102 protein-coding genes, 1 tRNA gene and 2 pseudogenes (1 of these 105 running past the window's edge) are annotated in these 115,343 nt (G+C 38.5%); 58 read left to right on the forward strand and 47 right to left on the reverse strand.

The window, feature by feature from the left end; translation table 11 throughout:
* The 3 genes and pseudogenes from ACXM0J_RS03645 to ACXM0J_RS03655 all read right to left on the reverse strand — a co-directional run.
* Window positions 1–497 (reverse strand): annotated as a pseudogene (locus tag ACXM0J_RS03645) (hypothetical protein); the annotation flags it as partial.
* Between the two features lie 84 nt (window positions 498–581).
* Window positions 582–1,793: a tyrosine-type recombinase/integrase gene (locus tag ACXM0J_RS03650; protein ID WP_086264487.1), complete on the reverse strand. Its 1,212-nt coding sequence runs from the start codon at window positions 1,791–1,793 to the stop codon at window positions 582–584.
* 351 nt (window positions 1,794–2,144) lie between these two features.
* Window positions 2,145–2,519 carry a diacylglycerol kinase gene (locus tag ACXM0J_RS03655; RefSeq protein WP_139841460.1) on the reverse strand — a complete coding sequence of 125 codons (375 nt, stop codon included), beginning with the start codon at window positions 2,517–2,519 and terminating at the stop codon, window positions 2,145–2,147.
* A 106-nt stretch (window positions 2,520–2,625) separates the two neighbouring features.
* Here ACXM0J_RS03655 and ACXM0J_RS03660 point away from each other — a divergent pair, with 106 nt between their 5' ends.
* Window positions 2,626–3,588: an MBL fold metallo-hydrolase gene (locus tag ACXM0J_RS03660; RefSeq protein ID WP_086264488.1), complete on the forward strand. Its 963-nt coding sequence runs from the start codon at window positions 2,626–2,628 to the stop codon at window positions 3,586–3,588.
* Window positions 3,589–3,632: 44 nt separating this feature from the next.
* Here ACXM0J_RS03660 and ACXM0J_RS03665 read toward each other — a convergent pair whose 3' ends face one another.
* Window positions 3,633–4,775 (reverse strand): glycerophosphodiester phosphodiesterase, encoded by a 1,143-nt coding sequence (locus ACXM0J_RS03665; protein WP_086264489.1) that lies wholly within the window; start codon window positions 4,773–4,775, stop codon window positions 3,633–3,635.
* Window positions 4,776–5,038: 263 nt separating this feature from the next.
* On the opposite strand from ACXM0J_RS03665, the gene ACXM0J_RS03670 reads away from it, so the two are divergent.
* The gene (locus tag ACXM0J_RS03670; protein WP_086264490.1) at window positions 5,039–8,134 is read left to right on the forward strand and encodes a multidrug efflux RND transporter permease subunit; all 3,096 of its coding nucleotides are present in this window, start codon (window positions 5,039–5,041) and stop codon (window positions 8,132–8,134) included.
* A gap of 73 nt (window positions 8,135–8,207) precedes the next feature.
* A complete protein-coding gene (locus ACXM0J_RS03675; protein WP_032064015.1) occupies window positions 8,208–8,783 on the forward strand; it encodes a DUF4112 domain-containing protein in 576 nt (191 codons plus the stop codon).
* Between the two features lie 48 nt (window positions 8,784–8,831).
* Here the strand turns inward: ACXM0J_RS03675 and htpX are convergent, their stop codons facing one another.
* Window positions 8,832–9,737: a protease HtpX gene (gene htpX / locus ACXM0J_RS03680; protein ID WP_017399628.1), complete on the reverse strand. Its 906-nt coding sequence runs from the start codon at window positions 9,735–9,737 to the stop codon at window positions 8,832–8,834.
* 258 nt (window positions 9,738–9,995) lie between these two features.
* Window positions 9,996–10,856 (reverse strand): lytic transglycosylase domain-containing protein, encoded by an 861-nt coding sequence (locus ACXM0J_RS03685; protein ID WP_199975726.1) that lies wholly within the window; start codon window positions 10,854–10,856, stop codon window positions 9,996–9,998.
* A 505-nt stretch (window positions 10,857–11,361) separates the two neighbouring features.
* Between ACXM0J_RS03685 and ttcA the strand changes: the two genes are divergently transcribed.
* Both ttcA and ACXM0J_RS03695 read left to right on the forward strand, forming a co-directional pair.
* Window positions 11,362–12,267, forward strand: a complete 906-nt coding sequence (gene ttcA, locus ACXM0J_RS03690; protein WP_086264491.1) for a tRNA 2-thiocytidine(32) synthetase TtcA — start codon at window positions 11,362–11,364, stop codon at window positions 12,265–12,267.
* A 204-nt stretch (window positions 12,268–12,471) separates the two neighbouring features.
* A complete protein-coding gene (locus ACXM0J_RS03695) occupies window positions 12,472–12,855 on the forward strand; it encodes an SCP2 sterol-binding domain-containing protein (RefSeq protein WP_002118641.1) in 384 nt (127 codons plus the stop codon).
* A gap of 90 nt (window positions 12,856–12,945) precedes the next feature.
* Here the strand turns inward: ACXM0J_RS03695 and ACXM0J_RS03700 are convergent, their stop codons facing one another.
* Window positions 12,946–14,058 (reverse strand): MltF family protein, encoded by a 1,113-nt coding sequence (locus ACXM0J_RS03700; protein WP_086264492.1) that lies wholly within the window; start codon window positions 14,056–14,058, stop codon window positions 12,946–12,948.
* 372 nt (window positions 14,059–14,430) lie between these two features.
* On the opposite strand from ACXM0J_RS03700, the gene greB reads away from it, so the two are divergent.
* The 7 genes from greB to ACXM0J_RS03735 all read left to right on the forward strand — a co-directional run bounded on the left by greB (window position 14,431) and on the right by ACXM0J_RS03735 (window position 22,598).
* The gene (gene greB, locus ACXM0J_RS03705; protein WP_002118865.1) at window positions 14,431–14,925 is read left to right on the forward strand and encodes a transcription elongation factor GreB; all 495 of its coding nucleotides are present in this window, start codon (window positions 14,431–14,433) and stop codon (window positions 14,923–14,925) included.
* Window positions 14,926–15,014: 89 nt separating this feature from the next.
* Window positions 15,015–15,104 (forward strand) — tRNA-Ser (locus tag ACXM0J_RS03710).
* Between the two features lie 640 nt (window positions 15,105–15,744).
* The gene (locus tag ACXM0J_RS03715; RefSeq protein WP_086264494.1) at window positions 15,745–18,597 is read left to right on the forward strand and encodes a hypothetical protein; all 2,853 of its coding nucleotides are present in this window, start codon (window positions 15,745–15,747) and stop codon (window positions 18,595–18,597) included.
* A gap of 77 nt (window positions 18,598–18,674) precedes the next feature.
* Window positions 18,675–18,902: a helix-turn-helix transcriptional regulator gene (locus ACXM0J_RS03720; protein ID WP_086264495.1), complete on the forward strand. Its 228-nt coding sequence runs from the start codon at window positions 18,675–18,677 to the stop codon at window positions 18,900–18,902.
* Window positions 18,903–19,367: 465 nt separating this feature from the next.
* Window positions 19,368–20,246 carry a YagK/YfjJ domain-containing protein gene (locus tag ACXM0J_RS03725; protein WP_479750263.1) on the forward strand — a complete coding sequence of 293 codons (879 nt, stop codon included), beginning with the start codon at window positions 19,368–19,370 and terminating at the stop codon, window positions 20,244–20,246.
* A gap of 100 nt (window positions 20,247–20,346) precedes the next feature.
* On the forward strand, window positions 20,347–20,619 hold the full coding sequence (locus ACXM0J_RS03730) for a hypothetical protein (RefSeq protein WP_086265524.1): 273 nt from the start codon (window positions 20,347–20,349) through the stop codon (window positions 20,617–20,619).
* Window positions 20,620–20,783: 164 nt separating this feature from the next.
* A complete protein-coding gene (locus tag ACXM0J_RS03735; RefSeq protein WP_086265523.1) occupies window positions 20,784–22,598 on the forward strand; it encodes a DUF4365 domain-containing protein in 1,815 nt (604 codons plus the stop codon).
* Between the two features lie 109 nt (window positions 22,599–22,707).
* On the opposite strand, the gene ACXM0J_RS03740 is transcribed toward ACXM0J_RS03735, so the two are convergent.
* Window positions 22,708–23,442, reverse strand: a complete 735-nt coding sequence (locus ACXM0J_RS03740) for a hypothetical protein (RefSeq protein ID WP_086265522.1) — start codon at window positions 23,440–23,442, stop codon at window positions 22,708–22,710.
* Window positions 23,443–23,521: 79 nt separating this feature from the next.
* Window positions 23,522–24,166, reverse strand: coding sequence for a DUF805 domain-containing protein (locus ACXM0J_RS03745; RefSeq protein WP_086265521.1), 645 nt, complete (start codon window positions 24,164–24,166; stop codon window positions 23,522–23,524).
* Window positions 24,167–25,016: 850 nt separating this feature from the next.
* Between ACXM0J_RS03745 and ACXM0J_RS03750 the strand changes: the two genes are divergently transcribed.
* The 6 genes from ACXM0J_RS03750 (at window position 25,017) to ACXM0J_RS03775 (ending at window position 34,036) form a co-directional block, all read left to right on the forward strand.
* Window positions 25,017–26,057, forward strand: a complete 1,041-nt coding sequence (locus ACXM0J_RS03750) for a DUF932 domain-containing protein (protein ID WP_479750265.1) — start codon at window positions 25,017–25,019, stop codon at window positions 26,055–26,057.
* Between the two features lie 155 nt (window positions 26,058–26,212).
* Window positions 26,213–26,452 (forward strand): HTH-like domain-containing protein, encoded by a 240-nt coding sequence (locus ACXM0J_RS03755; RefSeq protein ID WP_086265519.1) that lies wholly within the window; start codon window positions 26,213–26,215, stop codon window positions 26,450–26,452.
* Window positions 26,453–26,492: 40 nt separating this feature from the next.
* Window positions 26,493–28,901 (forward strand): EcoAI/FtnUII family type I restriction enzme subunit R, encoded by a 2,409-nt coding sequence (gene hsdR / locus ACXM0J_RS03760; protein ID WP_086265518.1) that lies wholly within the window; start codon window positions 26,493–26,495, stop codon window positions 28,899–28,901.
* 27 nt (window positions 28,902–28,928) lie between these two features.
* Window positions 28,929–30,395: a type I restriction-modification system subunit M gene (locus ACXM0J_RS03765; protein WP_086265517.1), complete on the forward strand. Its 1,467-nt coding sequence runs from the start codon at window positions 28,929–28,931 to the stop codon at window positions 30,393–30,395.
* Window positions 30,392–32,089 carry a restriction endonuclease subunit S gene (locus tag ACXM0J_RS03770; protein ID WP_086265516.1) on the forward strand — a complete coding sequence of 566 codons (1,698 nt, stop codon included), beginning with the start codon at window positions 30,392–30,394 and terminating at the stop codon, window positions 32,087–32,089. Before ACXM0J_RS03765 ends, ACXM0J_RS03770 begins: the two co-directional genes overlap by 4 nt.
* Window positions 32,090–32,098: 9 nt before the next feature.
* Window positions 32,099–34,036, forward strand: coding sequence for an AAA family ATPase (locus tag ACXM0J_RS03775; RefSeq protein WP_086265515.1), 1,938 nt, complete (start codon window positions 32,099–32,101; stop codon window positions 34,034–34,036).
* Between the two features lie 89 nt (window positions 34,037–34,125).
* On the opposite strand, the gene ACXM0J_RS03780 is transcribed toward ACXM0J_RS03775, so the two are convergent.
* Window positions 34,126–34,458: a hypothetical protein gene (locus tag ACXM0J_RS03780; protein WP_171265341.1), complete on the reverse strand. Its 333-nt coding sequence runs from the start codon at window positions 34,456–34,458 to the stop codon at window positions 34,126–34,128.
* A 16-nt stretch (window positions 34,459–34,474) separates the two neighbouring features.
* Here ACXM0J_RS03780 and ACXM0J_RS03785 point away from each other — a divergent pair, with 16 nt between their 5' ends.
* Entirely contained in the window at window positions 34,475–35,599 is a 1,125-nt protein-coding gene (locus ACXM0J_RS03785; RefSeq protein ID WP_235823125.1) for a hypothetical protein, read from the forward strand.
* A 142-nt stretch (window positions 35,600–35,741) separates the two neighbouring features.
* Here ACXM0J_RS03785 and ACXM0J_RS03790 read toward each other — a convergent pair whose 3' ends face one another.
* The 3 genes from ACXM0J_RS03790 to ACXM0J_RS03800 all read right to left on the reverse strand — a co-directional run bounded on the left by ACXM0J_RS03790 (window position 35,742) and on the right by ACXM0J_RS03800 (window position 38,394).
* A complete protein-coding gene (locus ACXM0J_RS03790) occupies window positions 35,742–37,019 on the reverse strand; it encodes a tyrosine-type recombinase/integrase (protein ID WP_086265513.1) in 1,278 nt (425 codons plus the stop codon).
* Between the two features lie 269 nt (window positions 37,020–37,288).
* A complete protein-coding gene (locus ACXM0J_RS03795; RefSeq protein ID WP_479750269.1) occupies window positions 37,289–38,071 on the reverse strand; it encodes an SDR family oxidoreductase in 783 nt (260 codons plus the stop codon).
* On the reverse strand, window positions 38,071–38,394 hold the full coding sequence (locus tag ACXM0J_RS03800; RefSeq protein ID WP_086265511.1) for a nuclear transport factor 2 family protein: 324 nt from the start codon (window positions 38,392–38,394) through the stop codon (window positions 38,071–38,073). The genes ACXM0J_RS03795 and ACXM0J_RS03800 overlap by 1 nt, the downstream gene beginning before the upstream one ends.
* 107 nt (window positions 38,395–38,501) lie before the next feature.
* Here ACXM0J_RS03800 and ACXM0J_RS03805 point away from each other — a divergent pair, with 107 nt between their 5' ends.
* From ACXM0J_RS03805 to ACXM0J_RS03835, 7 genes are all read left to right on the forward strand, one after another.
* A complete protein-coding gene (locus tag ACXM0J_RS03805; RefSeq protein ID WP_086265510.1) occupies window positions 38,502–39,404 on the forward strand; it encodes a LysR family transcriptional regulator in 903 nt (300 codons plus the stop codon).
* Between the two features lie 598 nt (window positions 39,405–40,002).
* Entirely contained in the window at window positions 40,003–40,881 is an 879-nt protein-coding gene (locus ACXM0J_RS03810; RefSeq protein WP_086265509.1) for a MetQ/NlpA family ABC transporter substrate-binding protein, read from the forward strand.
* A gap of 242 nt (window positions 40,882–41,123) precedes the next feature.
* Complete coding sequence (locus ACXM0J_RS03815; protein WP_086265508.1) at window positions 41,124–41,570, forward strand: DUF6334 family protein; 447 nt, start codon at window positions 41,124–41,126, stop codon at window positions 41,568–41,570.
* A 65-nt stretch (window positions 41,571–41,635) separates the two neighbouring features.
* Complete coding sequence (locus tag ACXM0J_RS03820) at window positions 41,636–42,406, forward strand: barstar family protein (protein WP_086265507.1); 771 nt, start codon at window positions 41,636–41,638, stop codon at window positions 42,404–42,406.
* A gap of 48 nt (window positions 42,407–42,454) precedes the next feature.
* Window positions 42,455–43,192 carry a barstar family protein gene (locus tag ACXM0J_RS03825; protein WP_086265506.1) on the forward strand — a complete coding sequence of 246 codons (738 nt, stop codon included), beginning with the start codon at window positions 42,455–42,457 and terminating at the stop codon, window positions 43,190–43,192.
* Between the two features lie 49 nt (window positions 43,193–43,241).
* Window positions 43,242–43,589 carry a hypothetical protein gene (locus ACXM0J_RS03830; protein ID WP_086265505.1) on the forward strand — a complete coding sequence of 116 codons (348 nt, stop codon included), beginning with the start codon at window positions 43,242–43,244 and terminating at the stop codon, window positions 43,587–43,589.
* Window positions 43,590–43,854: 265 nt separating this feature from the next.
* On the forward strand, window positions 43,855–44,052 hold the full coding sequence (locus ACXM0J_RS03835; RefSeq protein ID WP_086265504.1) for a hypothetical protein: 198 nt from the start codon (window positions 43,855–43,857) through the stop codon (window positions 44,050–44,052).
* 102 nt (window positions 44,053–44,154) lie between these two features.
* On the opposite strand, the gene ACXM0J_RS03840 is transcribed toward ACXM0J_RS03835, so the two are convergent.
* On the reverse strand, window positions 44,155–44,736 hold the full coding sequence (locus ACXM0J_RS03840; RefSeq protein WP_086265503.1) for a histidine phosphatase family protein: 582 nt from the start codon (window positions 44,734–44,736) through the stop codon (window positions 44,155–44,157).
* 6 nt (window positions 44,737–44,742) lie between these two features.
* The gene (locus ACXM0J_RS03845) at window positions 44,743–45,564 is read right to left on the reverse strand and encodes an ROK family protein (RefSeq protein ID WP_086265502.1); all 822 of its coding nucleotides are present in this window, start codon (window positions 45,562–45,564) and stop codon (window positions 44,743–44,745) included.
* A gap of 785 nt (window positions 45,565–46,349) precedes the next feature.
* Between ACXM0J_RS03845 and ACXM0J_RS03850 the strand changes: the two genes are divergently transcribed.
* Entirely contained in the window at window positions 46,350–46,904 is a 555-nt protein-coding gene (locus ACXM0J_RS03850; protein ID WP_086265500.1) for a TetR/AcrR family transcriptional regulator, read from the forward strand.
* A 128-nt stretch (window positions 46,905–47,032) separates the two neighbouring features.
* Here the strand turns inward: ACXM0J_RS03850 and ACXM0J_RS03855 are convergent, their stop codons facing one another.
* The gene (locus tag ACXM0J_RS03855; protein ID WP_086265499.1) at window positions 47,033–47,650 is read right to left on the reverse strand and encodes a TetR/AcrR family transcriptional regulator; all 618 of its coding nucleotides are present in this window, start codon (window positions 47,648–47,650) and stop codon (window positions 47,033–47,035) included.
* Window positions 47,651–47,727: 77 nt separating this feature from the next.
* On the opposite strand from ACXM0J_RS03855, the gene adeD reads away from it, so the two are divergent.
* Complete coding sequence (adeD, locus tag ACXM0J_RS03860; protein WP_086265498.1) at window positions 47,728–48,852, forward strand: multidrug efflux RND transporter periplasmic adaptor subunit AdeD; 1,125 nt, start codon at window positions 47,728–47,730, stop codon at window positions 48,850–48,852.
* A 9-nt stretch (window positions 48,853–48,861) separates the two neighbouring features.
* The gene (gene adeE / locus ACXM0J_RS03865; RefSeq protein ID WP_086265497.1) at window positions 48,862–51,975 is read left to right on the forward strand and encodes a multidrug efflux RND transporter permease subunit AdeE; all 3,114 of its coding nucleotides are present in this window, start codon (window positions 48,862–48,864) and stop codon (window positions 51,973–51,975) included.
* Window positions 51,976–52,053: 78 nt separating this feature from the next.
* Here adeE and ACXM0J_RS03870 read toward each other — a convergent pair whose 3' ends face one another.
* Window positions 52,054–52,659 carry a nitroreductase family protein gene (locus ACXM0J_RS03870; protein WP_032057642.1) on the reverse strand — a complete coding sequence of 202 codons (606 nt, stop codon included), beginning with the start codon at window positions 52,657–52,659 and terminating at the stop codon, window positions 52,054–52,056.
* A gap of 37 nt (window positions 52,660–52,696) precedes the next feature.
* Window positions 52,697–53,479: an SDR family NAD(P)-dependent oxidoreductase gene (locus ACXM0J_RS03875; RefSeq protein ID WP_086265496.1), complete on the reverse strand. Its 783-nt coding sequence runs from the start codon at window positions 53,477–53,479 to the stop codon at window positions 52,697–52,699.
* A gap of 121 nt (window positions 53,480–53,600) precedes the next feature.
* On the opposite strand from ACXM0J_RS03875, the gene ACXM0J_RS03880 reads away from it, so the two are divergent.
* A complete protein-coding gene (locus tag ACXM0J_RS03880) occupies window positions 53,601–54,167 on the forward strand; it encodes a TetR/AcrR family transcriptional regulator (protein WP_086265495.1) in 567 nt (188 codons plus the stop codon).
* Here the strand turns inward: ACXM0J_RS03880 and ACXM0J_RS03885 are convergent.
* On the reverse strand, window positions 54,164–55,321 hold the full coding sequence (locus tag ACXM0J_RS03885) for a glycerate kinase (protein ID WP_086265494.1): 1,158 nt from the start codon (window positions 55,319–55,321) through the stop codon (window positions 54,164–54,166). The two genes, ACXM0J_RS03880 and ACXM0J_RS03885, sit on opposite strands and share 4 nt — an antisense overlap.
* A gap of 399 nt (window positions 55,322–55,720) precedes the next feature.
* Here ACXM0J_RS03885 and ACXM0J_RS03890 point away from each other — a divergent pair, with 399 nt between their 5' ends.
* The 5 genes from ACXM0J_RS03890 to epmA all read left to right on the forward strand — a co-directional run bounded on the left by ACXM0J_RS03890 (window position 55,721) and on the right by epmA (window position 61,656).
* Entirely contained in the window at window positions 55,721–58,129 is a 2,409-nt protein-coding gene (locus ACXM0J_RS03890) for an FdhF/YdeP family oxidoreductase (protein ID WP_086265493.1), read from the forward strand.
* A gap of 78 nt (window positions 58,130–58,207) precedes the next feature.
* Window positions 58,208–58,999: a formate dehydrogenase accessory sulfurtransferase FdhD gene (gene fdhD, locus ACXM0J_RS03895; protein WP_069140876.1), complete on the forward strand. Its 792-nt coding sequence runs from the start codon at window positions 58,208–58,210 to the stop codon at window positions 58,997–58,999.
* 119 nt (window positions 59,000–59,118) lie between these two features.
* The gene (locus ACXM0J_RS03900) at window positions 59,119–59,511 is read left to right on the forward strand and encodes a YkvA family protein (protein ID WP_086265492.1); all 393 of its coding nucleotides are present in this window, start codon (window positions 59,119–59,121) and stop codon (window positions 59,509–59,511) included.
* A gap of 106 nt (window positions 59,512–59,617) precedes the next feature.
* A complete protein-coding gene (locus tag ACXM0J_RS03905) occupies window positions 59,618–60,685 on the forward strand; it encodes a 4-phosphoerythronate dehydrogenase (RefSeq protein ID WP_086265491.1) in 1,068 nt (355 codons plus the stop codon).
* Entirely contained in the window at window positions 60,682–61,656 is a 975-nt protein-coding gene (gene epmA, locus ACXM0J_RS03910; protein WP_086265490.1) for an EF-P lysine aminoacylase EpmA, read from the forward strand. Before ACXM0J_RS03905 ends, epmA begins: the two co-directional genes overlap by 4 nt.
* Window positions 61,657–61,714: 58 nt before the next feature.
* On the opposite strand, the gene ACXM0J_RS03915 is transcribed toward epmA, so the two are convergent.
* Together ACXM0J_RS03915 and radA are read right to left on the reverse strand one after the other, a co-directional pair.
* A complete protein-coding gene (locus ACXM0J_RS03915; protein ID WP_086265489.1) occupies window positions 61,715–62,686 on the reverse strand; it encodes a Tim44 domain-containing protein in 972 nt (323 codons plus the stop codon).
* A gap of 82 nt (window positions 62,687–62,768) precedes the next feature.
* A complete protein-coding gene (gene radA / locus ACXM0J_RS03920) occupies window positions 62,769–64,157 on the reverse strand; it encodes a DNA repair protein RadA (protein ID WP_086265488.1) in 1,389 nt (462 codons plus the stop codon).
* A 342-nt stretch (window positions 64,158–64,499) separates the two neighbouring features.
* Here radA and ACXM0J_RS03925 point away from each other — a divergent pair, with 342 nt between their 5' ends.
* From ACXM0J_RS03925 to ACXM0J_RS03950, 6 genes are all read left to right on the forward strand, one after another.
* Window positions 64,500–65,993: an alanine/glycine:cation symporter family protein gene (locus ACXM0J_RS03925; protein WP_086265487.1), complete on the forward strand. Its 1,494-nt coding sequence runs from the start codon at window positions 64,500–64,502 to the stop codon at window positions 65,991–65,993.
* Window positions 65,994–66,304: 311 nt separating this feature from the next.
* Window positions 66,305–67,711, forward strand: coding sequence for an amino acid permease (locus ACXM0J_RS03930; RefSeq protein WP_086265486.1), 1,407 nt, complete (start codon window positions 66,305–66,307; stop codon window positions 67,709–67,711).
* Window positions 67,712–67,851: 140 nt separating this feature from the next.
* Window positions 67,852–68,073: an LPS translocon maturation chaperone LptM gene (gene lptM / locus ACXM0J_RS03935; protein ID WP_002118887.1), complete on the forward strand. Its 222-nt coding sequence runs from the start codon at window positions 67,852–67,854 to the stop codon at window positions 68,071–68,073.
* 22 nt (window positions 68,074–68,095) lie between these two features.
* Entirely contained in the window at window positions 68,096–69,346 is a 1,251-nt protein-coding gene (gene lysA, locus ACXM0J_RS03940; protein WP_086265485.1) for a diaminopimelate decarboxylase, read from the forward strand.
* A 5-nt stretch (window positions 69,347–69,351) separates the two neighbouring features.
* Complete coding sequence (gene dapF, locus ACXM0J_RS03945; protein ID WP_002118553.1) at window positions 69,352–70,197, forward strand: diaminopimelate epimerase; 846 nt, start codon at window positions 69,352–69,354, stop codon at window positions 70,195–70,197.
* Between the two features lie 101 nt (window positions 70,198–70,298).
* Window positions 70,299–70,904, forward strand: coding sequence for an alpha/beta fold hydrolase (locus ACXM0J_RS03950; RefSeq protein WP_086265532.1), 606 nt, complete (start codon window positions 70,299–70,301; stop codon window positions 70,902–70,904).
* A gap of 45 nt (window positions 70,905–70,949) precedes the next feature.
* On the opposite strand, the gene ACXM0J_RS03955 is transcribed toward ACXM0J_RS03950, so the two are convergent.
* Complete coding sequence (locus ACXM0J_RS03955) at window positions 70,950–71,573, reverse strand: LysE family translocator (protein WP_213034436.1); 624 nt, start codon at window positions 71,571–71,573, stop codon at window positions 70,950–70,952.
* Between the two features lie 165 nt (window positions 71,574–71,738).
* Between ACXM0J_RS03955 and xerA the strand changes: the two genes are divergently transcribed.
* The 4 genes from xerA (at window position 71,739) to gyrA (ending at window position 77,867) form a co-directional block, all read left to right on the forward strand.
* Window positions 71,739–72,626 (forward strand): site-specific tyrosine recombinase/integron integrase, encoded by an 888-nt coding sequence (xerA, locus tag ACXM0J_RS03960; RefSeq protein WP_081310813.1) that lies wholly within the window; start codon window positions 71,739–71,741, stop codon window positions 72,624–72,626.
* Window positions 72,627–73,087: 461 nt separating this feature from the next.
* Window positions 73,088–73,837 carry an electron transfer flavoprotein subunit beta/FixA family protein gene (locus ACXM0J_RS03965; protein ID WP_086265483.1) on the forward strand — a complete coding sequence of 250 codons (750 nt, stop codon included), beginning with the start codon at window positions 73,088–73,090 and terminating at the stop codon, window positions 73,835–73,837.
* A gap of 17 nt (window positions 73,838–73,854) precedes the next feature.
* The gene (locus ACXM0J_RS03970; protein WP_002118921.1) at window positions 73,855–74,787 is read left to right on the forward strand and encodes an electron transfer flavoprotein subunit alpha/FixB family protein; all 933 of its coding nucleotides are present in this window, start codon (window positions 73,855–73,857) and stop codon (window positions 74,785–74,787) included.
* Window positions 74,788–75,152: 365 nt separating this feature from the next.
* The gene (gyrA, locus tag ACXM0J_RS03975) at window positions 75,153–77,867 is read left to right on the forward strand and encodes a DNA gyrase subunit A (RefSeq protein ID WP_032012328.1); all 2,715 of its coding nucleotides are present in this window, start codon (window positions 75,153–75,155) and stop codon (window positions 77,865–77,867) included.
* 45 nt (window positions 77,868–77,912) lie between these two features.
* On the opposite strand, the gene ACXM0J_RS03980 is transcribed toward gyrA, so the two are convergent.
* From ACXM0J_RS03980 to ACXM0J_RS03995, 4 genes are read right to left on the reverse strand one after another with little or no spacing between them, the layout of a single operon-like run.
* Window positions 77,913–79,010, reverse strand: coding sequence for an A1S_2622 family ABC transporter permease subunit (locus ACXM0J_RS03980; RefSeq protein WP_086265482.1), 1,098 nt, complete (start codon window positions 79,008–79,010; stop codon window positions 77,913–77,915).
* Entirely contained in the window at window positions 79,007–80,137 is a 1,131-nt protein-coding gene (locus tag ACXM0J_RS03985; RefSeq protein WP_180752373.1) for an ABC transporter permease, read from the reverse strand. Before ACXM0J_RS03985 ends, ACXM0J_RS03980 begins: the two co-directional genes overlap by 4 nt.
* A 3-nt stretch (window positions 80,138–80,140) precedes the next feature.
* Complete coding sequence (locus ACXM0J_RS03990) at window positions 80,141–81,262, reverse strand: HlyD family secretion protein (protein WP_032007062.1); 1,122 nt, start codon at window positions 81,260–81,262, stop codon at window positions 80,141–80,143.
* A gap of 12 nt (window positions 81,263–81,274) precedes the next feature.
* Complete coding sequence (locus ACXM0J_RS03995) at window positions 81,275–82,762, reverse strand: TolC family protein (RefSeq protein ID WP_086265481.1); 1,488 nt, start codon at window positions 82,760–82,762, stop codon at window positions 81,275–81,277.
* A gap of 385 nt (window positions 82,763–83,147) precedes the next feature.
* On the opposite strand from ACXM0J_RS03995, the gene serC reads away from it, so the two are divergent.
* Window positions 83,148–84,227, forward strand: a complete 1,080-nt coding sequence (serC, locus tag ACXM0J_RS04000) for a 3-phosphoserine/phosphohydroxythreonine transaminase (protein ID WP_086265480.1) — start codon at window positions 83,148–83,150, stop codon at window positions 84,225–84,227.
* Between the two features lie 58 nt (window positions 84,228–84,285).
* Here the strand turns inward: serC and ACXM0J_RS04005 are convergent, their stop codons facing one another.
* Window positions 84,286–84,432, reverse strand: a complete 147-nt coding sequence (locus ACXM0J_RS04005; RefSeq protein WP_005038822.1) for a hypothetical protein — start codon at window positions 84,430–84,432, stop codon at window positions 84,286–84,288.
* A 33-nt stretch (window positions 84,433–84,465) separates the two neighbouring features.
* Complete coding sequence (locus tag ACXM0J_RS04010; RefSeq protein ID WP_002118998.1) at window positions 84,466–85,407, reverse strand: hypothetical protein; 942 nt, start codon at window positions 85,405–85,407, stop codon at window positions 84,466–84,468.
* Between the two features lie 246 nt (window positions 85,408–85,653).
* On the opposite strand from ACXM0J_RS04010, the gene ACXM0J_RS04015 reads away from it, so the two are divergent.
* Both ACXM0J_RS04015 and ACXM0J_RS04020 read left to right on the forward strand, forming a co-directional pair.
* The gene (locus ACXM0J_RS04015) at window positions 85,654–86,142 is read left to right on the forward strand and encodes a YaiI/YqxD family protein (RefSeq protein ID WP_078210287.1); all 489 of its coding nucleotides are present in this window, start codon (window positions 85,654–85,656) and stop codon (window positions 86,140–86,142) included.
* Window positions 86,143–86,149: 7 nt separating this feature from the next.
* Window positions 86,150–87,058 (forward strand): DMT family transporter, encoded by a 909-nt coding sequence (locus ACXM0J_RS04020; RefSeq protein ID WP_005067734.1) that lies wholly within the window; start codon window positions 86,150–86,152, stop codon window positions 87,056–87,058.
* Between the two features lie 29 nt (window positions 87,059–87,087).
* Here ACXM0J_RS04020 and ACXM0J_RS04025 read toward each other — a convergent pair.
* Window positions 87,088–87,168: pseudogene (locus ACXM0J_RS04025) on the reverse strand (PilZ domain-containing protein); the annotation flags it as partial.
* Between the two features lie 149 nt (window positions 87,169–87,317).
* On the opposite strand from ACXM0J_RS04025, the gene ACXM0J_RS04030 reads away from it, so the two are divergent.
* From ACXM0J_RS04030 to ACXM0J_RS04040, 3 genes are all read left to right on the forward strand, one after another.
* Window positions 87,318–88,553, forward strand: a complete 1,236-nt coding sequence (locus ACXM0J_RS04030) for a lipoprotein-releasing ABC transporter permease subunit (protein WP_004790618.1) — start codon at window positions 87,318–87,320, stop codon at window positions 88,551–88,553.
* Window positions 88,546–89,232: a lipoprotein-releasing ABC transporter ATP-binding protein LolD gene (gene lolD / locus ACXM0J_RS04035; protein WP_086265479.1), complete on the forward strand. Its 687-nt coding sequence runs from the start codon at window positions 88,546–88,548 to the stop codon at window positions 89,230–89,232. Before ACXM0J_RS04030 ends, lolD begins: the two co-directional genes overlap by 8 nt.
* 83 nt (window positions 89,233–89,315) lie before the next feature.
* Window positions 89,316–91,748 (forward strand): DNA internalization-related competence protein ComEC/Rec2, encoded by a 2,433-nt coding sequence (locus tag ACXM0J_RS04040; protein WP_086265478.1) that lies wholly within the window; start codon window positions 89,316–89,318, stop codon window positions 91,746–91,748.
* Here ACXM0J_RS04040 and ACXM0J_RS04045 read toward each other — a convergent pair.
* Window positions 91,701–92,684: a lysophospholipid acyltransferase family protein gene (locus ACXM0J_RS04045; RefSeq protein WP_086265477.1), complete on the reverse strand. Its 984-nt coding sequence runs from the start codon at window positions 92,682–92,684 to the stop codon at window positions 91,701–91,703. The two genes, ACXM0J_RS04040 and ACXM0J_RS04045, sit on opposite strands and share 48 nt — an antisense overlap.
* A gap of 133 nt (window positions 92,685–92,817) precedes the next feature.
* Between ACXM0J_RS04045 and sppA the strand changes: the two genes are divergently transcribed.
* Both sppA and ACXM0J_RS04055 read left to right on the forward strand, forming a co-directional pair.
* Window positions 92,818–93,834: a signal peptide peptidase SppA gene (gene sppA, locus ACXM0J_RS04050; RefSeq protein WP_086265476.1), complete on the forward strand. Its 1,017-nt coding sequence runs from the start codon at window positions 92,818–92,820 to the stop codon at window positions 93,832–93,834.
* A 19-nt stretch (window positions 93,835–93,853) separates the two neighbouring features.
* The gene (locus tag ACXM0J_RS04055) at window positions 93,854–94,654 is read left to right on the forward strand and encodes an alpha/beta fold hydrolase (RefSeq protein WP_086265475.1); all 801 of its coding nucleotides are present in this window, start codon (window positions 93,854–93,856) and stop codon (window positions 94,652–94,654) included.
* Window positions 94,655–94,731: 77 nt separating this feature from the next.
* Here ACXM0J_RS04055 and purN read toward each other — a convergent pair whose 3' ends face one another.
* Window positions 94,732–95,361, reverse strand: coding sequence for a phosphoribosylglycinamide formyltransferase (gene purN, locus ACXM0J_RS04060; RefSeq protein ID WP_086265474.1), 630 nt, complete (start codon window positions 95,359–95,361; stop codon window positions 94,732–94,734).
* Window positions 95,358–96,428: a phosphoribosylformylglycinamidine cyclo-ligase gene (gene purM, locus ACXM0J_RS04065; RefSeq protein WP_086265473.1), complete on the reverse strand. Its 1,071-nt coding sequence runs from the start codon at window positions 96,426–96,428 to the stop codon at window positions 95,358–95,360. Before purM ends, purN begins: the two co-directional genes overlap by 4 nt.
* 135 nt (window positions 96,429–96,563) lie before the next feature.
* On the opposite strand from purM, the gene cxpE reads away from it, so the two are divergent.
* From cxpE to ACXM0J_RS04085, 4 genes are all read left to right on the forward strand, one after another.
* Window positions 96,564–97,757: a chloramphenicol efflux transporter CxpE gene (gene cxpE / locus ACXM0J_RS04070; RefSeq protein ID WP_086265472.1), complete on the forward strand. Its 1,194-nt coding sequence runs from the start codon at window positions 96,564–96,566 to the stop codon at window positions 97,755–97,757.
* 20 nt (window positions 97,758–97,777) lie between these two features.
* Window positions 97,778–98,476, forward strand: coding sequence for a DnaA regulatory inactivator Hda (hda, locus tag ACXM0J_RS04075; RefSeq protein ID WP_086265471.1), 699 nt, complete (start codon window positions 97,778–97,780; stop codon window positions 98,474–98,476).
* 331 nt (window positions 98,477–98,807) lie between these two features.
* Window positions 98,808–100,667 (forward strand): rhombotarget A, encoded by a 1,860-nt coding sequence (gene rbtA, locus ACXM0J_RS04080; RefSeq protein WP_086265470.1) that lies wholly within the window; start codon window positions 98,808–98,810, stop codon window positions 100,665–100,667.
* Window positions 100,668–100,685: 18 nt separating this feature from the next.
* Window positions 100,686–103,118 (forward strand): CSLREA domain-containing protein, encoded by a 2,433-nt coding sequence (locus tag ACXM0J_RS04085; RefSeq protein ID WP_086265469.1) that lies wholly within the window; start codon window positions 100,686–100,688, stop codon window positions 103,116–103,118.
* A 105-nt stretch (window positions 103,119–103,223) separates the two neighbouring features.
* On the opposite strand, the gene ACXM0J_RS04090 is transcribed toward ACXM0J_RS04085, so the two are convergent.
* From ACXM0J_RS04090 to ACXM0J_RS04110, 5 genes are all read right to left on the reverse strand, one after another.
* Window positions 103,224–103,613 carry a DUF3106 domain-containing protein gene (locus ACXM0J_RS04090; protein WP_086265468.1) on the reverse strand — a complete coding sequence of 130 codons (390 nt, stop codon included), beginning with the start codon at window positions 103,611–103,613 and terminating at the stop codon, window positions 103,224–103,226.
* Window positions 103,603–103,923, reverse strand: a complete 321-nt coding sequence (locus ACXM0J_RS04095; protein ID WP_002118556.1) for a hypothetical protein — start codon at window positions 103,921–103,923, stop codon at window positions 103,603–103,605. Before ACXM0J_RS04095 ends, ACXM0J_RS04090 begins: the two co-directional genes overlap by 11 nt.
* On the reverse strand, window positions 103,913–104,527 hold the full coding sequence (locus ACXM0J_RS04100; RefSeq protein WP_086265467.1) for an RNA polymerase sigma factor: 615 nt from the start codon (window positions 104,525–104,527) through the stop codon (window positions 103,913–103,915). The genes ACXM0J_RS04095 and ACXM0J_RS04100 overlap by 11 nt, the downstream gene beginning before the upstream one ends.
* A 159-nt stretch (window positions 104,528–104,686) precedes the next feature.
* Complete coding sequence (locus ACXM0J_RS04105; RefSeq protein ID WP_086265466.1) at window positions 104,687–105,463, reverse strand: TrmH family RNA methyltransferase; 777 nt, start codon at window positions 105,461–105,463, stop codon at window positions 104,687–104,689.
* Window positions 105,464–105,522: 59 nt separating this feature from the next.
* The gene (locus ACXM0J_RS04110) at window positions 105,523–106,494 is read right to left on the reverse strand and encodes a class 1 fructose-bisphosphatase (RefSeq protein ID WP_086265465.1); all 972 of its coding nucleotides are present in this window, start codon (window positions 106,492–106,494) and stop codon (window positions 105,523–105,525) included.
* Between the two features lie 184 nt (window positions 106,495–106,678).
* On the opposite strand from ACXM0J_RS04110, the gene ACXM0J_RS04115 reads away from it, so the two are divergent.
* Window positions 106,679–106,864: an NF038105 family protein gene (locus ACXM0J_RS04115; protein ID WP_002118730.1), complete on the forward strand. Its 186-nt coding sequence runs from the start codon at window positions 106,679–106,681 to the stop codon at window positions 106,862–106,864.
* A gap of 50 nt (window positions 106,865–106,914) precedes the next feature.
* Here ACXM0J_RS04115 and pal read toward each other — a convergent pair whose 3' ends face one another.
* The 10 genes from pal to ACXM0J_RS04165 form a co-directional block, all read right to left on the reverse strand.
* Complete coding sequence (gene pal / locus ACXM0J_RS04120) at window positions 106,915–107,475, reverse strand: peptidoglycan-associated lipoprotein Pal (protein WP_002118513.1); 561 nt, start codon at window positions 107,473–107,475, stop codon at window positions 106,915–106,917.
* Between the two features lie 27 nt (window positions 107,476–107,502).
* On the reverse strand, window positions 107,503–108,783 hold the full coding sequence (tolB, locus tag ACXM0J_RS04125) for a Tol-Pal system beta propeller repeat protein TolB (RefSeq protein ID WP_086265464.1): 1,281 nt from the start codon (window positions 108,781–108,783) through the stop codon (window positions 107,503–107,505).
* Between the two features lie 93 nt (window positions 108,784–108,876).
* Window positions 108,877–110,247, reverse strand: a complete 1,371-nt coding sequence (tolA, locus tag ACXM0J_RS04130; RefSeq protein ID WP_262470144.1) for a cell envelope integrity protein TolA — start codon at window positions 110,245–110,247, stop codon at window positions 108,877–108,879.
* A 3-nt stretch (window positions 110,248–110,250) separates the two neighbouring features.
* Window positions 110,251–110,703, reverse strand: coding sequence for a protein TolR (tolR, locus tag ACXM0J_RS04135; RefSeq protein ID WP_086265462.1), 453 nt, complete (start codon window positions 110,701–110,703; stop codon window positions 110,251–110,253).
* Complete coding sequence (tolQ, locus tag ACXM0J_RS04140) at window positions 110,703–111,401, reverse strand: protein TolQ (protein WP_016140259.1); 699 nt, start codon at window positions 111,399–111,401, stop codon at window positions 110,703–110,705. Before tolQ ends, tolR begins: the two co-directional genes overlap by 1 nt.
* A gap of 24 nt (window positions 111,402–111,425) precedes the next feature.
* Complete coding sequence (ybgC, locus tag ACXM0J_RS04145; RefSeq protein WP_001273591.1) at window positions 111,426–111,833, reverse strand: tol-pal system-associated acyl-CoA thioesterase; 408 nt, start codon at window positions 111,831–111,833, stop codon at window positions 111,426–111,428.
* Between the two features lie 212 nt (window positions 111,834–112,045).
* Entirely contained in the window at window positions 112,046–113,380 is a 1,335-nt protein-coding gene (locus ACXM0J_RS04150; RefSeq protein WP_086265461.1) for a M20 family metallopeptidase, read from the reverse strand.
* A gap of 203 nt (window positions 113,381–113,583) precedes the next feature.
* The gene (gene ruvB / locus ACXM0J_RS04155) at window positions 113,584–114,588 is read right to left on the reverse strand and encodes a Holliday junction branch migration DNA helicase RuvB (RefSeq protein WP_002052424.1); all 1,005 of its coding nucleotides are present in this window, start codon (window positions 114,586–114,588) and stop codon (window positions 113,584–113,586) included.
* A 7-nt stretch (window positions 114,589–114,595) separates the two neighbouring features.
* Entirely contained in the window at window positions 114,596–115,195 is a 600-nt protein-coding gene (gene ruvA / locus ACXM0J_RS04160) for a Holliday junction branch migration protein RuvA (RefSeq protein WP_086265460.1), read from the reverse strand.
* Window positions 115,196–115,288: 93 nt separating this feature from the next.
* Window positions 115,289–115,343: the 3' portion of a deoxyguanosinetriphosphate triphosphohydrolase gene (locus tag ACXM0J_RS04165; RefSeq protein ID WP_060464857.1), read on the reverse strand. The gene runs 1,286 nt beyond the window's last position; only the last 55 of its 1,341 coding nucleotides appear in the window; its start codon lies beyond the right edge, outside the window; it ends in the stop codon at window positions 115,289–115,291.

Genomic DNA, 115,343 nt, shown 5'->3' on the forward strand with positions numbered 1-115,343 from the left:
TGCTTATTATAATCAAGGTATCTTTGTAGATGAATAATAAAATCATCTAGATATTTGTTTTCAGTTTCTAAAGGTTCTCTATATAAAGAATGTGCAATGTAGAATTCCTTATTATTATCATAAACATCATGTATTGATATAATCTTCTTGCAAATTCTATCCATATCATTTTTAAAACGACAGAGATTTTCATCACATTGTTTCAACAGCTCTACATCGGTATCAAAGTTTTTTTGATCTTTCCAAGCATCATATGCATAAATCACAACAAAGCTAGCATACAAAGTTGCAACGACTCCTAACATTGAAAGGTAAACTGCCATATAGTCTTTAACTGTTGTGTTATCATCAGCTACTTGTAAAAAAACACCTCCTCCCCAGAATGCATTGATAATTACTGTACCTATTAATAGAAGTAAGCCTAGACATCCAAATGCAAATATTAAAAGATGATTCTTTGCAAAATCTTTGAATTTACTTTTAAATGAATCTTTCATAGACAAGACTTTTTTAAAGTAGGACCAATTTTTCATTTGTTAATTCTCAATTTTTTAGAAAGTGATTGAATATTTAAGGGCTTCTTAACTGGCCCAGCTATCTACATGATCTGCCCACCATTGCATCATGTTTCTACGATCGTTTAACCATTGGGCATGGTTATATGAAGCACGTGTTTTGTTATCTGACACGTGTGCAAGTTGCAACTCTACCCAATCTTGATTAAATCCATTTTCATTAGCAATGGTTGAGGCGGTAGCTCTTAAGCTATGCATAGTAAAATCAATATCCAGATTATCTAATGCTGTATTTAGAGTAGTTTTCCCAATCATCTCACCATCTTCACCCGGAAAGATATATTCACTATTTGGGTATAGCTCAAATTGTTCTTTTATTATTTCAATAAGCTGTTTTGATAAAGGAACAATATGCATCCTGTTCTTTTTCATATTACGTTTGCCAGCAAGAATTTCAGCTCTTGATACAGCAGGAATAGTCCATGTTTCATCATCAAAATTAATAAATTCTTTTCTTCCTCGTCTGATTTCAATAGATCTAAGCCAAGAATAAGTTGCCGCTTTAATAGCATTGCTAGTGCTTTTTGAGCCACCATATGCATTTAGCTTGGGGAATAATTCCTTTTTCTCAGTTTCAGTTAATGGCCTAGCATGGGTAACTTCTGGAAGCTTGATATATCCTCTTAAAGCATAAGTTGGATCAATAGATATTCGTTTGGTAATAATGGCATAAGTCATAACCTCACCAATAATTTGCCTTACGAAAATTCCCCGTGCCTCGCCAGTCCCTTTACCTGATTTCCTAATTCTGGCCATAGTGCTATCAAGCACGTTTTTAATATCGATCGAATCAACTTCATGAATTGGCTTATTGCCGAGAATAGGGAATATATCTTTTTTGTAATAGCTTTTGCGGCGTGTAAACCATTCTTCTGATTGCTGTCCAGTTTTAGTTTCAAGAAACTCAGCTGCAACTAAACTAAATGTACCTGTGTTTGCTTGAATGGCTTTTAATAGTTCTTCTTGTTGGTAACTTGATGGATCTACACCATTCGCTAATTGTTTTCTAAATTCTAGAGTTTTTAAACGAGCTTCTGCTAAACTAACTTCTGGATATTGGCCGATTGTCAGCATGTTTGCTTTAGTTAGATAGCGATAACGGAAGCGCCAGAACTTACCACCAGATGGGCGGATTTCTAAACATAAACCTGAATGATCTGCAACTCGAAAGACTTTTTCAGTTGGTTTTAATCGTTTGATTTTTAGATCGTTTAACATGAAGTGTGAGTAACGCTATTTTTGAGTGACCTTACTCACAATCTTACTCACAAAATTCTGTAATGTCATGTAATGCTAGTTCATACTAGTTCAGTATAAAAAATACTGAGTGACCTTAACTCAAGTAGTTACTTCATAGTAGTTCATATAAGGTAATAATGATGTTAGGCATGATGTAATAACGCATCAACGCTTTAACCAAAAAAATCCCTGCTTATGCAGGGATTTTTTATTTTTCACGTAATTTTAAGAAATAATTAAGTTCCATTCTTTATATTAAAAACAGGAACAGCAGCTAGAAGTTCCTCTTTTGTTACAACCATGCTTATTTACTTGTAGGCATGGTTTTTTTTAGCCTAATAAAATAATTAACCAGGTAATAGCAATGATAGAGAGTGCAACAAACTGGGCGGCACTTCCCATATCTTTTGCATTTTTAGAAAGCTGATGTTTTTCAAGAGAGACTCGATCAACCACTGCCTCAATAGCCGAGTTGAATAGCTCAACGATCATTGCAAAAAGACATACAATAATCAGTAATACATGCTCGCTACGGCTCACATCAAGAAAAAAACTAACTGGAATCAAAATAATATTTATCAAAACAATTTGGCGAAAAGCTGCCTCATTTTTATAAGCTGCTTTAAATCCTGAAATAGAGTAGCACGTTGCATTTAATATGCGCTTAAGACCACTTTTACCCTTATAGGGAGAATAGCTATTCATATACTTATATTTCTGACACTTTTCATGCATTATATAATTTGGGTCTTAAAAAATTATTAAATCTTTTTTAAAGATTTCGACTTTATAACTCAATAGAGAAGAAAAGATGAAAAAATTATGTGTAGCGTTGGGCCTTGCAATTGGAAGCATCCATGCAAGTTATGCTGAGCCAACAGCAACCTCGCAAGTACCAGGATATTATCACCATCAATTTGGAAACTACCGCGTAACTTCTTTGCTTGATGGTACGATTTATTTAAATCCTGATTTATTCAAAAACTTAAATCAGGCCCAGAAAACTAAAATCTTAACGAAATATGCTGCTGTTAATGAAAAAGGGATTCAAACCTCGGTAAATGCATTTTTAGTTGATGATGGAAAAAGCTTAACGCTTGTAGACAGTGGCGCAGCAAGTTGTTTTGGCCCGCAACTTGGTTCCATTGCAAAAAATATTGAATTGGCAGGTTATAAGCTTGCTGATGTAAAAACTGTCTTACTTACTCATCTACACCCAGACCATGTGTGTGGTATTGCTCAAAATGGAAAAGCCGTATTTCCAAATGCAACTGTATATGCACATGAGCGTGAAGCTAATTACTGGTTAAATCCAGCGTCTGAAAAAACAGTGCCAGCAGACAAAAAAGAAAGTTATTTGGGTACTGTTAAAAACGTAAAAACTGCTCTTGCTCCATATCAAGCGAAAAAAGCATTCAAGACATTTAAAGACGGCGATGTCATTCAAGGTTTTGAAGTGATCGATACGCGCGGTCATACACCAGGCCATCATAGCTTCCGCTTAAAAAGTAATGATCAGCAAATCATTTTTGTTGGAGACATTGTCCACTCACATTCATTGCAATTTGATGCTCCAAAAACTGGGGTAGATTTTGATGTGAATTCTGAGCAGGCAATTAATACTCGTCTAAAAATGTTTGCAGAAATTTCAAATAAGCAACAATGGGTTGCAGCACCACATTTACCATTCCCAGGCATTGGTCATGTTTATAAAGTAAATACTGAGCAATATCAGTGGATCCCGCTTTATTTTGATAATGTTGTAGAGAAATAAAAAAACAGGGCATTTATTGCCCTGTTTTTTATTAGTAAGCTTATTTATTTTGCAGCTTTTTCAAAATTGATGACCGCTTCACGGCCAAGTGCTGGGTCATCTGTAAAGACTCCATCAACACCCGCTTTGAAATAGGCTTCAAACTCTTTTAAAGCACCAGATGGACAGCGCTCCGCAGGTTTATCTTGACTACATTTTAAAGGCGTTGGTAAAAAGTTGTTTTCTGGACGGAAAGTATAAGGGTGTACTTTTAACCCAGCTGCATGAGCATCAGAAATAAACGAAGTCGTTTGGACTGAACCATTGTCATTAAAGTTTAGAATATAACCTTTACTTGGTCCTACACCATTTGCATATTTAGCGACATCTTTTAAGCCTTGTGCTGTGGCTAAATCAGCATAAGTTTTAGTTTCTCCCGATTCAACGAAGTCGGCTGGTTGAGAGATTTTAGCATCATATAATTGAATGATTTGCGCATGTTTAATCGTTTTATGAAGGTCGAGCTCCCTTTTTAAATCTTTTAAGTTTTGAACTTCAAACGACTGTAAATAGACAGGTGCAATATCACGTGTATATTCGTATTTGGCTAAGGTTTTAAGAAGAGTGTCTTCCATTGCAAGATTACGATTTTTAAAGTAAGTCGGATGTTTAGTCTCAATATATAAACCAATAATTTTTCCTGTTTTCTTATAATTTGCTTCAGCCAGCTCAATCACTTGTTCTAGCGTCGGAACAGGGTAAAGGTCATTATAGGTGGTGTTTGCTGGGCGGAACTCTGGAATACGTTCACGTGCTTTAAGCTGCTGTAATTCACTTAAAGTGAAGTCTTCTGTAAACCAGCCTGTTAAGTCTTTACCATCAATATTTTTTGTTGTTTTACGATCTGCAAACTGGCTTAAAGTGCTTACATTGGTTGTTCCACCAATCTCATTTTCATGGCGAGTAACCAATACGCCATCTTTTGTAGAAACTAGATCAGGTTCAATGAAATCTGCACCATCATCAATGGCTTTCTGGTATGAAGCTAACGTGTGTTCTGGACGTAAAGCGCTTGCGCCACGGTGTCCTACTACTAAAATTTTAGGAAGTTGATATTCTGGTGTGGTTGGTGAGTTTTCAGTTTTATCGTCATCATTACAACCCACCAAGCTAATTAAACTTAAGCATAAAAGTGCTCTTTTAAACATAATTCTACTCATATTGTTTTAGTCGAAACGTATTTAGTCTGATGCTTGAAATTGACGTGATCATGAAGAATTCATGAATTTTCAGTGACACTTGTTAAAACCTTGTTTATGGGTTTGTAGGAAATGCGAGTTCTTGCTTTGTTTTTGTTCTAATTGCATTTATTGTGTTAATTCTACTTGTCTTTTTTATATCACTCGTTGATGATCAAGAGGCCAAATTTGGTATTGCCACCTGTTAATTGACGACCTAATTCTGAGCAGCCATGCTATCTAAATTTTTTATTCAGCGTCCCATTTTTGCCAGTGTACTAGCAATTATTGTTATGGCATTTGGTATTTTCTCGGTGCTGAATTTACCCGTAGAGCGCTATCCTGATATTGCCCCTCCTAAAATTACAGTATCGGCAAGTTATAGTGGTGCAGATGCACAAACGGTTGAGCAAAGTGTTACTCAGATATTAGAACAGCAAATACAAGGTATTGATAATTTACTTTATTTCAGCTCTACCAGTGATTCATCAGGACGTAGCCGAATTACCATTAGTTTTGAGAATGGAACAAATCCAGATACAGCACAGGTCCAAGTACAAAATAGTATTAGTGGCGTCATAAGACGTTTACCCGATGAGGTACAACGCCAAGGGGTGACTGTGAGTAAGTCGCTCGGCGATACTTTTATGGTGGTAGGTTTATATGACTCAACTAGTAAATCGGGCAATATTGAGCTATCGGACTATTTGAGTACGCATGTGGTAGATGACCTGAACCGTATTGAAGGGGTGGGTGAGTCAGATGTTTTCGGTTCGCAATATGCAATGCGAATCTGGCTTAATCCAGAGAAATTAAAACAATATAATTTAATGCCAAGTGATGTAGCGAATGCAATCACTGCTCAAAATACACAAGTTGCTGCAGGTGCAATCGGTGATTTACCCGTCATTGATGGACAATATTTAAATACAAAGGTCACCGCAGGATCTCGACTAAAAACAGTCGAAGATTTTAAAAATATTGTACTGAAAGCAAATCAGACAGCGAGCTATGTCTACTTAAAAGATATTGCTAGAGTCGAGTTGGGGGCAGAAAATTATCAGTCTTTTAATACTATTAATGGTTATCCAGCCGCTGGTTTAGGTATTTCGTTATCTTCGGGGGCGAATGCGATTCAGACCTCGAAACTCATCCATCAAACTCTAGATCAGCTTACAACCAAGCTACCTGCTGGCTATAAAATTGTTTATCCACGAGATAATACGCCGTTTGTCCAAGAGTCTATTAAGGAAGTTGTAAAGACGCTTATTGAAGCCATTATTTTAGTTATTTTGGTGATGTTCCTGTTCTTGCAAAGCTGGCGAGCTACACTCATTCCAAGTATTACCGTTCCTGTGGTTATTTTGGGAACTTTTGCTGTTTTATATGTGCTCGGTTTTAGTATTAACACCTTGACGCTGTTTGCATTGGTGCTCGCCATTGGTTTGCTAGTAGATGATGCGATTGTGGTGGTTGAGAATGTTGAACGGCTCATGCATGAACAGCATTTAACACCAAAAGAAGCAGCCATTGAGTCAATGGGAGAAATTAGTAGTGCCTTAGTCGGAATTACATTGGTTTTAACTGCTGTTTTTATTCCAATGTCGTTTTTAGGTGGCTCAATTGGCGTGATTTACCGTCAGTTTTCTATTACTTTAGTTGCCGCTATGGCGTTATCACTCGTCGTGGCATTAGTGTTAACGCCTGCTTTATGTGCCTTAATTTTAAAGCCTAATCCAGAGTCTAAGCGTTGGGCGGTTTGGTTTAACAAAAAAATTGATCAACTTAAAAATCAATATATCAAGATCGTCCAGACAAGCATTCGTTACAGTAAATCGGTTATCGTGATTTTTGTGGCTTTGATTGCTGTTTTTGCACTGTTCTATAACGGCTTAAAAAGTGGATTTATTCCTAAAGAAGACCAAGGCATTTTAAGCGTTCAAATTAAGCTTGTTGATAGTGCGCCAATCTCGCAAAGTCAAAAAATTGGAGAACAAGTCCGCCAATATTTCTTAACTCAAGAAGATAAGAATGTGGATCTGGTTTTAATCCGCTATGGACGGAATTATTCTGGTACAGGCCAGAACTTGGCACAGGGATTTATTGCCTTAAAACCTTGGGATGTGCGTACTGGTAAGGAAAATTCAGCTGACGCTATTCAAAAGCGTGCGATGAAATATTTTAGTCAATTTAATAATGCACAAATTAATGTGACATTACCCGCTTCAGTCAATGGTTTGGGTCAAACCGATGGTCTGGATTTATGGATTCAGGATTTAAATGGTCAAGGACAAGATTTTCTAGATAACACCTTCCGTCAGTTGCAAACGCAGAGTAAAAGCTATTCAAGTTTTGAGAACTTTGATAAGCAATCTACTAACAGTAAAGCAAACCTCAATATCAAAATTGATCAGAAACAAGCATTAGCAAATGGATTAGAGCTCCCCGCGATTAACAACACTTTGTCGAGTGCATGGGGTGGAACGTATGTGAATGACTTTATTGATCGTGGTCGTATCAAACGCGTTATGATTCAAGGTGATGCCGAGTTCAGATCAAAACCGGAAGATTTATATAATTGGTCTGTACGTAATAATCAAAATGAGATGGTGCCTTTTAGCTCATTTGCTAACTTCAGTTGGGGCGGTGCTCCTGAAATTGTAAAACGCTATATGGGTTATAGTGCATTACAACTTCAAGCTGATGTTGCGAGTGGTAGTAGCTCTGGTCAGGCAATGCAAGATGTTGAACAACTTGTAAATCAGCAAAAGGATGTTGGCTTGGCGTGGACAGGTTTATCTTTTGAAGAACAGAAGTCGACAAATCAGGCCGTGTGGTTATATTTAATCTCGGCAGGCTTTATCTTCTTATGTTTAGCTGCACTCTATGAAAGTCTAAGCATTCCCGCTGCCGTGATGACCTCTATTCCGCTTGGTGTGGGAGGAAGTGTCATTTTCTCTTATATTTTTGGTCTACCAAATGATGTGTATTTCCAAATTGCGCTATTAACCACAATTGGATTGTCTTGTAAAAATGCAATTTTAATTGTTGAGTTTGCTGCCTTGGCGCAAGAAAAAGGTAAGAGTGCAATTGAAGCAGCTTTAGAAGGCGCGAGCTTACGTTTAAGACCGATTTTAATGACATCTTTGGCTTTTGGTGCAGGTGTGATTCCTCTTGTATTTGCGCAAGGTGCAGGAGCTGTAAGTCGTCAAGAAATCGGTATTAGTATTTTAGGTGGCGTTATGTTTGGTACAGTACTGGTTCTTTTCTTTATTCCAGTCATGTACGTGTTACTGCGGTCGCTGTTTAGATCGAAAGCTACTAGTTAAAAGTAAACAATTTAAAAAAAGGCATCAAATCAAGTATATTAAGATTAACTTTCTCTTTATATATTTGATTTAAATGCCCCAAGAAAAAAAATTAACAGAGCAACAGGTCATCGCACTAGAACGAGATCTGGCCAAGTTTGCCACCATGATGGATAGTGCGGTTCGCATTCCTTTTACAAAGCAAGGTATTGGTGCCGATGCTGCGCTGAGTACGATTCCGATTGCAGGTGATGTCGCTGGTTTCGCATTGACCTGTTATGCCATCTATAAAGCCAAACAAATTGGTGTGCCTCAGCATAAGTTGACTCCAGTCATCAAACTGGCCGTTGTAGATGCAGTAGTCGGATTTGTTCCTGTGGCTGGGACTATTTTTGATATTTTTATAAGACCAAGTCGAAAAGCATTAGATGTAGTTCACACGCATATACGCGAAGAATATGCGATTCAGAGCGATATCCATGTTGTTCATCCCTATTTGCATGAAAAGCTTGAAAAGAAGCAACAGCATTCAGCTTTTTGGCGCAATCCTGTTGTCAGTTGGTTATGGTTGCATATTCCTGATTTAGTAGGTGCACTTGTACTGCTTTTAATTGGCTTGGCTGTTTGGTGGGGCGCAAGTTATCTCTGGGGTCTCTATCAAACAATGTAATAAAAAATAAAGCCTCCATTTGGAGGCTTTATTTTTACATTAAACGTTTTATGGGCAATCTAATTGATGTAAAGCTGCCACACGTTGTTCAATTGTTGGGTGGGTTTGGAACAAAGCAGCTAAACTAAAGCCTTGTTCTTTACCTTCCGCAATTGCGAAGGCTTTCATTTCTTTTGGCATTTGATCTGGCATTTCAGTCTCAGCTTGTAGACGTAATAATGCAGAAATCATTGCTTGTTTACCTGCTAAACGTGCACCTGCTTCATCAGCACGGTATTCACGATAACGAGAGAACCACATCACAATGGCAGATGCGAGAATACCAAAGACGATATCCAATACCATGGTAATAATGAAGTAACCCATACCTGGGGCTTCATCGTCTTGACGACCAAAAACATTACGGTCAATAAAGTCACCAACGACACGAGCAAAGAACATAACAAAGGCGTTCACAACACCTTGGATGAGCGCTAGGGTGACCATGTCACCATTCGCAACGTGACCAATCTCGTGCGCAAGCACAGCACGTAGCTCATCTTTGTTCATACGCTCAAGTAAGCCGGTGGAAACGGCAACTAAGGCATCATTTTTGTTCCAGCCTGTTGCAAAGGCATTGGATTGATATGATGGAAAAATACCAACCTCTGGCATGTTGATACCAGCACGTTGAGAAAGTTCAGCGACTGTTTGCAATAACCAGCTTTCAGCTTGGTTACGAGGAGCATTCGGGTCGATCAGTTCTGTACCGGTCGTTTTCTTAGCCATCCATTTTGACATGAATAACGAGATTAAAGATCCCACCATACCAAACACAAAACAGATCACTAAAAGGTTGCCTAGATTCAAGCCACCCGCGCCATGGTAACTACCGACACCGAAGAGTGACAAAATAATGCCAGCTACAACCAGTACCGCGAGGTTGGTAAGCAAAAACAAACCAATCCGCATCATTGAGAAAATCCTCTTATAAATAAAATGTTATCTGATTTATAAACTCTAAATCATGCAGCTAATATGCGGGGCTTGGGCAAAAAATTCAAGAAAAAAATAAGGAATTGATACATTCTTTCACGTAGCAGAATGTGCCTAAAATTAAAGAATTAATGGCTAAAATCGTCAAAATGGTAAAGATCAGGTAATAGATCATTACAATTTAAAACATAGAGAATCGTTGGAATAGAACTGTGAGTAACAGTTCTTCTTCATTATTTATTCAATTCGTATATGGGCAATTGCAGTGGCATTGTTTGTAACATAAGTGCCTGTCGGTGCATCTGTATAGGTGCCGTCAGGTAAAGTCACAATTTGACGAGAAGATGAATATTTAGGTGCTGGTGCTGAGATTTGTGCTGTTGTATTTTCTGCAAAATTAGAAGAATGGGAAACAGTTTGTGCTGAAGCATTCGTAAAAGATGAAAAGCCTGTTCCAGATGCATATAAGTTTTGATATCGGCTTGTCACACGGCGTACATAATCTTGTGTTTCACGGAAAGGGGGAATACCACCATATTTATCAACGTTACCTTCACCTGCATTGTAAGCCGCAAGTGCCATTTGTGTGTTTCCATTAAAACGCTTGAGCAACCAGCTTAAATATTTAGCACCAGCAAAAATATTTTGTTGCGGGTCATACGCGTTAGAGACATTAAAACGACGGGCAGTCGCAGGCATTAGCTGCATTAAGCCTTGAGCACCTACTGGCGAACGAGCTCTTACGTTAAATCCTGACTCGGTGTGCATAACGGCTTTAATTAGACCTTCCGAAACACCATGTTGTTGTGCAGCTTGTTTAATGATGTGGTCAAAAGCATTTTTATTCTTATTATAGCTTGGCAGAACAGAAGCTTCTGATGCTCCCCAGTTTGTATAACTGTGAATATTGCTATCGGGATAATAGGTTACTTTTACTTTTTTTAGAGATTGGTCATAGCTTTTTCGGTTGGTGAGCAATGTACTACCGTTTTTATCTTGGTAAATATACATTTGACCTGCTGAACTCGAAGTTATGCCGACCGTAAAAGTGGTCATCCCCAGCAAACAAGAAATAAGAAATTGAACCGAATTTTTCATTTTATGTTATTCACAATTTTAAGGTATTTAAAACTTGCCAAAGAGTTTATCAAAAAATATTACTTAAAGAAGTTTTGTGTAATTTTTTTTATTTCGACTCTTTCAAAAAATCAAGCTGATTTGTTCGAATGCTCATCAAAAAAAATTAAAAAATTTTTTTAAAATGATTCTATTGACATGATTAACTTATTGATAATTAATAGTAAAAAACATTGGTTAAAAAATGATCAATTTAAATAGAACCCTTAACAGAAGGTCAAAACAGTTTGTCAAGTACGAAGAAATCCACAATTTTATCCACAGGTTTTGTGGAAAACTGTGGAAAAGTCCAAAAAGTAAGCATTTTGCACAAAATTTGAACGCTATAGTCAAAATTAGAGCGTGTCTGTTGCATCATGCACGAGCAATGTGACGACTTCAAGAATTGAAACTATTCTTTTAATGCGATTCTCTTCTGAATCATATAAAATTGCGCGGTATTTTTATTTATGGGTATATCTCGTCTATGTACGCGCCAGTTGAGTCCAATCAGGGATTTAATTTTAAGCCTGAACTTCCAACAAGCTCGGCCTATTACCGTTTGCTCAAGAAGCTTCGCCGTCAAGTTGGGCATGCTATTCGTGACTTCAATATGATTGAAGATGGCGATAAGGTCATGGTGTGTGTGTCTGGTGGTAAAGACAGTTATACCTTGCTTGATATCTTGTTGCAGTTTAAGCGTATTGCGCCGATCAATTTTGATGTGGTTGCGGTTAACCTTGACCAAAAACAACCTGGCTTCCCTGAAGATGTTTTGCCTCGTTATATGGAAGAGAACAACATTCCATATTACATTTTAGAAAAAGACACCTATACCATTACTAAACGTCTAACACCGGAAGGTAAAACTTACTGTGCAGTGTGTTCACGTTTACGCCGTGGTTCTTTATATGGCTTTGCACAAGAGATTGGTGCGACAAAAGTTGCTTTAGGTCACCACCGTGATGACATCATTGCAACATTCTTCTTGAATTTGTTCCATGGCGGTAGCTTAAAGGCGATGCCTCCAAAGCTTTTATCGTCAGATAAAAAGAACATTTTGATTCGTCCTTTGGCATATGTTGAAGAAAAAGACATTATCAAATATGCCGAGATACGTCAGTTCCCAATCATTCCATGTAACCTTTGTGGTTCGCAGGAAAACCTACAGCGTGCCATGCTTAACGAAATGCTACGTGAATGGGATAAACAATATCCAAAACGCTTACACAGCATTTTCGGGGCGTTACAAAACGTATCTCCGTCTCAGCTAGCGGACCGTGAATTGTTTGATTTCGAAGCTCTAGATTCTCAGCGTGAGCTAGATATTAAAGATCCGGAAGAGCTGAAGAACCGTTTAGATGTCGTGAACTTAAGCTTTGCTGCTGAATAAAAGCTAGTGTAGACAATGTTAAAGGCACTTTATAAACAAGTGCCTTTAATGTATCAAAATACTAAAAAATGAATGTTCCGTACAAAAAGTCATAGCCCAAAATTTAAATTACATGCTATAACAACGCACAAGCAGAATTGCTTCACATGATGTTGTCTGGATAGACAACCAGAGAAATTGAACAAATAAATTTGAGGAAGAATCATGCCTGCATTTTTAACTGAAGATTGGTTTGCGACTGTCGAAAAATTAACTGCTGAAGCAGGTGATCTTAATTTGCCACCCGCTCTTGCGAATTTGGCAATTAATTTAGTAGTTACAGATGCTTCTGGAAATACCGAATTAGCGTTAGATGGGGGTAAAATCCAAAAAGGTTTGTCTTCAAATGCCAAAACAACTTTAAATATGGATGCTGAAACTTTACGTAAAGTATTCTTAGAGTTTGATATGGCTGCTGCTATGCAGGCATTCATGACTGGTAAAATTAAAGTTCAGGGCGATATGTCTCAATTAATGGCTTTACAAACAGCTAAGCCAAGCCAAGAACAAAAAGATTTGTTTAAGAAAGTATTAGAGCATACTGCTTAATCCTAAAAGAATTCATATAAAAAGCTTACCCGAAGAGGTAAGCTTTTTATTGATACAAACCATGAATTTATCAACTTTTAAAAATAAAAATTAGATATTGATTCGTGTTTGTGCCGTTTTGATATGTTCAAGATAAGCACGGATACGAGTGACATATTGAACTGCTTGCTTATATCGACCATTTCGCGCTTTATTGCTTTGCAAATAGTCATAGAGATTAACCCATTTATTCGGATCTTTCCCTTGAGATTGCAAGCGCTTCTGAATCTGACTTACCGCACCCGGTCCCATGTTATAGGCCACAAGCGCATACCAGTTCCGATCAGGGAACGGAATATTATCAAATTCAGTTAGCATCAAATCGTAATACTTCGCGCCGCCCTGAATACTCTGAGCAGGATCGCTACGATTGCTTACACCCATTGCTCGAGCAGTGCTATTGGTTAACATCATTAAGCCGCGAACACCTGTGGGAGAAACAGATTCTGGCTTTAAATATGACTCTTGATAACCAATTGCGGCAAGTAAATGCCAATCTAGATCATACTTCGCGGCACTTTGCTTAAAGCTTGCTTTGTAGATCGGTAAACGTGTACTTAAGTCACGTTGAATGGTTGACCATGCTTCTGGTTTCACCACATTGCGGTTATAAAAAGAGGCAAGCTGTTGTGTCACACCATTTTGCTTACTTTGGCATACAAAGCCACTGGCGGTCTGAGTGAGTGGGTCATCAGCCTGTTTAAATACCCAACTTAACTCAGGATTTAAGCCATTTTTTTGCAAATTCGCTGTGTCACCACAAGTTGCAGAAAAAGACATCAAACCTTTGTTTTCGATTGTGCTTAAACCAGCTGTAGTCATCGCAAAGTTTGCTTTACCTTGCTGAACCCATCTAAGTGCAGTGGCATTGTCTGCCACGATTTTAAAGTCCAGCTTTACATTTAGATTTTGCGCATAATTACGTGCTAAGTCGTAACCAAAACCATGTAGAAACTGATCTTCTTTGAAAACGGTTGTCGGGCTTTCTACCGCAACAACAGTTAAAGTGTTTGTATTAACTACAGTATTGTACTGTAGGGTTTTCCCTGCATTAAGACTATGAAATGGAAAAAGCATAGTACTGAGTGCAAGTGCTTTTAACGGGAGAGAAGAAAATAAAGAGTTAAGGCAAAGCCTCGACCCAGAACTTGAATTACTGTGCATGTTGTCTCCGCTACAGATAATTTATGCCCTAAAAGTCAGACAAAAAGCTGCCATAACTTCTAAAAGTTGATAAATTCAATAAGGGGTGGGCAGTCATGACGTCATTCAAAATGACATGAAATGAAAAAAACAAACTGTGTAGAAAATCTACATAGTTTTCGAATGGGTTAAAAAATGCTCAACATTTAAACTGCGCGCATCATAATATTGAAAAAAAGTAATGTCAAATTTTGTACAATTAAAACTTCGATATATCATCATAACCACATGAATTTCTTAAGGAAGAAAATTTATACACTTCTGATGTGAGAAAATAGGGTATAAAATGCTACATCTTGTAAGCGATATGTTGTTGAACAGTGGTTTTTTATCATGAAATCTAACTTAATCACTCGGTCAGGGCATGACAAATTAGTTGCTGAATTAAAACAACTTTGGCATGAAGAACGACCGGAAATTACCAAAAAAGTAAACTGGGCTGCAAGCTTAGGGGACCGCAGTGAAAATGCGGATTATCAATACAACAAGCAGCTCCTCAGAAAAATTGATCGACGCGTACGCTATTTAGGAAAACGCTTAGAAGAATTAAAAATCGTTGATTATTCACCTGAGCAAGACGGCAAGGTTTACTTTGGCGCTTGGGTTGAGATTGAAAATGAAGAAGGGGAGCAAAAAACTTTACGTATTGTGGGAATCGATGAAATTTATGATCATCATCCTCAACATATCTCGATTGAGTCACCTATGGCTCGCGCATTGCTCGGCAAAGAAGTTGATGATGAGATTGAAGTACACACGCCATCGGGAAAAAAGCTGTGGTATATCAATACAATTCGCTATGAAAAGACGGAAAACTCAGAAATTTAAATGGATTTGTGTTTATTTTGAGCGGTTGAATTAAAAATTAAATAAAAGATTTGCCAACTTCAATTTTTATTTATATTATAGCGCTCGTTGGAAGCGTGGCAGAGCGGTTTAATGCACCGGTCTTGAAAACCGACGAGGGTGTGAGTCCTCCGTGAGTTCGAATCTCACCGCTTCCGCCAAAATTCTTAAAAAGCCCTTGTTTTTACAAGGGCTTATTTTTTATCTATGCTTTTACCCCTCAAAATACCCCACATCAAAATGTAGATGCATTAATCCTTGTTGATACGTTATTAGACTGATATAGAAATGAGTATGCTCTTCAGAGTGCGGTCTTAAACTCTTACCCCTACCTCAAGCTCTCTTCGTAATGCTTTTTTCTTAAGTAGGTTGGATAGTACCTTTAAATCCATATTTGGATAAAATTTATATCGCAGATCTAAATTCTTCTGGTGCTTAAGAGCTTTTAAGAAGTCACTTCATTGAGCCACACTTTCATTTTCTGTTTATCCTGAGCAATTCTTACACCATCTATAAAGGGCATTGTTGCATCTCATACTTGCTAGGAGCTGTGTTAGTGCAGCAGGCCTGTTATTAAAATTTATTTCCGTGAAACCACAATTCGATAATTGGAATAATAGCTTTCATATATTGGATTTGATTTGCAAATTTATTGGAATTTTAATCCTTATTTTGAATGAGTTTGGGGCTAATCGCGTTTAAATACATTGCTTTTACTATTATAGTAGGTGTTTATGCATGTACTTTTTAATGACTAGCATGTTTTATTTTACAGATGAGTTAGTTGTATTGAATGAATAGGTGGGTGATGTGCATACTGACAGGCCAAAACACGCTGATAATCAACCTGTGAGTTACGATTCAGGTGTGAATTTGATTAGCAACGAAGATATTTTCCGTCTCTTGAAAAAAAGACATGACCACAGATGGGCAAGCTATAAAGATTGTGGCAATGAGATTTATGAGGGCATCTTTTACGAAACAATATGTCTATTGGAAAATCTGGAACGTCAGCTTGGTTTGATTTACAACAGAGCCTATCCTACACGGGATGAATTTTTGATTGCGCTAGAACATGGTGATCAACAAAGATTAAATCAGATCATAAAGTTCTATGAAGAGTTGCGTGTTGAGCGTGGCCTAATTAAATATGCGCAGCAAACGCACTTTTTTAGTAAGAATGTACAAGCCTATATTGCGTACCTTAATAGGTATCCTGATTCTCTTTTTTGGAAAAAGGGAGAAGGGTGGCAAATTGAAACATTTCATCATGAAGCTATTTTTAATTTCTTCGAGACGTATTTGGGTAGAGTACATGTAGGGCAGACTGAGCCTACAACTTCAACTGTAGAGCCTGTGGTAGAAAATCAGTCTGAGTTAGATGAAGTAAACCAACAACAAGAATTTGCTGAATCAGGAAATATTAAAAAGACTGATCCCGTAGCAGTAGCACCTCTTACTGAAGGGTTAACTCAGGATGTTTATAAGCAATTTGATGAAGGGCTAAGACAATTTAACGAGTTTCTAGCAAGACATAAGTCTTTACGTGTGATGTGTTTTGAGATTACCTTGACGCCACAAGACGCTACAATTAGGGAAAAGAGGTTTGCTTTGGATAGGAAGCGAATCGAATTACTAGGCTGTTTTTACCTATTGGTAGAACGGTATGGGTTGCTTGCTGAGTATTCCCGTATTGAGATGGGAATCAATTCAAGCCTTGTTTTGCAGTGGGTACTATTGTTTAAAGGCCATGATCCTTTGGATACAGGAAGGGTGCGAGCTAGTATTCAACAAGAGTTAGAATTACAGATGGCTGGTCATTCTTATTGGAATACTCAGCCATTGAAAGTTGGTGTACAAGATTTGGGATGTTTGTTTCATTCATTGGATCCTAGATACAAAGATGTCATTAAGGCACGTTCTAAGTCAGAAAGGCAGGCATTTGGATACTGGGTACTTAGCTACTTGTATCGTGTTGATTCTGTCCTTAAACCTAATCTAGAACAGTTAGCTGATAGTCTTTATGTGGATTGGCATCGTGAAAATTCTGTTTTACTTAACGTAAATGAAAGACCTTCTATTAATAATCAGAGTAACAGTCATCGGCGACATCAGACCAAAACGGACATTAAAGGGATTGATGATTTTATTGATTTGGACTTCAGTGCTGAAAGTAAGCATATTTGGAAAAACAATAATTTGCCGAAGCAGGCCAAGGACGACTTAAAGTTGTTAGCATTACTTTATTCACAATATAAAAAGAAGATGCCTATAGAGTGGAGAGAGAAAGAGAACTTTGTTCAGTTATTAGTGTCTATTGAGCATTTCATGCGGTTGATCCAGCACAATCCAGTTCAGGCATTGATTGAAGAATACTTGCCACAAAGTCAGATTGAAAAATCGCCCTTGAAATGTTTATCACAGCAAGCAAAGCAGTATTTGCATATTGGACAGCAGTTAAAGCAACTTGGTCTTAGCTTAAAAGAACAAATAGCAGACCTAGCTTTTGTTGGATGGCGGGTAAGAGAGTTTCTACACCTGTTCATTGAGAATCCATGGAACTTTCAGAAAAATCTATCTGGGGTAGCTAGCCTTCAGTCTAGCCTCGAGCGTTATAAAGATGTAGAACGCTATCGTGTTGGTGATTTAGAAGGAGAACCATCCTTATTTGATGTTGAAAAACAGGAAGCCATCAGTGTTAAACGCAATCAAGCTAAAGCAAAGGACTATTTAAATAAAGCAATCATGCAAGATGTGTTTGCTTTTCGGTTGGTGTTTTCTTATCAATCGAATAAAGCATTTACCACAGAGGACAACATTACTGCATTTAATGCGTTGCTCACGGACTTTTTAAAAAATCTGAAGCGTACCAGAAAAATAAGTGGCGACAGTCTAGTTGCTTATATTGGTACACGCATATTTATAGACAAAGTGTTGAATGCAGATATTACATTGATTTTTAGTGCCGAAGCCTTATCCGATTATGATGAACAAAAAAATAAAGAATACATTAAGGAAACTAGAGCAAAAGTAATTGAATACTGGCAGAAGTACCTTTCCATAAAAGATTTGAAGATCGATGAAAGACAAAAGGCATCAACAGTAAAAGATTTGAAGATCGATGAAAGAAAAAAAGCATCAACAGTACAACAATTATATCTTAAAGTGTTTAAAGATGAGAATCTCAGAGTTAGTCAAAGGGATATGATTACATCATTGCCTAGATCGGCAGATTTGATACACATCAAGCATCACGACAGTAAAACATTACGATCTTTCAAATCTGAACTTGCTGCTTTCTATTCAGCACATGGTTTGTTGTGTAGGTGGAAATTTGACGTGCTAAAAAATCTGGCTTCGTCTGACAACGGCCATAGTGGTAAAAGTATGGATCAGTTTTTGAAAGGCCATGTAGTTTCAGATAAACCCAAACAAACAAAACCTAAAGAGGAAGCAGTTCAAAATCGGATCAAGGTTGAAGTGGAGAATCTTGTTGAAGGAGAAGATGTTTCTGATAGTAAACAGCATATTCTGGTTGAGGATCAAACAGCTTTAGATACTGTCCCAGCTACTCAAGTTTATGTACTACCACCTAAGAAATCAGGAGTTGTGATTAAAAGAAAAACTAAGTCTGCCCCTATACCTAAAAGTTGAACCTTGATATTAATTTACAGAACTCCCTGATTATTCGAGCGAAATCAGCTCAGTCTAATCATTGAGGAGAGTTCAGAATGAATACATTTGTTGGTGAAACTTTTACCATGCATCAAATTATCAGTTTAAAGCAAGTTGTGTTCTTTACAGGTATTAGCCGAGCCACTATTTACAAACTTATAAACTCTAAATTGAGCTGTTATGACCCTACGTTTCCAAAGCCTGTACATTTAACAACTGGTCGGGTTGGTTGGTCTGCTTTAGAAGTCCATCAGTGGATTGAGAGTAAGTTGAATAATCGCTGAAGATATGGGAGCTTAGGCTCCCTTAATTTTTATGCTCTTCAAGCAATATTTAATAAGCTTGCTTCGCCTCTCATATTTATGCAACGTATATTTTGGCATCGGATAACTTGACATGAACTAGGCAATTCATCATAGAAGAAAAACTACCACTACATCATATATCGATATATGAACATATCGATCAGATCGGGAAAATCATATTGCCTATATGAGGTATGGATTAGGTGTAATGACTTAGTTAATACCACCAATACATTCTAGTTAATACTAATACATACCAACATATTCAATATCCAATCTATAAATCATAACCTATATCCATAACCCTATTATCTATCTACTTAAAACCTATTAACCTAACCTTATTAAATAACCAAGTCACTTCATCATGATCTTAAAGCCTTTAGGTAATTAATAACACCATAGCCACTTCATGTAGTCCTAAACAACTACAGCTAAGTGAACATGAACGTAAGCCTAAACCAAAATGAAATCAACGAAGCATCATTACTGATCGAAATTGAAAGTTTTATCCAAACCAGTCTTAATGCTACAAGACAGCCAAGATCATTTTATGAAACCTTCACAGACCTTCTCTTAGACTTTGATCAAATCTATAACCCTGACTTTAGCTATATATGTTTAATCGATCTCTTTTGTTGTTTGCTCCATGACTACGATCTGCAATATGAAACTTCATTATCATTTTGCAAACGCTTGAAACGAACAACCTTTAAAGACTGGCAAGCTTATTTCAATCAAGCTAGAGCCGATCACCTGAATGAATTACGTCAACATCGTTATAACGAAACATTAAATGCTGCCAAGCTTGATAAGCGCCTTGAAGAAATATTGAAAAGCTATTCTGCTGTGCTGGTGGTACGGGTGGATTTAGCCTATGTGGTTAGTCCAGATATTGAACAGGTGGATAATGATTTAGAAATACTTAGAAGAAAGATCAAGCGATCTGAATATGGAAAGGATGTATTGCTGTTGGTATGGGCATTAGAGCAGGGAGAAAAGAAAGGCTACCATTGCCATATTGCATTGATCTTTAATGAGCGTAAGCGCACGAGTGCATGGAAGATTGCTAAGGCTGTGGGGGAGTTATGGGAAGATATTACAGATGATGAAGGATGTTACTTTAATTGCCATGATCGTAGGTACTTAAAGCAATATGAGGATCAAGGTACTTTAGGGATTGGCATTATCTATAGCGAGGTTGATTATCAGGTGCGAAGAATGCGTTCAACGCTATCTTATTTAGCACGGCCTGAGAAAGAACAATATCTCCGTGTGAAGACCTCTAGGAGGATGCGTACCTTTGGGATGTCACAGCGTTAATTAGAATCATATACAGATATGTACCATCTAGATGAGAAACATCTTCTCTTTATTGGCTTATCACCATTGGTAAGTCTTTTCTATTTCAGAGGTATATATTATGAACATTACTTGTCCAAACTGCCATTCAGAACATGTCATCCGTGTAGTGCAAAATAGCGGTTCACAGACAGGTAATCAAAGTTTGGCATCGTCAGCTTCGTTTGCCACGATGGGTGCAGCATTATCCAAGAGCTTGCCTATTTCACCTTTGGTGGGTGGATTAGCTGGAGCCGTAGTCGGTGGTTTGTTAGGTTCAATATTTGGTTCTGCTTCAACCCCGTCAGTGCAATCTCATTTCCAGTGTCAGGGCTGTGGGCATAATTTTTATTAAAAAGTTCAACGACTATGTTTCTATAAGTTCATTACTGACTGGTAAAACTTTACCAGTCTAGTAGGAGGGAACTAGTTTAAAAGATGGATTTGAAATAAATAAAATGGTCAATCGGAAGGCATTCAGTTGTTATACTGTTTTAGCTAAAGATATGAGGCTGTGAAATGAACGCTGGTGAAATTGGAAAAGAAGCGGGGCGTATTTTTGAATATAAATTACCCGCACATTGGATCGCTCGCAGCCAAGAAGATCAAGATGACCATGGTATTGACTATGAGGTTGAAATAAAAGATACGTTGGGGAAGGCTCTTGGTGAAGACAACGTTTTTAAAATCCAAGTAAAAGGAGAGGAGAATTGCTCATATATCAATGATGGGCAACTTGTGTCTCACAGCATTAAAGTTGAAAGACTTAAATACTATTTGTCGTTCAATATACCAGTAGTATTGGTAGTTGTTGATGTTACTTTGGAAAGGGTGTTCTGGGTATCTATTACCGACAGTGAAAAAATTCGAGAGCAGATAGAAAGTACGAATGATGAGAACAAAAGTGTACATCTGCCTATACAAAATGAGCTCATTCGAAAAAATAATGATTCATTTCTAAAGCTAATCGCAGCAGTCAAGCAATGTTGGGATTATCTGTCCATCAGAGGAATTAAGAAAGCTGTTTCGAACTATTTAGTTGTCAGACCTGATGAAATTGATAAGTGTATTCATGACATTGGTGATGCATTTTTTAAAGCTCATCATGTAAAACTTGATAGACTTCTTTTGCAGAGAGATTTTATAGCAATTTATGAGCAAGCTAGCCAGATAGTTCAGTCACCAATAGTTCCTCCGAAAGATAGATTTGTGGCTCTATCTTATTATGCTGAAGCGTTTGAGTCTGCTCCATATACAGAAATTAAGCATGAACAAGTCAAAGAGCGTCTTATAATTAAGGAGATGCTAGTTCGAATAGCAAGAGAGGTACGTAATAAGATATATGGAACTACTGCGATAGGTAAGTTGCGTATAGAGCTATTTAGAATCAAGCTGGAGCAACTCCATGCTTTACATTTTTCAAATGCGAACTTTGATAGCCGTAGTATTGAATATATGATAATGGATGGACAGATACATCAATTATATATCGATGTATGTAAAGAGTTTCAAAAGCTAATTATGCTTTGTAATAAGTTAATAGGCCAAAGTCAATTTGATGTACTTGCCATGTTGTTTGTTGAGCTAGCTCAATTACTTTATTTATTTAAAACAGTTCATTCTGCGCGTGGTTCAAAACATTCTATAGAGTTTCTTGAGGAGTGGCACTCTCAAAGTATGGAGACTATTATAGCTTATGTATCTTTATGTGCTGATTACCATAAGTTAGGAAAGCTTTATTTTTTATATATTAGTGAGATTCGTAAAGATCCAACTAAATTGACTTCAATGAGAGCACTTGTGCTTAAGCTCTTTCCAGATGCGAAAGAGATGTTGAATAAAATCGAAGAGCATGTTGAAGAATTATATACAGAGCAGACTTTTTATGACTCAAGTCCTGAAGAACAAAAAGCCTTCTTCAAAAATCTAGCTAAGAGCTTAGGGATGGACCCTGATGATTCGAAAAATAAAGCAGGGCAGTTTGTAAAAATAGGGCTTCAAAACTATGATCCAACTGATGTAATGAAGAATTGTGAAAACTTATTTGTACATTACAACCCTGCGGGCATGATTGCTCAACAGTTAGGAATGCACTCTTTAGGAATGATTACTCTGGTGTGTTTGAAGCATCATTATGCTAGAGGTGGGTGGTCATTAACCGAAGCTTATGATCAAGATAGTGAGCATGATTTCTTGCAGGGATTTAAGCAGCAGCATTGTAATCAATGTAGTGATTGTATCTTGAGACAAAATGATTGGAAGTGGAGTCTAAAGTGGCATCATGAAGAGGTGAGTAATCATAAAGCGCTTTTGGGTAAGTTTAGAGCTTTTTGACATTCTAAAATGCCTTAGACCCAATCTTGATGCTAATTTTTATAGTGCTTGAAAGCGGTTAAAGCAGCATATTAACACTAGGGAGGTTATACCTCCCATGATGTTTAGTTTATGAGCCGAACTTCCAGTCTCCTTGATCTGTAGAAACGACTATTTCAATAATCTTTGCTCGACCACAATTGTTCGTATCTACGGACATTGTTTGCCCGAAGCCTAGTCGTCTTGGCGTAGTTATTTTTTGGTATAAAGGGCAATTACCACGGTTGACCGTGACATTTGAAACAGAGACATCATCTACCAGTGATTGAACTTTAATGATTGACATGAAAGAGTGGTAGGGGTTTTCTTCCACTACAACTTTTACGGGTGAGGTTTCTGGTACGTTGGAAGCTGTCTCATTTTGGTTTTGAGAATGATTGCCACGCTCAATGATGTTAAAGCACTCGTCATTTAACGTAGATTCAATATCTTTGGTTTTCTTGTTCCATGAAAGTTGCTGGTTGTCACAGCCATAAACATCATCTGACTGATTGTCTAAGAATCGAATGTTCCATGTGTAAAGAAAAAGATCAGGAGATTGCTGGCGCAGGAATCTAACATTATCCACCGTAAAGGCTGTATAACTATCAGGAGATTTTTGATCAAGTAGGTACTGTAAAGTTTCTTTGCCATAGGTGGCAATGTCATTTTTGCCTTGTTCAATGAACTGTTGTGAATCAGTTGTATTGGCTTTAGCTGTTTCAGTTTGAGCAGTATTTGAAGCGGCCTTGTCTGTTGATTCATTTTTGGTGCAGGCTTGCATTAAACAACTTACGAGCAAAGTAAGAATGATTTTATTATTCATAGTGTTTCCTAAAACGTGTACTTCCATTAAATGCAGAAGTGATGGTTGTTATTGATGTGTCATGGAATAGCTTGATTACTTATGCTTTGGGTGATTCGCCATATTGATTTGCTGATGGATTACCTTCTTGGGCAGCCCAAAATAGCAGTAGTAGAACGCCTACAATTGGTACGAGAGCAATCAACATCCACCAACCTGAACGATCAATGTCATGTAGCCGTCTTACATTGACCGCAATATTCGGAATCAATGTAATCAGCATGGCGAGTGTGGCTAAGTCTTCATTCATGAAGCTTAAAAGTAGGCTTAATAGCACACAGAATAGTTCGAAATACCAGAACTCACGTCGTCTTGCACGGCCTTTAAAATCTGCAAATTTTTTAAAGCAGGTAAATATGGCTTGTTGATAGTTGTCTTCACCTTGTTCCCATTTACTAAAAGCTCCTGTGGTTTTATGTGAACTTTCGTGGGTAGCAGGAGAGGTGTATGAAGAGTTACTTTGAGCTGGTTTATTCATTGTCGCAGGAGTTGGGTTGGCTGCTATTTCAAGATAAACCCCTGTTGCTTGTCCCTCAGCATTGATTTCAAAATCAACTTCATAGCCACGGACAGGTGCTTGAGTTTCTTTCCACTCACTGCCTACAAAGCTATAGCGTTTGTGATCTTCGCCTGTAATGATCCCAGTATTGGTCTGGATTGAAAAATCAAGAATTCTACCTTTCATTGTTATGTCCTTGTTTTAGGTATTTGAGAAATTGATATAGAAGTGAAGGTGTGTTCACCTTGATTGGTTTAACCATCACTTCATGTCACAACACCAAACAGCTTTTATTTCCTGTCTAAGCTCTGGAAGGGGCCAAAAAACAAGAAGACTGGTAAGGGGCACAATGTTGAAACCCTAAAGCCTGCAATGCATATGGAACATTTTCATAGGGCGTATTTATCCCTACTTCGTGAAGCATAAGCAGAATAAAAGTTGACTATGTTGGTGTATAAAAGTTTTGTTATTAGCCGAGTGGCTTACCTTTCAAGAGACAGGAGCGCAACGGTTTGCCATTGAATAGATCAGCAAAAGGAAGGAAAGATTTCTTAAAACAGGAATTGAAATTAGTCATGGTAACCACTCCTATATAGATAAGAAGTTCTACCAGACATGATTTAATGATTAATGGTGGCAGAACGAAAGAGGGTTGACAGACTGGCCGAAAAATCCCAGCACGCGCGTACGCGTCCCCCTCTCGTTCCACCGCAGAGGGGGGCACGCAGGGATACACACTAAGAGAATAATCTCTTAGTGTTTTTCGGATCAGCCTGTCAAAGCCGGCTGGCAATGTAGGCCAGCAGCGTCATCATAATCTCTGAAAATGATCTCGTCAATTTACTGCGCGGTAAAGTTGCATCGTGTGTCTAAAAAATAATTTAAAAAACTTTCAGATATATACCATCTAAATGAACTCATTCTGATTGAATCCATTTTCAGAAAACTTCCCGTTTTGGCCTGCTCCCCGCAGGCCTTTTTTTATGCAGCAATTCAATTTTTACATTTTAGTTATCGTGAATAGAGAGGTTACTTTATGGCACATTTAGTAGAAACAATGGCATTTGTTGGCGATACCCCGTGGCATGGATTAGGCAATCCACTCAGTCCAAATCAGCCGATAGAAGTATGGGCACAACAGGCAGGCATGGACTGGCGTATTGAATCATCTAATGTCAGCTATATGGCACAGAATGAACGTGGACAAAGCATTATTATGCCGTTCGAGGAACAACGGGTTTTATATCGCTCAGATACCCATGCTCCGTTATCGGTGGTCAGCCAACGTTTTCAGGAAGTCCAGCCGATGGAAATCCTACATTTCTACAAAGATTTGACAGAGCAATCAGGTTTTGAACTTGAAACGGCGGGTGTACTGAAAGGTGGACGTAAATTTTGGGCATTGGCAAGAACAGGGCAATCGGCAGCACTGAAAGGTAAGGATGTGAGTAATGGCTATATTTTGTTGGCAACGGCATGTGATGGCACACTTGCAACCACGGCACAATTTACATCTATACGTGTGGTATGCAACAACACTTTGGCGATTGCTTTGAAAGGGCAGAACTCTAATGCAGGAGTCGTGAAAGTTCCACACAGTACCAAGTTTGATGCCGAAAAGATCAAGCAACAACTTGGTATTTCAGTGCGTGCATGGGATGAACACATGTATGAAATGAAGCAACTCAGTCAGCGTAAAGTGACTCAGAGTGAAGCTGCTGCTTACTTCGATGCGGTATTCAATAACACAACGATGAGCATTACCGAACAGGATGACAACATCATTCAGTTTTATCGTGAAGTTGCTACTCAAGCCCAAGCCAATAGCAAAGAAAAACCTGAACCGAATGCTAAATCCATGAGTAAAGCTATGGAAATGTTTAATGGACAGGGGCGTGGAGCAAGCCTCTCTTCAGCTAAAGATACTGCCTATGGATTACTTTGTTCGATGACAGAATTTATTGACCACGAACGTCGTGCCATGAGTATTGATCACCGACTTGATTCTGCATGGTTTGGTGCAGGTGCAGCTATTAAGCAACGTGGGCTGGAACAGGCTTTAGCGATGATTGCCTAACGCCAATTACCCCATAAATGCATAAAAAAACACATCTCCGGATGTGGTTTTTTTATGCACAAAATTAAATAAATATAGGAAAAGGATTTGTGCTCATCTCGGCTTTTATATAAATTAGCTAAATTATCTAGTGGCATAGTCTTGCAGGCTAAAGAATGAACGAAAATGAGATTTACAAGCGTATTAAGCAAGTTTTGGCGGATGCCCCGCGCAATCAATATACCGCTGAACTTCATTTGCAAATGATCAAATATGCTGATGAGCTTAAGAACATCACTGCCAAAGAGTTTTGTGAAGGGGTGGGTTTGCGAAGCAGCTTTGGTACAGAATTTAGCAAAATGCGCAATTTGACTCAGCGCCTTAAGGTGGCAGGTTTGCAGACTGAGCTAATATAACAATTCGGCGTGTAAAAGCGGTAATACATGGGTAAGCAATATGAGTAAAAAACAACTCTCGGAGCGAGACATCTGTACTAAGTTCATTACGCCTGCGCTCGAACAGTCTGGTTGGGATATTGCTACGCAAATCCGTGAAGAATTCCCGATAACCAAAGGCCGGATTGTCGTCCGTGGTAAGTTGCATACCCGTGCTAAGCTCAAACGCGCTGACTATGTTCTTTTTTATAAACCCAACATCCCTATCGCAGTTATCGAAGCTAAAGATAACAACCACGGCTTGGGCGATGGTATTCAGCAAGGCTTAGACTATGCCGAGATGCTTCAAGTTCCATTCGTTTTTAGTTCTAATGGTGATGGCTTTCTGTTCCATAACAAAATATCTCAAGATGGTGTGATTGAGCGAGAGCTTGCTCTGCACGAATTTCCTTCGGCTGAAACATTATGGCATTGTTGGGCAGAACACAAAGGTCTGAGTCAGAAGCAAAATGAACTAGTAACTCAGGATTATTTCAGCGATGGCAGCAATAAGATACCACGTTATTATCAACTTCTGGCTATAAATAAAACCATCGAAGCCATAGTCAAAGGGCAAAACCGTATTCTGTTAGTCATGGCGACTGGTACGGGTAAAACCTTTACTGCCTTCCAAATTATCTGGCGGTTATGGAGAGCTAAAGCCAAGAAGCGCATTCTTTTCCTGGCAGACCGAAATATATTGGTCGATCAGACTATGAACAACGACTTCAAACCATTTGGTTCCGCTATGACTAAGATTCAAAAGCGGCAGGTCAATAAATCCTATGAAATCTATTTATCTCTCTATCAGGCCGTCAGTGGTAATGAAGAAGAGAAAAATATCTACAAACAATTTAGCTCAGACTTCTTTGATCTTATTGTCATTGACGAGTGCCATCGTGGTAGTGCAGCAGCAGATTCAGCTTGGAGAGATATTCTTGAGTACTTTTCTTCTGCTACGCAGATAGGTCTTACAGCAACACCAAAGGAAACTAAAGAAGTTTCGAATATCGATTACTTTAGTGAGCCGATTTATACCTATAGTCTGCGCCAAGGTATTGATGATGGTTTTCTAGCACCTTACAAAGTAGTTCGCATCGACCTAGATAGAGATTTGATTGGTTGGCGGCCCGATAAAGGCATGATTGATAAACACGGAAATGAAATTGAAGACCGTATTTATAATCAGAAGGATTTTGATAAAACTCTGGTGTTAGAGCAACGCACGGACTTGGTCGCGAAAAAAATAACCGAGTTTCTAAAGCAAACCAACCGTTTTGATAAAACAATTGTCTTTTGCGAAAACATTGATCATGCCGCCCGTATGCGTCAAGCATTGGTCAACGAAAATGCCGATTTAGTTGCGCAAAACAGTAAGTACATCATGCGTATCACTGGTGACAACGAAGAAGGTAAAGCAGAGCTGGACAACTTTATTTTCCCAGAGAGCAAATATCCAGTCATAGCTACCACTTCTAAGTTGATGACCACGGGTGTAGACGCTCAAACCTGTAAGCTAATTGTACTCGACCAGCGTATCCAGTCAATTACAGAGTTTAAGCAGATTATCGGGCGCGGTACTCGCATTAATGAAGATTACGATAAGTACTACTTCACCATCATTGACTTCAAAAAGGCAACTGAACTCTTTGCTGACCCAGATTTCGACGGTGATCCAATTCAGGTGTCTGAGCTTTCTGGTTCCGGTTCACCTATTTCGCCAGACTTTTCACTAGATGAAGGTGTGGGGGACGTGGGAGATATAGACTTGGAATACTCTATGACCGATAGCGACCACAACGGTGGTTATATTAATGAATCCAATCAATACGAGGATGGCGTCGTGCGTCGTTATGTCGTGGCTAATGTATCGGTAAAAGTCACAGCAGAGCGTGTGCAGTATTTCGATGCCAACGGTAAACTGATCACAGAATCTTTAAAAGACTACACTCGTAAAGCTATAACTAAAGAATTCGCTACACTAGATGATTTTCTTCGACGCTGGAGTTGTGCCGAAAAAAAACAAGCCATTATCGAAGAGCTGGCTGAACATGGTGTGTTCTTTGAAGCTTTGGCCGACGAGGTGGGGGGAAAGTCAGGAAAAACGTTCGACCCCTTTGATTTAGTCTGTCACATCGCTTGGGATATGCCTCCGCTCACACGTAGAGAGCGTGCTGAGCAAGTAAAAAAACGTAATTACTTTACGCAATACGGCGAGCAGGCCCGCAAAGTGATGGAAGCGCTTCTCGATAAATATGCAGATGAAGGCGTTACTCAGATTGAAGAAACGCAGGTTCTGACTATAGCTCCTTTCACCAGATTTGGCACACCATTAGAAATTATTCACACTTTTGGTGGCTTGAAGCAATACCAGCAGGCTGTAAACGAACTTGAACAGGCGTTATATAACACCGAAAAAAGTAGTGCCTGATAAAAAACTATTGGAGATAGCAATACTATGTCATTAACTACCCTTATCAAATCCATTCAGGATATCATGCGCAAAGACGTAGGTGTCGATGGTGATGCCCAGCGCATAAGCCAAATGGTTTGGCTGATTTTCCTGAAGATTTTTGATGATAAAGAGCAGGAATGGCAAGTTACTGTGCCTAACTATAAATCGCCATTACCTAGCCGTTTCCGATGGTCTTCTTGGGCGAAGGATGCTGAGGGCATCACTGGTGAGGAGCTGATTGACTTCGTTAATAATGACCTTTTTCCTGCATTAAAGAAATTAGCTACGGCAGCAGGAGTATCACCACATGGCAAAGTAGTGGGGTCAGTCTTTGAGGATGCTTACAACTATATGAAGTCGGGCACTTTGTTGCGCCAAGTAATAAATACTATTGAAGAAGATGTGGATTTCAATAAATCTGGCGACCGCCATTTGTTTAACGATATTTACGAAAAAATTCTGGCCGATTTACAGTCAGCAGGTAATGCTGGTGAGTACTACACTCCACGTGCGGTCACCCAGTTTATTGTGGATATGATTGACCCGAAGTTGGGTGAAAGTATCCTTGATCCAGCTTGTGGCACCGCAGGGTTCCTTACATGCGCTATCGAGCATTTGAATCAGCAAATCAAAAAGAATGAAGATAGACAGCTTCTGCAAGAAACGATTCACGGTGTTGAGAAAAAACCCCTGCCGCATATGTTAGCGTTAACTAATGTCATGCTACATGGTATTGATGTGCCTACCAATATCCGCCACGACAATACATTAGCAAGACAGCTACAGAGTTATACCCCGAAAGATCGAGTAGACATAATAATTACCAATCCTCCGTTTGGTGGTATGGAGGAAGATGGGATTGAGTCAAACTTCTTAAAAAAATATCAAACTCGTGAAACTGCCGATTTATTTATGGCTCTCATTATGCATTTATTAAAGCATGATACTGGGAGAGCTGCTGTAGTTTTGCCTGACGGATTCTTGTTTGGTGAAGGAGTAAAGGTTACCTTAAAACGAGAGTTACTGGAAGAATTTAAGCTGCATACTATTGTTCGTCTACCAAAAGGAGTTTTTGCTCCTTATACCAGTATCGCTACGAATATTCTATTTTTTGAGAAAGGTGGCCCAACTAAAGACGTATGGTTTTTTGAGCATCCTTACCCAGAAGGCTACAAATCTTATTCACGTTCTAAGCCTTTAACCATTGGTGAGTTTGACTTAGAAAAAGCATGGTGGGGGGGCGCCGCACGTAAGGGCCGTAAAGTTACAGAGTATGCATGGAAAGTGTCAGCAGAAAAATTAGCGGAACGTAATTACAATCTAGATTTCAAAAACCCGTACAAAGTAGAAGAGGCACCTCAAGATTTAGAGGATTTGATGAATGACTATCAAGTGATTATGCGACAATTGGAGGCTGCGCAAAAAGCATTAAAAGAAGAGCTAATAGCGTGCTTAGGAGCAAAAGTATGAATCAAGCTGTGCATGACTTGCTAGAGCGGCACTTTGATTCTGCTTTTGCCACACCAGATGGTATTACTAAACTTCGCGAATTAATTTTGAATTTAGCTATGCAAGGGAAACTGGTTGAGCAAGAGCCTAATGATTCATCTGCAAGTGAGTTATTAAAGGAAATTGAAGTCGAAAAGCAGCATCTTTTGAAGGTTGGGAGGATCAAGAAGCCAAAGTCTCTACTAGAGGTTGATCACGCTCAGGTACCCTATATCGTACCAAAAAATTGGATATGGACTCGTCTCGGTAACATTGGGATTATCTTCAATGGCAACAGCATTAATGCGAATGAGAAAGAATCTAAATACACAGGAGTGGACGGTCTGGCTTATATTGCTACTAAAGATGTTGGTTACGGGCTTGATGCACTCAATTATAAAAACGGAATTTATATCCCAAAATCAGAGAAGAAATTTAAAGTAGCCCCACAAGGTGCTGTTTTGATTTGTGCGGAAGGTGGTAGTGCAGGCAAAAAGTGTGGAATCACAGAACAAGATATCTGCTTTGGTAACAAGTTATTTGCTAACGAGCCCTTGGGGGGAATTCCGTCAAAATTTATTCTGTATCTGTACCTATCCCCCATTTTTAGAAGACTCTTCAGTGAGTCTATGACTGGTATTATCGGTGGGGTGTCTATCGCCAAATTTTTGGAGCTGCCTATTCCTATACCCCCATTAAAAGAGCAGTGCCGTATAGTTTCTTGTATTGACAATCTCATGATGCGTTGCAATGAGTTGGAAAAACTCTGTATAGAACGAGAAGAAAAACGTATTTTTTTGCATAAAATAGCAATTAATCAACTGTTTGAGGGCGCTGGAAATGTTGGTCTTTCGTTTTTACAGGATCATTTTGCCGACCTTTATACTGATAGGAAAAATGTCACAGAGTTGCGTAAAGTCATTCTGAAGCTTGCAATTACAGGACATCTTTCAGACAGTCAGGATAGTGATTCGTCTGTTGATTCATTGTTAGAAAAAGTTCACGAAGAGCGAATTCAATTGAAGTTAAAAGTATCGCATGAAAATAGAGAACTGGCAAAAGCGATAGGATTTGAAATACCTAAACATTGGCGATGGACGTCCTTAGGGCAAATACTTGTTTTTGGTCCTAAGAATGGATTTTCACCAAAAGCAGTTGACTATGAAACTAGCGTTCGCTCCTTAACGTTAAGTGCAACAACTTCTGGAGTTTTCATTGGTGAGCACTCCAAATTTATTGATGAAGACATTCCTAGTGATTCACATCTCTGGCTTAATGATGGAGATATCCTCGTTCAACGTGGAAATACTATCGAGTACGTGGGAGTGCCTGCCATATATAAAGGGGAGCCTCGAGTTTTTATTTATCCAGATTTAATGATGAAGCTTCGAGTTTCTCCCCACATTAACACGGAATATATTTATTACGTTATGAGTTCCGAGCCTTCTAGAAACTTTTTACGTTCACGTGCATCGGGAACATCTGGAACCATGCCCAAGATTAATCAAAAGGCATTGACAGGCCTTCCCATACCATTACCTCCTATCGAGGAGCAACTGAGAATAGTTAATAATATTAAGAGGCTTCTCCAACTTTGTTATGCTGTTGAGGAAAAAATAGAGACTTTAAATTCTAAGCAGTCTGAACTTCTGGGTTCTATAGTTGCTCAGGTATAAGGAAATTGTATGCGCCTAAAAGAACTCTATATTACGCAATACAAAAATCTTCGAGACTTCTCAATTTGTTTCGATGGTAATAGTTTCATTGATGTATTTGTTGGTAAAAATGGTACGGGTAAGTCGAATCTGTTTGAAGCACTGATTGAGATATTCCGTCATATTGTTGAATATGATAGGGTTAAAGCAGATCTTGGGTTTAGCTATCGTTTTGTGTATGAAATTGATGATACAGAAATTTCTATAGAATGGAGTTGGGGTGAAATTTATAATCCTACACTTCGTGAACGCCCGAAAGAACGTAGTTTAGTTATCAACGGACACAACCGTAGAACCTTTGGTAAAACTAAAGTGCCAGATAATGTACTGATTTATTACTCAGGGCATAATAACACTGTTGCTAGATTGGTAGCGCAATATGAAGCGAGTTTTAGTCAGAGAATAAAGCGTGCAGAGTTTGATGAAAGTCGTTTTTTTATCGGTATTGGGCCGGAATATAAAGAGTTACTGCTGTCAGTATTGTTAATGCAGCAAGATACCTGCAAAGCACGACAATTTATTTGCCAGAAGTTAGGTATTGCCCATATTGGATCAGAAGTACGATTGGTTCTAGAGCGGCCTGAGTATGCGGTAGATGCTCGTTTTGATATTGAGCTGAATGATGAATCAGATCGTTATTGGAGATCGATAGGTATTACCAAATCATTTCTTGATAGATTACATTGCTGCATCAATACAGCCTCAGGAAACCATGTAAGGTCTGAGGGGTATTTTGCATCTAATGACTCCTACATACTTTACCTTGGTATCGATAAAATCCAGCAAGAATTCTCGGACTTAAGTCCTCAGGAATTGTTTCGTCAGTTAGATAATCTGAAGACTCTAGGGATGCTTGCAGAAATTACTATTCCTTTGCAGCTCGAAAATGGCTTTGATGCTTCTGTTTCCCACTTTAGTGATGGTCAGTTCCAGTCGGTATATATCTATTCCATTATTGAGCTGTTTAAAGATAGAAATTGCATCACATTGCTGGATGAACCAGATTCGTTTCTGCATCCAGAATGGCAGTTTGAATTCCTAAAGCAGATTTTCGAAATTACCGAAGATGCCGTAAAAAGTAGTCATGTTCTAATGAGTAGCCACAGTGCTTCAACCGTCACATCAATGACTGAGGATATGATAAATCTTTTTGAGCTTGATGAAAGGCAAGTTAAAGTTACCAAAAGAAAGAGATCAGAAATTATCAAGACACTTTCTGCGGGAATGATAACTTTTACTGAGAATGAAGCAAGATTAAACATATCTCATGTGCTGAATAGTACAAGTGGAGCGGTACTGTTTACCGAAGGGATTACGGATGAATTAATTATTGAGATTGCTTGGATGAAGTTGTTTCCAAAAGAGTTGTGTCCATTTGAGATTCAAAATGCCTTTGATCGTATATTTCTCCGTAATTTATTTTCTCGTGATGAGTTAAAAAACAACCATCCTGGTCGAACAATGTTTGCTTTGTTTGATTTTGACGAAGCATACGATGATTGGAATGGTCTTAAAAAATTAGAAGATGAGTGCATTGACCCATTCCTTGGTCTGTCTAAGCGGCTTAAGTATGCACATCATTACGCTATGTTATTACCCATTCCAAATAGTGTGTCCCTTAAGCCTCAGGTTCTGAAGCCTGATAATACTCCATGGGGACGAGGTAGCGATTCACATATATCAATTGAGCACCTTTTCTACGAGGCGGTGAATGTAGCAGATTGGTTTAAAACGGAGCCCACTTCCTGTGGAGGACAGAGAATATTATTTACGGGAGATAAGGTGAGATTTGCAAAAGAATTGGTTCCAACACTAGATGTTAGTGCCTTCGAGATATTCCGCCCGATGTTTGAATTTATTAAGTCAAAGTGTTCAGCTCCAGCAGAAGCTATGGCTGCCATAGTGTGATGAGAATTAAGCCAAGCAAGTATGTGATGTATATTTAAACTTTAATAGGCATCTAGCATCTCCTCTGGCTAGTAATTCACAATTTGCTATTAGAGAAAATTGTGTAAGGCTTTTTCTGACTCTAGACTTAATGCCCGAGCTTTATTTGTATGAAGCTCATTGTGGTGTTGATCCAAAGTATAGTTTGGGTAGTGAAGATATGGCACTTGAATTGAATGAATATAACAACCTAATGGCACATTTACATAGCCCTGAAAGAGTTCTTTTGAGTATCCCAATGGACACCAAACATCCTTCATCAGGTGACCAATGACAGAACCTACAACATTTGAAGAACTTAAGTCATCTTTAGCTGAGAGAGACTTGGATGGCATAGATTCGGAACATACTTGCTCGACACTTGCGTTGGTTAAGTCATTCAATGCCAGCGGTCCACACATGAACCGTTGGTGGGTAATGACCCCTGTGAACTGGTCTTGCCCGTGTTGTAAAAGAACTAAGGCAGAAATAGTAAGGTTAAATAAAAATAATTATCTAACCTGCCAATTACATGAACATCATGACCACATGAAAGATGTGGTTAAAGGGCTTTTTGAAAAGTATTCGATTCAACAAGATCATATTGTAGCTGATGAGCTTTCCGAAAAATTTGCTATCAAGGCTGCATTCTCTTTATCTGCTTATGACAATACGGTTGTTTGCTTCGATTGTAATAAAGCAGATGCAGATGCCAAAAAGATAGTAAAAGCACACAAGTATTTTTCTTTCTCGCCACGTGAGATCGCAGAGTTCGTCAAACCCACACCAAATCAAGAACATGAAATTGACCCGCTACTTGCACAACAAGTGTGGGAAAGGACTAAACCCATTTTTGAAATGAGAATGGAATTTGCTGAAAGATTTGCAAAAATTGCGGCTGAAAATCAAGATTGGTATCAACCATCAGAAAGAACTGCTAGGCAAATTGAACGACTTGCTAAATGGCATTTTGAACGTCATGGATTACACCAATTTGATAGATATGAACCGGAGAGGCTGCTTTATAATCCAGTACCATTTAAAGGTGCGAATAGTTCATGGCGGTTAAAAGATAACCCTATAGTTAAAAAGAAGCCTTCAAACAATGAGCTTGCCCATCTTGTCGCTACACGAGGGAAGTATTGGAACAGATATGAAGGTGAGTGGTTCTGTCCTTGTTGTTTTAGAGATAAATATGATTGTGTGAGGCCTTCAAAGAAAAACTCATGGATATTTGAGGTCAAAACAGCTTCTCTATTTTCCACTAAAGATATGAATTTCGATTCCAACCCTGCTCCGATGTGTGTTGATTGTGTCGATATGGCATTAAATTTTGGGCGGGAAGTGTTGGAGTTAAGCGGAAAGCGTTCGATGATCCACTTTCCTAGTTCTGTTCTTACCATAAGCGAACTTCGAGAAATTGTAATTGCTAGACCACACTCTCAACACAAGTTTAAGAATGAAGTCATTGATCGTATCATTCCAGAGATTGTACAAAGGGTTATAAAGTTTTGTGATGAGGTGGTAGATCAGAGTAATGATTGATCAATACACAAAGCAAAGACAAGAATTTGCTACATACTGCTAATGATCCTAAACAGCTACACCCTCTAAGAGTTATGTTCCACATCAATCGATAATTACGATGCTTCTGCCATCTAAGGCAGAAGCATTCGTTTTATGCTCTCTAGTTAAAGTGTGTACTACAGAATTCGGCCCAATCATTCATTAATCCCTTACGTTTTTCTAGGTAAGCTCCACGTAAATAAGCAGCCTCTACTTCATCTGGTAATTTGTGAGCTAATACATGTTCACAGACTTCACGAGGATAATCTGTTTTATCGGCTGACCAATCACGGAAAGTTGAACGGAAACCATGTGTTGTGATCACTCGATTTTGCTTCGGGTCAATATAGCCTAAGCCACTTTCTTTAAGTTTTTGTTCATGCATTCTTTTAATCAAAGCTGTTAGTGACATATCAGAAAGCATGCCACCTCCACGAGGTGCAGGGAAGATAAAATCCTGAGGCTGGGTATACAGTTTAATGGATTCAAGCAATGAGAGGGCTTCGGGAGATAAAGGCACACGGTGTTCCTTTTCTGCTTTCATTCGCTCTTTCGGAATGATCCAAACTTTAGATTCAAAATCAATTTCCTGCCATGTGGCACCAAAGACTTCACCAGAACGACATGCCGTTAAAATTGCAAATTCTAAAGCTTTTGGAGAAATGCCATCTTTCTGTCGAAGGTGCTGGACAAACTCAGCCACTTGTTCATAAGGTAAGGATGGGTGAGGGCGTGATTCCTGTTTTAAGTTGCCTAAAATAGGTTCAAGATTACCTTTCCATTCAGCAGGGTTATCACCCTCAAAATATCCTATAGCCTTGGCATAATCAAAAATGGTTTCTAGACGACCACGAATACGTCTGGCTGTTTCATTTTTCTCAATCCAGATAGGCTTAAGAGCTTCAGCAATATCAACTTTGGTAATGCTGCTAATAGTGAGATCACCGAGCGTAGGGTAAATGTAGGATTCTAATGTTGATGACCATTGCCCAATATGTTTTTCATTTTTAAGTTCACGCGTTTTATTGGCAATCACAACTTTGGCACATTCACGGAAAGTTTTATTCTTTAACTGCTGGATATGGAGCTTTTTGAGTTGTTCCTGCTTATGAGCAATTGGGTCAATACCACTTCGTATTTGCAATCTTAGTTCAGTTGCTTTGGCACGAGCTTCAGCTAAAGAAACTTCAGGGTAGGGACCAAGACCAATATCACGGCGATGCGGTTTTTGCTTACCATCCTTATCAAGACGTTTACCAACTACTGCACGTAAAATCCAGACACGTGAATTGCCTTCGACATTTAAGCAAAGGCCATCAACACCCCCTACAGAATGGCGACCAGTCTCTTTGATTTTTGCTACACTGAGAGCAGATAGTTCTTTAGCTTTCTTTGGCATGATCTTTTATTTACCCCACAAATTACCCCTCTTAAAATACTAGAAATGAATAGATTAGACAAGACGTGGTTAGATTGTTATTATATTAAGTTGTTGAAAAATATATTTTTATGATATTGGTTTGGACGGTATGAGACACTTGTTATACGGACACCGCTTCCGCCAGATTTTTAAAAAGCCCTTGTTAATGACAAGGGCTTTTTTTTACCTGTAATTCTAAACTGCTCAAGTGAAGAAAAAATATAATATGGCGTGATTCAACATTACTATTAAATTGTAGGAATCGTTCCACCATCAATCACATATTCAGTACCTGTAATTGCAGATGCACGGGATGATGCCAAAAATGCAATCAGATTTGCTATTTCATCTGGTTTAGCTGGTCGTCCAATAGGAATTCCTCCGATTGAATCCATAACTATCTTTTTACCACCTTCGTAATCTGTGCCAGCTTGTAAAGCCAGCCGCTCTGCCAGAGCAATAGACGCCTCTGTTTCAATCCATCCTGGTGAGACCTGAACAACTCGAATACCTTTGGGGGATATTTCTTTTGACAGGCTTTTACTATAAGTCACCAGTGCTGCTTTTGCAGCAGCATAAGCTGTCGTAGCTTCTGGTAAAGGAATTGAGCGTTGTATTGATGTAACGTGGATTACAACACCTTGACCTTGCTGAATCATATCGGGAATTAATTGACGATCAATACGTATTGCAGGCATCAGATTTAGGTGAAGCTCTTTGTACCACTCTTCATCGGTCAATGCTGTGAATCCACCTGCTGGTGCAGATGAGCCACCAAGCATGTGTACAATGATATCTACGCCACCTAATAACTCTTGTGCTGCTTGGACGACAGCCTCACAACCTTCTCGAGTTGTGAGATCAGCGGAAACAAAATGTACATTATTCGGTAAATAATCTGGTTGAGTTCTAGCAGTGGTTAGTACTGTCGCGCCAAGTTCATTGAATAATTTAACGGTGGCAGCACCAGTACCTTTTGTACCCGCCGTGATTAAGGCACGTTTTCCTTTTAAAGTAATAAAATCTTCCATTAATAAATCCTCAATTTAACAACTTTTTCATTTTCAAGTGTGAACTGAAAATTAAGTTTCACAGGACTATTTGGAAAGTTGCCACTCCCTTGTGTTAAAACCGTGCTGATATGACCCGTATTAGAAACATCAATAATTTCAATTGAGTACTGGTATTTTTCTTTCATTGCCAGCAACCATGTACGAATTTCCACAATTCCTCTGTATAGACTGCCATCGTCTTCAACAATGGCAGAGTCAGAAAAAATAAGGTTCAAAGCATCTACGTCGTTCGCTTGATCAGCATCAAAGTATGCGCTAACCACTTCTGGTATATCTTTCATGAGTCGCTCTTTTTGAATGATCTAAATTGGTGTTTTAAATTTTATGATTTGACGATTGTTCTAACAATCCGTATAAAATGGGATGTTTAGTTGAATAAATCAGGATAATGGAACGAGCAAATTTAAATGATTTAAAAGCAGTAATAGCAATCGCTAAGAGAGGAACCTTTCGTGGCGCTGCGATTGAACTAGGGATGTCGACAACGGCTTTAAGTCATGCAATTAGTAAATTAGAGGAAAATTTGGGTGTACGTCTGTTTAATCGGACAACACGTAGTGTTTCCTTGACAGAGGCAGGCAGGCTTTTTGTAGAACAGGTCGGACCTGCTCTTCAGGATATTCATAGCGCGTTGGATATTGTACGTTCGCAGAGAGAATCGCCGTCAGGTACATTAAGAATCAATGCGGCTGCATTTGCAGCGAGAGAAATTATTTCTCCTGTAATTATCGAATTTCTTCGACGTTACCCAGAAATGAATATTGATTTGATCACTGAGGGCAAACTGGTTGACATTATTGCTGATGGTTTTGATTTAGGCATTCGTGTCGCTCATCTTGTTCCAAGTGATATGATTGCGGTGTCCCTTGGTAAACTTCAAAAATATGTGGTTGTTGGTTCACCTGAATATTTTGAGTGTTATGGGAAACCACAAATACCAACAGATCTTTTTAGACATAAATGTATTCGAGTACGTCTACCTGATGGTGCACTATTCCGCTGGAAATTTGAAAAAAATGGAGAAATTATTCAAATTGATGTGCAAGGACCGATAACCCTTGATGAAGCAAGCTTATCAAGAGCTGCAGTATTAGAGAGCATTGGCCTAGGATACTTTATGGAACAGGATGTTCGTGCTGAAATTGAGTCAGGTCAACTTGTTTCCGTGTTAGAGGATTGGATGCCTTGTATGTCTGGACTTTGTTTATATTATTCAGGAAGACGTAATCAATCTGCAGGTTTGAAAGCCTTCCTTGCCCTAGTTCGTGAAGTAGCCCTGAATAATGAGTAATTTGTTGTATATGAATTTTGAGTATTAGAATTATAAAAAGCTAGATTGTGCAAGAGGAAGTTAGATGATTTTTAATTTAATTTTTTGAAATATATAATTTTATTTTTAAGCCGTATCAGAGAAGAGTTATATAAAAAACTGCTTCCGTCGGATTTTTAAAAATTCCTTGTTCATGACGAGGGCTTTTTTTATGCCTATTGTCTACATTACTGTAAGATTTAGCTTAAATACTGCTAACAAATCCTGAAAATTTCATATAAATCAAATGAGTATATATTTTAATCAAAATTGTTGTATTTATATAATATATTTTTTGTTTTCAGTATCTTACTTGTAACGCTTCTATATATCAGAATCGAACAAGTTATTTGTAGATTATTCATTTATTGATATATGATGAGCCAATATTTAGAGACTGTTTCAAAACATAATTCTATTGTTCAGCGACCAAGTTCATGGAAGGAATAATGCTGAATTCAGTTTTCTAAACCCTTATATATCTGGAAATTAGTTCCAGCCAAATATTGCATTTTGACCCAATGGTTGGAAATGTCTGACTCTTTTCTGGAGTAGGCGTTTCCTATTTTAGGATGTATCTATGAAAAAATTATTTAGTGTTCTGTTCAGCGCATCTGTACTCACACTGACTGCATGTAATAAAGAACCTGCAAAAACTGAAAATACAGCATCAGCTAAAGATAAAACTGAATCAGTTCGAACAATTAAACTGGTTTCAACAGGTTCAGATACTGATGTATGGAAATATGTTGCAACGCTTCCTGAAACTGCTCAAGCGGGCATTAAACTCGAAGTTACTAACCTGACAGACTATGTTGTATTGAATACATCTGTAGCAAGTGGCGAACAAGACGTAAATGCGTTCCAGTCATTTAACTATTTGGCAGCTTATAACGCTTCAAATACAGCTAAAGTTGCTGCTGTTGCGACAACTTACCTAGAGCCAATGGGTATTTATGCAAATAAAGTTAAATCTGTTGAAGAGTTCCCACAAGGCGCGACCATCGCGATTCCAAACGATACTGCCAATGAAGCGCGTGCTTTAACATTATTACAGTCTGCTAAACTGATTAAACTCAAACCAGACTTTGACCCTGTAAAAGGGACAACGAATGACGTCATTGAAAACCCTAAAAACTTGAAGTTAAAACCAATTCAAATGACTACGGCAGTTCGTGTTAAAAATGATGTAGACGCGATTGTGTTGGGTAATACATTGGCACTTGAGGGTGGCCTCAATGTAATGAAAGATTCTATCTTCCGTGAGCCTATTGACCAGTCTACAAAGCTTTATGTGAATTTGTTAGGTGTTGCTGAAGCAAACAAAAACGACCCGATCTATACAAAACTTGGTGAACTTTATCACTTACCTAAAGTTCAAAAGTTTGTGAGCGAAAAATTTGCAGGTACGAAAGTTGAAGTGAACAAACCTGTTTCTGAATTTGCAGACATCAAATAAGTAATTTTTTTAATTAAAATTATTTTTAAAAGCTAAGTCTCGGTGATGGGGCTTAGCTTTTTTATTTATAATATTGTACTTAAGCTAACTTCTAATAAATATTTTTAACTTCGTTAGAGAGCTAAGAGGGGAGATATTTAAAGTAAATCATTGTGCTAATGGTGATAGTCTGAGAAATTAAATTACTCATAGGGTGCTATTTTGAAAATATGTAAATTTGAAATTAATAATAAGGTAAAAATATGGTAGAAAGTGATATTTTTGATGCAATTAAAAATATTGATGAAGTTCGGAAAATAGATGACCTCTATTTGGTTATAGCTGGGGAGTTTAATGCTGGGGGGCCAGTCGAAAGTATAATATTTGAAATTAATAAAAAGTTTTGGGATATTACAGTTAAGCATGATTTTGATGAAATTGAATTGAAGGTCTACACTTGCTTACCAGATAAGGCCATACAACAACGATGTTCGAATAATTTATCAGGTCTAAAAGGATTGGAAATCGGAACAATGTTCGCTATCGTCAATGAAAGAGGATATACAGATGGCATTAAGCTTATGCTTTACGATCATTCATTGAAAGAATCTAAGACAAATCCATTTTTTGCTGTCTTAACGATTATTGCTTTGGCTTCTGGGTTGCAATATGAATTAAGAAAAACAGGAGTTGATACATATCTAGTTTAGTTCATGCATGTATCCATGAAAATTATTCAATATTAGATATATTTGAGAATTAGGATAATCGAAAATTGTTTGAACTAAACTTATGTAAGTACATTTATAACGAAGAAAAAGATGAAGTTATTGATGGAATTTATTTTGATAAAATACACGTTGATAATAATAAAGTTGTATTAAGTAATTTTAATGATTTACAGCGGGTTGAAAAGTCTTTGGAATTTTTTAGTAGTTATCTTGGAAAAGATGATCATTCTTACTGTTATATAATGATTGAATCTCGGCATAAGCTTACTACAGAATTAAATGAGAATAATATAGAAAATCGCTTATTTCTTTCTGAAAATTTTACTTTTAATGGTGAAAAACTCTTTATTGAATTTGATCCAGATTCTGATCTTATAGAGAAAAATAAATTAGAAGATTTTGAAAAATTTAAAAAGAAGGAAGAGCTATTGATTCGTCTTTCAAATGAAACTATAGGTAAAAAGAGATGGCTTAATTTTACAAAGCTAGAAAAAAGATGTTGGTTAGATTTTGCTTATTTTATAATGAACGAAAGAGGGGAACCTTTATCATTAAATATAACTGTTGATGGTAAATACCTATTGTGCGAAGAAGATGTGTATTGTTATTTTGGAGAGGAGGTTTATGGAGTATTAGGATACTTAGGTTATAACTTTAATGCAGTTGCTGATGTACTGTGCGATTTGCCTTTAAAAGTTAAATGGATAAATTTTCAATACTCTAAAGATAATTTTGAGTCAAAAGAGTTTTTTTATCATCTAGATGATTTTATTGAAGTCTTAAAAAAATACTCGTCATTAGAAATTTCATACTAGTAACCAGTCAAAATTGAAAAATAAAGCAGAGATAGAGGAAAATACTATATGAGTTCTGAACTTACAGAAGAGTATATTTTTTATATTGAAATAAATGAATTTAGTGAGTTTGATGATGATGTAACTATTTGGAGCGGATATCTTTCAGAAAATTGTGTAATCACTGATACTAAAATTGTTTTTCATGTTTTTTTTGGTGATGGTGAAATAAATAAAGATAAAAAAAGTAAAAAGTATAATATCTATAGCATTAATTTATTCTTTTTAAAAGAAAATAACGAATATTTTGGAGTTTTAATTTCTAGTATTAAATCTTTTAAATTGAAAGATAATAAATTGATATTAAATTTATGCGAAGAGGAGACTTGTTTTGATGACTTTAAAATTGATCTAATAAAAAAATATCGAAAAAATCAGCTTAAATTACAAGATTGGTGCAATTTAAGTGAAGAAAAGAAAAAGAAATGGATAGAAGTTTCATATTGTATTCAACAGTGCAAGCCTAAAAACTCAGTAAGTTCAATAGTAATAGATGGAAGGAATATCAACTCTTTAAATGACTTTTTATGCTGTATAGGTGAAGAAATTAACGGATTGATGGGTTACTTTGGTTTTAGTTTTGGTAGTTTGTCAGATAGTCTCACGGGTGGTATTGGTTGTATAACTGTACCTTTAAATATTACTTGGAAGTACTTTGAAGAAAAAAAGTATTCTTTTAATAAACCTGATGATTTTGAATACTTAATTGAGGTTTTAAACGAAAAATCAAGTTTAAATCTTACGTAATGTTAAATTGAAGGTATTAAAATAATATGGATGCTAAGATACTAGTTATTTGAATTCCGCAATTACTATCTTAAGTGAGTGTGATATAAAATTCAAAGATTTCGATTATGATGCTATTGATATCACTAAAAGAAGATTAAATGGTTGCATAATTACTAAAGATAGAGAAGATGCTTTAGATTGGTATTGGAATTATATTGATGAACGAAAAGCTCCTATGGAATTCAATAATAAAGATATATTAAGAGTAAGATTAGGTATTTGTTTACTAACTATAGATATAGATCAAGTTGAAGACTTTAATGAGCATGTTTCTTGGTTTGTGACCTTAATGAAAAATTATGGGATTAGTAGTGATAAACTTCAATTTTTAACTAATTTATGTTTGAAAAATTAAGAAATTTACATCTGTTTCTAAATCTATGATCAAAGTGAGGGATGAAATTCACATAAATATACTTTATAGGTTTAATCTTAAAGATAACAAAGTAATAATATTGAATCTTTGAACAATAAGTTATACGATGCTATGTCATCAATACTTAGTTTGAGTTAATTGATCATCAAAAATAAATATTAATAAAATCTATTCAAAAGTATTTTCGTGAGACACGATTAGGTGCTTATGATATAAATTTAAATAGGATTGGAGACTTGTTCTTATGGTTAAAAATGATTTAAGAAAGGTGAACTGGATTTCAAATGGGAAAACGATCCAACAATTAATATTAGAACTTCAATCTTTTGAAAATAAAGATTTGTTTGTGGAGTTATCTTTAGATGGAGGTGATTCATCAAAATCAATAAGTTTAGTGGCAAAAATAGATGGTAAATGTGTATTAATTAACTGTGAAGATTAATATAGGGTAATATTAGCTTTTCATGTTATTAAACTAAAATTCTTATGAGTTATGAAGATTATTAAAAATTAACGTAGTACACCTTATACGAAATTTCCCAGTTTAATAAGTAAAAAACTCAGTATTTCTAATCGGCTGATTAACCAAGTTGTATCTAAACTGCCGCATCAACTCTTTGGATAACGGCTGAGGTTCCTGTATTTGCATCATCAAAAGTTGTAAAAACTGTCCGTGGCTAAACACAGCCAAATTCTTTTGGTCATAATTTTCAGTTAGTGCTTTTAGTTTTTCATGAAAAGCTTGAACCCGAATATATAGATCTTCAAAAGACTCTGCATCATCGGCATCTCTATGCTGATAATCCATTTTCTCCCAGTACGTATTTACCCAAGCTTTACGGTCATCCATATTTGTATTGGCACACTTACGCTCAGACAAATAGCTAAACTCATGCACATGTTCATCTATTTCAAGAGTGAGATTATATTTTTCCAAAAGTGGGGCAGCTGTTTGATGTGTACGCAAATATCGAGACACAATTACATGATCAATTTTAGGTAGTTGTGAACAGAGTGCTTGAGCTTGTTTATGGCCATGTTCACTTAAAGTAATCAAAGCATGCGAAAGGGTTTTTCCATTAATATTGGCTTCACTCTCAGCATGTCGGATCAGAAAAATACTCATATTATTTTAGTGTTCAATTGCATGTATAGCACCTAAAGCAGCTACTTTTCTTCCCGCTTTTACTTTTGATATGTCGCAATCTTGCCAAAGCTCAGGAAGGCAGTTTTCTTTAGCAGACTTTAAAGCCGCGTCTAAATAACCGGGTAATTCTATTGTTCCTCCTCCTATTACTAATTGCGATGGATTTAAAAGATTAATAACAGTTGCTATTCCGAGACCTAAAGCTGTGCCTGCCTCTTTTATAACAGTTAAAGTTGCTTGATCTCCATTGTTAGCCATTAATGCTAGATTAGATGGACTGAGTGCACATTGCTTGGTAATTGCTGAGCCACTTGCAACTTCATCTAGACGCTTAATTCCGTCATTACTTTTTACTGGTAGGTAACCTAGCTCACCAGCCCAACCACTAGCTCCCAGTAAGGGTTTTCCATTTATTATGAATGCAGCCCCAATACCTGTTCCAATCATAAGAATGCCGCTTGCAGCATGAGACGAGGAATCATTTAGTTCCGCATGCATGGCAGCTTTTACATCATTTAAGATAATTGTTTTACTACATAATAATTTTAATGCTTCATTTCCTTGCCAACCTGTAAATTCAGGGAGGACATCACAATTAACAATGTGCCCATATTCGTTAACTAGACCTGGCACTGCTAGGCTTATGCTTTCGGGCTTAATTCCATGTTTTAAAATAAAAGATTGTAGGTGTGATATTAATTCTTCTGGGGTGAATGAAATTCCTGTACTAAATATCTCCTCAATTTCATCACATAATATTAATAATTTAGTACCTCCAAGATCTACACCAATTTTCTGTCTGTTCATCCTATGCCTTATGTAAAAATCATTTTTCTAAATTTTATCGCGTCTACAGAATAGTGTTTTTATAATTATCAGTGTTTGTGTAATAACTTTTAAATTTAATTCAAATGAAGATCTATCATTTTCCTTACACTGAATATTCATGTAAACATAACAAATAGTTGTTTACTATTTTTTCTGTTTTTATGCCTTTATAAACCCCCATTTAACAATACCTCACTCATTATTTATCCTTACTTTTTAATGATCTAAATTAAAACAAATGTCATTTTGTGTGCTTGACTGCAATAGAACAGGGCACTATTCTTTGCCTGCTGGCCACATTGCCAGCCGGTTTTAGCAGACCGCATAATAACTCCCGCATCAGAGTCATTCCTTCTGAGGAATAGTCTTGTGTGGTAGCTACTCGTCCCTTTCCCGTAGCGGTAGGACGGGAGAGGGACACCTTCGGGTGTGCTAGTTTGAGTTATTACTAGTCTGCTAACCCTTTCTCGTTCTGCCACCATAATTCTATAAATGTCTGGCAGAACTCCCAATAAAAAGGAGTTGGCTTTGCACATCCATTATTTCTTGGCAGCCTTTGCCAAAGTCTATATCGACACGACTTAAATTTATAAGCAACTTGATAGCGATTAGCGCTTTTAGGCTTTAATTCGTCGCGACCAAAACTTAATCAACAATAAAACTTGAGATGTGCCAAGCACAGTCTTTATGGCTTTGCTATGCCTTTTTTTCTCCCAAAAAAGTATCTCATTTATCTACAACAATAATTTTATAACGGTAAAACTATGCCACATTTAGTGATCTCCCCACGTGCCATACAAGTCGTAAATAAATCGATTGATCTGTTTCACCACCACGGATTTCATACGGTTGGAATCGACAAAATCGTGAAAGAATCTCAAATTCCCAAAGCGACTTTTTATCATTACTTTCACTCTAAAGAGCGATTTATTGAAATCTGCATGATCGTGCAAAAAGAACGTTTAAAAGAAAAAGTAGTTTCAATGGTTGAGTATACTAGTCAAACAAGTGTGGTGGATAAACTTAAAAAACTTTATGTCTTACATACCGATTTGGAAGGGCTTTACTATCTATTATTTAAAGCAATTTTTGAGATCAAACTGACCTATCCAAAAGCCTATATAACCGCAATGAGATATAGAACATGGTTGCTTAATGAAATCTATAGTCAGTTAATAAAACTAAAAAAAGATGTTTCCTTTCAGGACGCCAAATTATTTTTATATATGATTGAAGGAACCATTATTCAGCTTTTAAGCTCGGCTCAAGTAGGGGATAGAGAGATGATATTAGAATGTTTTTTGAAGCAGTTTAAATAGGATGAATGAAGCATGAAAATATCCATGCTAAATCTGCTTAAATGAGTTTGCTGGATGTTTCATTGATACGACGTTTAAATGTCTAATTTAAAAAAGCCCTTTTTGTCATAAGGGCTTTTGTTGTGGGGCTATTCTTTATATTGCCATGCTTTTAAAAAGGTACGGCACACTTCTTCATTTAACTGTTTTAGTTCTTGGGGAGTTGGAATATTTCCACTAATCAACGTAGCGGGATAGGTATAACCCATTACGGCACCGAGGAAAGCCTTTGTTGCTTCCTCTGGCTGATCAATTTTAACAATACCAGCATTGTGTGCAGTTGCAAGAATATCGGTTAAAGATCTTTTAATATTCCCTTGAGTACGTTGCTGAATTTTAGGAAGAATTTCTTTCATTTCAACTAAGGCAATAATCAGCAATCTTTGCAGGCGAATGACGTCAATATGATAAAAATGATTTTGTACAGACTGTCCAATTTCTAACAATAATTGATCTAGACGCTTATTTTTCAATTCATGCTGCTCAATGAAAGGTGCTTCCATTTCTGCTTTTAAATGATCAAAGACTTCAATGAGTAACGCTGTCTTGGTCGGGAAGTGGTTATATAAAGTTTGTCGATTTGTACCGGCTTTCGTGGCAACAGCCTCTAAACGGACTTCTAATCCATGTTCAAGAAATAGTTCGCGTGCTGCAGCAATGATAGTAGGGCGAATTCGAGAGGGACGACCTGGAGATTTTTTTAACATATCGGTTTTCTTGCACATCTTATTTATTTACTTTACAGTAAAGTAAATAAATTGTCTATAAGTCTGGGGTCCCAGATATGCTTGATCTAAGTTTTAATTACCGTAAGTTTATATATTTATTGCCTTTATTTATTTTTTTAAATGGATGTGATTCTGATCAGCCTGCCCCTAAAAATATTCAGCAGGTGGGTACGATCACTATAAAACCAGAGACGATTGAATCTACCTATCAATTGGCTGGTAGAACGGTGGCCTCTGAAATTTCTCAGGTCCGTCCACAAGTCAATGGAGTAGTAATAGAGCAATTATTTAAGGAAGGCACGCAAGTAAACAAAGGGCAGCCACTTTATAAAATTGATTCATCACTCTATCGGGATAGCGTGGATGAAGCCGCTGGTAATCTTGCATTAGCAAAAGCCACTGTAAATTCGACTCGCCTTCAAGCCGAGCGTTATAAAGAATTAATTAAAGTAAATGGGGTGAGTCAACAGGAGCTTGATAATGCTCAAAGTGCATATGAGCAAGCGAAAGCGACTGTTGCCGTAAATGAAGCTGTACTGAAAACAGCACGAACCAATTTACGTTACACACAAGTTAGTGCGCCAATTTCAGGGCGAATAGGGCGTTCATCCATTACACGTGGGGCTTTAGTCACCTCTGCTCAAACAGATCCTTTAGCAACGATTCAAAAACTGGACCCCATGTATGTCGATTTGACTCAGTCGAGTGATGAATACATGGCACTGCGTAAACAGCTTACTGAAAATGGAATAAAACCGACTGAACTTTCAGTACGTTTGAAGCTTGAGAATGGCACTGCTTATGCAGAACAGGGGACTTTTAAGTTTAGTGATGTTGCTGTAGATGAGGCGACAGGAAGTGTCACTTTACGTGCAGCATTTCCCAACCCCAATAATGCGTTATTGCCCGGCCTGTATGTGCGGGCAGAACTTGGAACGGGAACACGTCCTAACAGCGTCTTAATTCCTCAAGGTGCGCTGTTCCGAGACGCAGAAGGAAATCCACTTGTTTGGATTGTTGGAAAAGATAATAAAGCCGAGCAACGAAAAATTACTCTAGGCGATGCAATTGATAATCGTTGGTTAGTGACCTCTGGCTTGAAAGCAGGAGATCAAGTCATTGTTGAGGGTCTGCAAGGCTTAAGTGCCGGCATGACGATTGAACCTACCCCAATGAGTTGAGGATTGCGTATGTTGTCGAGTTTTTTTATTGCACGACCTATTTTTGCTTGGGTCCTCTCTATTTGTATTATGGCATTGGGGACGATTTCGATTTTAACGTTACCCATTGAGCAATATCCTGACATTGCACCACCGGGTGTAAATGTTACTGCAAACTATCCGGGAGCATCTGCCAAAACTGTTGAAGACAGTGTTACCCAGATTTTGGAGCAACAAATTAAAGGGATTGATGGTCTACTTTATTTTTCATCGAGTAGTAGTTCGGCGGGTCAAGCACGCATAAGTCTTAGTTTTGATCAGAATACCAATCCTGACACTGCTCAGGTGCAGGTGCAAAATGCTGTGAATCAGGCGCTGAGTCGATTACCTCAAGAGGTTCAGCAGCAAGGGATCACTGTGACAAAGTCACAAGGTGATAGTTTACTGGTCTTGGCGCTTTACGATGAAAGTGGGACTAGATCTTCTGTCGACATATCTGACTATATGGTGAGTACACTGCAAGACCCATTAAGTCGGGTCGATGGAGTGGGTGAAATCACCGTATTTGGTGCTCAATATGCAATGCGCATCTGGCTTGATCCTCATAAATTAAACAGTTATGGATTAATGCCATCAGATGTTAGAACTGCAATTGAAGCACAAAACACTCAAATTACAGCGGGAGAGTTGGGCGCATTACCCACGCGTGATGGGCAGGCTCTAAATGCAACAGTAACAGCATTATCTCGGTTACAAACCGTGAGCCAATTTGAAAATATTATTTTGCGCACACAAACCAATGGTGCGGTTGTATTACTTAAAGATGTTGCCCGAGTCGAGCGTGGTGCAGAGAGTTATCAGACTTCTACACGTTTGAATGGAAAACCAGCTTCGGGTATGTCTATTCAACTTGCTTCTGGTGCCAATGCATTAGAAACGGCTGAACGAGTTAAAGCTGAAGTCACACGGTTAACTGCCTCTATGCCAGCGGGTTTAAAAGTTGCATACCCACGCGACAGTACGCCATTTGTAGAAGCTTCTGTAAATGGAGTGATTAAAACTTTAGCTGAAGCGATTGTTCTCGTCATTATTGTCATGTTCTTATTTTTGCAGAGCTGGCGTGCGACTTTAATTCCGGCAATTGCAGTTCCGGTCGTATTGTTAGGAACATTTGGTGTGTTGAGCGTACTTGGCTATAGCATTAATACACTGACTTTGTTTGCGATGGTACTTGCAATTGGTTTACTGGTAGATGACGCGATTGTCGTTGTAGAAAATGTCGAGCGGGTTATGCATGAGCAAAATGTTGATGCTCGGCAAGCCACCCTAATTTCAATGCAGGAGATATCGGGTGCGCTCGTGGGTATTGCCATGGTACTCGCAGCGGTATTTTTACCTATGGCATTTTTTGGTGGTTCCGTCGGGATTATCTATCGCCAGTTCTCGGTAACGCTCGTATCGGCTATGGTACTTTCTGCAATTGTTGCTTTAACACTTTCACCTGCGTTATGTGCAACATTACTCAAACCTGCAAATGAAAAACATAAGCAGAGAAAATTCTTTACTTGGTTCAATCGTAAAGTCGAACAAGGGCAGTCAGGCTACCGCACAAAGCTAGTTGCTGTTTTAGGTAAACCCAAAATATTTATGATCATATTCGTGGGTATTACAGCTTTGTTAGGTTGGCAATATACGCGTATGAATACGGGGTTTTTACCACAAGAAGACCAAGGCTCGGTTATGGTTCAATTTAGTACGCCTGTAGGCACGACACTAGCTGAAACAGAGCGGGTTGGTAATCAGATTGCAGATTATTTTTTAACGAAAGAAAAGAATAATCTCAATGTGATTTTCATGGTGATGGGTAGAAATAACGCAGGCAGTGGGCAAAATGTGGGAATGGCATTTGCCGGACTCAAACATTGGGATGACCGAGAAGGTAGTGAAAATACAGCCGAAGCTGTGATTGCTCGTGCAAATGCACATTTTAAGTCACTGCGTAACGCACGTGTTCAGGTACTTTCACCCGCTGCTGTAAGAGGCCTTGGGCAATCTAGTGGCTTTGAATTTTGGTTGCAAGATGCTGAGAATAAAGGACGAGATGCTTTACTCGCAGCACAAAATAATGTGTTAAAAGCAGCAAATGCTGATTCTGGCCTAGCTGCAGTACGCTTAAATAGCTTAGAAGATAAAGCCCAGTTACAAGTCGATATCGATCAAAGAAAAGCCAGTGCTCTTGGATTAGCCCAAGCAGATATTAGTAATACGCTGTCATCGGCGTGGGGCGGATCTTATATTAACGATTTCATAGATCAGGGACGTGTTAAGCGAGTTTATTTACAAGGAGAGGCAATCTATCGTTCCTTACCCCAAGATATTGGGCAATGGTATGTTCGCGGTGCTACTGGTGAGATGACGCCATTTTCTAGCTTCTCTTCTGTGAAATGGCAGATGGGCCCTCAAATGCTGCAACGCTTTAACGGTCTTTCAGCCGTTCAAATACAAGGCTCTGCGGCAGCAGGTGAGAGTTCTGGTGGGGCTATGGATAAGATGCAGCAGTTAGTTGACCAGCAACAAGGTTTTAATCTTCAGTGGAGTGGGTTGTCTTATCAAGAGAAACTAGCGGGTGGCCAAACGATCTGGTTATATTTAGCCTCAATCATCTTTATCTTTTTATGTTTGGCAGCACTTTATGAAAGTTGGTCTATTCCTGTCTCTGTCATGCTAGTGATTCCTTTAGGTCTTATTGGGGCTGTAGTGGCTGCAAGTCTGGCAGGTTTTGTTAACGATATTTACTTTCAGGTCGCTATGCTCACCACCATTGGGCTTTCTGCCAAAAATGCCATTTTGATTGTTGAATTTGCGGCAGCCAAGTTAGAGGCTGGTCAGGCATTAATGGACGCCATTATTGAAGGTGCTGGTCAGCGATTACGGCCAATTATTATGACATCTCTGGCTTTTGTTGCAGGTGTTCTTCCATTAGCTGTATCTACAGGAGCAGGGGCTGTTAGCCGAAAAGAAATTGGTATCGCCGTCACTGGTGGGATGATTTCGGGAACTCTACTTTCTATTTTCTTTGTGCCTTTATTTTTTCTTTTAGTTCGTCGTTTAACCAATAAGTTAAACACCAAAAAGGCAAAATGATTTTACAAAACAGAATGTCATTAACAATTAGGCCCTCATGCTATAAATAGCATGAGGGCCTAAAATCTGACTAAAAACTTAGAATGTATTTTGAATAATGACATCGTCGTAAGGAAGTTTGCCCACGCGTGGGTAAGGCTCGGAAGCCGACTTACCAACAGCAATCATTAAACACACCACGTGATCTTCAGGTAAGTTAATGAGCTTTGCCATTGCGTCAAAGTCAAAACCATCCATAGGGCAACTGTCTAAACCATGCTCTTGAGCAAGAAGCATCAAGGTTTGAGCAAAAATACCAGCACTACGCATAACTTCGTCACGTTGGGTTTGTGGACGGTCACGGTAATATTGGTCAATTGCGCCAGCCATAATATTTTGTACTTCTGGAGTTGCGCCATCCCACACACGCTTAGCATCAACTTCCCATGTATTTACTTTTGCACACAACACAATAAGTAATGATGACTCTGTAACTTGTGGTTGATCCCAAGCAATGGTGCGAATTTTTTGCCTTAACTCAGTATCTTCAATGATGACTGGACGCCAATGTTGTAAGTTAAAAGCGCTTGGCGCATTTGCTAAAACTTCTTGTAATAACTGCTTTTTGTTATCGTCAGAGAGTTGAAAAGCAGGGTCGAAGCGTTTAACTGCGCGGCGGTTACGGATGGCATCAATAACATTCATAAGATTTTCCTACTTAAGAGTTGGGTAGCGGTACTCGTTAGTTTTTATAACGTTGGGCTACATCAGCCGAAGAAAAGTTTGGTAGTAATGTGATACGTGATTTTTCAAAATTATTCCATTGATTTTCGTCTTTCAGCACAGGAATTGTAATCGTTTCTTTGCGGTCAAAACCAATCAGAGCCGCATCTACCAAATCATTGACATCCATTAATGGTGGGACTTGGCTTAAGTCGATGCCAGAACGTTCCCAAATTTCGGTTTTAGTTGCCGAAGGCAATACGGCTTGAACATGCACGCCATGATTTTTTAATTCTAAGTGTAAGCCTTGGCTAAAAAATTGGATGAAAGATTTACTTGCGCCATAAATGGTAGAACCTAATTCAGGAGCTAATCCAAGCACAGAGCCTAAATTAATAATGGCACCGCTACCTTTGCGTACGAGCTGATGGGAAATCGCATGAGACAAACGAACAACCGTAGTCATATTTAAAGTCAGAAGTTTTTCAATCTCTTTAATATCTTGAGTTAAAAAGTTTCCGTTTAATGCAATCCCAGCGTTATTTACCAAAATTTCAATATCAACATCGTTTTTGAGTACATCTTCAATTTTACTGATGTCTTGATCGTTTGATAGATCGGCTTGAATGAACTCGACTTGTACGCCGTATTTTTCTTGAAGATCTTTTGAGATTTTATCTAAGCGGTTGGTGTCTCGTGCAACCAAGATTAAGTTATGGCCACGTTGAGCAAATCGGTCTGCATAGACAGAACCAATTCCTGACGAAGCTCCTGTAATAAGTACTTTCGATTGAGCTGACATGCGATGTCTCCACGCTTTAATTTTTAGATGATGACTATAATCTAAAATATGCAAGTTTTGATGTCAACCATAATCAATGTATAATTGTGACGAATAGGTGAGTAAAAGTGGGTAGGCCAACATGAAAGTCAGTAAAACTCAGGTAAAAGAAAACCGAGAAAAAATTGTCGAGAAGGCGACTCAACTGTTTCGTAGCAAAGGCTACGACGGTGTCGGCATTGCTGAATTAATGTCTAGCGCAGGCTTTACCCACGGTGGGTTTTATAAACATTTCAGCTCGAAAACAGACCTTGTCTCAATTACTGTTAAACATGGGCTTGAGCAAGTCTTAAAAAGAATAGAAGGCTTAAACTTAACTCAATTTATTCAGCTTTATGTGTCTCGCACTCATCGAGATAATCGAGATTTGGGATGTACCTTAACAGCATTATCTTGTGATGCTGCAAGACAACCAGACGAAGTAAAAGTCGAATTTGAAGAGGGCATTGAGCAACTTATTCAGTTCATTATGAATGAACGTGCAAAACAAGCTTCTTTGGAAGCGCCAGAGTTGAGAAAGCAAGCCATCAATATTCTTGCTCAATCTGTGGGGGCAATTGCCTTGTCTCGCGCATGCCCAGACCAATCAAACCTTAGCGATGAAATATTGGAAAGCTGTAAAGAGAATCTTTTAAAGTTAGCTGATTAAACTTTTTTATCTTTCAAGCTGGTTTGGCTAAACTGAATTAACCTCGCAATATCCACTGTTCTTTCATAAATAAGTTTGGCTGCATGTTCGCAGGCTTGTTCTAATGTGATGGGACCATTTGTTAGCGAAAAAGCAGCCGTAACCCCATGTTCATAAAGCGCTTGGTAGCCTTCGCCTAATGTCCCAGCAATCACAATGACTGGAACATTGTGTGTTTTGGCAATTTGACTCACCCCAAAAACTGTTTTGCCACTTAAAGTTTGCTCGTCAAACTTACCTTCACCGGTAATGACCCAATCTGCGTCAGAAATTTTATGCTCAAGCTGATTCAGCTCCGCCACGACTTTAACGCCAGCTTTAAAATCTGCATTTAAATAACTTTTGGCTGCAAAGCCCAAACCACCAGCAGCACCAGAACCCGCTTCATCTCGTTTATCGAAACCTAAAAGTTGTGCCGAGACATCGGCAAAATGAGCAAGAGCTCGATCAAGTAACTTTACTTGAGTAGGGGAAGCCCCTTTTTGTGGGCCAAAAATATGAGATGCGCCGTTTGGACCGCAAAGTGGATTGGTCACATCGGCAGCTAGTAAAAACCGCGTGTGCTGAATACGTGAGTCGAAATGTGTTAAATCAATTTTTGATAGGTTGCTTAGAGCGAGACCACCTGCGGATAAAACCTTTTGGTTGGCATCGAACAAAACAGCACCTAAAGCACTCAGTAATCCTGTGCCACCATCATTAGTAGCACTACCACCCACAGTTAAAATAATGTCTTTTGCGCCTGCATCTAAAGCATCCAGAATGAGCTGGCCTGTTCCAAACGTTGTGCTGTGGCAAGCATCACGCTCTGACGGTGGGACTAACTGTATGCCGCTCGCTTGAGCCATTTCAATGATGGCGATTTTTTGTTTTTCTAACCAGCCCCATTTGGCTTGAACAGGCTGACCTAATGGCCCGACTACAGTTTTTTCACGCCATTCACCTTCACAGACCTCTAACACTGCTTCAATAGTTCCTTCGCCGCCATCGGCCATCGGGCATAAAATCGTTTCTGCATGAGGAAAAACTTCTTGCCATCCTTTGGCAATGGCCTGAGCTACGTTTAAAGCAGATAAGCTGTCTTTAAATGAATCAGGGGCGATCACAACCTTCATAAGTGCTCTAATGTGGATAGATTTTTAATTGTTTTATACTGTTTAATGCGAAAAAAACATAGATAAAGACATGTAAACATCAATTTTAAAAGGCTTTCAATCTGTTAAAAATAAAAGCCAATAATGTTTTGATCTGTAAAAGGCGGAGTTTCTATCTTTTTAACTCATTGTTTTATATGTTTTTCTATAAATGGCGCCGTTGGCATAAATGATTGTAATTGTAAAAAATATGGCACATATTATAAGAACAGTTGAGCCAGCTTTTTAAAATATGGTGAATAACATACCAAGCGGACTCTACCCACAAGCTAGACAGCAGCTATCCTTTATATAAGCATAATTAAATTGTGGTTTTATTGGATCTGTTGAATGCCTAAGAAGAAATAAGAGGATGAAAAAGTGGATAATTCAGAAGAACAAAAGCATATACAGGAAAATAACGGTTTTGCGCGAATTGAGCCATACACTCATCCTGCTGGCGGGTGGGGTGCACTCCTTAGTGTTGCTCGAAACTTAAAGCGACAAGATATTTTAGGTAAAGGTTCAATTACTTTACTCAACATTAATCAGCCTACAGGCTTCGACTGTCCCGGCTGTGCATGGCCAGAGAAGAAAGATGCCCATGCGTTTAACTTCTGTGAAAATGGTGCAAAAGCGGTTGCCTTTGAAGCAACCAGTAAAACAGTGACTCCTGAATATTTCGCAGGACATACCGTCAGTTGGTTATCAGAACAAAGTGACTTTTTCCTCGAAGACTTAGGCCGCTTAACAGACCCAGTTCGTTACGATGCTGCAACCGATAAATATGTGCCTATTTCATGGGACGATGCATTTAAACTCATTGCTCAACATTTACATGCGCTAGACAACCCAGACCAAGCGGCATTTTATACTTCTGGCCGTGCCAGTAACGAAGCAGCATTTTTATATCAATTGTTTGTGCGAAGCTTTGGTACAAATAACTTTCCAGACTGCTCGAATATGTGCCATGAAACCACAAGTGTTGGTTTGCTTGACTCGATTGGTTTAGGAAAAGGCACAGTCACCCTAGAAGATTTTGACTTAGCCGATGCTATTTTTAGTTTTGGGCACAACCCCGGCACCAACCATCCACGTATGTTAGGTACTTTACGTGAAGTATCTAAACGCGGCGGTAACATTATTGCGATTAACCCAATTAAAGAAAGAGGTCTTGAGCGTTTCCAAGACCCGCAAGCACCGCTTGAAATGATGACCAACGGCAGTACGCCAATTAGTCGTTATTATTTCCAACCGAAAATTGGTGGTGACTATGCACTCATGTTAGGGATGTTAAAGCACTTAAATGAGTGGGATAAAAAAGCACTTGCCTCAGGTAAACCAAGCGTTTTTGACCGAAACTTTATTGCGGTGAATACCGTTGGTTTTGATGAAATGATTGCTGAGGTTGAAAGAACTGAATGGGCAGATCTTTATAAATACTCAGGCCTATCGCCTGAACATTTAGAAAAACTCGCTAAACTCTTTTTAGAATCCGAGCGTTCAATTTTCTGTTGGGGAATGGGCATCACTCAACACCGCCACGGAACAGCGAATGTACACATGCTGGCAAATTTATTGTTGGCTCGTGGTCAAATTGGCAGGCCAGGTGCAGGGCTATGTCCAGTTCGTGGGCATAGTAATGTGCAAGGCGACCGAACCATGGGGATTAATGAACTGCCTAGCCCTAAATTACTCGATAACATTGACCGTGTGTTTGGAATTAAATCACCGAGAAAAAATGGACATGGTGTCGTTGAAACCATTAAAGCCATGGCTGAAGGCGAGGTCAAAGTCTTTATTGGTTTGGGCGGAAACTTTGCAGTGGCAACGCCAGATACGCCGTATACCCAAGAAGCACTTAGAAAGTGTAATTTAACTGTTCATGTTGCAACTAAGTTAAACCGTAGCCATTTGGTGTGTGGTAAAGATGCTCTTATTTTGCCATGTTTAGGCCGTACAGAAATTGATGAGCAGCTTCATGGCCCACAGGCAATTTCAGTTGAAGATTCAATGAGTAATATTCATTTGTCAGCAGGACGTAACGCTCCAATTTCTGACAATATTTTGTCTGAACCAGATATCGTCGCCCGAATGGCCGAAGCAGTGCTTCCAGACAGTCAGATTAAATGGAAATGGTATATCGAAAGCTATGACCGTATTCGTGACTCTATTGCCGATGTCTTTGATGAGTTCCATGACTTTAATTTACGTGTCTATAAGCCGGGTGGTTTCCATCTAGAGCATCCGGCCAATCAGCACATCTGGAATACAAAAAGTGGTAAAGCGCAGTTTATGATTACACCGCTGAGTGAAGTCTATGCCGATAAAGAAAATCAGTACGCTGCCGCATATACGGACAGTAAGGTTTATACCTTAATGACCACGCGTTCTCATGACCAATACAACACTACTCTATATGGTCTAGATGACCGTTACCGTGGGGTGTTCGGTCAGCGCCGTGTGTTGTTTATGAACCAAGCTGATATTGATGAGGCTGGTTTTGAAGCAAATCAGTGGGTGGATATTGAAAGTGTTTTCTCGGACGGTGTGAAACGTATTGTGCATAGTTTCCGTATTGTGCCGTACAACATTCCGCGAGGCAGTTTAGCCGCTTACTATCCGGAAACTAATCCTTTGGTGGCATTAAGCAGTCATGATAAATATGCCAAGATTCCTGCTTCAAAAAGTGTTCCTGTGATTTTGCATCCCGGAAATGCGCCAGAGCATTTTAACTTGGCAACGGCAGTAGCTCCTGAAGATGCCGATAAGAAAGTCAGTAGCCTTTAATCAAAGGTAGTATTAAAAAATATCATCCAAACAAATGGCGCTCTAAACAAGCGCCATTTTGAAATAAAGGAAATAATTTTGACACCACATTCTTATGGGGTTGAAACATTACTAGTACAGCGGTTTAACAAAACCGACTCTGAAAATGTTTTAGATCATATTGTGCAAGAGTACCCAATCGCCTTGGTGTATAACGGTATTTCGCATGCGGTGATGATGGCGACACCGACTGATGTTGATTTATTTGCTAAAGGTTTTAGTCTCTCGGAAGGAATTTTAACAAGCTTAAAAGAGCTATATGCACTTGATGTACATCAAAATGAATTGGGCATTACGGTTGAAATGACCATTTCATCTAGAGCATTTGCTGCCTTAAAGGAACATCGCCGCATGATGGTAGGCCGTACAGGCTGTGGTTTGTGTGGAATTGAGAGTTTAGAGCAGTTTCAGTTAGATGTTCCAAAAATTACAACGCATGCATCAAAAATATGGCTTGAGCAAATTCCGAGTGCCATTTCCCATTTAAAAGCCCAACAGGAAATTACCGCTTTAACGGGTGGCGCACATGCCGCAGCTTGGGTGGTTGATGGTCACATCGTCGCTTTATTTGAAGATGTCGGCCGCCATAATGCTTTAGATAAATTAATAGGTTATTTAGCGCAAGAAAACTACGACACCAGTTTAGGTTTTGTGGTGATGACCAGTCGGGCAAGTTATGAGCTAATACGAAAATGTGCTCAGCTGAACATCAGCCTACTGGCGTCAATTTCAGCACCTACCAGCATGGCTATTCAATTAGCAAAACAATCTGGCCTGACTTTGGCGAGTTTTTGTAGAGGAGATAGATTTGTTTTATATACAGAAATTTAAAATATATTGTTCAAGATGAAGAACCTAAAATAGAGCTCATCTGACATTTCTTTGGCTTTTAAGCTAAGGATAGATTTTATGGATTATTATAAAACTCTAAAGGTTCAGAGTCTGTCCAAATGTCTTGGTTACAATCACTAAAAGAATGGGCAAAACGTCTAAAAAAACAAATTATTATGCTTTGGTTTGCGTCAAAGCATCCTCAAATGCCATGGTTCCCAAAAGTTATTGCTGTGGTGGCTGTGGCTTATGCCTTTAGTCCAATCGATTTAATTCCAGATTTTATTCCTATTTTAGGCCTTTTAGATGAGGCTATCATTCTACCGATGCTGATTTGGTTAGCTGTTCGTTTTACACCTCAACAAGTCATTTTAGATGCGGAACAACAAGCTGAAGAATGGCTAGATCAACAGGAGCGTCGACCTCAAAATTATTTGGTTGCTGTGTTGATTATTTTAATTTGGATCACACTGGCCTTGATAGCCTATTTCTACTTTGGTGGTGGCTTGTAATTTGCAAACCGTCAAAGTTTAGAATCGTGAATTTAAAGGCATTAACATTGTGCTTTGCTACAACTCAAAGGATAATAACGTTTTTATAAGCTATGGGTTGCAGACAATGAAAATCGTCGCAGATGAAAATTTGGCATTTACCGATTACTTTTTTTCTGAGTTTGGCGATATTCAACACAAAGCAGGGCGCACTTTAACCCATGCAGATGTAAAAGATGCTGAAGCTTTACTGGTCCGCTCGGTTACTGCAGTTAACGCAAGTTTAATTGAAAACACAGCATTAAAATATGTGGGCAGTGCTACAATCGGGACCGATCATTTAGATATTGCGGCGTTAGAAAAACAAGGAATTACATGGGCAAATGCGGCTGGTTGTAATGCGCAAGCGGTTGCTGAATATGTCATTACTGCTTTACTTCATTTAGATGCAAACCGTTTAGAACAACAAGAAAAATTTACCCTAGGTATTGTTGGCCTTGGCAACGTCGGTAAGCGCTTGGCTTATATGGCTCAGTTACTTGGCTGGAATGTAATTGGCTTTGACCCATATGTGAAACTAGACACAATTGAAAATGTAAGCTTAGAAACTCTGTTGCAACAAGCCAATGCCATTTCAATTCATGTGCCGCTTACTAAAAATGGTGAACATACCACATATCATCTGTTTGATGAAAAAGCTTTTGCAGCGCTTCAACCGAATACGATTTTAATTAATAGTGCACGTGGCCCAATCGTTAAAGAAGCCGCTTTAATGGAAGATATTCAACGTACCCAGCGTAAAGTCGTGCTTGATGTATTTGAGCATGAACCAGTCATATCAGAAGAACTCATAGACATGTTGGCTTTAGCAACACCGCATATTGCTGGTTATAGCCTTGAAGGAAAAGCCCGTGGTACACAAATGATTTATGAAGCGTTTTGCCAAAGATTTGGATACGACATTAATAAGCGTTTTGAAACTCAGCTACCTGCATGCGAAGACTATTTTTCGGGACATGATTTAAAAGCTGTATTAAAGCAAAAACTATCTCAAATTTATGATATTGCTCAAGATGATGCCAACATCCGTGCTTGTATTAAAGACGGAAAAGTAGAGCAAAAAGCATTTGATTTATTACGTAAAAATTATCCGCTGCGCCGTGAATGGGCAGCACATGGGGGACCACAGGCATGAGTTTAAGTTATCGACCTACTTGTTCAATTGAGGCCTTAAAAGCACGTGCCAAGCTCTATAGCCAAATCCGTCAGTTTTTTGCGGAACGTGATGTTATGGAAGTCGAAACACCAATCGTTTCACAAGCAGGTGTCACCGATGTACATTTAGCTTCGGTTCAGGCTTTGCGTCATATTAATGGCAAATTGCAAACGCAATATTTACAGACTTCACCAGAGTTTGCCATGAAGCGTTTATTGGCGAGCGGTAGTGGGCCGATTTACCAGATTTGTAAGGTGTTCCGAGACGATGAACACGGGCGTAAACACAATAGTGAATTTACCATGCTTGAATGGTATCGCCCAGGTCTAGACTTAAAAGCGTTGATGCATGAAACAGCCGATTTATTGCAAACCTGTTTGCAGCATCGTTTTGGTGAAGTTCGTCCGTTTATTTTAAGTTATAAACATGCCTTTCAAGATCGACTTGATATTAATCCATTACAAGCAACGTTGAAGCAACTCAAAGATACGGCAAATCGTGTGGGGTTAAATCTTGATTTGGGTGATGACCGTCTAGCTTACATGGATTTGTTATTTTCTCATTTTGTTGAACCTAGTTTAGGATTTGATGCTCCAGTTTTTTTAACTGACTTTCCACCAGAAATGGCCTCTTTGGCAAAAGTGAAAGTAGATGAAGATGGGGAAGAGGTCGCGGCGCGTTTCGAGGTTTATATTGAAGGCTTAGAGCTAGCCAATGCCTACGATGAATTGCTCGATGCAGATGTGTTACGTTCACGCTTTGAAGCAGACAATGCAGAGCGAGCTAAACAAGGCCTTCATGTCATGCCTTTAGATGAGCATCTGTTAGCAGCGTTGCCTCATATGCCGGAATGCTCAGGTATCGCTTTAGGTGTAGACCGTTTACTCATGGTTGCAATGGATCAGGTCAAAATTGAAAAAGTAGTTACCTTTCCAGCAGAAATTGCTTAAACGCTGACAAATAAAAAAGCCACAATATTGTGGCTTTTTTATTTAGGATTTATTTAGCTTAAGCTTGTTGAATACCTGCAACAACCCAGTCTTGCTGAGAGCCAGCAGGTTTAACAAAGTGCCAGATTTCTGTAAACGGTTGTGGCAAGCTGTTTAGGTCTTCACTTACTGTACCAGTGAAACGTACGCTTACTACGTATTGACCATTTTCATTCGCGCTGTCTACAACCATCGCATTCAAGTTACTAAATTCAGCAACATCCTGATCTTGGTTTGCCATGATGTCGTTATACATAGAACTATAAAGTTCTGGTGTTAAGTAACGGCGAATTTCTTCAATGTTACTTGCAGTATTCATCGATTGGATGTGATTAAAACGTTGACGTGCAATACGTAAGAACGCAGCAGGTTCACTACCATCTGGAAGTTGATTGCCATTGCTCGTTGTAACACCGCCAAAAGGTGCTTGCGTTGCTGCACCGCCACCCACAGATTGACCAAAGATATTTGTATTATCGCCAGCATTACGTGGAGTTGCTTGTGGTGCAGCAGAACGGCCAAATGGGTTTTGACCGCCATTATTTGGTGCGTAAGGATTATTAGCTGCTAATTTTTTTTTTGATCCCAATTTACGGAATACAAAGAAAGCTAGAGCTGCTGCAAGTAATACCCAAATCCAACTTGGAATACCACCTTTTTTCTCTTCTTGTGCTTGTGCCTGTGTTGCTTGTTGTTCAGTAGATGTTGGTTTGTCATCAGCTAAAGCATTTGCTGCAACAGCACCTACGGCAGCACCAGCCACACCAGCTGCAACCATTGAACCAACGCCTGGACCAGATTTCTGAGGCGCTGTAGTAGTTTGTTGAACTGGAGTCACTTGACGAGGTTGTTGATAAGACTGGCTTGAAGTGGTAGATCGTGCCATACCGTGGCTTTTACCACCACCTGCACGTTTAGCTTCAGCAAGAGGCGAAATTGCTAAAGCAGCCATTAAAATACCGGTAATCAAGCCACGCTGGTGTACTTCCATAGGAAATTCCTGTTTAAAGTTAATTTACAATAGTATTTATGCAGGTATTTACCTTAAATTTCAACCTTAAAAGTATGTTTTTTTATGTCAATTCATCACTGAGTTGCATGGCTTCGGTCAAGGCTTCATGCAATCGAGCAACGGCAATGACTTGTACGCCCGGAATTGCCTTTTGAGGGGCGTTACCTCTAGGTAAAATGACATATTTAAAGCCATGTTTTGCTGCTTCTTTTAAGCGCTCTTGACCATTAGGAACAGGACGAATTTCACCTGAGAGACCAACTTCACCAAAAACTGCAAGTTGTTGAGGTAATGCTTTAGTACGTAAACTTGAAGCACAGGCTAATAAGACAGCCAAATCAGAACCTGTTTCGGTAATTTTTAAGCCACCTACAATGTTGACGTATACATCTTGTCCAGTGGTTTGCACGCCGCCATGACGATGCATTACAGCAAGCAGCATATTTAAACGGTTTTGTTCCAGACCAAGTGCAACACGTCGTGGTTGTCCTTGAGCATCATCAACTAAAGCTTGCACTTCGACCAAAAGAGGGCGAGTTCCTTCACGGCTAATCATGACAATTGAACCGGGAATCGCTTCATCGTAACGACTTAAGAAAATAGCAGAAGGGTTAGCAACTTCACGTAAGCCTTTATCAGTCATGCCAAATACGCCAAGTTCATTGACGGCGCCAAAACGGTTTTTAACAGCACGAATCATTCGATAACGTGAGTCTGATTGACCTTCAAAGTAAAGTACGCAGTCCACCATATGCTCTAAAACACGCGGACCTGCCAGTGCACCTTCTTTGGTCACATGGCCAACAATGAATAGCGCTGTGCCACTATTTTTTGCATAACGGGTTAATAACGCAGCTGATTCACGAATTTGTGAAACACCACCCGGAGCTGACTGGAGGGTTTCTGTATAAAGGGTTTGAATCGAATCTAGAATAGCGACTACAGGTTTTTCTTGTTCTAAAACTTCACAAATGCGTTCTACACAGGTTTCAGCCATGACTTTTAATTGGTCAGTTGGCAGGTCAAGACGTTGCGCACGAAGCGCCACCTGAGATAAAGATTCTTCACCTGTAATATAAAGTGCAGAGCTTTTTGCGCTGGCCATATAGGTCGCAGTTTGCAAAAGAATGGTCGATTTACCAATACCGGGGTCACCACCAATCAGCACCACAGAACCTGTCACCAAACCGCCGCCAAGCACTCGGTCAAATTCGCTAATACCTGTAGGTAAACGGGTTTCATGCGAAACTGAAACCTTATTTAGCGTTGTAATGTTAGCAACTTGACCAGCATAGCCACCAATTTTAGGGCGTGCACGGTGAGCAGTGGTTGGCTCAAGTTTAACTTCAGTCAGAGAATTCCATTCACCACACTCTGAGCACTGACCAGCCCATTTAAGATGATCGGCACCACATTGCTCGCAACGGTAAACAGTTTTGACTTTGCTCATAAAAAATTGAAATTTTGCTCGATATTATATAAATATAGTTCTTAGGAAGTTCTTCACTCTTATTTCCAAAAATTTTCATAAAAGATAATGAGGAATTTGAAGGGAGCTTCTAAGGAACTAATAAGGGAAAGACACCAAAAATAACACGATATAGGATTTTTACAAGTCAGATAGAGTTTGTTTTCAGTGGATATAAAAAATCTAAGCTATCCCCAAGGAAGGTGTTTTTACTGAAGTATGTATCTAACTGTTTATTATTGATATGGCATAGATATTGCTGAAGTGAAAACGAACAAAATACTATGAGTATTGTATTTTAAAAAATACAAAAGGTTGATATCTATGAGTGCAGCAGAAATTGTTGATTGGATAAATAGCATAATCTGGAGTAAAGGACTTATTTACCTGTGCTTAGGCGCGGGTTTATTTTTTTCTATTTTGACTAGATTCGTTCAAGTACGCCAAATCAAAGAAATGGTAAGGTTATTAATAAAAGGAACTTCTTCTGAACAGGGGATTTCATCTTTTCAGGCGCTTGCAGTTTCATTATCTGGTCGAGTAGGCGTTGGTAATATTGCAGGGGTGGCGGCCGCAATTGGTTTTGGTGGTCCTGGTGCTGTCTTTTGGATGTGGTTGGTCGCATTTTTAGGAGCAAGCACGGCATATGTAGAATCAACGTTAGGGCAAATCTATAAAGTTGAATATCAAGGGCAATATCGTGGTGGCCCAGCATTTTATTTTGATAGAGGATTGGGACAACGTTGGTTAGGGGTTGTATTTGCTATAGCAGCGATTGTTTCTTGTGGTTTATTTTTACCCGGTATTCAAGCAAATGCTGTAGGGAAGGCATTTACCCAGATTACAGGTGAAGGGGCAATTATTTTTGGTGATATTGGTTTATTTAAACTTGTAGCGCTTGTGGTGATTGTTAGTTTACTTGCCATCATTATTTTTGGCGGGATCAAACGAATTGCACGATTTGCTGAATTTGTTGTTCCTTTTATGGCAGCTGGTTATATTCTAATGGCCGTTGTTATTGTCATTGCGAATATTCAAGAACTGCCTGGTGTAATCAAATTAATTTTTGAAGATGCTTTTTCTCCTATGGCGGGGCTTGGTGCAGCGATCGGTTGGGGGGTAAAACGTGGTGTTTATTCAAATGAGGCAGGGCAAGGAACAGGACCACATGCAGCGGCTGCGGCAGAAGTTCAACACCCAGCTCAACAAGGTTTTGTACAAGCATTCTCGATTTATGTCGATACATTATTTGTCTGCTCTGCAACAGCATTCATGATTTTAATTACAGGTATGTATAACGTACAAGGTACATTAGAAGCTGGTCAATTTATTGTGCAACATGTTGGAGCTACTGTTGAAATAGGCTCTCCTGCATTTACACAAATGGCAGTGAGCACAATGTTTGGTAATTTTGGTCAAATATTCGTGGCGTTAGCTGTATTCTTCTTCGCGTTTACAACAATTGTTGCATATTACTATATTGCTGAAACTAACATTACTTATCTAAGCTATATTACAAAATCTCCATCGTTATTATTTGTGACGAAGTGCTTTATTATTCTCTCTGTATCTTATGGGGTTTTAAGTGCAACTGGTTATATTTGGGGTATTGGTGACATTGGTGTCGGTTTAATGGCATGGATTAATATTGTCGGAATTATTGTGACTTATTTTGTATGGAAACCAACTATTAAGGCATTGAAAGATTACGAAGAACAGCAAAAGGCTGGTGTAAAGGAATTCACATTTGATCCTATTAAATTAGGAATTAAAAATGCGACATTCTGGGAAGAAAAATTGAAGAATAAGCAAAAGTAAGCTTTTAAAAGATGCATTTACTTTAATCACTTCACTCTAAAAGGCCACCTTTATGGTGGCCTTTTTCATTGATTTATTTTGAACTGATCAGACAAAAGTTGACTTAAAAGTGCGTTGTATTGCAATAGGCTTGTGCGTATTATCGGCCATAATTGTATTTAGCTTGGAATCATCAGCAATACAGACAAATTGGTTAGCTGAAAAGTTGTCAAAAAATATACATTTAAAAGATACCTGCAAATGGTGCGATATCATCTTTTGATTTGAATTTAGCTAACGGACTAAAAAAATTACTGGAGTGTATTTATAAGATGTCGAATCAAAATCTGAGCGAGCCTCATGAACAAGGTGAGCTCCATCGAAGCCTCTCCAATCGGCATTTACAGCTGATTGCGATTGGTGGTGCAATTGGTACCGGATTATTCATGGGATCGGGTAAAACAATTAGCCTTGCTGGTCCGTCGATCTTATTCATCTATCTGATCATTGGTGCGATGGTGTTTTTTGTCATGCGTGCGCTTGGTGAATTACTTCTTTCAAATCTTGCCTATAAATCATTTATTGACTTCACCACAGATTTAATCGGTCCATGGGCGGGTTACTTTGTGGGATGGACATACTGGTTATGTTGGATCACTATTGGTATCGCTGACCTTTCTGCAATTATCTACTACTTACAATTCTTCAATAATGGTCTGCCTTTCTCGCCTGTCGAAGGGGCGATGATCAGTGTTGCCGCGATTGTATTTATTATGGGTTTAAACCTGTTAACAGTTCGCTTATTTGGTGAGTTAGAATTCTGGTTTGCGCTTATTAAGATTCTTGCGATTATTATTTTAATCGCTGTGGGCCTATGGATGATCTTTACAGGCTTTACCTCAAGTACAGGTGAAGTTGCTTCATTTACTCATCTTTGGGCGAATGGTGGTTTCTTCCCAACAGGAGTGCATGGCTTCTTGGCAGGCTTCCAAATCGCAATCTTTGCCTTCGTTGGTGTGGAACTTGTGGGAACAACGGCTGCGGAAACGAAAGATCCAGCACGTAACTTACCAAAAGCAATTAACTCAATTCCAATCCGTATCATTATTTTCTACGTATTGGCATTATTGATTGTAATGTCTGTAACGCCATGGAATAAAATTGATCCAGCGATCAGCCCATTTGTAAACTTGTTTAGTCAAGCAGGCGTGGCAGCAGCTGCGATCTTGATGAACTTGGTTGTATTGTCATCAGTGATGTCGTCAATGAACAGTGGTGTCTTCTCAACAAGCCGTATGTTATTTGGTTTATCTCGTGAAGATCAGGGTCCAAAAGCTTTTGGTAAATTGAATAGACGTGCGGTACCGGCAAATGGATTGTATTTCTCTGCTGCATGTTTATTGTTAGGGGCGGCGTTACAGTATTTTGTTCCAAATACAGTTGAGGCATTTACGCTTGCAACGACCCTTTCAACGATTCTGTTCATTTGCGTGTGGTTACTCATTATCTGGAGTTATATCCGTTACTACACTACGCGTCCTGAGCTGCATGCCAAATCAACATTTAAATTGCCAGGCGGTCTATTTACATGTTGGATCACGATTATTTTCTTTATTGGTATGATTTACGTGCTGTCTTTAGAGCCAGATACGTTCAAAGCGCTTAAAGTCAGCCCAATTTGGTTTGTTATCTTGATCATTGGTTATTTCTTCTTCTATAAACCACGTCATAAAAAGTAATTAAATTTATTTGGTTATGATCAAACGCTGGCTGAAAAGCTGGCGTTTTTTATGCATATTGTTTTTCTCTTTAAGTTTACTCTTTAGCCGCCTGCATGATCACGGTATACTGCATCGAATTGTTTAAATCAGGTGCTCAGATGCGTCGTGTCATTTGCCTCATCAGTTTATTGAGCAGCAGTATTTTGCTTAGCGCTTGTGGTCAGTCAGGAGCATTACAGCTACCTTCTGATCCGAATTATGACAAACGTGCGAAATACTTGCTCTATCGTAATAAAGAACAGAAACAAGTTGTTCAACAGGATGAGCAGGCTGAACAGCCAGTTGAATCATCAGCCCCAACCCAAACAACTTCACCTTAAGCTTTGAAATAAGGACACATTCATGAGTTTCACTCGCATTAATGGAGTATTGCATGCAGAGCAATGTTCTATGGAGCAGCTTGCGCAGCAATTTGGCACCCCTTTGTATGTTTATTCAAAAGCAGCTTTTGAAAAACATTACTTAGATATGGACCGTGCTTTTGATTTTATTGATCATCAAATCTGTTTTGCGGTGAAATCTAACTCAAATATAGCTGTTCTTAATGTGTTGGCAAAACTTGGTGCTGGTTTTGATATCGTATCAGGTGGTGAACTTGCACGTGTTTTAAAAGCGGGTGGAGATGCATCTAAAGTTGTTTTTTCTGGGTTAGGTAAAACTGAAGCCGATATCGAAACATCGTTAAATGTAGGTATTGCTTGTTTTAACGTAGAGTCTTATGCAGAACTAGACCGTCTTCAAAAGGTTGCAGCACGTCTAGGCAAAAAAGCGCCAATTTCTTTACGTGTAAATCCAGACGTAGATGCAAAAACTCATCCTTATATTTCAACTGGTTTAAAAGAAAATAAATTTGGTATCCCAAGTGATACCGTTTATGAAACCTATCAATATGCTGCATCTTTACCAAACCTTGAAATCATAGGCATTGACTGTCACATTGGTTCGCAATTGACCGAGACTAAACCGTTTGTTGACGCTTTAGATCGTGTCATGGTGATGATCGAAGAATTGAAAAAACTTGGTATTACTCTTAAACACATTGATATCGGTGGTGGTTTGGGTGTTTGTTATAAAGATGAAACACCACCAAGTGTTGAAGAATATGCCAACTCAATGAAACCTGCTTTAGAAAAGTTAGGTCTCAAGGTTTATATGGAGCCGGGTCGTAGCATTAGTGCAAATGCAGGTGTGCTTTTAACAAAAGTTGATTTGCTCAAGCCAACGAGCCACCGTAACTTTGCCATTATTGATGCTGCAATGAATGATTTAATTCGCCCTGCTTTATATGAAGCGTGGATGGATATCCAACCTGTAGTGCCAAGTTCTGATACTGAAGAAAAAACTTGGGATCTTGTGGGTGCAATCTGTGAAACAGGTGACTTCATTGGTAAAGATCGTTCATTGGCTTTAAAAGAAAATGACTTATTAGCTGTTCTTGGCGCTGGCGCTTATGGTTTTGTAATGAGTTCAAATTACAATACACGTGGACGTGCCGCAGAAGTGATGGTGTCAGGCGATAAAGCCCATTTGATTCGTGAGCGTGAAACGGTTGAATCCCTTTGGGAAAAAGAACGCTTATTGCCTGAGGAGTAAATGAAATGTTGTTAGAATTTACTAAAATGCATGGCCTAGGCAACGACTTTATGGTGGTTGATCTAATCAGCCAACGTGCTTATTTAGATACAGAAACAATTCAACGCTTAGCCGATCGTCATTTTGGCATTGGTTTTGATCAGCTTTTAATTGTTGAACCGCCAGATTTACCGGAAGCAGATTTTAAATATCGTATTTTTAATGCAGATGGTTCTGAAGTTGAACAATGTGGTAACGGTGTACGTTGTTTTGCTCGTTTTGTCCATGAGCGTCATTTAACAACGAAAACAAGTATTACTGTCCAAACCAAAGCAGGTATCGTAAAACCTGAATTGGGACAAAATGGTTGGGTTCGCGTCAATATGGGCTACCCGAAGTTCTTGCCGAATGAAATTCCATTCATTGCTGAACAACCTGAAGCTTTATATACACTTGAGTTAGCTAACGACCAGAACATTAATATTGATGTGGTTAATATGGGCAACCCCCATGCTGTCACTATTGTTCCAGATGTATTAACTGCAGATGTTGCTGGCATTGGCCCACAAGTTGAGTCACATAAACGTTTTCCTGAACGTGTTAATGCTGGCTTTATGCAAGTAATTGATGAAAAACATGTTCGCTTACGTGTATTTGAGCGTGGCGTCGGTGAAACCCTTGCATGTGGTACAGGTGCTTGTGCCGCTGCAGTAAGTGGTATGCGCCGTGGCTTGCTTGCGAACTCAGTTGAAGTTGAACTTGCTGGTGGTAAGTTACAAATTGAATGGCAAGAAGGTGATGTGGTCTGGATGACGGGTCCAACAACTCATGTATATGATGGGCGTTTGGATTTACGTTATTTCCAAGGTTAATAGCATTACCTAAATAGAAGCCTCTTTTCATCAGCTAAAGTGATAAAAGAGGTTTCTTTTATATGTACAATAAATTTTTAATTTTATTACTTTATAAAAATATGAATAATTTAATTTTCTTACCCGGTGCTTCAGGAAGTATTAGTTTTTGGCATCCTTTAATTGAAAAATTACCTCATCAATACCGTACAAAAATTATTGGTTACCCCGGTTTTGGCGATACACCAGAATCCCTTGAAGTGAAGAGTTTTGAAGACCTAACAAATTATGTGGTCGATCAAATTAATGAAGAATCTGTAATTATTGCTCAATCAATGGGTGGGATTTTTGCCGTTGCCGCAGCGCTAAAAAAAACTCATTTGGTGAAAGGGCTGGTCTTAATTGCTACTTCTGGTGGAATCGACCTTAAGCGATTTAATGTACAAGACTGGCGTGAAGCATACCGCCAAACATTTTTAAAATATCCTGATTGGTTTATTACTACCAATGTTAACTACGAAGAGTTTTTATCAGATATAAACATTGAAACTTTATTAATCTGGGGCGATAACGATCCAGTGAGCCCCGTTCAGGTGGGGCAATATTTAAATCAAAAATTTGAAAATTCGATGTTATATGTTGTGAAAAATGGCGACCATCAATTGGCAGAAGAACATGCTGATGAAGTGGCCGCACAAATTAAAGATTATTTAAAAAAGATGAAGTAAGTTTTTAAAAACGGAAGCGTGCTGTGTTAGCATGCTTTTTAAAATTTATCTTTTACTCAAAGCTAATTTCAAAGCAAACAACACAAAAATACTGCCGGTAATCCGATCCATATATTTCACAAATTTTGGTTGCTTAAGATAACGTGACAGTGGCTGCATAGCCAAAATTAATAAAGTTGACCATAACATTCCAATCACCACATGAATCATTACCAGTCCCATCACCCAAGTAACTGCCGATGCTTGTGGTGGAATAAACTGCGGAAGAAATGAAATATAAAAAATACCAACTTTGGGATTAAGTAAATTACCCAAAAAACCTTTAATAAACCAATTCTGTGAAGGGGATATGTCTGAACTATTCTCTTGCATGTCTGCGATTTGGTTACGTGGTTTTAAAATCATATTCAAACCCAGCCACGCTAAATAAGCAGCACCCATCCATTTCAGAATATTAAAAGCTAAATCAGAAGCCATGAGTAAAGCACCCAGACCACAAGCAACCACAATTCCCCATACAATACAGCCAAGACAAATACCTACTGCTGCTTGAAACGCTTTCGATTTACCTTCAAGTGTTGCTGTACGAATAATTAAAGTCGTATCTAAACCAGGTGTAAGTGTAAGTAAGGTAATCGCGATTAAATAAGGAATGAGTATGGTGGTCATGGCCGCAAAGTCCAATGAATACTTGGTTTAAATTGTAATATATAAATTAGATCAGCATTAGGTTGTGCGGTATTAAATTTTCATGATCACATAGTTTTTGGTACACTCAAAAAAATGAGCAAATAAATGGAGAGCAATTTGGATTTTGCATTACAACTGCTCTCAATGTGGTTAAAAGAAAGAAAAATACAGAATCAATCTGAGCATACAATTACGGCTTATGAAAGAGATGTTAAAAGCTTTCTTGAGTTCTGCGAGCACAAACAACTAGATTTGAGAAATATTGAAGCTTCAGATTTAAGAGAGTACTTAGCGCAGCGTGTCGAACAGGACCAGTTAAGTTCAAGTAGTATGCAACGCCATCTCACTTCAATTCGCCAGTTTATGAAGTGGGCTGAACAAGGCAAATATCTAGAAATTAATCCTACTGACGATTTTAAGTTAAAACGCCAACCTAGACCTTTACCAGGCATGATCGACATAGAAACAGTTAATCAAATTTTAGATCAACCTATGCCTGAAAAACCAATTGATCAGCAGCTTTGGTTAAGAGACAAAGCGATGCTCGAGTTACTTTACTCAAGTGGTTTACGTCTGGCTGAATTGCAGGGATTAACTGTTAAAGATGTAGATTTTAATCGCCAACTTGTTCGTATTACAGGTAAAGGAAATAAAACCCGTATAGTACCATTTGGGAAAAAAGCAAAAGAAAGCCTATTGAACTGGTTGAAAGTTTATAAAATTTGGAAAGGACATTTTGATCAAAATGATTCTGTCTTTATTTCCTTACGAGGAGGGGCGCTCACTCCAAGGCAAATTGAAAAACGAGTGAAGCTTCAGGCACAAAGAGCAGGTGTAAATGTCGATTTACATCCACATTTACTCAGACATTGTTTTGCTAGCCATATGCTATCGAGTAGCGGTGACTTGCGTTCAGTACAAGAAATGCTAGGCCATAGTAATTTATCTACAACACAAATTTATACCCATATTGATTTCGATCATTTGGCTCAAGTGTATGATCAAGCCCATCCAAGGGCACATAAAAGCTAAAAGTTAAAAAATAGACTCAATCAAAGATAATTAAATTGAGATGTTTTAGGTGAATGTAGAGATCATTTGTATTTTTTTACAAATTTGTTTAAGAGAAATAAGGGAAACTACCCAATTGACAATTTTGATCTTTGAGTATTTTGTGGACGACTGGGTCTAAAAAACCTTGAATTGAAGGCTTTAAAAAGTAATCTTATATTTCTAGCTAATATGCTAAATAAGATAAAAAGATAATAAAAATCAATATATAAAATAGAGTGTAAAAAGAATAAAATAGATCCTCATAGCAGTTTAAAAATTTTTTATGAACTGAGCATTTCATCTTTTTTATAGCAGTAGCGGAAATTGTGACTTGACCGAAATGCCAAACACATTGCAAGATAGGGTACCTAAAAAATTTTAATTGAAGAGTTAATATACTTTTCTCAACATTTACTTTTGCTAGAACAGCCGAGGATTACATGAAGGCTCTTGTTGCTGTAAAACGCGTGGTTGATGCCAACGTTAAAGTTCGTGTTAAGCCGGACAATAGTGGGGTTGACCTTACCAACGTAAAAATGTCAATTAACCCATTTTGTGAAATCGCAGTGGAAGAAGCGGTTCGCTTAAAAGAAAAAGGAACAGTATCAGAAATCGTTGTTGTTTCTGTAGGTCCTAAAGAAGCTCAAGAACAAATCCGTTCTGCAATGGCTCTAGGCGCAGACCGTGGTATTTTGGTTGAAACTACTGATGAAATTGGCGCTTTAGAAGTTGCTAAAATTTTAAAAGGTGTTGTTGAAGCTGAAAAACCAGAACTTATCCTTCTTGGTAAACAAGCAATTGATGATGACTCTAACCAAGTAGGTCAAATGCTTGGTGCATTATTAGGTGCTGGTCAAGGTACATTCGCTTCTGAAGTGAAAGTTGATAGCGGTAAAGTACAAGTGACTCGTGAAGTTGACGGTGGTTTACAAACTGTTGAGCTTACACTTCCTGCAATTATTACGACTGACTTGCGTTTGAACGAGCCACGTTATGCTGCATTGCCTAACATCATGAAAGCTCGTAAGAAGCCACTTGATACTAAATCTCCTGCTGATTATGGCGTTACAGCTGGTACTAAGCTTAAAACTGTTAAAGTTGAAGCTCCAGCAGAACGTAAAGCTGGCGTACAAGTGAAATCTGTAGATGAGCTTGTTGAAAAATTGAAAAATGAAGCGAAAGTGATCTAATACGGAAGGATAAAATCATGAGTATTTTAGTTATCGCTGACCACAACAACCAAGTACTTAACGGTGCTACTTTAAACGTTGTTGCTGCAGCACAAAAAATCGGTGGTGATATTACTGTATTAGTTGCTGGTTCTGGTGCTCAAGCAGTTGCTGATGCTGCTGCTAAAGTTGCTGGTGTAAGCAAAGTTTTACTTGCTGACAACGCTGCTTATGCAAACCAATTAGCTGAAAACGTAGCTGGCTTAGTTGCTGACTTGGCTAAAGGTTACAAATACGTTTTAGCTGCTTCTACAACGACTGGTAAGAACATTCTTCCACGTGTTGCTGCTCTTCTTGATGTAAGCATGATCACAGATATCATTTCTGTTGAATCTGCGAACACATTCAAGCGTCCTATCTACGCTGGTAACGCGATTGCAACTGTTCAATCTGACGAAGCAATCATTGTTGGTACTGTTCGTGGTACAGCATTTGATCCAGTTGCTGCGGAAGGCGGTTCAGCTGCTGTTGAAACAGTTGGCGAAGTAAAAGATGCGGGTATTTCTCACTTCGTATCTGAAGAAATCGTTAAGCTTGATCGTCCAGAATTAACTGCGGCTCGCATCGTAGTTTCTGGTGGTCGTGGCGTAGGTTCTGGTGAGAACTACCATAAAGTACTTGATCCATTAGCTGACAAGCTTGGTGCAGCACAAGGTGCTTCACGTGCAGCAGTTGATGCGGGCTTTGTACCTAACGATTTCCAAGTTGGTCAAACTGGTAAAATCGTTGCGCCTGAGCTTTATGTTGCTGTAGGTATTTCTGGTGCGATCCAACATTTAGCTGGTATGAAAGATTCTAAAGTTATTGTTGCAATCAACAAAGACGAAGAAGCGCCAATCAACAGTGTTGCTGACTACTGGTTAGTTGGTGATTTGAACACTGTAGTACCAGAATTGGTATCTAAACTTTAATTTTTACTGATTAAAGCTAAAAAACCCTTAGTTTTTACTAGGGGTTTTTTATTATGAATACTGATCTGAAATGTATAACTGAGACTTTTCTCTCATTTGAGGTTTGATTTTTATAGAATAAAAATCACATAGTTTTACGAAGATGAGAAGATGCCTGTTATGGCGATATGATAAGAATAATATGCAATTAAATTATACAAATATCACCAGATTGGCAGTGTAGATTCCGCACATTACACAGTGCTTTTATGCTATAGTATACAGCTATATTTTTTTCGATTTTAGTTCAGTTTCCGGAACTAAATTTTTTGCAAGATCAAGACATATAAGCAGATGGAAATTTCTATCTGTAAGAAGGAGTATGCATGAGCGTATCGGAAATCCGACCGATTGCCATTGAGGACGAACTCAAGCATTCATATTTAGATTACGCGATGAGTGTAATCGTATCTCGTGCATTGCCGGATGTGAGAGACGGTCTGAAACCTGTTCACCGTCGTGTGCTTTATGCCATGCACGAATTGGGCAATGACTATAACAAAGCCTACAAGAAATCTGCGCGTGTTGTTGGGGACGTAATCGGTAAATATCACCCTCATGGTGACTCAGCTGTTTATGAAACCATTGTACGTATGGCTCAGGACTTTAGCTTACGTTATTTATTGGTAGATGGTCAGGGTAACTTCGGTTCGATTGATGGTGATAGCGCAGCTGCAATGCGTTATACCGAAGTCCGTATGACCAAGCTTGCACATGAGCTTCTTGCAGATCTAGAAAAAGACACGGTTGACTGGGAAGATAACTACGACGGATCTGAGCGTATTCCTGAAGTACTTCCGACACGTGTTCCTAACCTGTTAATTAATGGTGCTGCTGGTATTGCCGTAGGTATGGCAACCAACATGGCACCGCATAACATGACAGAAGTTGTAAATGCGTGCTTAGCCTATGCTGACAATCCAAATATCTCGATTGAAGGATTGATGGAATATATTACTGGTCCTGACTTCCCTACAGGCGGTATTATTTACGGTAAATCAGGTATTGTTGATGCTTACCGTACAGGTAAGGGCCGCTTACATATTCGTGGTAAGTACCATTTCGAAGAAGATGAAAAGACAGGCCGTACAACGATTGTCTTTACTGAAATTCCATATCAAGTAAACAAAGCAAGAGTTATTGAACGTATTGCCGAGTTAGTGAAAGAGAAAAAACTTGAAGGTATTTCAGAACTTCGTGATGAGTCTGACAAAGAAGGTATGCGTATTGCAATTGACTTAAAGCGTGGTGAAAACGCGGAAGTCGTTGTAAATAACTTATTCTTAAATACCCAGCTTGAGAACTCATTCAGCATCAACATGGTTTGTCTTGATAATGGACAACCAAAATTGATGAATTTGAAAGATATTATTGCGGCATTTATCCGTCACCGCCAAGAAGTTGTGACACGCCGTACTATGTTCGAACTGCGTAAAGCACGTGAACGTGGTCATATCTTAGAAGGGTTAACCGTTGCTTTAGCCAATATCGATGAAATTATCGAGACTATTAAAACTTCTGCTAACCCTGCTGAAGCGCGTGAGCGTTTACTTGCAGGTGAGTGGGCAGGTGGTGGTGTCGTTTCATTGCTTGAAAAAGCTGGCGCAATTTCTGTTCGTCCAGATGAAATCGAAGGTGAAGATCCAAATCGTCCATTTGGTTTAACTGAATCGATTTATCGTTTATCACCAACACAAGTAGGCGCAATTTTAGAATTACGTTTACACCGTTTAACAGGTCTTGAACAAGACAAATTACATGCAGAATATACTGAAATTTTAGGTCAAATCGCTGAACTTACTGCGATTTTGAATGATTTTAACTTATTGATGGCTGTAATTCGTGAAGAGTTGGCACTGGTACTACAACAGTATGGTGATGGGCGTCGCACTGAAATTATTGAATCACGTATTGATTTTAGTCGTGAAGATTTAATTCCTGAAGAGCAAGTTGTATTAACGGTTTCACAAACAGGTTATGCAAAAACTCAACCACTTTCAGACTATCAGGCTCAGCGCCGTGGTGGTCGTGGTAAGTCGGCAACTTCAATGAAAGATGATGATTTTATTCAACATCTCATTGTAGCTTCAAACCATGCGACTGTGCTGTGCTTTACCAACGTAGGTAAAGTATATCGTCTTCGTGTGTTTGAAGTGCCTCAAGCATCACGTGGTGCCAAAGGCCGTCCGATTGTGAACTTGTTACCTTTAGATGCGAATGAAACAGTGACAGCTATCTTGCCGTTAACTGAGTTCCCAGAAAACCATTACGTATTTATGGCGACAGCATCAGGTACGGTTAAACGTGTTGATTTAGAGCAATTCGCTAATATCCGTTCAAATGGTTTACGCGCAATTGAACTCAATGAAGAAGATACCTTAATCGGTGTTGCGATTACTGATGGTAATCAGCAAATCATGTTGTTCTCGAACGAAGGTAAGGCAATCCGTTTTGCTGAGACTGACGTACGTGCAATGGGTCGTACTGCGAAAGGTGTTCGTGGTATGCGCGTGAGCTTTGCAAGCAGTACTTTAAGTGAAGAAGATGCAGATGTTGAAAATGATGAATCAGATGATAATGACGATTCAGCAGATTCAAATTTAGTAAGTCGTATCGTATCGCTTGTAGTTGTACCTGAAACAGGTGAAGTACTGTGTGCAAGTGCCAACGGTTATGGTAAGCGTACTCCAGTAAATGACTTCCCGACCAAGAAGCGTGGCGGTAAGGGTGTAATTGCGATTAAGACAAGCGAACGTAACGGTGAGCTTGTTGGTGCAGTGTCTATTGACGAAACCAAAGAATTGTTACTTATTTCTGATGGCGGTACATTAGTTCGTACCCGTGCAGCAGAGGTTGCAATGACTGGTCGTAATGCACAAGGTGTACGTCTAATTCGCTTAAGCGAAGAGGAAACTCTAGTAGGCGTTGTGTCTATTGAAGCTGTCGAAGATGAGGAAGAGTTTCTCGAAGGCGAAGTAGATACTACTGAAACTGATAGCGAAGAAGTTGTATCAAATAATGAAGATGCTTCTGAAGAGTAAGTAAAACTTTAATAAAAAAAGGAAGCATAAGCTTCCTTTTTTATTTTATGAAGAAGGTTTTTTAACAAGCCGATAATAAGATAAACTCACCAATATTAATCCAAGGGTCCCAAGAAAAATCAGTTTTGGTACAACCGTGGCTAATGGAACACCCATCTGGTTAAGTTGCACAAACATTTGTACCCCATGTGTTGATGGTAAACACCACGCAAACCATTGTAACCATTCAGGCATTGCTTGATGAGGCCAAGCGGCTCCAGTTAGTAAGAATAAAGGTACAGAGCTAAATACAATAATATGTCCGGCACGTTCCGGCATATCCAAAAGTGAACCGATCAACATGCCGAGTCCAATCACACAACTAATAAAAATTGGAACAGCAATGAGTAGACCTATAAAATTTCCACCGTGTGGGTAGTCATTGAACCACAAGGTAAAACCGAAAAGATAAAAACAGCCCAAACAACCAATAGTAAATATACTTGCGAAGATTCCAGCAAAACGAACAGCTGTAATCTTTTCACGTTGCTCCCGATAGCTAGCTATTAACATTGCCAAACCTAGCACAATCGTTTGATGAATAATCAAAGATGCAACAGCTGGAAAAATATAACTTCCATATCCTGAAAGGGGATTAAATAACGGCACCTGATGAATAGAAAGCGCTGGCTGGAAGTGTGTGCGTTGTCCAAATTTTTCAACATATTCTTTTAATGTAGCTTCTATCGAGGTTGCCAGACCTAAACCAATTTCTTTAGTTTTTAAAAAGTTGGTAGTACTTAAATATAAGCCAATTCCGCCTGTTTCTCCTCTGCGCAAGCTTTGAGTTAGGTTGTTGGGTAAAAGTAAAATACCATCGGCTTTTTGTTCACGAACCATTTGTTCTGCTTGTAAGAAATTGCTTGTAACAGTAACAATATGAACATGGGGACTATTTGCACTTTGACCGATTAATTGAGAAGTTAAGAGACTTTGTTCTTCATCAACAATGACAATAGGAATAGATTCTGCACGCTCAGCTTTATAGGCGGTAGGATAAAAAAAGCTGTAAAGAATGACCGATAAAATTAGCGTTGTGAAAACTGAGCTATTACTTACAATGTCTTTAAATGTTTGCCCATAAGCCTTAAAGAATTCTTTCATTGTGTTGCCCCTCGAACTAATTTTTTAAGCAATAGACAACTTAAAAAGAAGTAAATCAGGCAATAACCGATGAGTATTAAAAAAGGAATCATTGAAATGAAAACTGGACTGCCGATCACCCATTGTTCGGTTTGAAGCTTGGCATAAGGAGTATAAGGAATAATGAGTGACCAAAACTTGGTGAAAATAGGCGCATTATTTAAAGGTAACGTAACGCCTGCGAAACTTAAAGAAGAGCCGCCATATACTGCGATAAAGCCAAAAGTCTTACTTAAATTTTTGGTTGCAAGAATGACGGTGCTACTAATCAAAGCATAGGCAAAATAAAGTAAAAACTGTGCACATAACAATAAACTAAGAGAACCTGCTACGAACCAGCCACGGATTTCGACTAGCCAAAACATCCATACCCATGTCCATGCACAAAATATAAGGCTATAAAGCAGATTTTTGGCCAATAAGCCTTGAATAAAACTTTCTCGGTTTACCCATGCTGTTAATGTGCCACGTTTAAGTTCTTGTCCAATAGCAAAGGCAACACAGCAACATAACAATAAGTGTAATACAGCAGGAACCATGAAAGGTTCTAAGTAAAATTCATAGCTCATACTTGGATTATAAAGCGTTGAGATTTTTACATGAGCCGTAGGAACATCTAAATAGGGAATACTATTTACAAGATAACTTTGACCAGCATAGTCTGCTAAAGCATTGAGGGTACTGACCAGCATTGCTGAAGAAATGGTGTTTCCGACACTAAAAAAAGACTGATTAAATGCAATGCTGATTTGAGCATCTTGTGCTTTAACGAAGCGCTTTTCAGCACCGTCTGGAATAAAAACATACCCCCATATTTTGGTTTCATTGAGTAGTTGTTCAGCCTCAGCAGAACTTGCCGTAATTGTTTTAATGTCTACTGTATGATTCAACGAAAGATACTTTTCAATATTACGGCTGAGTTCACTTTGGTCCTGATCAATAATTGCAATTGGTAAGTGTTCAGCTTTACCTGCGTAAAACATGCTGCTAAACATGAAAATGATAAAAGCAGGGATAAGTGTCACCATACACAAATCCCATTTATTGCTTTTTAGATAGTTTAGTTCCCGTAATATACTGGCAAACATGCTTTATTTTTCTTCTTTAATTTTAAATAGAACACTCATACCAACCTTTAAGTCTTTGACAGGATTTTCAGGTACCAGATGTAATTTGAAGCTACGAATATCATAGCCTCCAGTTTGGCGAGTCGTTTTAATGGTGGCAAATTCACCTTCAGCATCAATATTCTTGATTTTAAAATTCACATTCTGATTAAGAGCTGGAATGAATCCTTCAAGAGTTTTATTTTTATAAACAGAGGCGTATTGATTTTCACCTACGTTTAAACTTACCCATAAATCATCATCTTCTAAAATGCTGACAACAGGCACGCCCATAGCGACTAATTCAGAAGGTTTACCATAAGTTTTTGAAACTGTGCCTGAAATAGGTGAGAGTAAACGTGTCTCTTCCTCTAAAGCTTTTGCTTCAGCTACTGCAGCTTTTGCAATTTCAACCTGTGCATCTGCTGTAGATTTTTGTTGGCTGGTACTGCCACGTTTTGCACGGGCATATTGCTGATAAGAGGCTTCACTTAATTCTTGAGCAGAAGTTTGTGCAGCAAGCATTTCATCTCTTCTTTGACGTGAAATGACGCCTTGTCTATATAAATTCTCACCACGTTGGTAAGTAGTTTTGGCAAGGTTTGCTTGTGCTTTCGTACTTTGCCAGTTGGCATAAAGAGTATCGATATTTTCTTGTTGAGAACCTCGATCTATCGTAGATTGAAATGCTAAAGCCGATTGTAAGGTAGCCAAAGCTTGTTGCTTTTTAGCTTCTATTTCAGGGCTAACCAAACGAACAAGGGGCTGGCCTTTGGAAATTTTCTGGCCTTCTTGTACATAAATTTCTTCAATACGACTTGGAACTTTTGTACTTACGTGAATAGTTTCAGCTTCAACTCGGCCTTGAAGTTCAATAGGTTTCGGCTGATAGCTTTTCCACAAACCAAAAATAATTAAACCTAATAGGGCAATAATAATTACACCAATAATCAGTTTAATTTTAGAGTTTTTAGGTGGTTTTGAATCATCTTTATTTGTGTTTGATTCTTGATGGTCACTAACTTGATCATCTTTTTGAACTTGGGTGGTTTCTGCCGTATCCGCAACAGGAGAATCTTGTTCTGAATGAGCTGAGTCTTGATTCATTTTATACTCCCATTAACGAATATAGTCGGTATGTGGTTGATTGACATAAGCTTTAAACTGGTCAATTGAGCCGTGACTTTGCAATAAAGTCGCGAGTGACATGACATATTTATAAGCATTTAAAGCCATTTCAGTTTTTAACGCACTTAATGCATTTTGCGCATCAATCACTTGGGTTGCTGTACCCATTCCTTCGCGGAAAGAAAGTTCTTGAATACGTAGGTTTTCTTGAGCGGCATTTACGTTTCTTTGTAAAAGCTGATGACTTTGTTGAGCAGAGTTGAGCTCGTTATATGATTTATTCAAAAGTGCTTCAATCTCTTGTTTAGTTCGTTCAGTCATGAGTTCAGAAGCGTAGCGCTTTAATTCAGCGGCATGAATATTCTTATTTTTATCTACCCCAGAAAATAGGTTGTATTTTGCCATTACACCGACAATCCAGTTTTCATTTTCATCAAGAGCATATTCACCAAATGCAAATAGACTTGGTTTTTTTGCTGCTTGTTGAGCTTGAATATTTACGTTAGCCAGTTGAGTATCCATCTGCATTTTTTGTACAAGGCTAGACTTTTGTGAATAACTGGTTAAAAGTGATTCTAGAGACTGGCTGGGAGTGTTGTTTACAAATAATGGTGTACTTAAATCGACATTATTTTGTTGATGTAAAAGATTATTAAGGCTAAAGCGGCTGGCGTTTAAGTTAGCTTGAGCATTTTGTAAAGTACGTTCTGCATTATTACGCGCGACTTCAAATTGCATGCGTTGCCCTTTACTAATAAATCCTTGTTGTTCCAGCTTTAGGGCATTGCTGTAATGTTTTTGCATCGCATTAAAGTTAAATAAGCTACTTGCAACCAGCTGCTGCTGTAACTGCACATTAAAGTAACTTTGTACTACTTCAAATCGCTGTATATCTTGTTGTTGTAGGCTTGAAAGTTCAGAGCGCTGTGCTTGTATATTTGCTATTTTTTTAGCACTGCTGGTTAAGCCGCCTGTATAGAGTGGCATTACGACTGAAATAGAAGGGCGTACCACCTGATCTTCGATAGTCAGGTTTGCGTAATCAGGAAAGCGATTTATACCATCATGTATGGTTTGGTTTGCGCCTTCTTGAACTTGTCCCAGCACATCTGATGGAATGACATTGTTCCACTGTGAAAGTTTATCATTTAGCCCTTGGCTTAGATCATTCTCAAGTTTTTGTTTAAAAGAGCCAAGAGGTACATCTGTTTCACTATGAAAAGCATAGGCTCTGACATTCAAATCAACTCTAGGTAATCCGAGGCCCTTTACTGCTTCAGCTTCTAATTGAGATGCTTGCTGTAATGCTTGGTTGGCTTGAGTACTATATGAACTTTTCAAAGCTTGCTGCTCTGCTTCAGCATAACTTAAGCTTTCGGCGTATAAATGATTAGTGAAAAAAAAGCCTAAAGCCAAAGCAAGATGTTTGGGTTTAAATGAAAAGGGAAAAATAGACTGTCTATATCGATGTGTTGGCATTTTAAATAACAATTTTTGGCATCCCTTATAGTTTAAATTTCTTGTTATTAAATTCAATTATCATCTTGTTTATTATACATTTGTATAAAAACATGGTGTTTTTTAGCTCCTTTAATTATTGAATTTACTAAGCCAATATTTTTGTAATAGCTATCAAGGTATGTGAAATGATAATCACAAGTCAAGTTGATCTTTTTGCTTAAAAATTTTTTTAAATGGGGAAGCTGGTTATTAAAACTAAAGAAATAACGACAACAATAATTGAAAAAATAAAGCTAAATACAGTCCAGCATTGAAATATTTACTTGAGAAGCTGCTGCAAGCTTAAGCAATCTGTGGTTAAATGCCATTTTTATTGTGTTTGACTTTATACAAGGGAAAAATCATGCGCGCGTACAATTTCTGTGCTGGTCCTGCTGCATTACCTACTGCCGTTTTAGAAAAAGCTCAACAAGAATTGTTGGATTGGCAAGGTAAAGGTCTATCCATCATGGAAATGAGTCACCGTAGTGCTGACTATGTTGCTGTGGCTGAAAAAGCTGAAGCAGATTTACGCAAGTTAATGAATATTCCAGAAAACTATAAAGTACTGTTTTTACAAGGCGGTGCGTCATTACAATTTTCTGCGATTCCTTTAAACCTTTTAGGTAAGAACAGTAAAGCCGATTATATTCACACAGGCATCTGGTCTGAAAAAGCGTTAAAAGAAGCAAAACGTTATGGTGATATTAATGTTGTAGAAGCTGGCATTAAAGTAGATGGCAAGTTCGCAATTTCTGAACAAAGCGAATGGAATTTATCTGATGATGCAGCATATGTGCATTATGCAGATAATGAAACGATTGGTGGCTTACAGTTCGCAGGAATTCCTGATGTAAAAGCGCCACTTGTTTGTGATTATTCATCAAGTATTTTATCTGCTCCATTAGATGTGACCAAGTTTGGTTTAATCTACGCTGGCGCACAAAAAAATATTGGTCCTGCTGGTTTAACAATTGTCATTATTCGTGATGACTTACTTGATCAAGCTAAACCAGAAATTCCAAGTCTTTTAAAATATGGTGACCAAGCCAAAAATGGTTCTATGGTAAATACGCCATCGACTTACGCTTGGTACTTGTCTGGTTTGGTATTTGAGTGGTTGCTAGAGCAGGGTGGGGTAGAGGCGATCCATAAAGTGAACCTTGAAAAAGCTCAGTTGTTATATGGTTATATCGACTCAAGCGATTTCTACAATAACCCGATCGCAATTCCAAACCGTTCAATTATGAATGTACCGTTTACCTTGGCAGATGAAGCTTTAGAAAAGCAATTCTTAAAAGAAGCGGAAGCTAATCACTTGTTGAATTTAGCTGGCCACCGTTCTGTCGGCGGTATGCGTGCAAGTATTTATAATGCCGTACCATTAGAAGGCGTACAGGCTTTAATCAACTTTATGGATGATTTTGCAAAGCGTAATGGTTAAGCAAATCAAATAAATAAAGCCCTCAAATGAGGGCTTTATTTATTGAATAAGTTATAAATTAAAAAGGCACTAAACCAAACTGGTGCATGAATATGGCAGCTAAGAACATACCCAAGACAAAAAAGCAAAACGCACCAGTATCGACCTTTACACGCAGGCTACTGGATTGAATGAGGCTGGTAGTTTGTTCGGGTATAATCTTCATTCAATAACCTAATTATTAAAATATTAGTGAAATTCAATTAGTTTCACCCTTTTTAGCACAAATAGTCGCCTGAATCCAGATATTACCGCGAATATATTCGCCAATATTAAAGTTTTTATACAAATCGTTTTTGGTTGCAATGCGCACTAATATGGCAGGAAGATCATCTTCTAAAACCAAAGTAACATCATAAAGGGTATATTCTGCCCCCATAAATGTCATAGAGGTTTTGCCAACAATATTACCTTGGAACCAGGCTTCATCTTCTTGACCAAGATTTTCGCCATATAAATACGCAACCATTTTAGAAAAATCAACGGTTACAGGTTCTTGATCTTCTGGAGTTTTTGGTTGCCATTCATTAATGAGTTCCTGTAAGTTTTCAGGAGCAACACCATTATGTTCAGTTAAAATTGCATTTAATGCACGGTGATGTTTAATAGAAGCTGGGTCATCAACAATGATTTTTTCACCTGCTGGAACAGGTTCTAATTCATAAGCCCATGCATTAAATTGGACTTGATAGTTTTGATTTTTGTCATATTGACAGTAGTTAACACTAAATAAATTATCAAATGCATAAACAGTTGTATTTTTATTTAGTCTTAAACTTAACACGGCTTGTGTAGCAGAGTCGCAAGTAATGATGCGTTCAATTTTTGCATTATATTGGTACGGACTTTCAAAACTTGGGAAGGCTGTTTTAAGCGCACGAGGTTTTTGGTTTTCAACAGCAATAATTTGATTGATGGTAACTTTTTGGTCTTGTGGACCTTGAATGAGCCAAAAAGATTGGTCCATGTCTTCTTCATGTTCACACAAACCCATTGGCATTACAGGTGCATCAAGTGCCAGTCCTAACCATTTTGGTACATCTGTTTCGGGATGGGACGTCAATAGATTCCAATGTTCTCCATGACTACCAAAATTTTGGTCATTTACTTTAATAACTTCTGGACTGTTTTGATTTTTCATAAGCACGATGTTGTTGGGTTCACATTACTTGTTATATTAAATCGAGGGTGTTTGCTATTTTTCAAGTCACCATATGTAAATTCTCTTGTAAAAGCGCGTATTTAGTCATTTAAAGGGAAGCGCCGTTTCTATTTATAAGTTAAAAGTACGTTTAACTTATAAAAAATTTAAATGTTGAAATTAAAAATCAGTTTAATCGTTATTTTTACTCACCTTAGAAAAGCATCTGTTAGACTAATATTTTTAGTGGAAATAGAGAATAACGTGCTGCCATTTAAGCTATGGGTAGACGCAGACGCCTTACCGAAAATTTTACGTGAAGTGATTTTACGTGCATCAGATCGTTATCAATTAGAAGTCATTTTTGTTGCCAATCAAAATGTTGGGATTACACCTTCTGTTCGCATTAAGTCAATACAGGTTTTAAGTGGTGCTGATCAGGCAGATAAAGAAATAGTTGATCGTATGGTTGAAAATGACATTGTCATTACGCAGGATATTCCTCTGGCAGCTCAAGTGATTGAGAAAGGAGGCGTTGCTATCCATCCGCGTGGTGAAGTCTATACAACTGCGAATGTTAAAGCACGTTTACATCTGCGTGATTTTATGGACACGCTTCGTGGTGCAGGTGTGCAAACTGGTGGACCGCCTCCTATTTCCGAGCGAGATAAACGTGAATTTTCAAGTTCATTAGATCAAACGATTTTAAAGCAAAAACGTAAAACAGCTAAGTGAGCATCGCATGCCATCGCAAACCAATTTGGCTCTAACCTATGCCTTGTTAGTGTTTATCTGGGCAACCACTCCTTTGGCAATTGTCTGGAGTGTGTCTGATCTGCATCTGATGTGGGCATTGTTATTACGCTTTTTTATTGCATTGCCTTTGGCTGTAATCATATTGTTGATTTTAAGAACACCTTTTCCGACGCATCGACAAGCAGTTCATAGCTACATTGCTGGATCTTTTAGCTTAATTGGTTCTCAAATTTTCACCTATGCCGCGACCCAATATTTAAGTTCAGGCATGATTGCACTTATGTTTGGTTTAGCGCCGATTATGGCGGGGCTTATTGGTCGGTTTGCTTTTGGCCAACAACTTTATAAGCTGCAATGGTTGGGTATGGCAATTGCGGTCTGTGGGTTAGCTATTATTTGTCTGAGCGGTGCGAATCAGCATGTACATCCGTTTGGTATTGTACTTATGCTAATCAGTGTGTTTGTTTATTCTTTTTCAATTTTCTGGGTCAAGAAAGTTAATGCACAGATCCAGCCGATGGCTCAGGCAACAGGCTCTATTTTAGTGTCTTCTATTTTTGCTAGTTGTTTTATTCCATTTATTTGGCAATATGCACCAACACATTTGCCAGAAGCTAAATCTTTATTTGCCCTAATTTATACGGTACTGATGGCTTCATTAGTCGCCATGTTCTGCTACTTCAAACTTATACAAAATATTCAGGCAACGACTTTATCTTTAACGACAGTAATTACACCAATGTTAGCGATGATCATTGGAGCTGCTTTAAACCATGAACAACTTTCAATTATGGTTTTTGTAGGTGCTTTCATTATCTTGTCTGGACTCTTTTTATATTTCTATAAAGACATTCAGGCAAATCGGAACTTTGCTCAACATATGAAGTCTAAATAGGAGAAGATTTGTGTAATTTGTTGAGCTTATTCATTAAATTGTTCTAATTCGTAGCGAAATGCACGATCAAATTGATCTCCCAACTTAAGTAGTAGAAAATAGCGCAGCAATATAATATTAGGATTGTTAAGGGAAGATCAGAACTTACTGATTTTTAAACCTTAATACAGCATCTAACGGTATGGCCAAATAGTAGATGTGGGTGCAAGTTGCCATCAACATCTTATATTTTCCATCAATGACCTTGGATTTAGAAGGTATGTTTAAACCAATCTCACTGTATATAGGGTTGAGATATACTCGCGCAAGACGCAGTAATCATTTTATTTCTTTTATTGCATTGGTTTCGATGGTCGGTTTGACACTAGGTGTCGCTGTGCTGATTACAGTACTTTCTGTCATGAACGGTTTCGATCGCGAATTGAAAAACCGTGTGTTAGGAATGGTGCCGCAAGCAACAGTTTCATCTACACAAATCCTCACGGATTGGCCTGAACTCGTGAAGCGAGTTGAACATCATCCACATGTAACAGGGGTTGCACCTTTTACGCAATTGCAAGGTATGTTAACTGCGCAAGGGCAAGTCGCTGGTATTATGGTGACGGGTATTGACCCAAAATATGAAAAGAATGTCTCTATTATTCAAAATCATATTGTTGCCGGGAGTTTAGATTCACTTAAAAAAGGTGAATTTGGTATTGTTCTTGGTAAAGATATGGCTGATTCATTGGGCTTACGTCTAAATGATAGTGTGACATTGGTTTTACCAGAAGCAACACCGTCTCCAGCAGGTGTTGTACCTCGTTTCAAGCGTTTTAAAGTGGTTGGTATTTTTAGTGTAGGCGCTGAAGTCGACTCTATGGTGGGTTATATCGCCCTATACGATGCTTCAACCTTATTACGCTTACCAGATGGTGCCCAAGGTGTCCGTTTAAAACTAGATGATATTTTTGCAGCGCCGCAAGTTGCTGACGACTTAGTCAAAAGTTTACCAAGCAATTTTTACGCGACGAACTGGACCTATACGCATGGTAATTTATTTAATGCCATTCAAATGGAAAAAACTCTAGTCGGTTTATTGCTTGTCCTTATTATTGTGGTTGCAGCATTTAATATTGTTTCATCATTGGTCATGGTGGTGACTGATAAAAAATCAGATATTGCTATTTTACGTACATTAGGCGCTTCACCGTCGATGATTACTAAAATCTTTATGGTGCAAGGCACCGTGATTGGGGTGATTGGTACAGTTGCAGGTACGGTTTTAGGTGTAATTTTAGCTTTAACCATTAGCGATATCATTTCATGGTTTAACAATGTGTTGGGCTTAAATCTATTTGATGCTTACTTTGTACATTACCTTCCTTCTTATTTAAGATGGCAAGATGTGACGATTATTGTGATTGTTTCTTTACTTTTAAGCTTCTTGGCGACTATTTATCCGGCACTTCGTGCTGCCAAAGTTCAACCTGCTGAGGCACTGCGCTATGAGTAAAATTGTTCTAGAAGCGAAAGAAATATATAAACATTTTGATGACGGTAAATCTAAAGTTGAAGTCATTAAAGGTCTCTCTTTACAAGTTGAAGCAGGGCAGTTTGTTTCTATTGTCGGTGCGAGTGGTTCAGGTAAAAGTACTTTGCTCCATGTGCTAGGTGGTTTAGAGCAGCCAACTCAAGGGCAAGTATTTTTAAATGGTCAGCGTTTTGATAATTTAGGCGAAGCTGAACGTGGTTTTCAGCGTAACCAATACCTCGGTTTTGTTTATCAATTTCACCATTTATTACCTGAGTTTTCTGCTCTTGAAAATGTCGCGATGCCTTTAATGCTTCGTGCAGATAGCCAATTTAAATCGGTAAAAGCGCAAGCTGAATATTTACTTGATCGAGTTGGGTTATCTCATCGTATGGATCATAAGCCAGGTGAGCTTTCAGGTGGTGAGCGCCAACGTGTGGCGTTAGCGCGTGCTTTAGTCACTAAACCTGCGGTTGTTCTGGCTGATGAACCTACAGGTAATTTAGACCGTAAAACAGCTCTAGGTATTTTTGAATTACTGACCGATCTTAAGAAAGAACTTAACATGGCAATGTTAATTGTGACCCATGATGAGCATTTAGCTCAGGCTGCTGATTCTATTTTGCACATGCAAGATGGACTCTGGGTGAGTAGTTCTTAAAAAATTGTCATTAAATCACATTGTTAAAGCCCACTGAGTTGGGCTTTAATTTTGCCCCTAAAAAGATAATGATATGACTTTAAATGTTAAAACTTATTTTAATGGGGTGGATTGGGGGTATTGCATTTATGGGGAGAGATATCCCTTTAATAATGCAATATGGGTGGGTAGGTAAAGTCTTGCTTGTTATGGGCTTTATTTTTTATATTTTTAAGAGAAATATTTTCTTAAATCGCCCCATATTAAAAGCCATTTACTGTCTAGTCTGTGCTATTAGTTTTTTTACTATAGGACATCAATATGCTCAGCATACCTTAAATGAAAGATTACAACTGCGACAAATGCAGCCTAAATCTTTAGATATTGTTGTGTATGTAGATCGTATAAGTGAAGAAAAAGAAGATAAGACGCAGCAACCCGTTCAGGTACTAGGGCAGTCCTTACATCCCGTCAATTGGCTTTTATATTTAAAAAATCAAAAAGTAAACTCAGCGTTAGATGAATCAAAATTACAATTAGGCCATTATTATCGAATTTCTGGCAAAACCAAACCTGCTCATAGTTACGCAGTGGCCGGTGTTTTCGACCAAGAACAATGGTTCATTCAACGAAATATAATGTCTGGTTTTAGTGTTCAGCATATTGAGCCTTTAAGCTCTGATGAAGTTTATCAGTTGGGTTATCAAGAGCATTTAAAAGAGCAACAAAAATTCTTTAACAGACAAAAATTAAATATAGAAAAATTGCGTCTGACATTTAGATTAATGTTAAAACAATCTCCTTTACAAAATAAAGGACTGTTATTAGCTTTATTAACAGGGGACGAAAGTCTTTTAAATGATGAGATTAAAAATCAATTTAAGGAATTAGGAATCTCTCATTTGTTGGCCATTTCAGGGCCTCATGTACTCATTTTTGCCATCATGTTCTCTTGGGGATTACATCAATTAGTACGACGATATTATCCGCAGCTTTATTTGCATCAACCTAAACAAATTTGGGCGATGATTCCATTATGTTTCGGTGTTTTAATTTATACGGCATTTGTTGGTTTTGAAATTCCCGCCTTACGAACTTTACTTTCAGTATTTTTATTTGCTTCTTTGTTATTAATTAAACTGCCTGTTAAGCCATTTTCACTCTTGGTTTACAGTGCAAGTCTGCTTTTATTTTGCGATCCTTTTAGTGTTTTATCGGCAGGATTTTGGCTCTCTTATGGTTCTTGCTTTATTTTATTACGGATTTATCAAACTATAGAGCAGGCTCCAAATCTTGTTTTAACTAATCTGTTATTTAGAATCATTCTTTTCAGTAAAATTTTAATTGAATCTCAAGGCAAAATATTTATTGCTTTATGTCCTTTAATGCTGATTTTCTTCCAACAGATTTCATGGGTTGCCCCTTTTACAAATATTATTGCAGTTCCTTTACTCGGAGGTGTGATTGTTCCTTTAAACATTTTTGCTGCTTGTGTATGGCTTATTTTTAACCCATTCGGAAATTTACTTTTTCAAATTAATGATGTCCTGATTAGTATAGTACTGACGTGTTTTAATCTTTTAGAGAAATTATCTCTACCATTACAAGGCTTTAGTCTGACATCACTTGATTTAGTTTGCCTTAGCTTCGTTATTATTATCTTATTTTTACCGCGTGGAGTTTTACCAAAATCTTGGGGACTAATATGCTGTTTACCCTTGATCATTCCAGATAAGTCATCCCAGCAAATTCAATTAAATATTATAGATGTGGGACAGGGACAAGCTATTTTCTTGCAACACCCGCAGCAGACATGGCTCATCGATACGGGTGGGTCTTATGATGAGAAAGCCTTTAGTATTGGTCAAAATGTCGTGATTCCATATTTACGTCAAAAGGGAATTAAACAACTGGATCACGTCGTACTGTCTCATCTCGATCAAGATCATAGCGGAGCATTTCCCTCTATCGCTCAGGCTTTTCCTATTAAACAAGTCATATCAAATGAACGATGGACAAAGCAAATTAAAGAGCCATTTACTTATTGCCATCAAGGGCAAAAATGGCAATATCCACAGTTAGATATTGAAATCCTTTGGCCTAAAGAAAATGATTTAAACTTAGTTCCTTCTAATCAAAATCAATATTCTTGTGTGGTTTATATTCATTTAAAACAGATAAATGGCTATCAAAATTATTTAATCATGGGCGACGCAGGGTGGGAAGCAGAATATCAACTCATGAAAGAATATCCTGATTTAAAGGTAGATGTTCTGGTATTAGGTCATCATGGGAGTAAACATAGTTCGGCTTATGACTTTTTAGCGACTCTAAAACCAAAGCTTGTTGTTGCCTCTACTGGCTTTAATAATCGATACGGTCATCCAAGTAAAGAAGTGTTAGCGAGAGTACAAGCACTTAATATTCCGTTTAAAAGTACAGTTGAACAAGGAACATTAAGCTTTGTATCTCGCAATCATGAGATAGTTTTATATACTCGACGTTTCGAACGTACCTGGCTTCACAGGAATTTGTGAAGCTTCTGCTTTAAGCTTATCTACAATTTGAAGTGCTTCAGTCGGATCTATATTATAAATATTATCTAAAGCTGGATTTGCTTTAAACCGTTTATAGCTCCAGTGGTAGTGCTCTGGATATTGATGAATTAGTTGTTCAATTGCTTGATGGATGACATACGTTCCGTCATCTGCTGTACCTTCATAAATCTTCTCATCCATAGGCTCGATATGCATCGTAAAACCATCATTTTCATTACGAATTGCATAAAGGAATAAAGCTTTAGCTTTTGTTTTCTGGATAAGCTTGGCACTTAAATTACTTGAGGCAAGTGGAACACCAAAATAATTAATCATATCACCACCAACATTTGGTGTATGGTCAGGTAAAATTACAGTGGTTTCACCTTGTTTTAATGCTTTAAAAATTTGTCGAACACCAGTTTCATCGGTAGGAACCAAGTTAGCTTGTTCACGACTACGTGCTTCTCGAACAAAACGGTCTGCATCTACATTTTTTACAGGTTTATATAAAATTGTCATTGAGGTGAACTGGGCACACCATGCATTCATGATTTCCCATGTGCCAAAATGTGGGACAATTAAAACCACACCTTTTTTTGCCGCTAGTGCTTCATGAAAGTAATGTTCACCTTCAATATGATGAATTCTTGAAATATTCTTACTATTTGATGAGCCCCAGATACTTAAAAATTCAAAATATGAGGTTAACTCGTTACGAATAGCTTGTTGTGTAATATCTATGCGTTGTTGTGGCGTTAAATGAGGAAGTGCGATTTGTAAGTTAAGTTCAATACTCTTTGAGGTTCTAGTAATTTTTAAAGTATTGACTAATCCTGCCAACATGCGGGCAATAAAACGTCCAAATTGAATTGGTTGGCGGCTAAAAGTTTTGAGTAAATAATAGTTCATGCTTTTTACATCTAGTTTGGTCATCTATCGCGGTAAAAAGGAGGCAACAAGTAAAAAAAGATAAAAATATTATAAATGAAATCATATTATTTAGACAGTTTTTATCAAATCAACGTATATAATGACATCATTTTAGATTGATTTGGATTGGAATTTTATGTCCGATTGGCCACCAAAACCACAAAATGAACCTATAATCCCTAAACAAAATGGACCAGAATGGCAAATTCTCGAGAAGGCTGTACTTGCTTCAGTAGAAGAGCAACGCCGTAGTCGCCGTTGGGGTATCTTCTTTAAAACATTAACTTTTATTTATTTACTGTTCATTATCGTATTAATGGGCAAAGGCTGTTCAACCAGCAAAGATGGATCAGCAGTAAGTAGCAGTAGTGCCCATTTAGCAGTGGTGGATATTGTTGGAACGATTGATGCTTCAAGCAATCAAGCTGTGAATAGTGAAGATACGAATAAAGCACTCAAACGCGCTTTTGAGGCCTCAAATAGTAAAGCTGTTGCACTAAATATTAACTCACCTGGCGGTTCTCCAGTTCAGTCTGATGAAATCTGGCAGGAAATTCGATATTTGAAAAAACAACATCCTGATAAGAAAGTCTATGCCGTTATTGGTGATATGGGTGCATCGGGTGCGTACTATATTGCTTCTGCTGCAGATGAGATTATTGTCAATCCATCAAGTTTAGTGGGTTCAATTGGTGTCATCATGCCTAACTATGGGATTACTGGTTTAGCTCAAAAGCTCGGTATTGAAGATCGCACTTTAACAGCAGGAACGAATAAAGACATTTTAAGTATGACAAAACCGATTGATCCAGCTCAGAAGCAGCATATTCAATCTGTTCTTGATAATGTTCATACTCACTTTATCACTGCAGTTAAAGAAGGGCGTGGCAAGCGCTTGAAATCGAATGATCCAGCTATTTTTTCTGGTTTATTCTGGACTGGCGATCAAGCAATTCAATTAGGTGTTGCTGACCGTTCAGGTAATATTACGAGCTTGATGCGCGAACTAAACCTTGATAATAAAGTTGACTACACAATTGAGCGTAACCCACTAGAATCTATTTTGGGTCGTATGGGTGCACAAATCGGGCAAGGGGTAAGTGAATCTATTGCTCAAGAAGTGCAGACTCGTCAAAGCGCAAAATTACAATAAATCTGTTTAGGATAGCGGTATGTCAACAAAACCAGTTATACACTTTGCTCATGCCAATGGCGTACCATCAAAAGTGTATCAAAAATTGTTTGACCAATTGAAAGGGGAATATGACGTCATTTATGTTCCCTTGATTGGTCCTGATAAGCGCTATCCTGTGACGAATCATTGGCCTGCTTTGGTTGATCAGGTTATTGATAGTATTGTGCGTCAAGCGAAAGGACGTAAAGTTATTGGGCTAGGTCATTCTCTTGGTTCCGTTCTAACATTGATGGCATCTTTTCGACGTCCTGAACTTTTCTCTCAAGTGATTATGTTAGATCCGCCTCTGATTTTAGGGCGATATTCGTTTGCTTTTCATATGGCAAAATTATTTCGCCCTAAATTGGTTGATGCGATGACACCAGCAGGTTTATCTGCACGTCGTCGTGAACATTGGGAATCGAGAGAGCAAGCGGCTGAATTACTGCGTCCTAAGGGATTCTATAAAAATTTTGATGAAGATTGTTTCCAAGCTTATATTGATTATGCTTTGAAAGAAGATCCAGTTCGTGGTGGAGTAACTTTAACGATTTCTCGTGAAGATGAAGTTGCAATTTTCCGTAAGAATCCTTCTTGGTGGTGGCTACCTATGCCAAAACCTAAGATGCCTGTGCATTTAGTTGTAGGGAAAGAGAGTGATTTCTTAAAAAGAGGCTTTCCTCAAATGGCAAAGCGAAAAATGGGAATTCCATTTACTGTAGTTGAGGGGGGACATATGTTTCCTCTAGAACATCCTACTGATACAGTAAATTCTATAAAGAAATTGATCAGCCACTAACTAAATTGATTTTTAAGTGAATAAAAAAGGACATGCTAGCATGTCCTTTTTTATTTTTTGTTTGTTAGTAAAATATTTTACCAGCTTGCAAAACGAATAGGGTCTTTTAGAACTTGATTACGGAAGTAGGCTTGTCCATCTTTCCATGTAAGTTGACCGTTACACAGCCACTCTGCAACTTGTGGGTAGATAAAGTGCTCAAGTGTGTGTACTCGATCTGCCAATGAGTCGACAGTATCATGTTCTTTAACTGAAATAGCTGACTGGGCAATAGATTGACCAGAATCCAGTTCAGCAGTTACAAAGTGCACGGTACAACCATGTAAACGGTCACCTGTGTTTAAAACACGTTGATGAGTATTCACACCTTTGTAAGCAGGCAGAAGCGAGGGATGTATGTTTAGCATTTTCCCTTGCCATTTGTTGACAAAGGAGGGAGTTAAAATGCGCATGAAGCCAGCTAAAATAACCACATCTACTTCCCAAGCTAAGAGTTGCTGATGCATTGCTTCATCAAACACTTCACGAGTTGGAAAGTCTTTATGGGAGATAACAGCGGTAGCAATATTAGCTTTTTCAGCACGCTCTAAGGCATAAGCATCTGCTTTATTAGACAGTACACCTACAATTTGCCCTGATAGATTTGCATCTATCAAGGCTTGTAAATTACTGCCGTTCCCAGAGACTAGAACAGCAATTTTTATCATGCAAAGATCACACGGATTTTTTCGTCTGCACCTTCCACTGACTCGGCATTTTCTTGGATTTGTCCAATTTTCCAAGCTTTTTCGCCTTGAGCATTAAGCACTTCAATTGCTTTTTCAGCATCATTTGCATCAACAGCAATAACCATACCTACGCCACAGTTAAAAGTACGGTACATTTCAAAGCGTTCTACATTGCCTTCGCGTTGTAGAAGTTTGAACAATTCAGGCCATTCCCAAGAAGATTCATCAATAACCGCTTGAGCACCATTTGGTAACACACGAGGTAAGTTACCTGGTAAACCACCACCAGTGATGTGGGCCATAGCATGAACATCAACTTGTTTGCAGAGTTCAAGAACTGGTTTTACATAAATACGAGTTGGTTCCATTGCGACATCAGCAAGAGGACGACCATCAATTGTTTGAGTTAAATCAACGTTTTTAACGTCTAAAATTTTACGTAGTAATGAGTAACCATTAGAGTGAGCACCACTTGATGCAACACCAATAAGTACGTCACCAGACTTTACTTTAGAGCCATCAATAATTTTGCTTTGCTCAACAACACCAACAGCAAAACCAGCAAGATCGTAATCTTCACCTTCGTACATGCCTGGCATTTCTGCGGTTTCACCACCTACAAGTGCGCAACCTGCAAGCTCACAACCTTTACCAATACCAGTAACAACATTTGCAGCAACGTCAACATTTAAGTGACCAGTCGCATAGTAATCTAGGAAGAATAATGGTTCTGCACCACAAACTAAAAGATCATTTACACACATAGCCACAAGGTCTTGGCCGATTGTGTCATGACGATTGAGATTAAGTGCCAAACGTAATTTAGTTCCTACACCATCGGTTCCAGAAACTAAAACAGGTTCTTCATAACCTTTAGGAATTTTGCATAGTGCACCAAAGCCACCAAGACCGCCCATTACTTCAGGACGACTTGTACGTTTAGCGACTGACTTGATACGATCGACCAGTGCGTCGCCCGCTTCAATGTCGACACCCGCATCTTTGTAGCTTAAACCGGTATTTGGGGTAGAAGTTGAGTTGCTCATAAATGAAGTCTCCGCATTGGCGGCAGATTATAACCTGAATATACGAAACTCTTATGTTATTTATGCTCGAAAATGCTATCTTTAATAAAAATATTTTTTCATTTATAACGATTAAATCAAAAAAGGCTAGATTTTATGCAAGATCGTATACTGCGCCGTATTTTTTTACTCGCAGGTATTGTATTGCTGGTATGGGTGTTGTACTTACTCAAGCCTGTAGTCATTCCTTTTATCGGTGCTTTTTTCCTGGCTTATTTATTCAGTCCACTTGTTGATGTTCTGGTAAAAATGAAATTGCCTCGCTGGTTAGCAATTAGCTTGGTATTCGTTGGAATAGGCATAACTTTAACTATTGCACTTTGGTATTTGGTTCCACTTATCTGGAAACAATTAGTTTATGCACGAGATAGCATTCCAGCCGGTATCCATTGGATTAATGCTACCTTTTTACCTTGGGTATCTTCGACATTTAATGTCCAGCAAATGGAAATTGATACAGAGCAGTTGTCTAAAGCTGTCATGGAATATGTCCAGACAAACTATAGTGCAGACAGCATTCAGGCAGTATTATTAAAACTAGCTCAATCTGGTCTGAATTTTATTCAGATTGGTGGAACAGTTGTTTTAATTCCAATTATTGCTTTCTATTTCTTGCTCGATTGGGAGCGTATGTTACAAAACTTACGTCGTCTTATCCCACGTCCATATGAAGCTACTACCTTACAAATCGTTGGCGAATGTCATAGTGTTTTAGGAGCATTTGTTAAAGGTCAGTTTCTGGTCATGCTATTACTCGGCATAGTATATGCGGTTGGTTTGCAGCTCATTGGTTTAGAAGTTGGTCTGATTATTGGTATGGTGGCTGGGCTTGCCAGTATTATTCCTTATTTAGGATTTGGAGTAGGTATTATTGCAGCTGTTATCGCCAGCTTGTTTCAGTTCGGCTTAGATTGGGTGCATTTATTACTCGTTGGCGTAGTTTTTATGGTTGGCCAAGCTGTAGAAGGCTATATCCTACAGCCATTCCTACTGGGAGATAAAATTGGTTTATCTCCTGTAGCAGTTGTTTTTGCAGTATTGGCAGGTGCACAGCTTGCAGGTTTCTTGGGAATGTTAATTGCATTGCCTGTTGCTGCTGTTATTGTAGTGTTGTTAAAGCATTTAAGAGAGAACTATGAAAGAAGCTCACTTTATGCGCCACCTTCTACATTAGTGATCCAACATGGCGATATTGAGCAAATTCATGTGGAAACTGAAAGCACTAAGCTTGATCTTGAAGTTAAAACACAGCAAGATACAGATGAACTAAAATCCCCTAACCAGAAATAATTTCAAGGTTAATTCAATATATGCGTCAACTCCAACTGGATATAGAACCTCAACTTGATGCCCGAATCAGTGATTTTTCGGGACCAGGTTGGGGGCATGTAGTCGATGCCGTGCGGCAACTACATGCTGGTCTGGTGAGTAGATTCTATATCTATGGTGGAGCAGGAACGGGCAAGAGCCATTTGCTTTCCGCAATTTGTGATTCTTATTTAGAAATAGGTAAGTCTGCTATCAAAGTATCTTTGCTTGAACTGCTTGATGCACCTATTGAGGCAATTACCTCTTTAGAACATTATGATCTTGTTGCTTTGGATGATATTGAATCGATTAGTGGTGTGCCTCACTGGCAAAAAGCTGTTTTTCATTTAATGAATAATCATGAAGGACAACTTATATTTTCTTCGCGTGTAGCGCCGATCGAATTAAAGCTGGAATTACCAGATCTACAATCACGACTTACACAAGCCGTTAGTGTAAAAGTGCCGAGTGGAAGTTTATATGCAGACCGCTACGCCTTGGTGACATCTGTAATGGCTAGACGTGGTATCCACTTTGATCAACAAATTGTTGACTACTTATTATTGCATGGTCCTCATCAAGCTTCTCTTTTATTACAAACAGTTGCTCAATTAGAAAAATTGCTTAAAGGTGAAAAAACAAAACTTTCTAATGCAACTTTAAGGCAAATTTACGCTTTGATTGATGAGTATCAACAGTAGATATTTTTCATTCTGTTTTATTGCTTTGCTGTTGCATGGATGAAAACTTATTAAAATAGAGGCTAGGGGACACAAGATTTCTAATTTCGGAGTACTTATCTGTATATCTTTTTTAAATGTTCTTCTAATTTTTAATTATTCATATTTTGTATTTAAAAAAATTTTTTAGATCTACAAGCTTTTTGTAATCTAGTTCAAAAATGACTCGATAGACCGACCAAAATGTCTTGAGAAATTCTACTTGCTGTGACAAAGTACGCACAAAGGATGCGATTGCAAAAGCGGATATTTTGCAATATTGACAAAGAAAAATGAAAAAAGATGTAAGGAGATGGGTATGCTCAAACGGAGCATTGCTTTTGCTTTATTGGCTGCTGCTGGACACGCTTATTCTGCCGATATTCAAGTCACAACTACAACTGATGAAGACGTCGACAACACGGTCTGTTCATTACGTGAGGCAATACAATTTCTAAAATATCGTGCATCTTCTAATGCTGCTGAAGTTGAAAAATATGCAAACGGTTATAATGGTTGCGGAAATAAAGATGCTTCTTCAAATATTATTTTGCAGCGTGATAAAGAATATACTCTAAGTAAAAGTATAGTAATTACCGTTCCTGTAGCTATTAGTACAGCAAAAAATGATTCTACTCTAGTTGATGAAGGTGCACCCAACTCGCATAATGCAACGATTAAAATGATAGGTACGGATCAATTATTCCGTATAGATGATGGTAGTGTTGAAAAAGCCTCTTTTACAGTTTCATTTATTGATGTCAATTTAAAGGGTGCTGGCCTAAAGAGTGTAATACCTCAAGGTAACGGTGGATTGATTTATAACCATGAACAATTGGTTATTCAAAATTCTCGTTTAATGGATGGATATGCAACAAATGGTGGAGCAATTTATAATGCCGGTAATTTATCAAATACTACAAATACAGCAGGTTCCGTAACAATTACTAATAGCCTGATTCAGAATAATAAAGCAAGTCAAGGCGGTGTTTTATATAGTGATATGCCACTTTATTATATCAGTCGCTCTGTAGTACGTGATAATGAAGTGACTGCAGCAGATGGTGCATTGTTCCATGCACAAACTAAGTTTGCTGATGAGAGTACAGGAGGCTATTTAACCTCTCGTATTATTGGTTTGGGTAATAGTACAATTTTTCATAATAAAGGTAGTTTTATTGCCAATGTCCGTGATGGAATGGTAATTAATAATATTACTCTGATTAAAAATGTGGGGGGGTTATATTTTGATGCGCCACAAGGAAATGCGTCTGTCTCTAACAGTATCTTAGTAGGTAATACGACAAACTGTAAGGTATCTGCAACTGATAAAACGATTGTTCAGAGCAATTTAGTAACAACGGAATGTAACCGTAATGCTTCAGCAGAGTTACCAAATATTATATATCCAGCCAGTGAAAAACTAATTGCTGGCAATGCAGATGAAGGAACCTGTGATGTACCACCAGCAGATGGATTGCTATGCCCATATTCCACACCGAGTGATAGTTTTTTAGGATTCTTTAAACCTCGAGTTTTAGATAAATATACTAGTCTTTCGCAATCATTGTTAATTAACAAAGGCCGTTTATATAGCGATGGAACTTCTGTCGGTTTGGCGAGTTGTGAAAAGCAAGATCAACGTGGAAAGAATCGAAGTGGTTATGATGAGTTATGTGATTTAGGGGCAATTGAATTAGTTATCAACCGCGATGATATTAGTACACATGGTCAAGATATTAAGTATGGAGAAATTGCCAAATTTAATATTGCCGATGTTGTGGGTGATGGGGAGCTAGTTTCTCCACAAACATGTGAAAAAATGTTTGGAAAAAGAACAGATGGTTTAGCTTGGCAGTCTGGGTGTATGAAGATTGTTCAAACCAGTACACCATCTAAAGGGACTTTATCCATTGATGCTCAGGGAAATTTAACTTACGTTCCAAATGGGAACTGGCATGGAGCGGATGTATTTAATCTATTAGTTGTTACTACTACCACACGTTTTAATGATGCTGCGGATGTTTATCTAACTGTTCCAGTTCAAATTGTACAAGATCCACCATCAGGTATTGAAGATAAATCTGTAAGCACGGGTGGCGGAGGAAGTGTAGGTGGTGGTTTAGTTTTAGGTCTATTTGGCCTAATTGCTTTAAGACGTTTAAAGTCATAATCAAGGATGATGAAGGCTATGAAAAATTATAAAAAGGCTTTTTTAGCATTAGCTGTGATTGCTGCAATGCCATTATTTGCAGATACTACGACTGGAAGAATTGACGTTACAACTTTTGACGATGAAGATGGTGAAAATACTAATGCCTGCTCATTGCGTGAAGCGATAAAGACAGCTGAGATACGTAAGTCATATGGTGGATGTACTGTTATTGATACACGTGAAACTACACAAAAATCGATTCAGCTTAAAGCAGGAATTTACACTCTAAATAAGGAATTAGTTCCAAATGCTAATATTGCTATTTTTGGTGCTGATCCCGTAGATTGGCAGAAAAAAAGCGTATTAACTAATGATTATCCTGCACAACTTGACTTACAAACACATATTAGTGCTCAAGGTAAATCACGCATTTTCAATACGACTACCTATAAACAGCCCTTGACCTTAAATAATGTAATTCTTGAAAATGGCGTTACAACTGGTCAGGGTGGCGCGATTTATGCCGGTGCTGATATTGCTTTGCAAAATAGCCAGATTTTATCATCTCGAGCAACAAACGGTGGAGCAATTTATTTAGCTTCACCTAATATTACTTTGTCAGTAAATCATTCATTACTTAAAGGTAATAACGCAACACAAGGTAGTGTTTTATCAATGGGGTGTTTTAGCGACACTGTCTATGCACCACGTACCATTACCCTTACATCAAATAGTATTGTGAATAACGGTAATACAGCTTCAACAAGTACATTTGAGTTCTGTGGTAAACCTACTGCGACATTATTGGTTAATACCATTGCAAAAAATATAGCGAATAGTACTAGCGGCAGTATTATTAAGTTTACTGGTGATACCAATAATCCAGCCAATACATCAAGTATTTTAAGTTCAAGCAGTAGTTTAGTACTTTTAAATAATACAATTGTTGAAAACAACGCGAATAGTACTTTCCTCTACGACAAGTTGGGCGCAAAAAAGCTAAGTTTTAACGTATTGGCTTATAATACTGGAAGTTATGCCTGTAAATATCTTTTAGGTGCGGCAGCAGAGCAAAAGAGTGTTGGTCTGACTCTGGATTTCAATGCACTTGATTGGACATCAGCAACAGCAAAGTGTGATGTTCCAAAGGAATCTCTGCCAGATGGTCAGACTAATATTAATATTAGGACACAAGCATTCAGCAATTTATTAAGTCCTTTACAAGCGGCAACTGCTTATACTGGGTTCTTACCTATTTACTATCCAAAAAATATTTCTTCTAGCACAGATTTAATTGACGTTGATCAAGATAGTAAAGGAAGTTGTGCCACAATTGATCAACGTGGGTTAAACCGTTTGACAGATAGTACCTCATATTATCAGCCAGAAAATCGTAATAGTTGTGATATTGGTTCTGTGGAGTTAATGAAGCTCACTGCAGGTGATTTAGAGGATGTTAGTAATATTTCATTAACAACTTTAATTGATACTTATCAACAAAATTATGATTTATTTGATAATTATATTAAGGACCCTAAGACGCCTTCTAACTTTATTACTTACTATAAAGTACGTTTAGCTGAATTTAAGAACCTAATTGATACAACTAAAGCAAATCTTAAGTATCGCGCAATCTATCTTGATTTAAAGAACTATGATTTACCTTTACCGACTGAAGACGCTAATCATGTGCTGAAGTTCTTCAACACCACAGATTATCGTATTGCAACTGAGCCATTAGGTATTGGATCTCTTGATGATAAATATGATGCTCAACAAGTTAAAGATCTATCTGATCAGGACAAGGTATTCTGTGAGTGGAATAGTGCTTTACAGCAAATTGTTTTTTATCGCAAAGACGATACGGTGACTCAAGCTGGTACCTATGCTTATTGTAAATATACAATTACAACAGCTGATAATAAATTAAGCTCAAGCGGTCTGATAAAAGCTCGTTTTAATAATATAGAACCAGTTTCTGGTGATGGGAAAATTACCTTTAAATATCTTGCAAATGAAATTATTCCATTGAATTTACTTAAATATGCTAACGATGATGGTGACGGTCCTATAAATACGCTTTTAAAGCCTAAATCACAATTTTGGGTAAATGGAGACGGTGTAGAGTTACCTATTTATTTACCAAGCAAAACATCGAAAGATGGTATTTTTAAAGTAATTAAGGCTGATCGAGAAGGGCCATGTCCGAAAGATGATAAGGATAAAATTTGTTATGGCGGAAATATCTATATTCAGGCAAATAACGTATTTAATACTTTTAATGACTCATTAAGTTATAACGTTTATGATGCTGATGGGAAAATTTCACCTAAAGCTGGCACAATCAACCTTGTAAGTACCGCTACTACTACAGATGATACGCGTGGTGGAGGTGGCGGTGGTAGCTTCGGAATTTTATCTTTAGCCTCTTTACTTGGTTTAGCAGCTTATAGACGCTATCGTAAATAAACTTAAAGAATATAAAAAAAGCCTCCAATCGGAGGCTTTTTTATAAGAAATGAAATCAAAATAATTGAGCGATTAATGTCTTATCTTTGATAGCTAAATAACAAGTTAGTGTTCCAAATACTTATTCATGTATTCTTCACGAATTGCTGTTCTTTCTTCCCCATTCGCTTTAAGCATACGTTGACGTAAATCTTTTCGCTCTTGCGTACTCATTTTTTGCCATGCTTCACGCATTTTTTGTTTTTCAGCTTCAGGTAGTTGAGTAAACCAGTCCATACGTTGCTGTAAGTTAGTGCTTTGATTCGCTGGTAGCTCTTTTAAACTCTGGTAACGCTTAATGACTGCACGTTGCTCTTCTTCAGAAAGGGCATCCCATGTGTCATCGACTTGTGCATTGGCATCTTTAGAAAAAATCCAAAAGCGTTCAAAACCTGCAAAACTTGTCTGCAAGAAACTTAATGAACACAGGATAAGAGCTAATTTTTTAGCTGCCATGTTGTACTTTATCCTCACCCAACACCATTAACATCTCTAAATCTTCCACCATTTGTGGAGATAATTTAGGATTTACGATCACTTGATTTTGTGGCTTATCCACAATCTCGACTGAGTTAGGCAGAATTACAAAACCTGTAATTGCTGCGGCAAGTGCGAAACCAGTCATTTTCCAGACACTATAATAAGAGGCTGGTTTTTGTTGAATATGGTCAAGCACATGATTCATGACCACTGTTTTATTTTTATGGTGATCTGCCAAACTATCAAGTTTGGATGTCACCTTTTTAGTGAAATCATCATGATTCATCAGAACCTCCCAAGGGATTTAAATGTGCCAAGTATTCTCTAAGTCCCTGAATTGCTCGGTGATAATGGGTTTTCACACTACCTTCGGTACAGTTCATGATCTGAGCTGTTGTATGGGTGTCAAACCCTTCCCACGCACGTAACATAAATGCCTGTTGTTGACGAACAGGTAGTTTTTCAATCGCTTCCCGAATTTCCTCTATGGTTACCGCTTGATCGAGAAAATCTGCAGGATTAATGGCTTTTTCATCAACTACATCGATAACTTCGTCGTCGTCATTATCCAGACTAACTTTTTTGAAGAATGAAAATGGATTTGCTCTACGAGATTCTTTGCGGCGCCAATCCTGAAGTTTGTTATTCAAAATAGTGTAAAACAGGGGATACCATTCTTCAGTACTTTTATCGGCATAAGATTTGTGTAAAGCAATAAATGCTTCTTGAACCAAATCCATCGCAATACCTTGTTGACCTTGGGTAGCACTCTCCATCATCACCAAAGCACGACCAGTAACATCTTGCATGAAAACTTTCAGGCGTTGCTCAGCCGTGCTGGCATGAGCACTAGATGTTTCCGATCGAGACTTTTTCGGTGCTAAATCCATGGAGATGGAAAATCCTGTCATTGGACATACCCACCTTATCTTCAATATATCTCTTATATAACGTTGAAAAGAGGTGGGAGGTTGACAACAATCGGTTATTTTTTACTAGTGTAATTGATTTTTTTCACAAATATGTGCGATGTAAAATAAATTAACGTTTTATTGGCGCTGGCGGACCATCTCAAAAAAACAAATAGACCCTGCAATTGCCACATTTAATGACTCTTGTCCACCTGGTTGGGGAATAGTCACTGATTGTGCGTGATCTAATGCATAATCACTAGCACCTTGTCCTTCATTTCCTAAAATCCACACACACGGTTTAGAAAGGTCTTTTGAATAAAGACTGGTTGAGCGATGAGAGCTAGTAACAAAAACCGGGATTTGAAATTTTGGGAGGATATCTGTCAGCTGGAAATTTTCAAAACAATGCAAGCTAAAATGAGCGCCCATACCTGCTCTTAAAACTCGTGGTGACCAAAGTGATGCAGAGCCTTGTGTGCAAATGATTTGTTTAATATTTGCTGCTGCTGCTGAACGTAGCAGTGTACCTACGTTACCTGGATCCTGAATATTTTCAAGAATTAAGGTATCTGCTTTATAGTCGATGGTTGATGCAGTTTTAGGTAGATCAATAATCGCTAAACAAGGTAAGCTTGTACCTAATGTGCTCAAATCTCTATATAAAACTTCACTAATAACAAAGATATGGCCTTGATGTAGTTCTGTTATTTTCTTTAAATCTTCGTGTTCTAATGCTTGTTCTGTAGTAAATAAAGAAAAAATCTTTTTTTGCTGTTGCAACCAAGCCAAACAAAGATGCGTACCTTCAAGAACTGTTTGTTGGTGCTTTTTTCGGGCGTTACTGAGTTCGATTAATCCACGCAAATGTTTGATTTTTGCATTGTCTTTTGATTCTAAAAAAATAACCGCCATAAGAAAATATCCAACAAAAGGGCACCATCATACTATGATGCCCTAAGTAATTAAAATTATTAGTGGTAGCTTGTTACGCGTTCAACTTCATTTTTAGAACCAATGATTACAGGAACACGTTGGTGAAGCTCGGTTGGTTCAATGTCTAAAATACGAACACGACCTGTAGTTGAAGCACCACCAGCTTGTTCAATGAGCATACTCATTGGGTTTGCTTCATACATTAAACGTAAACGACCTGCTTTTTTCGGATCTTTTAAGTCATATGGGTAAAGGAAAATACCACTACGACATAAAATACGGTGAATATCACCCACCATACATGCTACCCAGCGCATATTAAAATCTTTTTCACGAACAGATGTCTTGCCTGCGAGTAATTCATCAATATATTGTTTTACGGGTTGTTCCCAATGACGCTGATTGGATGCGTTAATAGCGAATTCTTGAGTGTCTGCTGGAACTTGTACATTCTCATTAGTAAGCAAGAAGGTTTGAGTTTCTGGATCTAAAGTAAAGAATGCTACGCCATTTCCTACAGTTAACGCCATCATAGTTGATGGGCCATAAAGTACATAACCAGCAGCAACTTGCTGTGTACCAGCTTGCATGAAATCGTTTGCTTGTGTTACTGCATTTTTTGCAGGCAAAATAGAGAAAATCGTGCCTACACACATATTGATATCAATATTGCTTGAGCCGTCTAATGGGTCAAATAAAACGAGGTATTTACCATTTTCTTGTGCAGGTGTGAACTCATCAAGTTCTTCCGAAGCAAGACCACCTACGTGTGGGTGTACTTTTAAAGCGTCAATTAAGTAGTCATTAGAAATCACATCAAGTTTTTTCTGTGTTTCGCCTTGAACATTTTCATTGCCAGCACTACCTAAAATACCAGCGAGTGCACCTTTTTGTAATGCTTGGTCGATTGTTTTACAGGTCGTGGCAATAGTATCGATGACTTGAGCCAACTCAGGTGTTAGATTCCCTTTTTGTTGTTGTAAAAATTGGGACAAAGTGAGGTTGGACATAAAAAACGCTCCTGTGCTTCAAGCATCAAAATGAGTCAGATAAATACGTGGCATATTCTAGATGAGAATGTCACAAAATAAAAATTATCTTACTTTATTTGTGTTGGATTTATGCTTACAAGCCCCAATTAAAATGGTATGTTGATTGCATTACAAAGGATTGTATATTTTTAGGAGAATCGAAATGACAACAAAGAAGTTTGATGCGACCCCCACGGCAGGTGAACCAATCAATCTGGATGAAATTTCGAAAGAAAATGTTCAGGAAGCTTGGAAAGATTATGAAGCAAAACCTGAATATAAAGATTTTAATAAGCATGATTTGATTGAGTCCATGCAACATCCTGAAGAAGAAAAGAAATCTTCTTAAGTAATAAAAAAACGCTCATATTATTATGAGCGTTTTTTTATGCATATCCCTTATTTTAATAAAGGAGGGACTGCTTCGTAATTAATCTCAACGCGGCGATTTTCTTTCCACGCTGATTCATCATGTCCCGCATTAACAGGAGCTTCTTTACCATAACTTACAGCTTCAAGTTGCTGTGGGTTTACACCATTGGTAATTAAATAGCTTTGTACAGCTTTAGCACGACGTTCACCTAAAGCCATGTTGTATTCACGTGTTCCACGTTCATCTGTATGGCCCGTTAATGCAACTTTTGAATTTGCATTTGCTATAAGGAACTGAGCATGAGCTTGAAGTGTTTGGTAGTCTTCAGTAGATAAATCGCTGCTGTCATAATCAAAGTGAACAACGCGTTTAGCCAAAGCCGCTTTATTTGCTTCAGTTACACCTTTAGATGAAGCACCTGCCAAATTTTGAGCATTTAATGCAGCATCTTCACTTAAACCAGAAGTGTTTACCGTACTTGGATTTGTACCAGTCGTAGTAGTCGCTGCAGGTTTACGGCTAGCACAGCCTGTCATTACGAGTGCTACGCTAAGAAAGGGTAGAGCTAAATATTTGATTGATTTCATGGTCATCTCCGTCAATGGAATTAAAAGTTATTTTGGTGCCCAGGCTGGTTCACGTACTTCACCTTGTTCGCTTGGTAAATTCATACGGAAACGTCCATCAGTAGACATAATAGACAACAAGCCACGGTTGCCTTCACGAGTTGCGTAGACCACCATTTGCCCATTTGGTGAGAAACTTGGTGATTCATCTAAACTAGTTGGGGTAAGAATATTGGTGATGCCAGTATTAATGTCTTGAATTGCAACTTTATAACTGCTGCCACTTGGGCGATGAACAAGTGCAATCTTTTTGCCATCTGCACTTAGAGTTCCACGTGCATTAAATGACCCTTTAAATGTTAAACGCTTTACTGAGCCATCAGCAAAGGTGTAACGATAAATTTGGGCAGAGCCACCACGGTCAGAAGTGAAAATAAAGGATTTTCCATCTGGTGTATAACGTGCTTCGGTATCAATTGCCGAATCATTTGTCATACGTTTGACTTGGCGAGTTGATAAATCCATTTGATAGATTTCAGGGTTACCATTCATAGATGCTGTAAAAAGCATTGATTGGCCATCTGGTGAGAAACTTGGTGCGCCGTTTAGTCCTCTAAAACTGGTAAGAACTTCACGTGTTCCCGTTGATAAATCCTGTAAATAAATTGCTGGACGTTTAGTTTCAAAAGAAACATAAGCAATTTTTTTAGCATCCGGTGTCCATGCTGGAGACAAAATCGGGTCACGAGACGATAAAACGGTCTTTGGTTGTTCACCATCCGTATCTGCAATTTGTAGTGTATAACGCTCGGCAGGTGTTGCAGGATTTCTTAATACATATGCAATACGGCCGCTAAAGTCACCTGGAATACCAGTAAGCGCTTGATAAATAGCATCACTTACAATATGGCCAGCCTGACGTATGCGAGCAGCTGGTACATTTAAAAGTTCATTTAAAATGTATTGTTGCTTTTGTACATCATAAAGTTGGTAGTGAACTTCAAAACCTGTCGCTGTTTGTTTAATTTGACCCGTAACTACATATGGAATACCTGCGGCTTGCCAGTCAGAAGCTTGAATCTGGTTAATTGCAGCATTGGCAGGTAAGTTTTTAGATGAGCTTGTAAAGCGTCCAGAACGGTTTAAGTCTGTTTCAACAATAGGATAGAGCCCATTGTCGTTAGTAAAAGGGACAATAGCAATTTTGGGTGCCTGATCTGGTGCTTTGGCAATTTCCAGATATAACTGGGCAAAAGCAGTGTTAGAAGCAATAGGGCTTAAGGCAGTGATCAGTGCTAAAGATAGCAGGTGTTTGCGGCTCGTATTCATAAGTTTAAAGTCATAGCAGGTATTTTTGTGACTGTTGATTTTGTAGCATAGTTACATGCCTTAAACTATTTAAAGCATGTAACTCTTTCAAAATTATTGCGCTCTAAATGTAGAGCTAACACTTCTTGCTTCACGTCTTGCATCTGGATCTGATGGCATAGGATAGGGCGCTGCGGCTTGAATTGCAGCTTTAATACTTGCGTCTAAGGCATCATCACCACTTGAACGCGTGATTACAATAGAATTAACACTTCCCGAATCGGAGAGGGTAAAACGAACACCAACTGTTTTACCACTACTGCCAGTTGGGACATCCCAAGAGCGTCGAATTTTTTGCTCAAAATCGCGTCTAGCTGAAGAAGCAACCTTTTTAGCTTCAGCTTTCTTCTGAGCTGCCTCTTCTTGTGCTTTTTGAGCAGATGCAGCTTTTGCTTCAGCCTCCGCTTCAGCTTTACGTTTAGCATCATCAGCAGCTTTTTGCTGCTTGGCCTTAGCATCTGCTTCAGCTTTGCGTTTAGCCTCGTCAGCAGCTTTTTGTTGCTTAGCTTTAGCATCGGCTTCAGCTTTGCGTTTAGCCTCGTCAGCTTTTTGTTGCTTAGCTTTAGCATCGGCATCAGCTTTACGTTTAGCATCTTCAGCTTTTTGTTGCTTAGCTTTAGCATCGGCCTCAGCTTTACGTTTAGCCTCGTCATTGGCTTTTTGCTGTTTGGCTTTAGCATCGGCTTCAGCTTTGCGTTTAGCATCATCATTAGCTTTTTGTTGCTTGGCTTTAGCATCGGCTTCAGCTTTGCGTTTAGCCTCGTCAGCAGCTTTTTGTTGCTTAGCTTTAGCATCAGCTTCGGCTTTTCGCTTAGCTTCTTGTTGTGCTTGAAGTTTAGCGTTTTCAGCCTTTTGAGCTTCACGTTTTAATTTTGCATCAGCCTCAGCTTTACGTTTAGCATCTTCAGCAGCTTTTGCACTTTGTTCAGCCTTACGTTTTTGTTCGGCTTCTGATTTTGCTTTCGCCTCAGCTTGGCGTTTGGCTTCAGCCTGCTGCTTTTGAGTTTCCTCTATGCGTTGCTGCTCTGCTGCTTGTTTCGCTTTCGCAGCTTCTTCAGCTTTACGCTTTTGCTCAGCTAACTTGACTTGCTGGGCTTGTTCGGCCTTTTGCTTTTGAGCAGCAAGTTGTTGAGCTGTTGGAGGAGGAGGTGCAACTGGAAGATTTTGAGGTAGCGTTTCATCCACAATAGGGGCTAATACCTCTTTTGCTTCATTTGTAGCTGTAGTCTCTTGTTCAATTTCTTTGGCTAAAGGAGGAGGTAAATCTTCTGGCTTAACTAAAATAGTCGTTAGCTTTTTTGGCTGTTCAGGTGGTTTACTCAAGCCTAAAAAAAGCAAGCCAACAATGGCAATTGCATGAACTCCGAGTGTAAAGCTCAATGCAATCGCATTTTGTTTAAAGTGCGGCTTTTGATTTTTGTTCATAGCTTATTTTAAAGGCTCTGTCAGAAGGCCAACTTGAGTTAAGCCTGCTTCTTGTAAACTTGCCATTAATGATACGATTTCACCATAAGGACGAGACTTATCACCATTGACTAAAACTGTGAGTTGTTTGTTTTCTTGTTCAGCTTGTTTTTGAGCATCGCTTAAAACTGCTTCGAGTTTTTCACGAGATAATGGTTCATTATCTTTGTAATCTTCATACTGAAGATAAATATTGCCATCTTTGCCAATTGTTACCATGGCTGGCATATCTTTTGATTCGATAGGATGGTTATTTGCTTGAGGTAAATCAACCTTGATACCACTGGTAATCATAGGAGCAGTTACCATAAAAATAACCAAAAGTACGAGCATAACGTCAATATAAGGTACGACGTTCATATCACTTTTTAATGGTTTTTTTATGCGCTCAAAGCGCCCTGAACGCTGAATTGCCATTATGCATCTTCCTGTGATGAACCCACAGATTGACGTTGCAATAAAGCAATCATCTCTTCAGCAAATAAAGCGCGATCAGAATAAACACTTTCACTTTTAGCAGTGAAGTGGTTAAAAGCCAATACAGCAGGAATTGCGGCAAACAAACCAATTGCAGTTGCAATAAGTGCTTCGGCAATACCCGGTGCAACAGTTGCCAGAGTTACTTGATCAACCGCAGCTAAACCGATAAAGGCATTCATAATCCCCCAAACAGTACCGAATAAACCGATGTATGGGGCCACAGAACCAATACTTGCTAAAGTTCCTAAACCATATTCTAAATGGCTTTGATCACGGCTCAAACCTACGCGTAAAATACGCTCCGTGCCTTCAATTGTTTGAGAGACAGGAGCTTGACGTTTTTTGAGTTTAAAAAACTCGCTCAACCCTTGATAAAAAATATCTTCAAGCCCTGAACGCTTTGAGTTGAGTTGAGCATTGTTGTAAAGCGTATTGAGTTCAGCACCAGACCAGAACATTTTTTGGAAATGTTCATCGTCTTGATGTGCTTTTTTATAACTCATATGTAACTTGGCAATCAAATACCAACTAAAGATCGATGCTAACAATAAAATTAGCATGACCAACTGAACGACTGGACTTGCTTGTAAAATAAGGTCAGAAATATGCAGGGTTGATTCAATGTTTGTTGCCATAGGTTACATATGCCGGTTGTTTTTTTAGTCTTGTTCCAATTCTTTACGAATAAGATCACGTATTTCTTCTGGAAGACGACGAGGCATTAAGTCTTTGCTTAAACATGCCAACTCAACCTCACCAGAAGCAAGCAAGATTTCACCACGATAAATATTTTGTTGCAACACAAATGACGCAGCTTTACATGAAACTACACGTGCTGTAACAGTAATTAAATCATCCATTAAAATAGGACGCATATATTTTACGTCAATTTTATATACGACAAAGTTGTAGTCTTTTTGGTGCCAGTAATGGTCAACGCCAGCAGCACGGAGCCATTCGGTACGGGTACGTTCCATATAGCGAATATGGTTGGCATGGTAAACAATACCACCTGCGTCCGTATCTTCAATATAAACACGAATGTTGAATTCAAAATGATTCGCCATGAGAGTATTCCGTTTTAGTTCACTATAGAGCTTTATATTTAAAATATGGCTTTGAATAAAACATTAGCTCTACTCAAAAGCCATACATCTGCTTTTAAATACGGGGCAGTTTAGCAGATTGCATACTAAGTCCTATGGCACAACCTTTCAATTGCGGTTGCTGTATTTCTAAACTAAAAACGCTACATCTTATGGCTAGCAAGCTTTTTAAGTTAAGAGGGCTTCCATGCGGTTTGAACTTGTTTTGATATATTCGGATAATTTAATACGAATCTTACATGTAGCTCGGTCCCTGTTTTTAAGGCCTTGTTATCTACAATAAAATAAGGACTATGATTTGGTGCAGCCTGAGTTAAGTCCTGATTTTCTGGAGTTGCGCCCAAAAAAACAAAAAATGAGGGCATTAACCTACCATAATAGGCAAAATCTTCACTTGCGCTTGCATTATGATCTAGAACATGAAGTTTTGAATCGCCAACAACTTCGGCTAATGTAGGTTGAATCAATTGGGTAAGCGCCTTGTCGTTCATGGTTACTGGAGCATAAGGAGCAATTTCAACTTTGGCAGTCATGTCGTTGGCTTGAGCGTTATGCTCTATCATGGTGGGTAAACTTTTTAAGATATTTGCCCGTATCTGTTCGTTGTTAGAGCGAATGGTTCCGATCATATTGACTTGTTCCGGAATTACATTTCCTGCCGTACCACCTTGAATATTACCGATAGTGACTACGCCCATGCCTTGGGTGAGGTCGATTCTTCGGCTAATAAGACTCTGTAAATTATTAATCATTTGTGCAGATGCATAAATTGGATCTCTGCCTAACCATGGGGTCGAGCCGTGAACCTGCTTACCGTTAACCTGAATACGCAAGTGATCTGCGCTATTTAAAATGGCACCATCTTTATAATAAAGGTGCCCACTTTGCATACCAGATATGACATGTATTCCAAAAATAGCTTCGGGTTTATAATCTTTAAATGCACCGTCTGTGATCATTTTTCTTGAGCCGATTTGATCACCCTGCTTAAAGTTGTCTATATCTGCTCCACCTTCTTCAGCGGGTTGAAAAACAAAGACAACAGTACCCGATATTTTATCTTTATTCGCAGCTAGAATTTTTGCTGCACCTAATAGCATTGCTGTGTGTGCATCATGTCCACAGGCATGCATCACATAAGTTTCTTTACCTTGATAAATTGCTTTTTGTTTACTAGAAAAGGGAACTCCGCTTTTTTCTTCCATAGGTAGCGCATCCATATCTGCTCTAAGCGCGATAATAGGGCCAGGTTTATTACCTTTTAAAATGCCAATAACCCCTGTTTTTGCATAACCTGTTTTGACTTGAATGCCATAAGACTTCAATTCTTTTTGAACCAGTGCTGATGTTTTAAATTCCATGTTGCCGAGTTCAGGATGCTCGTGAATATGTTGTCTTAATTGAATCACCTGATTTTCATTTTGTTGTGCAGCATCTTTTACCCAATCTGCTAGGCTCAGCTGACTCATTAGAGCAAGTGGAAAAATTAAAGCGGCTTTTTTGTACATGTCCTTATCCTAAAAATATTATTGTTCATAAGATTTGATATCTACATTTCTTATAATGCAGTTTTTAAAAATATTAAAAAATCAATAAGGTATAAAAATAGACTTAAAAGGTATGGAGTGTCTAATTTATTGATAAGTCAATTATTATTTCATTGGATAGAGAGATTAAATTAAAAAAGGAAGAGAAAATTCTCTTCCTTTGATTAGTTTTTAGGCTCAGGTGGTGTCATTCCAAACTGTAAATAAGATTGGTTGGTTGCAATCCGACCTCGTGCGGTACGCATGACATAACCTTGTTGAATTAAATAAGGTTCAATCACATCTTCAAGCGTACCGCTGTCTTCAGCCATCGCTGCTGCAAGCGCTTCAACTCCAGCAGGACCGCCATCAAAACGCTCGAGTAGCATGCTCAAATAACGTCGGTCTAGGGTATCTAAGCCAGCTTTATCAACATTAAGCATATCAAGCGCACGCTGCGCCATTTCATGGGTCACTTCGCCTGTGCCTTTCACTTGTGCATAGTCACGAACACGTCGTAATAAACGGTTAGCGATACGAGGTGTTCCGCGTGATCGGCGTGCTACTTCTTCTGCGCCTTCAACTGTAATGGGTACATCCATTAAGTTTGCAGAGCGCGACACAATATGAGTCAAGTCTTCTACAGAGTAAAACTCAAGACGTTGCACAATACCGAAGCGGTCACGTAGTGGTGAGGTCAGTAAGCCTGCACGAGTGGTCGCAGCAACAAGTGTAAAAGGGGGTAAATCGAGTTTAATTGAACGAGCAGCAGGGCCTTCACCAATCATGATATCTAATTGGTAATCTTCCATTGCTGGATAGAGAATTTCTTCAATCACTGGAGAAAGACGATGAATCTCATCAATAAACAAAACATCGCCTTCTTCAAGGTTAGTTAGCATTGCTGCTAAATCACCCGCACGTTCTAATACCGGCCCTGAAGTAGATTTGAGGTTACCACCCATTTCTCGGGCAATAATATTAGCAAGTGTGGTTTTACCTAAACCCGGCGGACCAAAAATTAGCGTATGGTCGAGTGCTTCGCCACGGCCACGAGCAGCGCCAATGAAAATTTCCATTTGCTCGCGTACGACTGGTTGTCCAATATAATCGGCAAGAGAAGTTGGTCGAATAGCCCGATCAAAATGATCCTCTGGTTTTTCTGTTCCACTGATTAGACGGTCTTGCATAAGTGTTTTACTTCATCATGGATTTAAGAGCAGCACGAATAATATCGGCTGATTCTGTGTAATCGGCTTTAACCGCAGCAACAGCTTTTTGTGCTTCAAGTGGCTTATAACCTAAAGATTGCAAAGCAGCTTCTGCTTCTGCAACAGGAGAGTTTGCAGCAAATTGAATTTGAGGCATGGTCGCCGTAGTTGACGTGCCTTGAGCCAATGTTTTGAAGCGATCACGGAGTTCGATCATTAAACGTTCAGCTGTTTTTTTGCCAACACCCGGGACTTTGACCAGCGTATTAATATCATCATGTTCAATGGTGTGAACCAATAAATCAACACTTAGCGTCGATAAAATACCCAATGCCATTTTTGGACCGACACCGTTTACTTTTAATAAGGTACGGAAAATTGTTTTTTCTTGAGCATCGCTAAAACCGTAGAGCTGCTGTGCATCTTCACGGACAACCAAGTGCGTCCATAATGTAACTTTCTGGCCCTTTTGTAATTGGCAAAATGTTGAAAGTGGCGTATCAATTTCATAGCCCACACCATTTACATTCAGTAAGACAGTAGGGGCTTCTAAGGCAAACACTTCGCCAATTAAACATCCGATCATAGCGTAATTTCACTTATTCATAACTGTAAATCTGGTCGTTCTAAAATGAATTGAAAACGACACTGGTTTTATTTCTTTCTATATCAAGCCAGCTTAAAACAAGCCAATTTTATTACCTTGCAACTCTTGCGCCAAGCTATAAGCCTGA

The organism is Acinetobacter sp. GRABPA_MV_2, assembly GCF_056725885.1.

What these genes read in the sequence shown, in the direction of transcription:
- ACXM0J_RS03650 (WP_086264487.1), bottom strand. Translation starts at nt 1,793, where the DNA reads ATGTTAAACGATCTAAAAATCAAACGATTAAAACCAACTGAAAAAGTC.
- ACXM0J_RS03655 (WP_139841460.1), bottom strand. Translation starts at nt 2,519, where the DNA reads ATGAATAGCTATTCTCCCTATAAGGGTAAAAGTGGTCTTAAGCGCATA.
- ACXM0J_RS03660 (WP_086264488.1), top strand. Translation starts at nt 2,626, where the DNA reads ATGAAAAAATTATGTGTAGCGTTGGGCCTTGCAATTGGAAGCATCCAT.
- ACXM0J_RS03665 (WP_086264489.1), bottom strand. Translation starts at nt 4,775, where the DNA reads ATGTTTAAAAGAGCACTTTTATGCTTAAGTTTAATTAGCTTGGTGGGT.
- ACXM0J_RS03670 (WP_086264490.1), top strand. Translation starts at nt 5,039, where the DNA reads ATGCTATCTAAATTTTTTATTCAGCGTCCCATTTTTGCCAGTGTACTA.
- ACXM0J_RS03675 (WP_032064015.1), top strand. Translation starts at nt 8,208, where the DNA reads ATGCCCCAAGAAAAAAAATTAACAGAGCAACAGGTCATCGCACTAGAA.
- htpX (WP_017399628.1), bottom strand. Translation starts at nt 9,737, where the DNA reads ATGATGCGGATTGGTTTGTTTTTGCTTACCAACCTCGCGGTACTGGTT.
- ACXM0J_RS03685 (WP_199975726.1), bottom strand. Translation starts at nt 10,856, where the DNA reads ATGAAAAATTCGGTTCAATTTCTTATTTCTTGTTTGCTGGGGATGACC.
- ttcA (WP_086264491.1), top strand. Translation starts at nt 11,362, where the DNA reads ATGTACGCGCCAGTTGAGTCCAATCAGGGATTTAATTTTAAGCCTGAA.
- ACXM0J_RS03695 (WP_002118641.1), top strand. Translation starts at nt 12,472, where the DNA reads ATGCCTGCATTTTTAACTGAAGATTGGTTTGCGACTGTCGAAAAATTA.
- ACXM0J_RS03700 (WP_086264492.1), bottom strand. Translation starts at nt 14,058, where the DNA reads ATGCACAGTAATTCAAGTTCTGGGTCGAGGCTTTGCCTTAACTCTTTA.
- greB (WP_002118865.1), top strand. Translation starts at nt 14,431, where the DNA reads ATGAAATCTAACTTAATCACTCGGTCAGGGCATGACAAATTAGTTGCT.
- ACXM0J_RS03720 (WP_086264495.1), top strand. Translation starts at nt 18,675, where the DNA reads ATGAATACATTTGTTGGTGAAACTTTTACCATGCATCAAATTATCAGT.
- ACXM0J_RS03725 (WP_479750263.1), top strand. Translation starts at nt 19,368, where the DNA reads ATGAACGTAAGCCTAAACCAAAATGAAATCAACGAAGCATCATTACTG.
- ACXM0J_RS03730 (WP_086265524.1), top strand. Translation starts at nt 20,347, where the DNA reads ATGAACATTACTTGTCCAAACTGCCATTCAGAACATGTCATCCGTGTA.
- ACXM0J_RS03735 (WP_086265523.1), top strand. Translation starts at nt 20,784, where the DNA reads ATGAACGCTGGTGAAATTGGAAAAGAAGCGGGGCGTATTTTTGAATAT.
- ACXM0J_RS03740 (WP_086265522.1), bottom strand. Translation starts at nt 23,442, where the DNA reads ATGAATAATAAAATCATTCTTACTTTGCTCGTAAGTTGTTTAATGCAA.
- ACXM0J_RS03745 (WP_086265521.1), bottom strand. Translation starts at nt 24,166, where the DNA reads ATGAAAGGTAGAATTCTTGATTTTTCAATCCAGACCAATACTGGGATC.
- ACXM0J_RS03750 (WP_479750265.1), top strand. Translation starts at nt 25,017, where the DNA reads ATGGCACATTTAGTAGAAACAATGGCATTTGTTGGCGATACCCCGTGG.
- ACXM0J_RS03755 (WP_086265519.1), top strand. Translation starts at nt 26,213, where the DNA reads ATGAACGAAAATGAGATTTACAAGCGTATTAAGCAAGTTTTGGCGGAT.
- hsdR (WP_086265518.1), top strand. Translation starts at nt 26,493, where the DNA reads ATGAGTAAAAAACAACTCTCGGAGCGAGACATCTGTACTAAGTTCATT.
- ACXM0J_RS03765 (WP_086265517.1), top strand. Translation starts at nt 28,929, where the DNA reads ATGTCATTAACTACCCTTATCAAATCCATTCAGGATATCATGCGCAAA.
- ACXM0J_RS03770 (WP_086265516.1), top strand. Translation starts at nt 30,392, where the DNA reads ATGAATCAAGCTGTGCATGACTTGCTAGAGCGGCACTTTGATTCTGCT.
- ACXM0J_RS03775 (WP_086265515.1), top strand. Translation starts at nt 32,099, where the DNA reads ATGCGCCTAAAAGAACTCTATATTACGCAATACAAAAATCTTCGAGAC.
- ACXM0J_RS03785 (WP_235823125.1), top strand. Translation starts at nt 34,475, where the DNA reads ATGAACCGTTGGTGGGTAATGACCCCTGTGAACTGGTCTTGCCCGTGT.
- ACXM0J_RS03790 (WP_086265513.1), bottom strand. Translation starts at nt 37,019, where the DNA reads ATGCCAAAGAAAGCTAAAGAACTATCTGCTCTCAGTGTAGCAAAAATC.
- ACXM0J_RS03795 (WP_479750269.1), bottom strand. Translation starts at nt 38,071, where the DNA reads ATGGAAGATTTTATTACTTTAAAAGGAAAACGTGCCTTAATCACGGCG.
- ACXM0J_RS03800 (WP_086265511.1), bottom strand. Translation starts at nt 38,394, where the DNA reads ATGAAAGATATACCAGAAGTGGTTAGCGCATACTTTGATGCTGATCAA.
- ACXM0J_RS03805 (WP_086265510.1), top strand. Translation starts at nt 38,502, where the DNA reads ATGGAACGAGCAAATTTAAATGATTTAAAAGCAGTAATAGCAATCGCT.
- ACXM0J_RS03810 (WP_086265509.1), top strand. Translation starts at nt 40,003, where the DNA reads ATGAAAAAATTATTTAGTGTTCTGTTCAGCGCATCTGTACTCACACTG.
- ACXM0J_RS03815 (WP_086265508.1), top strand. Translation starts at nt 41,124, where the DNA reads ATGGTAGAAAGTGATATTTTTGATGCAATTAAAAATATTGATGAAGTT.
- ACXM0J_RS03825 (WP_086265506.1), top strand. Translation starts at nt 42,455, where the DNA reads ATGAGTTCTGAACTTACAGAAGAGTATATTTTTTATATTGAAATAAAT.
- ACXM0J_RS03835 (WP_086265504.1), top strand. Translation starts at nt 43,855, where the DNA reads ATGGTTAAAAATGATTTAAGAAAGGTGAACTGGATTTCAAATGGGAAA.
- ACXM0J_RS03840 (WP_086265503.1), bottom strand. Translation starts at nt 44,736, where the DNA reads ATGAGTATTTTTCTGATCCGACATGCTGAGAGTGAAGCCAATATTAAT.
- ACXM0J_RS03845 (WP_086265502.1), bottom strand. Translation starts at nt 45,564, where the DNA reads ATGAACAGACAGAAAATTGGTGTAGATCTTGGAGGTACTAAATTATTA.
- ACXM0J_RS03850 (WP_086265500.1), top strand. Translation starts at nt 46,350, where the DNA reads ATGCCACATTTAGTGATCTCCCCACGTGCCATACAAGTCGTAAATAAA.
- ACXM0J_RS03855 (WP_086265499.1), bottom strand. Translation starts at nt 47,650, where the DNA reads ATGTTAAAAAAATCTCCAGGTCGTCCCTCTCGAATTCGCCCTACTATC.
- adeD (WP_086265498.1), top strand. Translation starts at nt 47,728, where the DNA reads ATGCTTGATCTAAGTTTTAATTACCGTAAGTTTATATATTTATTGCCT.
- adeE (WP_086265497.1), top strand. Translation starts at nt 48,862, where the DNA reads ATGTTGTCGAGTTTTTTTATTGCACGACCTATTTTTGCTTGGGTCCTC.
- ACXM0J_RS03870 (WP_032057642.1), bottom strand. Translation starts at nt 52,659, where the DNA reads ATGAATGTTATTGATGCCATCCGTAACCGCCGCGCAGTTAAACGCTTC.
- ACXM0J_RS03875 (WP_086265496.1), bottom strand. Translation starts at nt 53,479, where the DNA reads ATGTCAGCTCAATCGAAAGTACTTATTACAGGAGCTTCGTCAGGAATT.
- ACXM0J_RS03880 (WP_086265495.1), top strand. Translation starts at nt 53,601, where the DNA reads ATGAAAGTCAGTAAAACTCAGGTAAAAGAAAACCGAGAAAAAATTGTC.
- ACXM0J_RS03885 (WP_086265494.1), bottom strand. Translation starts at nt 55,321, where the DNA reads ATGAAGGTTGTGATCGCCCCTGATTCATTTAAAGACAGCTTATCTGCT.
- ACXM0J_RS03900 (WP_086265492.1), top strand. Translation starts at nt 59,119, where the DNA reads ATGTCTTGGTTACAATCACTAAAAGAATGGGCAAAACGTCTAAAAAAA.
- ACXM0J_RS03905 (WP_086265491.1), top strand. Translation starts at nt 59,618, where the DNA reads ATGAAAATCGTCGCAGATGAAAATTTGGCATTTACCGATTACTTTTTT.
- epmA (WP_086265490.1), top strand. Translation starts at nt 60,682, where the DNA reads ATGAGTTTAAGTTATCGACCTACTTGTTCAATTGAGGCCTTAAAAGCA.
- ACXM0J_RS03915 (WP_086265489.1), bottom strand. Translation starts at nt 62,686, where the DNA reads ATGGAAGTACACCAGCGTGGCTTGATTACCGGTATTTTAATGGCTGCT.
- radA (WP_086265488.1), bottom strand. Translation starts at nt 64,157, where the DNA reads ATGAGCAAAGTCAAAACTGTTTACCGTTGCGAGCAATGTGGTGCCGAT.
- ACXM0J_RS03925 (WP_086265487.1), top strand. Translation starts at nt 64,500, where the DNA reads ATGAGTGCAGCAGAAATTGTTGATTGGATAAATAGCATAATCTGGAGT.
- ACXM0J_RS03930 (WP_086265486.1), top strand. Translation starts at nt 66,305, where the DNA reads ATGTCGAATCAAAATCTGAGCGAGCCTCATGAACAAGGTGAGCTCCAT.
- lptM (WP_002118887.1), top strand. Translation starts at nt 67,852, where the DNA reads ATGCGTCGTGTCATTTGCCTCATCAGTTTATTGAGCAGCAGTATTTTG.
- lysA (WP_086265485.1), top strand. Translation starts at nt 68,096, where the DNA reads ATGAGTTTCACTCGCATTAATGGAGTATTGCATGCAGAGCAATGTTCT.
- dapF (WP_002118553.1), top strand. Translation starts at nt 69,352, where the DNA reads ATGTTGTTAGAATTTACTAAAATGCATGGCCTAGGCAACGACTTTATG.
- ACXM0J_RS03950 (WP_086265532.1), top strand. Translation starts at nt 70,299, where the DNA reads ATGAATAATTTAATTTTCTTACCCGGTGCTTCAGGAAGTATTAGTTTT.
- ACXM0J_RS03955 (WP_213034436.1), bottom strand. Translation starts at nt 71,573, where the DNA reads ATGACCACCATACTCATTCCTTATTTAATCGCGATTACCTTACTTACA.
- xerA (WP_081310813.1), top strand. Translation starts at nt 71,739, where the DNA reads ATGTGGTTAAAAGAAAGAAAAATACAGAATCAATCTGAGCATACAATT.
- ACXM0J_RS03965 (WP_086265483.1), top strand. Translation starts at nt 73,088, where the DNA reads ATGAAGGCTCTTGTTGCTGTAAAACGCGTGGTTGATGCCAACGTTAAA.
- ACXM0J_RS03970 (WP_002118921.1), top strand. Translation starts at nt 73,855, where the DNA reads ATGAGTATTTTAGTTATCGCTGACCACAACAACCAAGTACTTAACGGT.
- gyrA (WP_032012328.1), top strand. Translation starts at nt 75,153, where the DNA reads ATGAGCGTATCGGAAATCCGACCGATTGCCATTGAGGACGAACTCAAG.
- ACXM0J_RS03980 (WP_086265482.1), bottom strand. Translation starts at nt 79,010, where the DNA reads ATGAAAGAATTCTTTAAGGCTTATGGGCAAACATTTAAAGACATTGTA.
- ACXM0J_RS03985 (WP_180752373.1), bottom strand. Translation starts at nt 80,137, where the DNA reads ATGTTTGCCAGTATATTACGGGAACTAAACTATCTAAAAAGCAATAAA.
- ACXM0J_RS03990 (WP_032007062.1), bottom strand. Translation starts at nt 81,262, where the DNA reads ATGAATCAAGACTCAGCTCATTCAGAACAAGATTCTCCTGTTGCGGAT.
- ACXM0J_RS03995 (WP_086265481.1), bottom strand. Translation starts at nt 82,762, where the DNA reads ATGCCAACACATCGATATAGACAGTCTATTTTTCCCTTTTCATTTAAA.
- serC (WP_086265480.1), top strand. Translation starts at nt 83,148, where the DNA reads ATGCGCGCGTACAATTTCTGTGCTGGTCCTGCTGCATTACCTACTGCC.
- ACXM0J_RS04005 (WP_005038822.1), bottom strand. Translation starts at nt 84,432, where the DNA reads ATGAAGATTATACCCGAACAAACTACCAGCCTCATTCAATCCAGTAGC.
- ACXM0J_RS04010 (WP_002118998.1), bottom strand. Translation starts at nt 85,407, where the DNA reads ATGAAAAATCAAAACAGTCCAGAAGTTATTAAAGTAAATGACCAAAAT.
- ACXM0J_RS04020 (WP_005067734.1), top strand. Translation starts at nt 86,150, where the DNA reads ATGCCATCGCAAACCAATTTGGCTCTAACCTATGCCTTGTTAGTGTTT.
- ACXM0J_RS04030 (WP_004790618.1), top strand. Translation starts at nt 87,318, where the DNA reads ATGTTTAAACCAATCTCACTGTATATAGGGTTGAGATATACTCGCGCA.
- lolD (WP_086265479.1), top strand. Translation starts at nt 88,546, where the DNA reads ATGAGTAAAATTGTTCTAGAAGCGAAAGAAATATATAAACATTTTGAT.
- ACXM0J_RS04040 (WP_086265478.1), top strand. Translation starts at nt 89,316, where the DNA reads ATGTTAAAACTTATTTTAATGGGGTGGATTGGGGGTATTGCATTTATG.
- ACXM0J_RS04045 (WP_086265477.1), bottom strand. Translation starts at nt 92,684, where the DNA reads ATGACCAAACTAGATGTAAAAAGCATGAACTATTATTTACTCAAAACT.
- sppA (WP_086265476.1), top strand. Translation starts at nt 92,818, where the DNA reads ATGTCCGATTGGCCACCAAAACCACAAAATGAACCTATAATCCCTAAA.
- ACXM0J_RS04055 (WP_086265475.1), top strand. Translation starts at nt 93,854, where the DNA reads ATGTCAACAAAACCAGTTATACACTTTGCTCATGCCAATGGCGTACCA.
- purN (WP_086265474.1), bottom strand. Translation starts at nt 95,361, where the DNA reads ATGATAAAAATTGCTGTTCTAGTCTCTGGGAACGGCAGTAATTTACAA.
- purM (WP_086265473.1), bottom strand. Translation starts at nt 96,428, where the DNA reads ATGAGCAACTCAACTTCTACCCCAAATACCGGTTTAAGCTACAAAGAT.
- cxpE (WP_086265472.1), top strand. Translation starts at nt 96,564, where the DNA reads ATGCAAGATCGTATACTGCGCCGTATTTTTTTACTCGCAGGTATTGTA.
- hda (WP_086265471.1), top strand. Translation starts at nt 97,778, where the DNA reads ATGCGTCAACTCCAACTGGATATAGAACCTCAACTTGATGCCCGAATC.
- rbtA (WP_086265470.1), top strand. Translation starts at nt 98,808, where the DNA reads ATGGGTATGCTCAAACGGAGCATTGCTTTTGCTTTATTGGCTGCTGCT.
- ACXM0J_RS04085 (WP_086265469.1), top strand. Translation starts at nt 100,686, where the DNA reads ATGAAAAATTATAAAAAGGCTTTTTTAGCATTAGCTGTGATTGCTGCA.
- ACXM0J_RS04090 (WP_086265468.1), bottom strand. Translation starts at nt 103,613, where the DNA reads ATGGCAGCTAAAAAATTAGCTCTTATCCTGTGTTCATTAAGTTTCTTG.
- ACXM0J_RS04095 (WP_002118556.1), bottom strand. Translation starts at nt 103,923, where the DNA reads ATGAATCATGATGATTTCACTAAAAAGGTGACATCCAAACTTGATAGT.
- ACXM0J_RS04100 (WP_086265467.1), bottom strand. Translation starts at nt 104,527, where the DNA reads ATGGATTTAGCACCGAAAAAGTCTCGATCGGAAACATCTAGTGCTCAT.
- ACXM0J_RS04105 (WP_086265466.1), bottom strand. Translation starts at nt 105,463, where the DNA reads ATGGCGGTTATTTTTTTAGAATCAAAAGACAATGCAAAAATCAAACAT.
- ACXM0J_RS04110 (WP_086265465.1), bottom strand. Translation starts at nt 106,494, where the DNA reads ATGTCCAACCTCACTTTGTCCCAATTTTTACAACAACAAAAAGGGAAT.
- ACXM0J_RS04115 (WP_002118730.1), top strand. Translation starts at nt 106,679, where the DNA reads ATGACAACAAAGAAGTTTGATGCGACCCCCACGGCAGGTGAACCAATC.
- pal (WP_002118513.1), bottom strand. Translation starts at nt 107,475, where the DNA reads ATGAAATCAATCAAATATTTAGCTCTACCCTTTCTTAGCGTAGCACTC.
- tolB (WP_086265464.1), bottom strand. Translation starts at nt 108,783, where the DNA reads ATGAATACGAGCCGCAAACACCTGCTATCTTTAGCACTGATCACTGCC.
- tolA (WP_262470144.1), bottom strand. Translation starts at nt 110,247, where the DNA reads ATGAACAAAAATCAAAAGCCGCACTTTAAACAAAATGCGATTGCATTG.
- tolR (WP_086265462.1), bottom strand. Translation starts at nt 110,703, where the DNA reads ATGGCAATTCAGCGTTCAGGGCGCTTTGAGCGCATAAAAAAACCATTA.
- tolQ (WP_016140259.1), bottom strand. Translation starts at nt 111,401, where the DNA reads ATGGCAACAAACATTGAATCAACCCTGCATATTTCTGACCTTATTTTA.
- ybgC (WP_001273591.1), bottom strand. Translation starts at nt 111,833, where the DNA reads ATGGCGAATCATTTTGAATTCAACATTCGTGTTTATATTGAAGATACG.
- ACXM0J_RS04150 (WP_086265461.1), bottom strand. Translation starts at nt 113,380, where the DNA reads ATGTACAAAAAAGCCGCTTTAATTTTTCCACTTGCTCTAATGAGTCAG.
- ruvB (WP_002052424.1), bottom strand. Translation starts at nt 114,588, where the DNA reads ATGCAAGACCGTCTAATCAGTGGAACAGAAAAACCAGAGGATCATTTT.
- ruvA (WP_086265460.1), bottom strand. Translation starts at nt 115,195, where the DNA reads ATGATCGGATGTTTAATTGGCGAAGTGTTTGCCTTAGAAGCCCCTACT.